The organism is Stenotrophomonas rhizophila, from assembly GCF_003651185.1.
Classification (GTDB): Bacteria; Pseudomonadota; Gammaproteobacteria; order Xanthomonadales; family Xanthomonadaceae; genus Stenotrophomonas; species Stenotrophomonas maltophilia_Z.
This window is the reverse complement of the sequence record NZ_RCDC01000008.1, coordinates 115056-218430: the sequence shown is the minus strand read 5'-3', so window position 1 is coordinate 218430 and position 103375 is coordinate 115056. Positions and strand designations below refer to the sequence as shown.

Here is a 103375-nt window from a genome sequence, read left to right as displayed (position 1 = left end):
CTTTACATCGATGCGGTCGGCCGTCGCGGTGGCACCGCGCAGGGTGGTGTCACCCTCGGCCTTGAGCGAGATGTTCTGGCCCGTGAGCGTGGTGTTCTGCCAGGTGGTGCTGTCCGCGTTGGACTTGCTGCTGCCCACGCTGGCTTCGGCATACACGTACACGCCGGTCTGCGCGCCTACCGCGACACCCACGCCCACTTCCGCGCCAGCGTTGCTGCTCTTGCTGCGGTCGGCAAGCTGCGCTTTACCGGCTTCCAGCAGGATGTCGCGTGCCGAATCCAGGCTCACCGTGTTGCCCGCACTCAGGTTGCCCTGCACCACATGGATGTCACCGCTGGTGCTGGTCAGGTTGAGGTTGCCACCAGCCTGAAGCGTGGAGCCCTGCGAGACCACGCTGCTGCTGTCCGCGCTGCTGTTGGCGGTTTTGAAGCCGATACCGGCCTCGGCATTGAACAAGGCACCGCTGCCCCCGGCACCGGCCGCGTTGGCGATCGCACTGGCCGACTGGTAGGCATTGGCGGCCGCTGCCATGTTCTGCATGGACGACAGGCGACCGTCGGACTGCCGGGCCGCATCCACGTTGTTGATGAGGTCGATGAAGGGCGACTTCACCCGCGCGAACACGCCGATCTTCAGATCGTCATCGCGCTGCGAGGAGTGCCCGACCTCGTCGGCGGTGAGCAGTTCGATCTGCGCGGCGGTGATGTTGATGTCCTTGGCCGACACCACGTTGCTGGCAATCTGGCTGTAGGTGCCGCCAGCGCTCAGGTTGACGTTGCCGCCCAGGCTGCCGACATTGCTGGCCACCTGCGATACCTGCGCACTGTCATCGTCATGCTCCTGCCGGTGCCAGCCGGAGAACTTCTCGGTGTCGGAGATCTGCACCGTGCCGATCGCCTTGCTCTGCGAGGTGTTGGTGTTGCCCACCGTGTCCTGGCCACTGCGGATGGTCAGGTCGCCCGCGGCGTGGATGTTCACGTCCTTCTCGGCCACGATGTTGGCGGCTGTGAGACTGATATCCCCCTCACTGGTCGCCATGCGCACCCCACCGCCCACCGACAGCTGGGTACCGGTGATGGTGTCGCTGCTGCCGCTGCCTTCACTGCGCGAATTGTTGGTGCCGAACGGCAGGCCACTGGTGTTGTTGGCGATGCCCCAGCCCTTGCCGCTGCTCTGGCTGGTGCTGGATTCGGTGTTGTGGGCGACATCGAACACGATGTCCTTGGTGGCCAGCAGCAGGGCATCGCCCTCGGCTGCCATCTGCGCGCCCTGGCTGTAGATCGAGCCGCCGTTGGCGATCAGGGTGAGGTCGCCGCCCGCACTGAGCTGGCTTACCCGCGCATCGCTGCTGGAGTGGCTCTCGTTGCTGTTGGAGCGCTGGCTGCCCGCGGTGATCACCGTGGAGGTGGTGGCCGCCCGCAGGCCGGAGGCGGCGCCTTCAGCATTGCGGGTGATCTTGCCCATGGTGGAGCCACTGTCGGCCATGCCGTCGGTGGTGGAATCGCGGGCGCTGCGATAGGCCTTGGTGGGATCGTAGGTCACCCCCACCGAGAGGCCACTGGATTTGCTGGAGGCGCTGCTCTGCGTCTCCAGCGTGTCCTGCCGCGCGATCAGGTTGATGTCCTTGCCGGCCAGGGTGAGGTTGTTGCCGGCGGCGACATCGGAGGCGGCGATGGTCAGCTGGTTGCCGGCATTGATCAGCACGTTGCCGTCCATCGAGCCCACGGCCGAGGCCACCTGGGTGGTGGACTGGGTGGCGCTGTCGTTGGTGCTGCGCGAGCTGCTGTAGCCCACCGACGCCACGCCATTGCCGAAGCCGCCGGTGATGCCGGATTTCTTCTGGCTGAAGCTGCTCGCCTCGCTGTAGGTGTCCTGTGCCGATTCGATGGTGATGTTGTTGGCCGCGGCGATGCGCAGGTCGTTGTCGGCCAACACGGTGGAGCCGGTGATGGTCACATCGTTGCCCGCGATCATGTCCACCGTCTTGCCACCGATGGTGCTGCCCACCGCATAGCTGGCCGAGCTCTGGTCATGGGTGGTGGTGGTGGTGCTGGACAGCGTCTTCTTCTTGCGGGTGGTTTCGTCCACCACCAGATCGTGGGTTTCCTGCGCGGTGGTCAACGCCAGGTTGCGCCCGGCCGAGAGCAGCACGCCGCCGTCGCTGCTGTCCACCGTGGTGGCCTGCAGGGTGAGGTCGCGGCCGGCCTGCAGGGCAGCGCCTTCGCCACCGCTGAGCTGGCTGCCCAGCACCCAGCCATCGGCGGCACTGACTTCGCGCGAGCCGTTCTTGCTCTTGGCACCGCTGTCGAAGGTGCGCGTGTCCACCACGGCAACGCTGTTGATATCGCGCCCTGCCTGGGCCACCAGTGCGTTGGCCGCCGAGACGTTGGCAGCGGTCAGGTTCAGATCGTTGCCGGCCTTGAGCACCACATCGCCGGCACCGCGGATGGTGGTGCCGATGTTGATCAACTGGCTCTGGCTGTTGAAGTTGCGGGCGTCATGGGTGAGCGAAACGCTGCTCTGCTCGGCCACCGAGGTAAGGCTGAGGTCGCCACCGGCCACGATGGCGGTCAGGCCGTCGGTCCCGGCGTTGGCCAGCTGCGCGGCCCGCAGCTCCACGTTGCCACCGGCGTTGACGCTGAGCACGCCGGCGCCGTCCTTGTTGGTCACGTACAGGCCGGCCACGCGATCCAGCGTGGTGGTCTGCTGCACCAGCAGGTCGCCGTTGTCGCGCCACTCGCGCGTGGTCGAGGCGACGGTGATGTTGCCACCGGCCTTGAGCCCCAGTGCATCGGTGGCGGTGACCGTGCTGCCGATGATGTCGATGTCGTGGGTGGCCTGCAGGCCGACCTGCTGGCCGCTGATCTGCCCACCGCTGACGTTGCGGATGTTGCCGGCATCGATGCTCACCAGCTGGCGCCCGGCGATGGCGCCGCTGTTGACCAGGTCGCCGCGCAGCTTGATGTCGATGTCGGCACCGGCCAGCAGCGCACCGTTGGTATCCAGATCGCCCGGCATCACCCGCAGGTACACCTGCGGCACCAGCGCGCGCACGGTGGTGCCGTCGGCCAGGGTGACGTCCTGCTCCACCAGCCAGACGATGTCGCTGGTGAGACGGGCCATCTGCTCGGCGGTCAGCGCCACGCCGGGGCGCAGGCTCCACGCACTGGCGACGGTGGCACCGGCCTCCAGCAGCGCGCGGTACTGGTCTTCGTCGCTGGCATGGCCATCGAGGAAGCGGCGGCCGGTGAGTTCGCCGATCTGTTCGCGCACCAGCTTCTGTTCGTAGAAACCGTCACCCAGGCGCTTCTGCGTCTGCGAGGGCTCATAGCCGGCGCGCTGCAGCAGGTAGTCCGAGCTGAGCCAGCTGCGGTAGCTGGCAAAGCGCGGGTCGGTTTCCACAAGGTAGCTGCCGCGGTTGGCATCCACGTTGAACAGGCTGGCGCTGGGTGCACTGGCATTGGGCGTGGTGGTGACCACCACGTGCGGGTCATTGCCGGCGGCGGCGACGACCTGCTTGTTGGCCAGTGCGGCATTGCCACCGCTGCCGGCGTGGCTACCGGCCTGCACGGCCCCCGGGCCGGTGGCCGTGGCCTGTGCTGCCTGCCCGGCCACGATGTCCTGCACGGTGCCCGTGCCCGGGCCCGCCGAGCCAACCTGGCTTGGCCCCTGCGCGTTGGCGGCATCGGCCAGCTGGCCGCTGGTACGGTCGGCACCCTGCAGGCCCTGGCCTGCCGCGCCCTGTGCGGCACCGGCCGCAGATGGTCCTTGGGCGTGCGCGCCATCGGCGATGTGGCCACCGGCGTGCCCCGGCCCCTGTACCGCACTGCCGGTTTGACCGTGTGCTGCGCCGGCCGCCGTCGGCCCCTGTGCGTTCACCGGGCCGGCGCCCTGGCCGCTGCTCTGCCCCGGTCCCTGCACCGCGCCTGCGCCCGGGCCGACCGAGCCTGCGCCCGGCCCACCGGTGTTGAGGTTGGCCATGCTGTCGCCATCGCGCACGTTCGGCGCGTCGCGGCCGGTGTTCTCGTTGCGCAGGTTGCCGACATCGATGCTCAGCTTGCCGCCGGCGGTGATGCCCGCACCGAGCACGCCGATCTGCTCGGAGATCGGCGCGGCATTCCACTGGCTGCGCGAGCCGCCATAGGTGATGGAGACATTGCTGAAGCTATGTGTACGGAACAGCGTCTTGGCGGTGTTGATGATCGAGGATTCACCCACGTTCAACCCGACCACGGCCAGGTTGCCACCGGCGGCGATGCTGGCGTACTCGTTGCGCAATGCATCGGTGGCGATGCGCATGTGGCCACCGGCATTGATCACCGCATCGGCACCGGCGGAGACCACCACGTCTTCGGTGGTGGTACGGGTGGCGACGCGGGTCTTCTCGTTGCCACTGGTGTTGCTGGTGTGGCGCTGCATGTTGATCAGCATCGCCTCCGGATTGTCGTAGTCCGGGTAGGTGATCAACTGCACGCAGGTGGTGGTGCAGGTGCCGTAGGCGTTGTTGTAGGCCAGGGTGTCCGAGTCGTAACGGAACTGCCGGTTTCCCGGCGGCATCAAGGAGAGATCGCGGAACGGATCTTCGGCCCCGGCGCCCAGCTGGTCCGGATTGTTGCGGCTGTCCGCACGGCTGACGTAGTAGATGACCACCGTGCCATCCTGCGCGGGCAGGCGCGAGCGCTCGCCGCGCTCGCCGTCCAGGCCACCGCGCGCGAAGTAGTAGGCGCTGGTGCTGGCCGTCAGCCGGACCACCGCGCGGCGGATCTGCTGGCCGTCGGGCGTGATGTACGCGGTGTCTTCCAGGATGTCGGCCGGATTGAGGTAATAGACCTCGTAGGGCTGGAAGTTGGAGGTGTCGCGCAGATTCCCGGCGGTGTTGTTGCCGTTCTTGAACCAACCCGGCTGGGTGAGCGTGACCGGCCCATGCTGGATGGTCTGCTGCTGCACCACCACGTTTTCGCGGATGTTGTTCACCGCCAGCGCGGACATGTCCAGGTTGCCGGCGATCTCGATGGTGGAGCTGAGGTTGTCGATGCGCTGCGCGCTGCCCACGGCCGTCAGCCCGTTGAGCGCCCCGCCGATGGCCGCATCGCCATCGCTGAAGATGAGGCTTTGGCCGCGGTTGTTCAGCACGCCCACGCCGAGGTCCAGACGCTGGCGTGCGGCGATGGTGGCCGAACGCTGGGCGCCGCCCACGTTTTCGGCCAGGTTGTTGAGGGTGCCGGCCTGGATGGCGATGTGGTCGCCGTAGATGCGGCCGGTGCCGATGTTGTTCAGCGTGCCGGCGTCGATGTGGGTGATGCGCCCGTCCAACAGGCCGCGGTTGAGCAGCTCACCGCTGGCCACCAGCCGGGTCAGGCCGACGCTGCTGATCTCGCCGGAAGCGGCGTTGTGGATGTTGCCGGCGCTGATGTTCACCCCGGCGCCCTGCAGCTTGCCCAGGTTGTCCAGGTTGCCCTGGATGGCGAGGGTGAGCGTGCCGTTGGCGGCGAGTTCGCCGGTGTTGGTGTGGCTCTGGCCCAGCTCCAGGGTCATGTCACCTTGCGAGAGCAGCTTGCCGTCACCGGTGATCTCACGCGTGCGCACGATCTGGTTGCTGCCGGCCACCAGTGAACCGCCGGCGTTGGCGATGCTGTCGGCGCGGATGTCAGAGGTTTCAGACGCGGATATCTGGCCGCCGGTGTTGTTCAGCTGCCCGGCCACCTGCACCACCAGGGTGTCGGCCAGGATCTGGCCCTGCTGGTTGTCCAGGCTGCCGGTGCCCAGCTGCAGGTGCTTGCCCTGCAAGCCCAGTGCCGGGCCAGTGGGCGCACTCAGGGTGTATCGGTTATCGATGTTGCCCGCCTGCAGGGCGAGCGTGCCACCGGCGGCCACCAAGCCCCCGCGGTTGTCCAGCGCGCCGGGCAGGACGATGTCCGCATTGCGACCCACCGTGATCTTGCCGCCGGCGTTGGCCACCGATTGCGCACGCAGGGTCAGGTCGGTTGCGCCCACCAGCGCGCCGCCGGCCGTGTTGTCGACGCTGCTGGCATTGACGGTGATCGCGCCCTGGCCGAATACCGCACCGGCGCGGTTGTCGAACGCACCGCTGTGGATCTCCAGCGTACCGCTGCTGTTGATGCCGTTGCCGTTGGCGTTCGTATTGATCAGCGCCTGGCCGGCCGTGTTGATGTGCAGGTTGCCGGCGGACTGCAGCAGCCCACCACTGTTGTCCAGCAGGCCGGTGCGCAGCGCGGCGCCGCCGGTGAGGCTGGCCACGGTGCCTGCGCGGTTATCCAGGGTGTAGCCGCGCGTATCCAGATCCACCGTGCCGGCGATGATCCGGCCGCTGTGGTTGTCGATGCCGTTGCTGGTCGCGCGCAGATCGGTACCGGCCTGGATCAGGCCGGCGGTGTTGCGTACCTGCGTGGCCGAATCGAGCTGCAACGCGGCGCCGGCGGCCAGTGTGCCCGCTTCATTGTTGAGGGACTGCGTGGTGATGTGCGCGTTGCCACCCGACGACACCGTACCCTGCGCGCTGTTGTCGAGCAGGCCATCGACGGTGACCGTCAGGGTGGAGCTGCCATCGCTGTGCAGGGTGCCACCGCGGTTGTCCACGCTGGCCGCGGTGACCGTGGCGTTGCCGGTGGTCAGGATGCGACCGCTGCGGTTCTCCAGTGCACCGCCGAGGGCCAGCTGATTGCTCCCCGCCCCGGCCGCCTGCACGGTGCCCTGGTTGTTGAGCAGCTGCGCGGCGCGCAGATCCAGCGTGCCATTGCTGGCGAGGGTGCCGGCGGTGTTGTCCAGCCGGCCGCGCACGTTCAGCGCCAGCACGTCGGTGCCGGTGGCGGTGAGCGTGCCGCCTGCGGTGACCAGTTCCCCGGTCTCGATACGGATGCGCTGCGCGGCGGTAGTGCCATCGCGCAGGTCGGTGTTCTCACCGATCAGCGCCAGGCTGCCATTGCTGAGCAGCTTGCCGCCTTGGCCGTTGAGGGTGTGAGCGTTGATCGCCAGCGTGCCGGTGCCCGCCTGCTGCACGGTGCCGCCGGCATTGCCGAGGGTGGCCGCGGTGATCTGCAGGTCGCCATTGCTGGCCAACGTGCCGCCGTTGCCATTGTCGAGCACGCCGCTGACGTCCAGGCTGCTGGCCTGCCCGCCCGTGGCCAGCACGGTGCCGCCCTGGTTGTTGAAGGACTCGGCCTGGACGGTCAGCTGGGTTGCGTTGAGGGTGGCACCGCGGTGGTCCACCGCACCGGCCTGCAGCGCCAGTGCGCCTGCGCTGACGATGGTGCCCTTCGCGCCGTCGAGCTGGCCGACCGTCAGGGTCAGCGACTGGGTGCCGCCGTGGCTGAGGGTGCCTTCCTCATTGATCAGGCGCGCGGCATCGATCTGCAGCTGGCGGCCATTGCTGGCCACATCGCCGCGGGTGTTGTCGAACGTGCCGAGCACGTTGATGCGGGTATCGCCGGCGCCGGCCGCGCTCAGCGTGCCGTCGATATTGGACAGCGAACCGGCCGTGATCTGCTGGGCGCCATTGGCGGCGATGGTGCCGCCGTTGTTGGTGAGCGCCCTGTCCACCTGCAGGGTCATGGCCTGCGTGCCAGTGGAGGTGAGCGTGCCCTTGCTGGTGTCCAGGCTGCCCGCGGTCACCGTGACCTGACGCGCGCCGGTGGTGGCGCCACTGAGATCGAGCGTATCGCCCTTCAGTTGCAGTGCCCCGTTGCCGACTATGCGGCCACCCGCACCGTGCAGGTCGGTCACCTCGATGGCGAGCGTGCCTTCACCGGCGTGCTCGATGCTGCCGGTCTGGTTGTCCAGGGTGGCGGCGGTGAGGTGCGCATCGCCGCCGCTGGCGATGACACCCTGGCCGCTGTTGTCCAGCCGCCCGTCCACGCCGATGGTCAACGCCCCGCCGGTCTGCAGGGTGCCGCCGCGGTTGTCTACGCTGGCCGCACCGATGACGGTCGCGCCGGTGGCGAGAATGCGCCCGCCGCGGTTCTCCAGCGCCTGGCCAAGCTGCAGCTGGTTGCTGCCCGCGCCAGCCGCCTGCAGCGTGCCCTGGTTGTTGATGAGAGTGGCCGCGCGCAGATCCACCGTGCCATTGCTGGCCAAGGTGCCGCCGGTGTTGTCCAGGCGGTTGCGCACGTTCAGCGCCAGCGGCCCCGTGCCGGTGGCGACGAGGTTGCCGCCGGCGGTGGTCAGGTCACCGGTGTCGATGCGGATCTGCTGCGCCGAGGTGGTGCCGTTGCGCAGATCGGTGGTGTCGCCGCTGAGCGCCAGCGCGCCATTGCTGACCAGCGTACCGCCGTGGCCATTGAGGGTCGCCGCGGTGATGCTCAGCGTGCCGGTGCCGGCCTGCTGCACGGTGCCGCCGGCGTTGCCGAGGGTGGCTGCGGTGATCTGCAGGTCGCCATTGCTGGCCAGGGTAGCGTCGTCGCCGTTGTCCAACGTGCCATCCACCCGCACCGTGTTGGCCTGGGTGCCGGTGGAGAGCACGGTGCCGCCGCGGTTGTCGAGGGCGGTCGCGATGATGTCCAGCTGGCCGGCGCTGAGGGTGGCGTCGCGGTGATCGATCGCGTCCGCGCGCAGGGTCAGTGTGCCGGCGGTGGCGATGCTGCCCTTCTGGCCCTGCAGGCTGCCGGCCTGCAGGGTGAGGCCATTCTGGCCCGCATGGTGGATGCGGCCGGTGTCATTGACCAGGCTGCCGGTCTGCACCGTCAGGGCGCCGCCGTTGCTGGCCAACGTGCCGCGGGTGTTGTCGAACTGGCCGACCACCTCGATGTGGGTATCTGCGGTCCCGGCCGAACTCAGCGTACCGGCAACGTTGGACAGCGTACCGGTGTTGATCTGCTGCGCACCGTTGGCGGCGATGGTGCCGCCATCGTTGCCCAACGCGTCGCGCACCTGCAGGACCATGGTCTGCTCGCCGGTGCTGCTGAGCGTGCCACCGGCGTTGTCCAGGCGGCCGGCGGTCACCGTGACCTGGCGTGCTGCGGTGGTACCACCGCGGATATCCAGTGCTTCGCCCTGCAGGGTCAACGCGCCGTTGCTGATGATGCGGCCACCGGCGCCCTGCAGCGTGCCGGTATCGATCTGCAGCTGGCCCTCGCCGGCCTGTTCGATGCTGCCGCTGCGGTTGTCCAGCGTGCCCGCGCGCAGCTGCGCATCGCCGCCACTGGCGATCAGGCCGGTGTTGCTGTTGTCCAGCAGGCCATCCACGCCCACGCTCAGGTCGGTGGCGCTGTGGACCGTGCCGCCCTGGTTGTCCAGGCTGGCCGCGGTGACGTCGAGATCGCCGCTGGTGAGGATCTTGCCACCGCGGTTCTGCAGCGCCTGGCCGATGCTCAGCTGGCTCGCGGCGGCCCCTGCGGCCTGCAGGTTGCCACCGGTGTTGAGCAGGGTGGAGGCGCGCAGACCCAGCGCACCATTGGTCGCCACGGTGCCGCCGGTGTTGTCCAGCCGGTCGCGGGCCTGCAGTACCAGTGCATCGGTGCTGGTGGCGGTGAGCGTGCCGCCAGCAGTGGTGAGATCGCCGGTCTCGATGCGGATGCGCTGGGCCGAGGTGGTGCCAGCGCGCAGGTCGGTGGTGTCGCCCTGCACGTGCAGCGTGCCGTTGCTGAGAAGGGTGCCGCCAGCACCGTTGAGGGTGGCGGCGTTGATCGCCAGCAGGCCATTGCCGGCCTGCTGCACGGTACCGCCGGCATTGCCGAGCAGCGCTGCGTTGAGGGTCAGGTCGCCATTGCTGGCGACCAGGCCATCGTCACCGTTGTCCAGGGCGCCGGCCACGTCGATGTGGTTGGCCTGGGTACCCGTGGCCACGAGTTGCCCGCCGCGGTTGTCGAACGCCTGTGCCGCCAGCGCGATCTGCGTGGCCTGCAGGGTCGCGCCGCGGTGGTCCACCTCGCCCGCGGTGAGCGTGAGGCCGCCGGCGGTGACGATGTGGCCGTCCTGGCCCAGCAACTGCCCGGTGCTCAGGGTCAGCCCCTGGGTGCCGGCATGGCTGAGGGTGCCGTCGATGTTGCGCAGGCTGCCCGATGCCACCTCCAGTGCAGCGGCGTTGCTGGCGATCACGCCCTTGCTGTTGTCCAGCTGACCGGTCACGTGGATCTGGCTGTTGCCGGTGCCAGCCGAGCTCAACGTGCCACCCCGGTTGGACAGCGCGCCGGCCTCGATGCGCTGGGCACCGTTGGCGGCGATCGTGCCGGTATCGTTGGTCAGCTGCTCGCGCACCTGCAGGTGCATGTCCGCCGTGCCGGTGGCGCTGAGCGTGCCACCGGTGTTGTCCAGGCTGCCGGCCTGCACGGTGATCTGCGTGGCGCCCACCGCACCATCGCGCAGGTCCAGCGTTTCGCCCTGCAGGTGCAGCGCATCGGCCGCGACCAGGGTGCCATCGGCATTGCGCAGCACCTCGGCCTCGATCCGCAGATCGCCATTGCCGGAGATCGCGCCGCCGGTATTGTCCAGCAGCTGGGCCACGCGCACCTGCGAGGCGGCCTCGCCAGCGGCGATGAGCTTGCCGTGGTCATTGATGAAGCGGCCGGCGCTGATGTCCACCGCGCCGTTGCTGCCGAGGGTGCCGCCACTGTTGTCCAGCAGGTTGCGTGCCTGCACCTGCAGTGCCTGGGTGCCCAGTGCGCTGAGCTGACCACCGGCGGTGATCAGGCGCTCGCTGTCGATGCGGATCTGCTGTGCCGAGGTGGTGCCATTGCGCAGATCCAGCGTGTCGCCCTGCAGGTCGAGCGCGCCGTTGCTGAGCAGCGTGCCGGCGTGGCCGTTGAGCGTGTCCACCTTGATGGCCAGGGTGCCGGTGCCGGCCTGCTGGATCGTGCCGCCGGCGTTGCCGAGGGTGTTGGCGCTGATGGATAGATCGCCATTGCTGGCCAGGGTGCCGCCATCGCCGTTGTCCAGCGTATCGGTGACCTGCAGCGTGTTGGCGGCGGTGCCGGTGGCGATGATGCTGCCACCGCGGTTGTCCAGCGACTGCGCGGTGATGTCCAGCTGCTCGGCGGCCACGGACGCGCCGCGATGGTCGACGGCTCCGGCGCTGAGCTCCAGCGCACCGGCGGTGCCGATGCGGCCACGCTGACCGTCCAGCCGGCCGGTGGTGATGGACAGCCCGTTCTGACCGGCATGGCTGATCGTGCCATCGGCATTGACCAGGGCACCTGCCTGCAGCTGCAGTGCGCCTGCATTGCTGGCCACGGTGCCACCGGTGTTGTCCAGCGTGCCGGCCACGATCAGGCGGGTATCGGCGGTGCCGGCCGCGTTCAGCGCGCCGGCCCGGTTGGACAGCGCGCCCGCCTCGATCTGCTGCGCGCCGTTGGCGGTCAGGGTGCCGCCGTCATTGACCAGGCTGCCACGGATGCGCAGCTGCATGGCCTGCTCGCCCAGCGAGAGCAGGGTGCCGCCGGTGTTGTCCAGCGCGCCGGCACGGATGTCGACCTCGCGGCCGCGGGTCGTGGCCTTGTGCAGGTCCACTGTCTGCGCCTGCAACTGCAGCAGGCCGTTGCTGGCGATGTTGCCTTCGCCGCCGCTCAGGGTGGCCGTGGTGATCTGCAGCGCGCCGTTGCCGGCATGATCGATGCTGCCGCCGCCATTGAGCAGACGGCCGGCATCAATGCGCAGGTCGCCATTGCTGGAGAGCGTGCCGCCCTGGTTGTGCAGGGCCTCGCTGGCGTGCAGCGTGGTCTGCCCGGTGCCCGCGGCGATCAGCTTGCCGCCGGTGTTGATCAAGGTGGTGCTGTCGATGGCCAGCGCGCCGTTGCTGCCCAGCGTGCCCCCGGTGTTGTCCAGGGTGCGGGCCACCTGCAGGTCCAGTACCTCGGTGCCGGCCGAGGTGAGCGTGCCACCGGCAGTGATCAGATCGCCGGTGGTGATCACGATGCGCTGCGCGGAGGTGGTGCCATCGCGCAGGTTGGTGGTGTCGCCCTGTACCACCAGGCTGCCATTGCTGAACACGGTGCCGCCCTGGCCCTGCAGGTTGACCGCATCGATACGCAGGCTGCCGGTGCCGGCCTGCTGCACGGTGCCGCCGGCATTGCCCAACTGCGCTGCGGTGATCTGCAGATCGCCATTGCTGGCCAGGGTGCCGCCATCGCCGTTGTCCAGCGTGCCCTGCACGGTGAGCGTGCTGGCCCGCTGCCCGGTGGACAGCACCCGCCCGCCGCGGTTGTCGACGTCGCCGGCGGTCAGGCTCACCTGGTTGGCGATCAACTGCGCCTTGCGGTGGTCGGCACTGCCCAGCTGCAGGGCGATGTCGCCGGCGGTGGCGATGGTGCCCTGCACACCGTCCAGGCGATCAGCGCGCAGCTGCAGCCCGTTGCTGCCCGCATGGCTGAGGCTGCCGCGGGTGTTGATCAGATGGCCCAGGTCCAGGCCGAAGGTGGTGGCGTTGCTGGCCAGGCTGCCGTCGCTGTTGTCCAGCGTGCCGATGGACCAGGTGGTGGCCGCGCTGCCACCGTGCGCGAGGGTGCCGCCGCGGTTGAACAGCGACTGTGCCTGCAGCTGGAAGGTCTGCGCCAGCGCCAGGTGGCCGCCGCTGTTGTCCAGCGTCTGCACCTGGGCCGAGGCCGCTCCCTGCACCTCCAGCCGGCCGTCGACATTGCGCAGCGCTTCGCCCTGCACCTGCAGGGTCTGTACCCCCAGCGTGCCACGGCTGTTGTCCAGGCTGTTGCGGGCGCTCAGCTGGAGGATGCCGGTGGCATCGATGGCACCGCCGTCGTTGTCCAGCGAGGTGGCGATGTTGAGCGTGCCTGCCGCCAGCGGGGCGGTGGGCGTGGGCGGCGTGGTACCGCCGGTGCCGCCCTGGCCCGGCGTGGGCGTGCCGGTGCCGGGCGTACCGCCGCTGCCGGGCTGTCCGGTAGTGCCGCCGCCGGTTTCCTGCCCCGGCGAGGTGCTGGCCACCGTGCCGATCCGGCCCTGCTCGTTGCTGATGTCCGCGCCGCTCAACTGCAGCGTCTGGCTGCCCACCTGCTCGATACTGCCGCCGCGGTTGCGCAGCGCATCGGCGTTCACCTCGATGCGGCGGGCATTGAGGGTGCCGCCGCTGTTGTCCAGATCGGCGGGCGTCTCCACGCGCAGTTCGCGCTCGGCGCTGAGCGTGCCCGCATTGGCCACGCCGCCGGCGGCGGTGATCCGGGTGTCCTGCTGCGCGTGCAGCGCACCGGTGTTCTCCAGCCGGCCATCGGCGGTGACCACCAGTTCGCCGGCCTGCGCGCCGATCTTGCCGGCGTTGCTCATGCCGACGCCATGCTCGTTGCCGACCAGCCAGATGCGGTTGGCATACATGCCCCCGAGCGCGCCGACATCCAGCGCGAAGGCCGGCGCACCGCCGGTGGGGGTCTGGGCGGTCACGCTGCTGTGGTCGGCACTGACCACGTTGGTGCCCAGGCTGGCCTGCAGCTGGTTGGCCCAGATACCGGCGTTGACCTGCAGCGAGCGGGTGATGATGTCGGTGTAGTCGGTCAGGCTGGCATCCAGGCCCGCACCGGACACGCGGATCGCGCCGCCCTGGACCCGGTAGCCTTCCAGCGCGCCGTTGTTGAGGATGGGCGTGCCGGTGGTCAGGGTGACCCGGCTCGCATTGAGGAAGCCGGCGCCATCGATCTGGATGCCGGCCGGGTTGGCGATGACCACCTGGGCCCGTGCCCCGGCCACTTCGACATACCCGTTGAGATGGCTGGGGTTGCTGCCGTTGACCTCATTGAGGATGACGCGCGCGGTGCCGGTGGCCAGCCAGGGATTGCCCTGCACCCAGCCACCGATCTGCGTCTGCACGTCCGTGCGCGAATTGTTGAGGATGACGCCCTGGCGGCCGACATCGAGCTGCTGGTACTGGTTGCGCGAGACACCGGCCGCGCTGGGCGTGGTGATGTTGACCTGCGGCGTGCCGTTGGCCGAGGTCACCACCGTGGGCCGCTGCTGGGCCGGTGCGCCGGGGTCGGCGATGATGCGGCCGGCATCGGGCACCTGCTGCGCCGACAGCGGCTGCACCAGGCCCACCCAGCCGAGCACCAGCCACAGCGCGAAGCTCATCGGCCGCAGCGTGGCCATCGTGTTGCCGCCGCGCGCATCGCAGCCCCCGCGGGGTGCGGTCACCAGTTCGGAGGCGACCTGCATGACACCCAGGGTACGGTTGAAAACCAGGCGATAGACTCGATTCACGGCGTTGCTTCCTTTCAATGCGGTGTGGGGTCGCGCGCCGCAGCGGCGCGCAGGGCCGTACAGCTGGCGTCAGAACGAGACGCCGAGGTTCATGCCAAACGTGGTGTAGGCGGTCTGGAAGCCATCGGGCTTGTGCAGCGGGCTGCCGACGAAGCCTTCCCATTGCACGTGTCGCGAGCCGCCACGCAGGCCCAGCGCCATGCCGGTGAGGCGGTCGCCGAGCAGCCACTCGGTCGAGGGGCCGCCCACCTGGCCATGGTCCACGGCCACGAAGCTTTCGACACCGCCGCCCATGGCGACGGCCAGCTCGTTGCGCAGCAGCCAGCCGCGCTCACCGGTGAGCGAGAGCTCCCCGTCGAAGCCGCGCACGGTGTAGCGGCCGCCGATGGAGAAGCGGTCCTGCGGCACCAGCCGCGAACGGTTCCACTGCGCACGCCAGCTGCCGGTGTAGCGCAGTGCCTGGCGGCCCCATTGCATCGGCACGGTGAGCTGCGCATCGGCGGTCACCACCTTGCCGCGCGCGGTGCCTTCGCCAAAGCCCTCTTCTGGTGCCTGCAGCGCGTTGAACGCCCCGGTGCCGCGGCGGTAGGCCAGGTTCGCATCCAGCGTGGCCTTGCCGATGAAGTGGCGGTGCGCCATCCCCAGCTCCCACCCGGCCATGCGCCGGCGCTGCACGAGGATCTCGGTGTCGTCGATGAAGTTGTCCGATTCGCGGTACCAGCCGCGCGCATGCATGCTGGTCTTGGCATGCGCATTGCGGAACAGCATGCGGGTCAGGCGCAGCTCGGCATTGCGGCTGGAGCCGCTGTACTCATAGCTCTCGTAGGCACCGGCCACGGTCTGCTGGTAGTCGTATTCGCTGGCGTTGGCACCCAGCAGCCACCCACCCAGCGGCACGCTGTAGTGCGTGGACCAGCTGTCGGTGCCGCGGTCGCTGCCGTTGAACACGGATTTGCCCGCATTGAAGTAAAACAGGTCGCTCAGCCCGGCCAGGTTGTCCAGCGACAGCGTGGCGCCGGCCTGCAGCTTGCCGGTGGACTGGCTGCCGGCGTCATCCAGGGTCAGGCTCACGCGCACCGGTGTGCGCTGCGCCCAGCTGATGACCAGGTCGCTTTCACCGGGCTTGTCCTGTGCGCCCTCCTGCGGTGGGGCGATCTGGATGTCGACTGCGGCGGTCGGCACGCGCTGCAGGTTCTCCAGCGCCTGTTCGATATCGCGCAGGTTGAGCACATCGCCCGGGCCCACCGCCAACGCATTCCACAGGGCGGGCGTACGCCCTTCCTCGCTGGCGAAGCGGACGGCGTTGATGCGACCCGGCACCACGGTGAGGGTCAGCGTGCCGGTCTTCAGGTCCTGCGGTGCGGCCAGGATGCGGGTGGTCACATAGCCCCGCGCGATGATCGCGTTCTGCATGCGCTTGATCACGATGTCCACGCCGCCGGTGCCCAGGCAACGGCCGGTGGCCGGATCGTCGCTCGGATCAGCCGCGCGCAGTGACCAGCGGAAGCGATCGGCAAGCTCCCCCTCCAGCACGATGCGCTGGATCGGGAAGCACGGCGATTCGGCAGCCGGCAGGCGACCCACCGCCTCTTCCGGCGCGGCCTGGAGGCGCACGTCCGGTGTGGTCTCCTGCTGTTCACGCAGGGCCCGCTCGCGTTCCTGCTGGCGCAGCAGTTCCTGATCCGGTGGGGCAACCTGCGCGCACACGGCGGCCGGCAGGCAGCCCATGGCCACTGCAACACCCACAGTCAGTCGCCAGCGCAGCGCACGGCTGCGTTCATTACGTCCCTGTTGCACGATTACGCTCTTCCTTGGAAAGAATCCGGGCCAGCCGACGCGATGGCCGCTGGCGCGCGCACTGTAAGCCAATCGGGCCGCCGGAAACAGGGTTGGAAATGACCGTTGGTCGGATCGTGTGTGAAAACGCGCGTGTGAAAGCGTGACGCCGGTCAGGGCATGTGGGCTTATGGGCCGCCCACAAAAAAGCCGGCGACCCGAAGGCCGCCGGCGAAGGTGAAGCAGCTCTCTCTCGTTTCTAATGCGGCATCGCGCGGCTCAGGCCTCGTAGGCCGATTCGCCGTGCGAGGTGACGTCCAGGCCGGTGCGCTCGGCTTCTTCGGTGACGCGCAGGCCGAACACCATGCGCACCACCAGCAGGATCAGCACGGTGGCCACGGCACACCACACGATGGTGAAGCCGACGCTGACCAGCTGCACCCAGACCTGGTGGCCGATGTCCAGATCGGCCTTGGTGCCGCCCAGCGATTGCGCACTGAACACGCCGGTGAGCAGTGCCCCGACGATGCCGCCGATGCCGTGCACACCGAACACGTCGGCGGTGTCATCGACCTTGAGCAGGCGCTTGAGACCGGTGACGCCCCAGACGCAGACCACGCCGGCGACCAGGCCGATCACGATCGCGCCCAGCGGGCCCACGGTGCCGCAGGCCGGGGTGATGCCGACCAGGCCGGCCACGGCGCCGGAGGCAGCGCCCAGCGCGGACGGCTTGCCCTTGCTGACTGCTTCGACCAGGGTCCAGCCCAGCACCGCAGCAGCGGTGGCGAGGATGGTGTTGATGAAGGCCAGCGAGGCGACGGTGTCGGCGGCGGCGGCCGAGCCGGCGTTGAAGCCGAACCAGCCCACCCACAGCAGCATCGCGCCGATGTAGGTGAACGGCACGTTGTGCGGCTTCAGTGCGGTCTGGCCGTAGCCGATGCGCTTGCCGACGAAGTACGCGCCCACCAGGCCCGCCACGCCGGCATTGATGTGGACCACGGTGCCACCGGCGAAATCGATCGCGCCCATCTCACCGAGATAGCCGCCGCCCCACACGATGTGCGCCATCGGGATGTAGCTCAGGGTGAACCACAGGGCCGAGAACAGCAGCACGGCCTTGAACTTGATGCGCTCGGCGAACGCACCGACGATCAGGGCGGTGGTGATGCCGGCGAAGGTCGACTGGAAGGCGACGAACAGATAATCCGGCAGGCCGGCGATCGGCGTGTTGCCGACGGTGTCCGGGCCGAAGCCCTTGAGGAAGGCGAACTGGGTGAACGAGCCGAAGAAGGCGTTGCCTTCACTGAACACCGCGCTGTAGCCATAGGCCACCCACAGCATCAGCACCAGCGAGAACACCACCAGGATCTGGCTGAGGATGGACAGCACGTTCTTGGAGCGGACCAGGCCGCCGTAGAACAGGGCCAGGCCCGGCACCACCATCAGCAGCACCAGCAGGGTGGAGGTGAGCATCCAGGCGACATCGCCGTGATCGAACGTGGCGGCAGCCGCTTCTGCAACCGGTGCGGCGGTGGCCCCGGGCGTGGCCGGCAGCGGCTCGACCGCGACCGTCTCCGAGGGTACCGGCGTGACCTGCGCCTGGGCGTGCGCGCTGCTGGAGAAGGCACCAACGGCCAACGCGCTGAGCAACATCATCAGGCACACGGCATGGAACCGGGCTTGCCACCCGGTGAACAAAGAGGTCTTCATTGTGGGCTCCGAGTGGGGTTAGAGCGCGTCAGCGCCGATTTCGCCGGTGCGGATGCGGACGACCTGTTCGACCGCGGTGACAAAGATCTTGCCGTCGCCGATCTTGCCGGTGCCGGCTGCGGTCTGGATGGCCTCGACCACGGCCTCCAGGCGATCGTCGGTCACGACGGTCTCGATCTTGATCTTCGGCAGGAAATCCACGACGTACTCCGCGCCGCGATACAACTCGGTGTGGCCCTTCTGGCGCCCGAAGCCTTTGACTTCGGTCACGGTGATGCCCGACACGCCAGCGTCGGAGAGGGCCTCGCGGACCTCGTCGAGCTTGAACGGCCGGATGATGGCGGAGATCAATTTCATGCGCATATCCCGATGGTGGATGGAACCGGCCCGCGTGGGGCCGATGTCAGGTCAACCGGCGGCCACTTGCACATGGCCGCCGGTCGTTGCGCCGAACGTTGCATGGGCCACGCCGATGCCGACGCCCGAAGGGCGACGCCAGCGGTGACGCGGGAGGGAGGAAGGGCCCATGACGCGTCCGGTCTCTCTTGCCCCTGGTGGTGCAGCGGACCAACGGTCCGCTCTACGACGTGCTTTGCCGGCTCCCCAGCCGCCAAGGCGGCGACGATGACGAAGGGTGGGAGGGAAATCCTTCGTCATCGTCACCTGTTGCTCAGTTCGCGTAGTACATCTGGTACTCAAGCGGATGGGTCGCCGCGCGGAACTTGGTGACTTCCTGCATCTTCAGCGCGATGTAGCCATCGATGAAGTCGTCGCTCATCACGCCACCGGCCTTGAGGAACTCGCGGTCCTTGTCCAGCGCTTCCAGGGCCTGGTCCAGCGAGGAGCAGACCTGCGGGATCAGCTTCTCTTCTTCCGGCGGCAGGTCGTACAGATCCTTGTCGCTCGGGGCGCCCGGGTCGATCTGGTTCTTGATGCCGTCCAGGCCGGCCATCATCAGCACGGTGAAGGTCAGGTAGCCGGACTGGATCGGATCGGGGAAGCGCATTTCGATGCGGCGCGCCTTCGGGTTGGACACCCACGGAATGCGGCACGAGGCGGAGCGGTTGCGGGCCGAGTAGGCCAGCATCACCGGGGCTTCAAAGCCCGGCACCAGGCGCTTGTAGCTGTTGGTGCCGGAGTTGGCGAAGGCATTGATCGCCTTGGCGTGCTTGAAGATGCCGCCGATGTACCACAGCGCCAGCTGGCTCAGCCCGCCGTAGCCGTCACCGGAGAACAGGTTGGTGCCGCCCTTGGAGAGCGACTGGTGCACGTGCATGCCGCTGCCGTTGTCGCCGACCAGCGGCTTGGGCATGAAGGTGGCGGTCTTGCCGTTGCGGTGGGCGACGTTCTTGATGACGTGCTTCATGCGCAGCAGTTCATCGGCCTTCTGCACCAGGGTGCTGAACTTGGTGCCGATCTCGCACTGGCCGGCAGTGGCCACTTCATGATGCTGCACTTCCACTTCGATGCCGACCTGTTCCAGCGTCTTGCACATTTCCGCACGCAGGTCGTGCAGCGAATCGGTCGGCGGGACCGGGAAGTAGCCGCCCTTCACGGCAGGACGGTAGCCGCTGTTGGCGCCATCGTACTTGTCACCGGTGCTCCAGGCCGCTTCTTCGGAATCGATCTTGAAGAAGGTGTGGCCCATGTCGTTGGCGAAGCGGACCGAATCGAAGATGAAGAACTCCGGCTCCGGGCCGAAGAAGGCCTGCTCGGCGATGCCGGAGGACTTCAGGTAGGCCTCGGCGCGCTTGGCGATGCCGCGCGGGCAGCGGCCGTACGGCTGCATGGTGGCCGGATCGAGGATGTCGCAGCTGATGACCAGGGTCGGGTCGGCGTAGAACGGGTCGATGTAGGCGCTGGACGGATCCGGCAGCAGCACCATGTCCGACTCGTTGATGCCCTTCCAGCCGGCGATCGAACTGCCATCGAACATCTTGCCTTCTTCAAACAGCGACGGCTCCACGATGCTGACCGGGAAGGTGACGTGCTGCTCGATACCACGCATATCGACGAAACGCAGGTCGATGAACTCGATCTGGTTGTCCTTGATCAGCTTCTCAACATTTTCCACGGACATCGGTGAAACCTCAGATGGGTGATTGCGTATGTAGATACAGCAAACCCCGTGCCAACTTTTCCGCGTTCACAAATCCTTGATTTCACTGGGCGGGCGCGCCTCGCGGCGCGTGCGCGAACGCACCAAAGCAGTGCAAACGCTGCACCATGCACACCTTTGGTGCGATGCGGGATGCACTATGCTTTACGCCCACGGGCCGTCGACAGGCGACGTTGGCCACAGCGTCCGGCTGTCGCCGCTGCCCGATTCCACCCCTGCGCGAGCTCCAGTACCGCCGATGTCCGACCTGCTCTCCGCCCTCCTTCTGGGCATTCTTGAAGGCCTCACCGAATTCCTGCCGATCTCCAGCACCGGCCACCTGCTGATCGCCCAGCACTGGCTGGGCGCACGCTCGGACTTCTTCAACATCATCATCCAGGCCGGCGCGATCCTGGCGATCACGCTGGTGTTCCGGCAGCGGCTGTGGACCCTGGCCACCGGCCTGCATGAACGCGCCAACCGCGATTACGTGCTCAAGTTGGGGACTGCCTTCCTGGTGACCGCCGTGGTGGGCCTGCCGGTCCGCCTGGCCGGCTGGGAGCTGCCCGAGACGGTCACGCCGGTGGCCTGGGCGCTGATCATCGGTGGCCTCTGGATGCTCCTGGTGGAGGCCTACACCGCGCGCCTGCCCGAGCGCGATGAGGTGACCTGGAAGGTCGCCATCCTGGTGGGCGTGGCGCAGGTGGTGGCCGGTGTGTTCCCGGGGACCTCGCGTTCGGCGGCGGCGATCTTCATCGCGATGCTGTTCGGCCTGAGCCGCCGCGCGAAGGCCACCGAGTTCGTGTTCCTGGTGGGCATCCCGACCATGTTCGCCGCCAGCGGCTATGCCTTCCTGGAACTGGCCAAGGACGGCAAGCTTGCCAGCGAGAACTGGACCGATGTGGGCGTGGCCTTCCTTGCCGCGGTCGTCACCGGCTTCATCGTAGTGAAGTGGTTGCTGGGCTACATCAAGTCGCACCGGTTCACGGCGTTCGCGGTTTACCGCATCGCGCTGGGCGCGGCATTGCTGCTCTGGTTGCCGGCTGGCAACTGAACGGCCCGGCGCTGGCACAACCCCGTTGTGGATGCGCCGGCGTTTTTCCCCAGGTTCCCAAGGAGATGTACATGAAACGCACCCTGATGCTGATGCTGCCGCTGGCCCTGATGGCCGCCTGCAGCAACCCCTCCACCGCCCCGGCCGGCCGCGATGACCTCGCCCCGGCACCGACCGCCGCCGCCGACCAGGCCGCCGTGGCCCGTCTGGACATGCAGCGCCTTCAGGGCAGCCATTGGCGCCTGGATTCGGCCACCGATGCCAGCGGCAAGCGCATCGATGCGCTGTTCGCCCGCGCCGACACGCCGGTCACGCTGGATTTCAAGGATGACCGCATCGCGATCAGCAACACCTGCAACCGCATGGGCGGCGGCTACACGCTGGCCGATGGTTCGCTGACCCTCTCGCCGATGGCCTCGACCATGATGGCCTGCACGGACAAGAACCTGATGGCGCTGGACCAGGCCGTCGGCAGCCGCCTGGAAGGCACGCTCAAGACCGAACTGGGCGATGCCGGCCAGCTGACCCTGCGCACCACCAAGGGCGATGTGCTGGTGTTCACCCCGGAGCCGACCGCGGAAACCCGCTACGGCGGCGAAGGCGAAACGGTGTTCCTGGAAGTGGCCGCGCAGACCAAGCCGTGCCCGCACCCGATGATCCGCGACAAGCAGTGCCTGCAGACCCGCGAGATCCGCTACGACGCCAACGGCATCAAGCAGGGCGAGCCGGGTGAGTGGCAGAACTTCTACGACGTCATCGAGGGCTACACCCACGAAGACGGCGTGCGCAACGTGGTGCGCGTGAAGCGTTACACGATCGCCAACCCGCCGGCCGATGCCTCGTCCAACGCCTACGTGCTGGACATGGTGGTCGAATCGGAAAACGTGAAGAAGTGAGAAAGCAGAAGGGCGGCCACTGGCCGCCCTTCTTCATTCTGTAGTGCCGGCCGCTGGCCGGCTCCCGATAGCGCAGTACCGACCAACGGTTGGTATCTACCGGGGCGCGCGCCGACCCATGGTCGGCACCTCACCTCAGGCCAGCGCCGGATTCAACGTGTAGGTGCCATGCAGCGAGGCTTCGGCCAGCACGTGCCCGTGCATCGCATGCAGCACATCCGCGGCGGTGAACGGCGTGGGCAGCGCCAGCTGCGCCACGTCCAGCGCGAACACACGGAAGAAATAGCGGTGCACGCGCTCGTCGTTGAACGGCGGGTAGGGGCCGTCATAACCCAGGTACTGGCCGGCCATGTCCGGAGTGCCGGCAAACCAGCCGGTGAAATCGTTCAGGCCCTGACGGCTGCCTGCCGGGCCCGCCGGCTGGGTCTTGCCCCCCACGGTGAAGCCATCGCTGCAGCTGCCCGCGGCGAGCTCGCGCACGTCGGCCGGGATATCGGCCATCGCCCAGTGCGCGAAGTGCGCACGCGGCTGATCGCGTGGCACCGTGCGATCCTGGCGGCCGACCGTCTCCGGCACGGTCGGCACATCCGGGTCGATGCACAACAGCGCGAACGAACGGGTACCGGCCGGCACGTCGTGCCAGGCCAGCTGCGGGTTGCGGTTGGGCGCGAAGCCCTCGGCAGTGCCGGCCGCGAACGTGGCGGCGATCGGCTGGCCGTTGGTGATGCTGTCACTGCTCAGATGCATACCGGTCTCCTCACGCTTCCGGGTAGCCCAGGCGCACTGCGACCGAGGTCAGCAGCGCGAAGGCCGGGCCCATTTCATCGCGGTAATCGCGCCAGTGGCCCGGGGCCATGCGGGCCGGGCCAAGCGTGGGTGCCGGCGGGAAACGCATGCCGAACTGGGCGCCGAGGTACTCGGCCATCGCCTGCGGATCGTTGCCGATGTCGTCGATCTTCAACAGCGCGTGCGGGTACAGGTTCTGCTCGTGCAGGGTGGCAACCTGGGCCAGCGAACGCGCCAGCCATTCGGCCGCTTCGTGCACCGAGGTCACCGCGAGCGGTGCCGGGGCGCTGAAGGCGATCCACTCCAGCAGCATGTCGCGCGGGTCACGCAGCACGATGATCAGGCGGCCCTCCGGCAGCTGCGGGCGCAGCGCCCACAGCAGTGCGTTGTCCCACCACAGCAGCCAGTCGATCACCGCGCCGTCGGCGATGCCCCGGGCCGGCAACTGACTGCGCCATTGCTCCACCAGCGCTTCCGGGGTGAGCTTGCCGGTCGAGAGTTCCTGCAGCGTGTGGTAGCGCTGGAAGGGATCATTGGGCGGCGTGGGCCCGAAACGGTCGCCGCGCATCACCGGGCTGGCGGCTGCCATCGCGGCGACCACCCGCTCCACCCCGGCGCCCGGTGCCCCCCAGATGAACAGCGGGGCGACGGCATTGTCCTCAGCCACCGGCGCCAGCTCCGGCCAGCTCAGCGGGGCTTTGGCCTGCGGCGGCAGCGGCAGGCGCTGGGGTGCCTCGGCCGCATGCAGGTCCACCCACGTCCGCAGCGCATCGTGGTACTGGCCGGCACGGTCCTGGACGGACCCCAGCCACGCGCGCAGCCCGGCCTTCGCTTCTTCAGGTGCGTTGTCATGCAGCGCCTGCACGCGCGCAATGGCGGCGGCCGGGTCGCGTGCGAGCAGGCCATCGACCAGTCGCACTTCGCCCGATGCCCGGCCCGGCTCCAGCGCGACGATGCGCTCGGCCACGGCTTCGGCCGCGTCTTCTTCGTTGTTCATGTCGTGCAGGCGCAGGCGCGTCTCCAGCGCCGGCAGATGCTCGGGCATGGCCTGCAGCCAGCGCTCGCCGATGGCGACCGCTTCCGGGCCCCCCACGGGCTCGACCGTGAGGCGCGCCATCCACAGATCATGGATGGCCGGGTGATCAGCCAAGGCCGCATCCAGCGTCTCCCGTGCCTGCTGTTCGCGGCCCAGGCGCTGCCAGGCCATCAGCAGCATCTGCAGCGTGTGGCGATCGGACGGCCACTGCGCCAGCACCGGCAACAGGTGCTCAAGCGCCTGCAACGGCTGACCGGCCTGCAGTTCGAGCTCCCCGGCCAGACGGCGCATGGCCGGGGTGTCGCCACCGGGCGCAGCCAACACCTGGTGCATCATGTCCGACGCGCTTTCCAGGTTGCCTTGGCGCAGCGCGAGCTGGACCACCAGCCCCTGCAGGGCGGTGGTCGCCGGATTCAGGGCAAGCACACGGCGGAAGGCCTGTTCGGCGAAGGCCAACATGTCTTTGCCAAGGTAGGCGAAGCCGAGCGCATACAACACACGCGCGTCATCGGGCAGCGCCTGGCTGGCTGCCGAGAGCTGGGCCAGCGCGCGATCCACCTCGCCACGGCGCAGCGCGACCATGCCCGACAGCGCGGCCAGTTCCGGATGATCGTCGTCCACGCGCAGCGCCAGCCGGGTCAGTCGATCGGCTTCATCCACGTCGTTGCGGGCCAGCGCCAGATGCGCCTGCATCACGTACGCGGACAGTTCATTGGGGTTGAGTTCGGCCGTGCGGTCCAGCGCCGAGCCGGCCGCATCGAACTGGCGCAGGGCCAGCAGCAGGCCTGCCTGCTGCAGATGCAGGTCGGCATTGTCCGGCGCCAGCGTCAGCGCCTGCTGCAGGCTGGCCAGTGCGTCATCGAACTGGCCCTGCTGCTGCAGCGACAGCGACAACCAGCGGTGCGCCTGCGGCTGCTCCGGCTCGGCCGTGGTCCATTCGCGCGCCAGCTGCACGGCATCGTCCACCGCATTGCGGCGCAGGGCTTGGAGAATCTGGTCTTGCATGACGGTCCGAACTCGAGGGCAAACCCCGATTGTAGCGGGGCCGGACGGCCAGAACGCCCGGTCAGGCGGGCGTATTGGCCTCGATCCGCAACCGCTGGGCTACCCAGCGCTCGGAGAAGCCATCGCCGCGCCAGTTCTCCAGGAAGCCGCAGTGGCCGCCCCAGGGGGCGATTTCCAGGTGGGCATGGGCCGGCAGGCGCCAGCCGTTGAAGGTGGCGAACGGGATCACCGGATCGTCCTGGGCCATCAGGATGTCGGCCGGCACCTGCAACCCGGCCAGGCGATCACCCGCGATGGAGTAGCCATCGAAGTAGGCCTGCAGCGAGCCGAACTCGGTGTGGTGCTCGACCAGCCAGGCGGTCAGCGCGCGGATGTCCAGCTTGAGCACACGGTCGTCCCAGTCGCTCAGCTCGGGAAACAGATCGCGCTTGCGGCGCAGCGAGCCAGCCCATTTACGCCGGAAGTACCAGTCGTACATTGCCGGGCCGTTCTCGATGCTTTCCATCGTGATCGCCGGGTCCAGCACCGGGCAGACCGAGGCCACGCGGCGCAGTGGCACGCCGGCCGAGGGCGCACGCAGTGCCAGGCGGAGCACGAAGTTGCCGCCCAGCGAGTAGCCGGCCGCGACCAGGGGCAGCTCGGGCCAGCGCCGGGCGATATCCCCGGCAGCCTGCACCACTTCATCGATGCGGTTGGAGTGGAAGATGCCGGGGTTGAGATGGTGGGTGTTGCCGTGGTCGCGGAAGTTCAGCCGCACCACGTCGTAGCCCTCTTCCAGCAGCCGCGCGGCGGTCATGCGCATGTAGCTGGATTCGGCACTGCCTTCCCAGCCATGCAGCAGCAACGCCATTCCGATCGGCTGGCGCCCCTGGATATAGCTGTGCCAGCCCTGCAGGCGGACGCCTTCGCCGCCATCGAGAATGAGTTCGTCGGTGTGCGCGCCGGTGGCCGCAAGCAGTGCAAGGCCGCGCTGCATGCGCATCCGGCTGGAGCTGAGCATCGACTGCAGGTGCGGATTGCGCAGCCAACGCGGGGGATGATAGTCGGCAGCAGTCAACATGGGCGCGAGCCTGCTCCCGGCCGCGACGCTGGCGTGTGAAGGAACACCACCGCTTACTCGGCGGACATGGCCGCCAGGATGCGCGCACGCGAGGTTTCTGCGATGCGGCGACGGCCTTCCAGATCGTGGGTATCAATGGGCGCGAGGAAGTGGACCTCGGCCCGCCGTGCCGGCTCTCCCAGCAGACGCAGGAAGTTGGCGAAGAAACTCTCTTTCGGGCCGAACGCAACAATGGTCTGCGCGTCACCGCGCCAGCCATAGCGCAGCGCGACCGGCTGGATCGGGACCTGGGTCTCGACCGCGGCCTGGAAGATGCGCGCATGGAACGGGCCGACTTCATGGCCACCGCGGGTGCGCCCTTCGGGGAACACGCCGACCGCCTTGCCTTCGCGCAGGCGCACGACCATTTCCTGCATCACGCCACCCAGCGATTCGGTGCTGCCACGCTGGTGGAAAATGGTCTGCCCGCGCGCGGCCAGCCAACCGACCACCGGCCAGCCGGCGATCTCCTGCTTGGCCACGAAGCCCATCATCCGCTGGCTGTGCAGCATCGAGATATCGACCCAGCTGACATGGTTGGCCACGAACAGCACCGCACCCGGCAGCGGCGTGCCGATCCGGTGCAGGCGAAAGCCGAAGATCCACATCAGGCCGGCCGACCAGGCGTTCACCGCCGCATGTTCGAACGTCCGTTCGCCCACGCGCACGCGCCCCCACGGCGGCAGCATGGCGATCAGCAGCATCGGCAGGAACAGCAACAGGTGGACCAGCAGCAGCGGAACGCGGTACAGGTAACGGCACACACGCGCCACGCCGCCACGTGAGGCCGGAGTGGGGGAATTCATCCGCGAACGATACCCGAGCGCCGCAGGCTCTGCCAGCGGAATCCGGACAAATCGATGGCGTGCGCAAGCCAGCCGCCGCAAGCCGTCAAGCCAACGGCCACCGGCGGCACAACGGCCGTCCCCACATGCGCCGGCGCACTGTGGTGGGCCACGCAACACAGCATCCGTGCCATGCGCGCGATCAGCCCGGGCGCACGGCGGGCACCACCGCCAGGGTCAACCGCGAGGTGCAGACCAGCTTGCCGGCCTCGTCCTCGATGCGGATGTCCCAGACCTGGGTGCTGCGCCCGACATGCACCGCACGCGCGGTGCCGGTGACGGTGCCGGCGCGCACGGCGCGGATGTGGTTGGCGTTGATTTCCAGCCCCACGCAGACCTGCTGCGTGGTATCCACGCACAGATTGCCGGCGCTGCTGCCGAGGGTTTCCGCCAGCACCACCGAGGCGCCACCGTGCAGGATGCCGTACGGCTGGCGGGTGCGTTCGTCGACCGGCATGGTCGCGCTGATCCAGTCCTCGCCGGCGGCGGTGAACGCGATGCCCAGGTGCTCGATGAGCGTGTTGCGGCTGAGCGCGTTGAGCGCTTCGATGGACACCGCGTCGCGGAATACCTGGGACATGCAGCTTCTCCGTGGGGTTGCAGACTTACAGGATCGGGACCAGCCCGGCGCCGAAGGCGGTGAGCATGCGCACCAGCAGCCACTTCGGCCCGACATTCACTTCGGGGAAGTCACCGACGGCGACATAACAGGTGTGGAAGGCCGGGTCCTGCCGCTTGAGCGGAGCCGGGCACGCGGGCCCGGGCTGGAATTCGTAATCAGTGGCGTAGCGCCACGGCCAGAAATCGAGCACCGGCAACGCCTCGGAGGCCTTGCCGACGCTGTAGTTCAGGCCGGACAGCACCGGCGGCTTGGCACGCGGCGCGACCACCCAGGAGTTCTGCGGGTGGATGTCGCGCAGGATGCTCTGCGCCAGCGCCTCGGCGAACACCGGGTCATCGATGATCACCGCCCCTTCGGTGTTGTAGTTCTCACTGCGCGGATCGAAGTTGTGCGTGCCGACCACGCCGATGCGGCGGTCCACCACCATCGACTTGGCGTGCAGGCCCATGCGCGCGCCCTTGCGGGTGACCGGCAGCGGCTTGTTGACCGCCTTGGTGCCCAGGAACGAGGGCCGGGTTTCGGCACGCAGCACGCGGCGCTCGACTTCGCTGCCATCGGTACTGCGGCGGCGACCGCTGGCGCTGTTGCGATCGGCACTCCCTCGACGCGGGCCGCTGCTGGCACGGTTGTCGGCGCTGCCGCGCGCATTGCTGCCGGCCGCGCTGCCACCGAGCAGGCTGCTGCGCTTGCCCTGCGACGGCGGCACCTCGCTCCCCAGCGGTGCGGGCAGCAGATTGCGGTAATCCACCGGCGCATCCAGCGGGAATGGCTTGAACTCGTAGATGTTGAAGCCGAGCTCGCGCAGGTTGCGGCGTTTGTACTTGTAGGACAGCGCGTAGACGATCGGGTTGTCGGTGGCGGCCAGGCTGTTGGTCGAGACCACCACCCGCGGCGCCTGCTCGCGCTTGCGCAGGGTGCGGAACAGCTGCTGCGCCGGCTTGGACAGGACCAGATAGGGGGTCTGCAGCAGCACTTCGGACTGCGCGCTGGCGATCAACGCATCCAGTTGCGGCTCGGTCACGTGCTGGCCGTTGGCCGGCTGGCTGGCGCGTTCGCGGCGATGTTTGCGTGGCAGGTCCGCGACGTACTGCACCGAGGCCACCGGCAGGGCGGTGTCCACGAAGGTACGCCGCACGAACTCCGGATCGTTGGCTTCTTCGCTGACCCGCTCGACCCGCTCCGGCCGCCGGAAGTCGGCCGGCGGCATGGCCGGTACGCCCTGGCGGAGCAATGTTCGCCCCACATCGTTGAGACGCTCGGCCGGCACGCTGCGCGGCGCGCGCCAGAAGGCATCGAAGTTGGCGGCCATCTCGCGCACCTCCGGGCCGGCCACGATCACGTCGCGGTCGCGGAAGTTGTATTCACTGTCCCAGTCGTAATAGTCGTCCTGGTAATTGCGCCCACCGACCACGCCCAACGCATCGTCGACCACCAGCAGCTTGTTGTGCATGCGCTGGTTGAAGCGGCGGAAGCAGCAGACCACGCTGGCGGCGTAGTCGAAGTAGTTCAGGCGTGCCTTGCCGAAGGTCGGGTTGTAGACCCGCAGCGAAAAATTTGCATGGCTGCCGGACAGGGCGCCGAGAATCTCCAGATCGGAGATCGCCGAGAGCTGGTCGATCAGCACCCGCACCTTGACCCCGCGGCGGGCGGCCGCCTGCAGTTCGTCCAGCACCAGCCGGGCGCTGTCGTCCTTGTCGAAGATGTAGGTCTGCAGGTCGATGCTGCGGGTGGCGCTGCGGATCAGGTTCAACCGCGCGACCAGCGAGACCTCGCCTTCGTCCAGGAGGGTCGCATAGTGGCGCGGCTGGCCGGCGTGGGATTCGGCGAACGCACGGCCACCGAGGGCGCGCAGCGGCGAATCCAGCGCACAGCGATCCGGCTGGTCGCAGTCGACCACGGTCGAGCGCGCCTGCACGGCGATGCCGGCCGCGCGGTCACGCTCGGCATTGGACAGCGAGGCACAGCCGCTGCCCAGCAACAGCGTTGCCAGCACCAACAGACGCAGCAATGGGTTCACGGTTTCGGCGCCTCGCTCAGACGCGCACGCAATACAAAGGTCACTCGATCACTCAGGGCTAACTGCCAGCTGTCCATTCCATACCGGCCACGTTGGACGGTACCGCGGCTGACCACATCGCAATCATACCCGGCCCGGGCACAGGCCGGCGGCTCGACCCGCAGGGTCTCCGGGTGGCTGACCCCGCGCAGGATCAGCCGGCCCTGGATGCTGCCGCCCTTGTCCACCACCTCCGGCCAGTAGGGCAGTGAATCGAACTCGACCACCGGGTAGCGCGCCGAGTCGAAGAACTCCTCGCCGCGCATCCAGCCGGTGTAGCGGGGTTTGCCGGGGATTTCCACGTAACGGGTGAACATCCGCAGGTGCACCTGGTGGCGACCGTCGGAGAGCACCTCGATGTTGCCTTCAAAGCGCGGGAACACGCCTTCGATGCGCTGTCCCAGCCGCGTGCGGATCTCAAACCCGAAGCGCGAGCTGGCCGTATCGAAGGCCAGGGCATGGCTGGTCGGAGCCGGTACCGACGACGGCGGGGCGGCATGCACCGCCCCTGCCATCAACAGCAGCCCGAACCACGTCGCACGGACTGCCCACACTGCTTACGGCCACCAGAAGGCGGTCAGGCTGGCCACGCCAGGCTCGATGGCGGCCTCACGGTCGAAGGCCAGTACCGCGATCCCGCCCGGCGGCATGCCGCGGTAGTCGCTGCTGGTGCCCTCGCTCATCAGGGCCACCAGTTGCTCCAGGCCGGGGTTATGGCCCACCACCAGCAGGCGGTCCACATCGCGGCGCGCATCGATCAACCCCATCAGGGTGCCGGGGGTGGCCTCGTAGACGGCGTCCTCCAGCCGCTTCTCGACGAAGCCGGTGATGCCCAGGACGGCTTCCAGGGTTTCGCGGGTCCGCCGCGACGGCGAGCAGAGCACGCAGTCCGGCAGCAGATTGTTTTCCTTGAGCCAGCGGCCGGCGGCCTCGGCTTCGGCCAGACCGACCGGCGACAGCGGGCGGTCCAGATCGGCCTGGCCGGTGCTGGCGGTTTCAGCATGGGCGTGACGCAGCAGTATCAGTTCTCGCATGGGATCTCTCGTGTCAGGCTTTCTTCAGCCACTTCAACAGCGGCTCCCAGTCATTCTGGTGCTCGCGCACCTGGGCCGAGCGGTAGTCGAACAGACTCCGTCCGAGCCCGACCATCACCACATAGCTTTGGCTGTCGCGCAACTGCGCGACGACCTCATACGGCCAATCGGCCAACATCTGTATCGCCTGTTGCGAGGTCTGCGTCCAGGGTTTGGTGCGGTTGAGCACCAACCCGACCGGCAGGCTGCGGTTGTGGACGCGGGGCACGCGCGACAGGCTGTTGAGGAAGCCGACGATGGCTTCGATATCCAGCGCGGAGGGCAGCACGGGGACCACCACCGCATCGGCAACATCAAGGAAATGCGGAATATCGTCGGCCATCGCACCGGCCGGAGCATCGATGATGACCTCGTCGGTGCCCTCGGGAACCAGTCGTTCCCAGCTCTTTTTGCGATACACGTCGATCGGCAGCACGGCGCTTTCCAGAACCGAGCGGCGTTGCGCCCAGCGGGTGCTGGAGCCCTGGGGATCGGCATCGGCCAGGACGGTCCGTTTGCCTTCCAATGCCGAATGCGCCGCCAGGTGGGTGGCGACGGTGGTCTTGCCCACCCCGCCCTTGGAACCGGCCACCAGGATCGTCTTCATGCAAGCCTCGCTTCCGGGGAACGTTCCCGCAGCCTACACCGGCGCCTGTGACGGAGATAGTCGCAGCGCTGAACCAGAACCGACGGCCACGGCTTTGCTATCGTGGATGGTTCCAATGGACTGACCGCCAGCATGAGCGAACTACAGGACCTGAGCGCGCTGATCCGCGCCAACACCCCGCTGATCATCATCGAGACCCAGGATGAGGGCCGGGTGGTGGAGCTGTTCCGCCAGACCCTGATGCATGTCTGGCGGGCCCTGCACCGCTGGTCGATCACCGAGGGCCTGCGCCGGATCGACATGGACCGCGAGGACGACCCGGTCGGCCCGCCCGATGCCAGTTCGGCCCTGCAGATGATCCGCCAGGCCGAGCAGCGCGGTATCTATCTGCTGCTCGATTTCCACCCCTACCTGGGCTATGCCAGCCACCAGCGCGCCCTGCGCGACCTGATCCAGCGGCGGCACTGCGAGGCCCACGTGCTGGTGCTGGTCGGGGCCAAGGTCGAGCTGCCGGCCGAGCTGGAAGCGCTGGCCACCCGCTTCAACCCGCGCCTGCCCGACCTCAACGCGCTGCTGAAGATGCTGCGCGAGGAAGCCGAAGCCTATGCCCGCGAGAACGGCGGGCGGCGCGTGGAGGTGGACAACGAGGCGGTCCAGAAGATCCTGCACAACCTGCGCGGGCTGAGCCTGGTCGACGCGCGCCGGATCGCCCGGCAGCTGATCTTCGCCGATGGCGCGCTCAGCCAGGACGACCTGCCACAGCTGGCCCGGCTCAAGTTCGAGTTGCTCAACCGCGCCGGCCACCTGCACTACGAGTACGACACCACCCGCTTTGCCGATGTGGCGGGCGCCAACCGGCTCAAGCGCTGGGTCAACCAGCGCCGGCCGGTGTTCCTGGGCGGCGCGGGCCCGGCCGGCCTGGACCCGCCCAAGGGCATGCTGCTGCTCGGCGTGCAGGGCTGCGGCAAATCAATGCTGGCCAAGGCAACGGCGGCCGGTTTCGGCGTACCGCTGCTGCGGTTGGACTTCGGCAGCCTGTACGACAAGTACCACGGCGAGACCGAGAAGAACCTGCGCGACGCGCTCGCCTCGGCCGAGCAGCTGGCCCCCTGCGTGCTGTGGATCGACGAGATCGAGAAAGGCCTGGCCAGTGGCGGCGAAGATGGCGGCGTGTCGCGCCGGGTGCTCGGCCACCTGCTGACCTGGCTGGCCGAGCGCAAGAGCACGGTATTCATCGTCGCCACCGCCAACCAGGTGCATGAACTGCCGGCCGAGCTGCTGCGCAAGGGCCGTTTCGACGAGATCTTCTTCGTCGATCTGCCCGACGCCAACACCCGGGTCGAACTGCTGCGCCTGCATCTGGGCAAGCGCCAGCTCAATGCCGACGACTTCGCACTGCCCGCGCTGGCGGCCGCGGTGGATGGCTTCTCCGGTGCGGAGATCGAACAGGCGGTGGTGTCGGGGCTGTACGCCGCGCATGCCGAATCGCGTGTGCTGGATACCGAACTGTTGATGCAGGAGATCCGCGGCAGCCGGCCGCTATCGGTGCTGATGGCCGAACAGGTCACTGCGCTGCGCGAGTGGGCACGGGGGCGCACCGTCAGCGCGGACGTGTGACGCCGGGGCGCTACGCCGGCAGGTGCTGCAAGACCCACACCCACGCCGGCAGCGTCACCAGCGACAGCAGGATGCCGTAGCCAACCAGCGCGGCGGCCAGGCGCGGGGCCAGGCGATGGGACATCGCCAGTGCGGCGGCGGTGATCATGGTCGGCATCGCCGACTCCAGCACATTGGCCTGCAGCATCGTGCCGTGCAGGCCGAACGCCCAGGAGATCGGCAGCGCCAGTGCCGGCATCACCAGCAGCTTCAGCAGCAACCCGATGCCCAGTGGCCTGAGCTCATCCAGTGGCAGGCGCAGCTGGATGGAGAAACCCACCGCCAGCATCACCAGCGGCAGCATCGCATCGGCCAGCTGCTTCAGCCCGGTGCCGATCCAGCCCGGTGGCTGCTCAGGCATCAGGGTCAACGCGAACAGCAACGCCCACAGCGGCGGGAACTTCGCGATCCGCAGCAGGATCTGTGCGGCGGTAGGCGGGGTGTCGCCGCTGTAGCGCGCGATCACATACAGGCCGAACGTGGACAGCAGCACAAAGGTGCCGAACTGGTCATAGACCACCGCATAGGGCAGCGCGTGATCACCGAGCAGCGCGCGCACCATCGGGTAGCCGATGAAACTGGAATTGGCCAGCGCCACGCAGATCAACAGCACCGCATGCACGTCGCGGGCGAAGCCGAAGACGCGCGTAGCCAGGCTCACCGCGGCGAGCGTACACAGCATCAACAGCCACGGCGTGGCGACCAGCCCGATCAGGCTGATATCCAGATGCAGCCGTGGGACGTAGATCAGCACCGCCGCCGGCAGGCAGACGTACAGCACGATGCGGTTGAGCACATCGGCAGTGTTGTCCGGCAGCGTGCGCAGACGCGAGAACAGCATGCCCAGGCCGAGCATGGTCAGGATGAGAGGGAATGCATCGAACGCCATCGCGACAGCCTAGCCGATCCGGCAGTGGCCGCCGCCCCGACCATGGTCGAAACGGGAGGGTACGGCGGCCCCGCCAAGGGGCAGGCCCGTATGTGCGGGCCCGCCCGACCCGATCACGGCCAGGCGGGCGGCTTCTCCGCCCACGCCCGCTGGATCTCGGCCAGCGTGCTGCGTTCGCTGTCGCGCCAGCCCGGCAGCAGTTCGGCATAGCGATCCGTTCCGCTCCACTGCTGTGGCTCGGTGCGCACGGCTGCGGCATACCACTGCACGGCTTCGGCCTTGCGGCCCAGCGTCCACAGGGCCAGTGCGAAGGTGGGCGGCACCCACCCGGGATTCCCACGCAGCGTGTTCTGGGCCGCCGTCCACTGGGCCAGTGCGGCGTCGGTCTCGCCGAGGCGGAACAGGTCCCAGCCATAGTTCCAACGCACGGAACGGCCCAGCACCGAACTGGCCGACGCGGTCGTGGCGGCCTGTTCGTAAAGACTGCGCCCCAGCTCCGGCCGGCCCTGCGCGATCGCTACGCCCGCCAGCTGCACGGTGGCCTCCAGCGTCTTGCGGCCGCGCTCGCGGTGTTTCATCAATTGGTCAACGAGATCCCCACCCTCGCCCTGCACCACCACCATCGGGGCGGCGGCAAGGTCATTGTCGAAGTAGAACTCCTGCACCGCCGGCAGCGATTGCGCCGACACGTTGAACACACAAGCCCCCATGGCCAGCATCACGCCGGCCAGCATCTGTCTTGCAACTGCCATGCAAACTCCCCCAGGTTGTCACAACAACCTCCCCTCCTGATCCTAACCGCAGCGCACGCCCGGCACCAAGCGCGGCCGACCGACGGTCGGATCTACCCGGCGCGCCGCCAGACCCGCAGGCGGTTGTTGGCCGGCATCGCCACGTCCTCGGCCAGCTGCAGGCCCACCCCGGCCGCCAGTGCATCCACCGCTTCGGCATCGCGGATGCCCGAGGCCGGATCGCGCGCCTTCAGCCACGCATCGAACTGGCGATTGCTGTCGCTGCTGTAGGCACCGTGGGCGTTGAACGGGCCGTAGACGCACAGCACGGCGTCCGCGGCCATCACGGCAGGCAACCCGGCGAACAACGCCTGCACGTGCGCCCAGCTCATGATGTGCAGGGTATTGGCAGTGAACACCGCATCGAACGCCAGCGGCGCGTCCGGCAGCGGCCCCAGCCCGGGCGCGGGCGACAGCGCCGCCTGCAGCGGCCACGGCGCCGGTGTATTGGGCAGGCCGGCGGCCTGGAGCCGGGCGGCGATGCCGGGCAGGTGCTCGGGATGATCACTGGCCTGCCACTGCAGGTAGGGCAATGCCGCAGCGAAGTGTTCGGCATGCTGGCCGGTGCCGCTGCCGATCTCCAGCACCCGGTGGCGGGCGGCGAGGTGGCGCTGCAGCACCGCCAGGATCGGCGCGCGGTTGCGGTCGCAGGCCTCGGACCAGCGTATCTGGCTCATCGGAATGTCACATCGGCAGGGAATCGATGTCCATCCAACCATGACCGCAGTCACTTGTGCCACTACGCGATGCCACCGAAAGTCGAAGACTTGTCCAATGTCGGCGGCCTGCGTGCCGTCGGCCGTCCTTGGGGGATGTGAGCTGTGCAACGTCGTGAGTTTCTAGCGCTGTCTGGAATGGGCCTGGCGGGCCTGGTACTGCCGCATGGCCGGCTGATCGCCGCCGAGCAGCTGCTCGAGCCGGGTGATGTGGGCCGCCGCAAGGCGCTGGCCGAGGCCGCGCTCGCCGCCGCCAAGCGCGCCGGTGCCAGCTACTGCGACGTGCGTATCGGCCGTTACCTCAACCAGGCGGTCATCACCCGCGAGGCCAACGTCCAGAACGTCACCAACAGCGAATCCTCGGGCATCGGCATCCGGGTGATCGTCAACGGTGCCTGGGGCTTTGCCGCCACCCACCAGCAGACCCCGGCCGCGGTGCTGGCCACGGTCGAGCAGGCCGCAGCGATCGCCCGCGCCAACGCCGGCATCCAGACCCGTCCGGTGCAGCTGGCGCCGGTCACTGGCGTGGGTGACGTGAGCTGGAAGACCCCTATCCGCAAGAACGCGATGGCGGTGCCGCTCAAGGACAAGGTCGACATGCTGCTGTCACTGAACGCGGCTGCGCTCAATGCCGGGGCCGACTTCATCAACTCCACCCTGTTCCTGGTCAACGAGCAGAAGTTCTTCGCCTCCAGCGATGGCTCCTTCATCGACCAGGACGTGCACCGCATCTGGCTGCCCTTCACCGCGACCGCCATCGACAAGACCAGCGGCAAGTTCCGCACCCGCGCCGGGCTGTCCTCGCCGATGGGCATGGGCTACGAGTTCCTCGATGGCGACGCGCGCGGCAAGATCGCGTTGCCGGGCGGCGTGGTCGCCTACCGTGATTCCTACGATCCGGTGGAGGATGCGATCGCCGCGGCCCGCCAGGCGCGGGAGAAGCTCAAAGCGCCGTCGGTCAAGCCGGGCAAGTACGACCTGGTGCTGGATCCATCCAACCTGTTCCTCACCATCCACGAGAACGTCGGCCACCCGCTGGAGCTGGACCGCGTGCTCGGCTACGAGGCCAACTACGCCGGTACCAGCTTCGCCACGCTGGACAAGCGCGATGCGGGCTTCCGCTGGGGCAGCGACATCGTCAACTTCTTCGCCGACAAGACCGCCCCGGGCAGCCTGGGTGCGGTGGGCTACGACGATGAAGGCGTGAAAACCAAGCGCTGGGACCTGGTCAAGGACGGCATCCTGGTGAACTACCAGGCCACCCGCGACGAGGTGCATATTCTTGGCGAGAAGGAGAGCCACGGCTGCAGCTACGCCGATTCGTGGTCCAGCGTGCAGTTCCAGCGCATGGCCAACGTGTCGCTGGCGCCGGGCAAGGCGCAGCTGAGCGTGGCCGACATGATCAAGAACGTGGAGAACGGCATCTACATCCACGGCCGTGGCTCCTATTCGATCGACCAGCAGCGCTTCAACGCGCAGTTCGGTGGCCAGCTGTACTACCAGATCAAGAACGGTGAGATCACCGGCATGGTCGAGGACGCCGCCTACCAGATCCGCACGCCGGAGTTCTGGAATGCCTGCAGCGCGATCTGCGACGAGCGCGATTTCCGCTTCGGTGGTTCGTTCTTCGATGGCAAGGGTCAGCCGGGCCAGGTCTCGGCGGTCTCGCATGGCTCATCGACCACGCGCTTCGATGGCATCAACATCATCAATACCGCACGCAGCCTGGGATGAGCCTGTCCCCGCTCCATGCCGAATGTCACTACCGCGGCGCCCGTACGGCCGCAAGAATCGGCAGTGCCGCCGCGGCGGTCGCCCTGATGTCGCTGTTTCCCTGCCACCCCCACACCGACGTGGAGAGCTGCCTTGCAAAGACGTGACTTTCTCGCCCTGACCGGGCTTACCGCTGGCGGACTGATCGTCCCGTCGTTCTTCGGCAAGGTCATTGCCGCCGAGCAACTGCAGAGCGCACTCGATCCGGCGCTGAAAAAGCGCTTGGCCGATGCCGCCCTGGCCGCCGCGCGCCAGGCCGGTGCGACCTACTGCGATGTACGTATCGGCCGCTACCTGCGCCAGTACGTGATCACCCGCGAGGACAAGGTGCAGAACGTGGTGAACACCGAATCGACCGGTGTGGGCATCCGCGTGATCGTCAACGGCGCCTGGGGCTTTGCCGCCACCAACCAGCTCGGCACCACCGATGTGGCGCGTGCCGCGCAGCAGGCCGCTGCGATCGCCAAGGCCAACGCCGGCGTGCAGACCGCCCCGGTGCAGCTGGCGGCCGCGCCCGGCGTGGGCGAAGTGTCCTGGCGCACCCCGATCCGCAAGAACGCGATGGACGTGCCGATCAAGGAGAAGGTCGAGCTGCTGCTGGACGTCAATGCAGGCGCGATGGGCGCCGGCGCCAGCTTCGTCAACTCGATGCTGTTCCTGGTCAACGAGCAGAAGTACTTCGCCTCCACCGATGGCTCCTACATCGACCAGGATGTGCACCGCATCTGGGCACCGATGACGGTCACCGCGATCGACAAGAGCACCGGCAAGTTCCGCACCCGCTCCGGGCTGTCCTCGCCGATGGGCCTGGGCTACGAGTACCTTGATGGCGTCGGCACCGGCAAGGCGGTCTCGCCCAACGGCGTGGTCAACTACCGCAACTCCTATGACATGAAGGCCGATGCGATCGCCGCGGCCAAGCAGGCGCAGGAAAAGCTCAAGGCACCGTCGGTGAAGCCGGGCAAGTACGACCTGATCCTGGATCCGTCGCACACCTGGCTGACCATCCACGAGTCGGTCGGCCACCCGCTGGAACTGGACCGCGTGCTCGGCTACGAAGCCAACTACGCCGGCACCAGCTTCGCCACGCTGGACAAGCGCGAGCAGCATTTCCAGTACGGCAGCGACAAGGTCAACATCTTCGCCGACAAGACCCAGCCGGGCAGCCTCGGTGCGGTCGGCTACGACGATGAGGGCGTCAAGACCAAGCGCTGGGATCTGATCAGCGAAGGCAAGCTGGTGGATTACCAGACCATCCGCGACCAGGCCCATATCCTGGGCAAGACCGAGTCCGACGGCTGCTGCTATGCCGATTCCTGGTCCAGCGTGCAGTTCCAGCGCATGGCCAATGTCTCGATGGCGCCGGGCAAGACCAAACTGAGCGTGGCCGACATGATCAAGGACGTCGAGAACGGCATCTACATCATCGGCGACGGCTCGTTCTCCATCGATCAGCAGCGCTACAACGCGCAGTTCGGTGGCCAGCTGTTCTATGAAATCAAGAACGGCCAGATCACCCGCATGCTCGAGGACGTGGCCTACCAGATCCGCACGCCGGAGTTCTGGAACGCCTGCACCGCCGTGGCCGATGAAAGCGACTACCGCCTGGGCGGTTCGTTCTTCGACGGCAAGGGCCAGCCCGGCCAGGTCTCGGCGGTCTCGCACGGTTCGTCCACCGCGCGCTTCAACGGCATCAACGTCATCAACACCGCGCGCAGCCTCGGCTGACCGGTCAGGAGCCCCAATCCATGAGTATCTTCACCGAAGCCCAGGCCAAGGCCATCCTCGACAAGGTCATCGCGCTCTCCAAGGCCGATGAGTGCACCGCCGTGCTGGCCGGCTCGATCGACGGCAACATCCGTTTCGCACTGAACAATGTCTCCACCAGCGGCATCGTCGACAACACCGAGCTGGCCGTGACGGTCGCCTTCGGCAAGCGCGTCGGCACCGCCTCGATCAACGAGTTCGACGACGCCGCGCTGGAACGCGTGGTGCGCCGTGCCGAAGATCTGGCCCGCCTGGCCCCGGAGAACCCCGAGTTCATGCCGGCCATCGGCAAGCAGACCTACACTGCCAGCCCGACCTTCAGCGAATCGACCGCGGCCATCGACCCGGCCTTCCGCGCCAAGGTCGCCGCCGACTCGATCGCGCCCTGCCGGGGCAACGGCCTGATCGCCGCCGGCTTCCTGGAAGATGGCCAGAGCTTCTATGCAACGGCCAACAGCAACCGCAACTTCGGCTACCAGCGCGGCACCAATTTCAACTACACCTGCACGGTGCGTACCGAAGACGGGCGTGGCTCGGGCTGGGTGGGGCGCAGTGTGAAGGACGCGGCCGATTTCAAGGCCGACCAGGACATCCGCATCGCCATGCGCAAGGCTACCGAATCGGCCGAAGCCAAGGCCCTGGAGCCGGGCAAGTACACGGTGATCCTGGAGCCGGCGGCGGCGGCCGGCCTGATCAGCTTCATGATGAACTTCTTCGATGCGCGCTCGGCCGATGAAGGCCGCAGCTTCCTCTCCAAGAAGGGCGGCGGCAACAAGCTCGGCGAACAGGTCTACGACCCGCGTGTGACGATGGTGGCCGACCCGTGGCACCCGGACGCGGCCGTGCTGCCGTGGGACAACGAAGGCCAGCCGCGCGAAAAGCTGGACATCATCAAGGACGGCAGGATCGCCAACCTCAACTACTCGCGTTTCTGGGCGCAGAAGCAGGGCAAGACCGCCAACGCGCGGCCGGGCAACCTGCTGATGGCCGGTGGCGACAAGAGCACCGCCGAGCTGGTGCGTGGCACCCAGAAGGGCATCCTGGTCACCCGCACCTGGTACATCCGCATGGTCGATCCGCAGACCGTGCTGCTGACCGGCCTGACCCGCGATGGCACCTTCTACATCGAGAACGGCCAGATCAAGCACCCGGTGAAGAACTTCCGGTTCAATGAGTCGCCGGTGATCATGCTCAACAACATCGAAGAGCTGGGCAAGCCGGTGCGTGTGGCCGGTGACGAGTCCAGCCTGGTGATGATGATTCCGCCGATGAAGCTGCGCGATTTCACCTTCACCTCGTTGTCCGACGCGGTCTGATGAACGGTCGTGACGGCCACTGGCCGTCTCTTCGTCTGGCCGGTGACACCCGGGAACGTGCGTGGCGATGAACCGCGCACAGTTCCTGCGCCTGATGCTGGGCAGTGCCGCCTTCGCGGCATTGCCCGCGCCGGCACGCGCCCAGGCCGGGCGTTACGACTTCTGGTTCACCCGCCTCAAGTACGACTCCGGCGACTGGGACGTGGATGCGCGCATGCCGTCCAACGTGATCACCTCGCTGATCGATTACACCTCCCTGCGCGTGGACCCGACCGAGCACGTGATCGCGCTGTCCGATCCGCGCATGCTGGAGGCGCCGTTCTGCTACCTGGCCGGCCACAAGCTGGTCGAGTTCAATGCAGCCGAACGGCAGAACTTCGTACGCTACGTGCGCAATGGCGGCTTCGTGTTCGTCGATGACTGCAACCACGACATCGACGGCCTGTTCGCCACCTCCTTCGAAGCGCAGATGGCCAAGCTGTTCGGGCCCAGGGCGCTGGGCAAGCTCCCGAACAATCATGCGCTGTACCGCAGCTTCTTCCGCTTCCCCGAGGGCCCACCGGCCACCGGGTTCGAGCTCAATGGCTGGGGCGATGATCTGGTCCACGATTACCTCAAAGGCATCCAGATCGATGGTCGATTGGGTGTGCTCTACAGCAACAAGGATTACGGGTGCGAGTGGGACTACGACTGGCGCAACAAGCGCTTCCTGGCCGAAGACAACACCCGCTTCGCCGTCAACATCGTGATGTATGCGTTGAACAGCTGAGCTTCTTCCTGCTTTTTCAGCCACGCATGGCGTGGCTCTACGCCGATCCTGCGAGTGCCTTATGACGACCGACCGCCTTGATGCCCTTCTTCCCAAACTGCAGCAGCTGCGCGGCGCGCTGGCCCAGGCCGTGGTCGGCCAGCACGCGGTGGTCGAGCAGCTGCTGATCGGCCTGCTGGCCGGCGGCCACTGCCTGCTCGAAGGCGCGCCCGGGCTGGGCAAGACCCTGCTGGTGCGCTCGCTCGGGCAGGCGCTGGAGCTGCAGTTCCGGCGCGTGCAGTTCACGCCCGATCTGATGCCCAGCGACATCCTCGGCACCGAGCTGCTGGAAGAAGACCACGGCACCGGGCACCGGCACTTCCGCTTCCAGAAGGGCCCGATCTTCACGAACCTGCTGCTGGCCGACGAGCTCAACCGTACCCCGCCCAAGACCCAGGCCGCGCTGCTGGAGGCGATGCAGGAGCGCACCGTCAGCTACGCCGGCACCACCTATACGCTGCCCGCACCGTTCTTCGTGCTGGCCACGCAGAACCCGATCGAACAGGCGGGCACCTACCCGCTGCCCGAAGCCCAGCTCGACCGCTTCCTGTTGCACGTACGGGTGGACTACCCCACCGAGCAGGAAGAGCGCGACATCCTGCTGCAGACCACCGGCAGCGCCAATGGCAGCGTGCCCAAGGTGATGGACGCCGAGGAGGTACTGGCGCTGCAGGCCGCGGTGCGCCAGGTCCACATCAGCGAAGACGTCCTCACCTGGATCACGCGCCTGGTGCGTGCCAGCCGTCCTGGCCGCGATGCGCCGGCGGCGGTGAACCAGTGGATCAAGTGGGGCGCCGGCCCGCGTGCCGGGCAGTCGCTGGTGCTGGCGGCCAAGGCGCGTGCGTTGCTGCAGGGCCGCTTTGCCGCGACCCGCGAGGACGTGCAGGCGCTGGCCGCGCCGGTGATGCGTCACCGGCTGTTGCTGTCGTTTGCCGCCGAAGCCGAGCAGAAGAGCGCTGACGATGTGGTCGCCGCGCTGCTGCAGGCCGTGCCGTTCCCGGGGTGATCCACACGCCGTGAGCCGCACCGCACCGATCGCGATCCCCGCCGATGTCCGCAGCCGCCTCAAGGCGCTGCGGCTGCTGCCACGCCGTGCGCGCGGTGCGCACGGAATCGGGCAGCACGCCAGCCGCAGCCGCGGTGCCGGGCTGGAGTTCGCGCAGTACCGTGCCTACGAACCCGGTGATGAGCTGCGCCAGATCGACTGGAAGCTCTACGCGCGCTCGGACCGGTTCTTCGTACGCGAATCCGAGCGCGAGAGCCCGATCACGGCTTGGGTGCTGATCGATGCGACCGCCTCGGCGGGGCAGCGTGATCGCGCGCGACCGGACGCGTCGCGGCTGGACCACGCCTGCGCGACCGCCGCCTGCCTCGTGGAACTGGCCCTGCAGCAGGGCGACCGCTTCGGCGCGATCGTGGTCAGCGGCGGCGGCGTGCAGCTGGTGCCCGCCGGGCACGGCCCGCGCCAACGTGACCGCGTGCACCTGCTGCTGCGCCAGCTGCAGGCCAGTGGCAGCTGGCCGCCGGTGACCTCGCTGGCGCCGATCTGGGAGCGCGTGCAGGCCGGCGATCTGCTGGTCGCACTGGGCGATGGTTTCGACGAGGCCGGCATCGTGCTGATGGAACGGCTGGCGGCCGCCCGTCGCGAAGTGCTGCACCTGCAGCTGCTGACCGCCGAAGAGCGCGATTTCCCGTTCACCCAGGGCCACCGCTTCCGCGATCCGGAGACCGGCGAAGAACTGCTGGGGGACGGCCGTGCGATCCGAGAGGACTACCTGGCCCGCTTCGACGCTGCGCAGCGTGCGTTGCAGGCGCGTCTTCAGAGCAGCGGCATCGTGCACGCCACCGGCTATCTCGACCAGCCGCTGGATCAGCCCCTGCGTGTGCTGCTCGGCGCCGGAGGTGGCGCGTGAGCCTGCTGTTCCCGCTCGGCCTGCTCGCACTGGCCGCCTGGCTGGTGCCGCTGTTGATCCACCTGGCGCGGCGCCACCAATATGCGCCGCTGGATTTCGCCGCGTTGCGCTGGCTGCGGGCCCGGATCCGGCCGCGCCAGAACGTCCGTTTCGATGAGTGGCCGCTGCTGTTGGTGCGGTTGCTGTTGCTTGCCGCGCTGGCCCTGCTGCTGGCGCGGCCGGTGCTGCACGGGGGCGCGGCCGATACCCACGCGGTCACGGTGGTCGCCCCCGGTCTGGACGGGGCGGCGCTGCGTGGCCAGGATGCCGAAGGGGACTGGCGATGGCTCGCGCCTGGCTTCCCTGCGCTGGCCGACGGCGCGCCGGCGCCCCATCAACCGCTGGCCAGCCTGCTGCGCGAGCTGGATCAGCGCCTGCCCGCCGGCGCATCGCTGACGGTATACGTGCCTGACCCGATGCCCGGGCTGGATGGCGAGCGCCCGCGCCTGTCGCGTGCCGTGAACTGGCGGCCGATCCTCATGGCACCGACCCGCGCGCGCACGGCGGCACTGCCTGTGCTGCAGGTCGGTGGCGAGATCGCGGAAGGCGAGCAACGCGTGTTGGCCGCGTTCCAGCGCGCATGGTCCAACCAGGGGTTGTCTCCCGCACGCGGTGCCGGTACCGCCCCGGACGCCGGGCAGATCGGCGTGTGGCTCGCCGCTGCGCCGCTGCCTGCCGCCTGGCAAGCGTGGGTGCGCCAGGGCGGCAGCGCGCTGGTCGCGTCGGGTTCTACTGGGGAGGGTTGGACTCCCGCCCTGCGCGATGCGGACGGCACGTTGGTACTGGAACAGCGGCTCGAGGGCAGTGGTCGCCTGCTGCGTTTCACTGCGCCGCTGACGCCGACGGCGCTGCCGGTGCTGCGCGATCCCGGCTTCCCGCGCCAGTTGCTGGCGGTCGTCGCCGCACCCGCCACGCCCACGCTCGCAGCCGCGGCGACACAGCAGCCAGTGCGCGGTGGCGCCACGCCGCGTCCGCTGCCGCGTGAGCTGACCCCGTGGCTGCTGGCGCTGATCGTGTTGCTGTTCGCGCTGGAACGGGTGGTGGCCGCCTCGCCGCGCCGTGGAGCGGGGGCATGAACGCCATCATCCAGCGCGGCTGGCAGCGCGCTCGCCGGCGCCAGTGGTGGATCACCGCCGTCGTCGCGGTACCGATCGCGCTGGCACTCAGTGCCGTTGCATGGCCGATCGCGGGGTTCAATGCGTTCACCGTGATCCTGCTGCTGACGTTGCTGGTCGGCGTCGGGCTGGCCACCTGGCGCGCGCGCCGCCTCGATCGCCACTGGCTGGTTCGCCGCCTGGATGAACACGCGGTGGCGCAGGACAGTGCCGACCTGCTGTTCGCGACCCCCGACACCTTGAACCCGTTGCAGCAGCGCCAGCGCTCGCATGTCGAGGCGGCACTGCAGTCGCGCCTGCCCGAGCTGCGGCCCCGCTGGCCGTGGCGCTGGGTACTGGCGTCGGCGGTGATGTCCTTGCTGGCCATGGCCCTGGCCTTCGGCTGGCCGCGCGACCAGAACGCGGCGCCACTGTTCCCAAGCGCCGCGGCACCGCCGGCCACACCGGCGCAACCGCCGCAGCTGCGTTCCACCCGGCTGGAGATCACCGCCCCTTCCTACACCGGGCAGCCCGCGCGCGTGCAGAGCGCGCTGGATGGCAAGGTCGCGCAGGACAGCCGCCTGCACTGGTCGCTGCGTTTCTCCGCGCAGCCGAAGACCGCGACCCTGCAGTTCCACGATGGCCAGCGCATCGCCTTGCAGCGCGATGGCGAACAGTGGACCGCACAGTGGACCGCAACACGTCCGGCGCTGTACCGCGTGGTCACCGAACCCGCCCTGCGCGACACCCGCCTATATCGACTTGATGTGGTGCCCGATCGCCCCCCGGTGGTGCGTGTGATCGCCCCGGACCGCAGCCTCGTGCTGGGCACGCCCGGCCAGCGCCAGTGGCCGCTGCAGTTCGAAGCCAGCGACGACTACGGTGTGGTCGCCACCGCACAGTTGAAGGTCACGTTGGCCCAGGGCAGCGGCGAGAACATCACCTTCCGCGAGCAGACCTTCACCCTGACCGGCACCGGCCCGGCAACGCAGCGGCGCTTCGCCCGCACGCTGGATCTCGCCGCGCTGGGCGCCACCGAAGGCAACGACGTAATCGCCCAGTTGACCGTGCGCGACACCCACACGCCCACCGCGCAGACGGCTCAGAGCAGCAGCGTGATCCTGCGCCTGCCCAGTGCCGCGGAGATCCAGGGCACCGACATGGAGGGCATGGTCAAGAAAACCCTGCCGGCGTACTTCCGCAGCCAGCGCCAGATCATCATCGACGCCGAGGCGCTGATCAAACTGCGCGGCAAGCTGCCGGCCGAGGAGTTCGTCAAACGCGCCGATGCGATCGGCGTGGACCAGCGCATCCTGCGCCTGCGCTACGGCCAGTTCCTCGGCGAGGAAAGCGAAGGCGGGGCCAAGCCACCGCCGACCAGCGATGCCCTGCCGACCAGCGACACGCCGCCGGCCGCGCACGACGACGATCACGGCCACGATGCCGACCCTGCCAAGCCCCAGGCGCAGGGCGGGCACGATGATCACGGCCACGACCACGGCGCCACGACCGACGGCAGCGCTGCGGTGTTCGGCAGCGCCACCGATGTGCTCGCCGAATACGGCCATACCCACGATCACGCCGAGGCGGCCACCCTGCTCGATCCCAAGACGCGCGCCACGCTGAAGGCGGCGCTCGATCAGATGTGGTCGTCGGAAGGCGAGCTGCGCCAGGGCCAGCCCGAGCGCGCCCTGCCCTACGCCTACAAGGCGCTGGGTTTCATCAAGGAAGTGCAGCAGGCCGAACGCATCTACCTGGCGCGGGTCGGCCCGGAGCTCCCGCCGATCGACGAGGGCCGGCGCATGACCGGCGAGCGCGCCGACCTGGCCAGCCGCACGTTGCCGTTGCGTGCGCTGGAAGCACCCGACCAGGCCATCGTGCAGGTCTGGCAGCAGCTTGCCGATCCCGCCAGCGCGCCGGATCTGGATGCACTGACCCAGTGGCTGCGGCGCAATGAAGCACGCCTGCCAGACCCGCTGGGCCTGGCCGCCGCCATCGAAACACTGCGCATCACCCCGGACTGCGCCGACTGCCATCAGGCCCTGCGTGCGCAGCTGTGGCGTGCGCTGCTGCGGCCGCTGCCGCAGGTCCCTCGTCGCATCGCACCGGATGCCATGGGTCAGCGCTACCTGGATGCCCTGGAGGCCTCACCGTGAGCGAACCGCGCTGGATCCTGATCGCGCTGCTCGCCGTACTGGCGCTGGCCAGTGCGCGTCTGTGCTGGCAGCAGTGGCGTGGACCGGCCCGGGCAAGCGGCGTGTTCGCCACCCTGCTGTTGTTGCAGGCCGTGGTGACCGTACTGCTCTACCTGACCCTGGTGCCACCGATGCAGCGCGTGGCCGGTGGCCAGCTGACCGTGCTGACTGGCGCGGCCGATCAGGTGCGCTGGTCGGCGGCGCCGGGGGAGACCGTGGTCGCGCTGCCGGAAGCGACGAAGGTGGCAGACGCCCTCGCAGCACCCGACCTGGCCACCGTGTTGCGCCAGCATCCGGGTGCCACTTCCCTTCGGCTGATCGGCGATGGCCTGTCGGCCCGCGATCGCGATGTCGCGCTGCCCCGTGGCGTGCGTATCGAATCGCCCAACGCGCCGCAGGGCTGGATCGCGCTGCAGCCGCCGGCGGTCACTGCGCCCGGTGCGGTGTTCACCGTGAGCGCGCGTACGCAGGGCGTGCCAGGCGCGCGCGCCGAACTGGTGGATCCCGCCGGTGTGGTCATCGACAGGGCCACGCCGGATGCCGAAGGGAAGGTGCAACTCAGCGGTGTGGCCCGCGTTGCCGGACAGAGCGTGTTCGGCCTGCGCCTGCTCGACGCCGAACAGCATGTGATCGATACGCTTGCCGTTCCCGTGGACACCGCCGCCGCCGCAACGCCTCGCCTGTTGCTGCTGGCCGGTGCACCCGGCCCGGAGTTCAAGTACCTGCGCCGCTGGGCCACCGATGCCGGGCTGCGGGTGCAGGCGCAGGCCAACGCGGGCGGTGGCGTATCACTTGGCGATGCACCGATCGCACTTACCGCTGCCACCTTGGCCGAGACCGATGTGGTGCTGCTGGATGAGCGCAGCCTGGCCGGGCTGTCGGCCGCGCAACGCAGCGCACTGCAGCAGGCGATCCGCGCCGGGTTGGGCGTGCTCGTCCGCACCAGTGGCCCCCTCAGCGACAGCGCGCGCCAGGCGCTGCGCGGCTGGGGCATGCCCGTCAGCGGCAACAACCAGGCCGCCCCCCTGACCCTGCCGGCCGACGCCGATGCCGCTCTGCTGCAGGCACGCCGTGGCCCCCAGCGGCCCGCGTCGGACACCACCGCCTACGTCGAAGAAGCCGACACCGCCTCGCATCAGGCTGCGCTGCCAGTGTTGGAGCAGCTGACTCTCAAGGCCACCGATGCAGCCGCCCTGCTGCACGATGACAAGGGCGCTGCCGTCGGCGGCTACCGCGTTCTCGGACGCGGCCGCGTTGCGCTCCTGCCCATCACCGACAGCTATCGACTGGTGCTGGCCGGCCGCGACGATCGCCACGCCGAGGTGTGGAGCAGCGTGCTGGCCAGCGTGGCGCGCCCGCTTCCTGCCGCGGATGTGCCACGCATCGGCACCCACACGCCGTGGGCCGGCGAGCGCATGGCGCTGTGCCAGCTGCAGGTGACTGCACAGGTGCGTGCACCGGATGGCGCGCTCATCCCCCTGCAGCTTGATCCGGCGAGCGGTCCCGAGCGCTGCGCCGGCTACTGGCCGAACCAGCCGGGCTGGCATCAGCTGCAGCAGGGCGAACGCCGCCACGCGTTCTACGTGTTCGATCCGGCCAGCGCGCGACCGCTGTATCGTCAGCAGCTGCGCGACGCGACTGCCCAGCGCCTGGCCACCGGCGCCGCCGCTTCATCGGCTGGCGTGGTCGAGACGCCGGGCGCACGGTGGCCGTGGCTGCTCGCCTTCGTGCTGGCGGCAGGGTTGCTGTGGTGGCTGGAGCGACGACGGGGGGTGACAGCAGGCTGACGCGCGCACAGCGTTGAGTCCCACAGTGCGAGTGGGGTAACCGTCAGGGTGTTCCGCCGGGCTCCGGCAGCGCCGGGCACCCACCCTGCTGCACACACACCTCCTGCGCGCGACGCTGCTCTTCCTCGGTCAGCTCCGGCGGTGGGCGCGCGGTCGCGGACTGGATCTGATCGGGTCCGCCAGTAAGTTTGTTCACGCCCTGGGCGGCGGCGGCCAGCCCCTTGTTGATGCCCATCATCAGATAGCCACCGCTCATGCTGACCTGCTCGGGCGACGGGGGCTCGCTCCAGGTGCGGCTGAAGCGGTTCGGCTGCACCTGCACCGGATTCTTGAAGCGGTACAGATCCAGCGGTTCGTCGTCGGGCTTGAGGGCGCGCACCTCGCCCAGCGTGGTGACATCCCCCTGCGCTGTCGCGGGCGGCGGTTCCACGGGTTCAGGTACGGCGGCCTGCTGGGCCTGCCCGGCAGCGGCCAGCAGCAAACCCGCAAGCACTGCCAAGCCTTGATATTCACGTAATGCCACAGCGACTCCGTCCGTGTTGGTAGCGGGCTGCCACCAAGGATACGGATGCCGGTGTCAGATTTCGTTGCTGGCAGCTGTCCAAGCGACGCCGGCAGGCACTGAACCATTCACCCCGGCGCAGCGCAATGTCTCAGACATTGAGACGCGGTCATGTTTCCATAGCGTCCTTTGCAGACCGTTGTGACCATGGCTTACGAACTCGCCAAGCGCACCGAGGACGCCGAGCGCCGCCTCGCCACCACCGAAGGGCTGCCCTCGCGCGATGGTGCGCTGCTGACCTCGCGCCTGCAGCGCCGCTACCACGACCGCATCACCGGCAGCTTCACGATTCCCGCGCGCGAGGGCCGGTACGCGCCGATCCCGACCGATGTCCCCGATGCCTTGGTCAGCGCACTGAAGGCACGCGGCATCGAGCAGCTGTACAGCCACCAGGCGGAGGCCTGGGAGGCCAGCCAGCGGGGCGAGCACGTGGCCATCGTGACCCCGACCGCCAGCGGGAAATCGCTGTGCTACACCCTGCCGGTGGTCAGCGCCGCCATGCAGGGCAAGGCCAAGGCGTTGTACCTGTTCCCGACCAAGGCGCTGGCCCAGGACCAAGTGGCCGAGCTGCTCGAGCTCAACCGCGCCGGCGACCTGGGGGTCAAAGCCTTCACCTTCGATGGCGATACGCCGGGTGATGCGCGCCAGGCGATCCGCCTGCACGGCGACATCGTGGTCTCCAACCCGGACATGCTGCATCAGGCGATCCTGCCGCATCACACCAAGTGGGCGCAGTTCTTCGAGAACCTGCGCTACGTGGTGATCGATGAGGTGCACACCTACCGCGGCGTGTTCGGCAGCCACGTCACCAACGTGCTGCGCCGGCTCAAGCGGATCTGCGCGTTCTACGGGTGGAGCCGCAGTTCATCCTGTGCTCGGCCACCATCGGCAACCCGCAGGCGCATGCCGAGGCGCTGATCGAAGCGCCGGTCACTGCGATCACCGAATCCGGCGCGCCGACCGGGCCCAAGCACGTGCTGCTGTGGAACCCGCCGGTGGTCAATGCCGATCTCGGCCTGCGGGCCTCGGCCCGCTCGCAGAGCAACCGCATCGCCCGCATCGCGATCAAATCCGGGCTGAAGACCCTGATCTTCGCGCAGAGCCGGTTGATGGTCGAAGTACTGACCAAGTACCTCAAGGACATCTTCGACCACGACCCGCGCAAGCCGGCCCGCATCCGCGCCTACCGGGGCGGTTACCTGCCCACGGAGCGGCGGGAGACCGAGCGGGCGATGCGCGCCGGGCAGATCGACGGCATCGTCAGCACCTCGGCACTGGAGCTGGGCGTGGATATCGGCAGCCTTGACGTGGTCATCCTCAACGGCTACCCGGGCAGCGTCGCCGCGACCTGGCAGCGTTTCGGCCGCGCCGGCCGCCGCCAGCAGCCCGCACTGGGCGTGATGGTGGCCAGCTCGCAGCCGCTGGACCAATACGTGGTGCGGCATCCAGACTTTTTCGCCGAAGCCTCGCCCGAGCATGCGCGCATCGCGCCGGACCAGCCGTTGATCCTGTTCGATCACATCCGCTGTGCCGCCTTCGAGCTGCCGTTCCTGGCCGGCGATCCGTTCGGCCCGATCGACCCGCTGGTGTTCCTGGAAGCTCTGGCCGAGACCGAGGTGGTGCATCGCGAAGGCGACCGCTGGGAATGGATCGCCGACAGCTACCCGGCCAACGCCGTCAGCCTGCGCTCGGTGGCCGATGGCAACTTCGTGGTGGTGGACCGCAGCGACGGCAAGCAGCAGATCATCGCCGAGGTGGATTACTCCGCCGCCGCGCTGACGCTGTATGAAGGCGCCATCCACATGGTGCAGTCCACCCCCTACCAGGTGGAGCGGCTGGATTGGGAAGGCCGCAAGGCCTACGTCACCCGCACCCACGTGGACTACTACACCGACAGCATCGACTTCACCAAGCTCAAGGTGCTGGACCGCTTCGACGGCTGCATCGCCGGGCGCGGCGATTCGCACCACGGCGAAGTGCACGTGGTGCGCCGCGTGGCCGGCTACAAGAAGATCCGCTATTACACGCACGAAAACATCGGCTATGGCCCGGTCAACCTGCCCGACCAGGAGCTGCACACCACGGCGGTGTGGTGGCAGTTGCCGCAGGCGCTGCTGCTGACCGCGTTCGACAGCAAGCAGGAAGCACTGGACGGTTTCCTCGGCGCGGCCTACGCGCTGCACATCGTCGCCACGGTGGCGGTGATGGCCGATGCGCGCGATCTGCAGAAGGCCGTCGGCAATGGCGATGGCGCGTGGTTCGCGGTGGCCGACCAGAGTGGGCGGGGGCAACTGCGTGGCGCCGAGTTCGATGCCAGCGCGATCGAGTTGCAGCAGCAGTTCGTGCCGACGGTGTATCTGTACGACAACTTCCCCGGCGGTGTGGGCCTGAGCGAGCCGCTGTGGGTGCGCCAGGCCGAGCTGCTGCTGCGCGCGCGCGAGCTGGTGCAGGGCTGCGACTGCAAGGCCGGCTGCCCGGCCTGCGTCGGCCCGGTGCTGGCCGGTCAGGAGGACGATGCCACCACGCCCAAGGCGCTGGCGTTGAAGGTGCTGGCTCTGTTCGACAGCGCCGCGCTGCCGTCTGCTGAAGAGCAGGAGCACCGTAGCGCCGAGGTGGTGACCCCGTGAGCCTGAGCCTGGACAAGCTGCGCCTGCTGCGCCGGCAGGCCGGTGATGCGACGGCGGCGCCTGCCTCTGGTCCGACCATCGCCCCTGGGCGCGGATCCGCTGCCGCTGACACGGGCGCTCCCGGCGGCACGGGCAGCGCCCCGCTTCCGGCCGCCGCCAACGATGCGCGTGCGCGTACGCCCGCACCGGCCTCCGTCTTCGGCTGGGTCGAGCAGGAGATCCGCCACAAGCCAACCGGCGCGGCCGCACGCGAGACCGCACCGGCAGTTCCCGCTGTTCCTCCTGATCCTGTTCCCGCGCTGCGCAAGCCGGAGATCGGTGGCCTGCGCCGTCTGCTCGGCCTTCGCGATCGCGGCCTCAGCACCGCCACCCCGCGCGAGAACGCCAAGGATCGGCATGTGCCCGGTGAGGAAATCGCGCCGGGCCTGTTCCTGATCGAATCGTTCGTTACCCAAGCCATTCCGACCGAGCCGTTGTCGCTGGCCTTCGCCAAGCGCGAAGGCGAGCAGGTGCAGCCGCAGGACCTGCTGTTCTTCGATACCGAAACCACCGGCCTGGCCGGCGGCACCGGTACCCGCGCCTTCATGATCGGTGCGGCGGACTGGCACACGCATCCCGACCGCGGCGACGGCCTGCGCATCCGCCAGCTGCTGATGACGACGATGGCCGCGGAAACCGCGATGCTGCGCGAGTTCGCCGGCTGGCTGCAGCCGAGCACGGTGTTCTCCAGTTACAACGGGCGCTGCTACGACGCGCCGTTGCTCAAGACGCGCTATCGGCTGGCCCGGCAGCGCTGCCCGATCACGCCACTGGATCACGTCGATCTGCTGTTCCCGACGCGCCGCCGCTATCGCGGCACCTGGGAAAACTGCCGGCTGGCCACGATCGAGCGCCAGCTGCTGCAGATCGTGCGCGAAGACGATCTGCCCGGCTCGGAGGCCCCGGCTGCGTGGCTGAATTACCTGCGCGGCGGCAGTGCGGTGAACCTGCGCCGGGTAGCCGAGCACAACCACCAGGACGTGGTGACCCTGGCGCTTCTGATGCGGCGGCTGGTGGCCGAGGAACAGCGCGACCGGGAGACGTTGGCGCTGCAGGCCATTGACGCGGTGTAAAGGCCGGCCCACGGACACTGCGGGTACTTACCGTGGGAGGACCACCACATGCGCCTGAACCTTCTGTTCGCCCTGGGCTGTGCCCTGCCGCTGGCCGCCTGCAGTCCTCCGGCCAAGACCGCCGCGACGCCGCCTGACAGCCCGACCTCGACCGCCCCACCCGCGGTGGCCGGCAGTGGCGGCCAGTGCGATCCGGAAAAGCTCACCGGCCTGGCCGGGCAGACCGCCACCGAGGCGGTCATCCAGAAGGCGGTGAAGGACAGCGGTGCCCGCAACGCCCGCGTGCTCAAGCCGGGCATGGCGATGACCATGGATTACCGCGAAGACCGCCTCAGCATCGAAGTGGACGAACAGAACAGGATCGTGCGCGCCAACTGCGGGTGATCGGTTGCAACCGGCGACCTGGCACGCAGGCCGCCGTGGCTGGCGTGTGCCGATCAGTTGCGTACGCGCTGCGCTTTTCCGTTGGCCAGCGCCTGATCGATCGCGGCCCGCACGTCGCGCACCGCACGCGCCGAGGCCACACTCTGCTGCTGTGCCAGGCGCGCCTGTTCCTTGCCGAGTTCAGCCTGCTCACGCGCCACCAGCGCAATCTGTCGGGCGTCTACGGCCCTGGCCGAGGCGGTACGTGCCTCGCGTGCGGCCTGGCTGGCAGCGGAGGCAGCGGCGCGTGACTGGCGGGCACCCTGGCGTGCCGCCCGGTCGGCTTCGACAGCGGCGTCGAGGCCGGCCTCGCGGATAGCGTTGTTGACCACCGCGCTGACATCCACCGAGGCCATTGCATCGGCCGTGATCTGCATCGATGCCGCCGCGATCTGTTGGCCGACCACCGCTTGGCGGTTGCCCAGCTCGGCCTGTGCCGTTCCCAGCGCGGCGACCTGCGTCTGGGCCTGCCCCAGCGCCTTGAGTACTGCGGGATCGCGGATCAGATAGCGATCCTGACCTCGGCGCACCCACAGGGCCGGTTGATCGTTGCCGGCATCGCGTCGGGCCTGTTTCAGATCAGCGACGGAGGCGTCGACGAAATTGCTCTCGCCACCGATCAACACGAAGGCCTGCGCGGGTTGCCGGCTGATGTCGAGTTTACCGTGGGTCACGAAGGACATCCCGTCATCCAGGTCCTTCGGCGGTTCCGGCGCAGCGGGCGCGGCGGGCGGTTCCGGAGCAGGCAACGGTTCTGGTGCCGGCATCGGCTCGGGCGCGGGGACCGGCGCAGGTGCCGGCCGGGCCACAGGTGCGGGCAGGGGTGTCGGCGCGGTCGGCGCGGTCGGTGCGACCGGTGCCTGGGGCGCGGCCGGCGGCGGCGGTGCAGCCACCAGACGCAACGGTGCAATACCGATCACCACGAACAGCGCGGTGATTGCCAGCGAGGCCACGCGCGGGACGCTGCGGGTCTGCTGCAGCGTCAGCAGCCGGCGCTTGAGACTGCGCAGGTTCGGCGAAGCGCTGGCCACGCCGACGGCGGGACGGGGCGCCACACCCAACTGCACCAGCAGGCGACCGTAGTCATGGCGGCAGTGATCATGTCCGGCCACCACCGCACCATCGCAGGCTTCTTCGCGCGCCAACGCATATTCGCGGGCCGCCACGTGGACCAGCGGGTGGAAGAAGAACAGGTGCTGGGACAGCGCCGGCAGCAGGCCCCACCACAGGTCGCGACGCTGCAGATGGATCAGCTCGTGGGTCAGCGCCATGTCCAGATCGTCCGCCGACATGGTCGGCAGCTCGCGCGCCGGCAGCAGCAGCACCGGCCGCCACGGGCCGATCAACTGCGGCGACCGGATCTGCGCGGAGAGTTTCAGCTGCGGCGAGCGCCGCAGGCCATGCGCTTCGGCGGCCAACTGCAGCGCCTGCTGCAGGCCGGCGTCGGTGCACTCTGTGGCGCTGCGCACCAGCGCGCGGCTGGCGCGGTAGCCGCGCAGGCTGTGCACCAGCATCAGCAGCACACCAGCAGCCCACACGGCCAGCAGCAGCAAGGGCCAGGACGCTGTCATTGTCGCCGTCTCGACCGCATTGGCGGCGTAGGTGACCGGCGCAGCCTGCACGGCGGCATCGAACGCGGGCAGCGCCATCGTCGGTGCCGTCACGGCCGCCGGGGCCGGCAACACGGCCAGTTCCAGCGGGCTGCTCCAGACCAGACCCAGCACGGCCTGCGCGGCCACCAGCCACCACAACCGGCAGCGGGTGGCCGCCGGCAGCTGCGGCACCAGCCGGCACACGCCCCACACCAGCGCCGCCAGTACCGCGCTCTGCACGCTGGTCCAGCCCAGCCGCATCAGCAGTTCACTCATCATCATGTCCATGGCTCAGCCCTCCCGCTTGCGTGACTGCAACTGTGCGACCAGCGCTTCCAGCTCGGCCAGTTCCTGATCGCTGACATCCACCTTGTGCGACATGAAGGCCACGAACGGCGAGACCGAGCCCTGCAGCGTTTTCTCCACGAAGCTGGCCACGGCGCCCTGCACCACGCTGTCCTGGCCGCTGGTGGTGGCATAGCGGTAGACGCCGTCCACCTGCTTCCGGCTCAGGTACGACTTGGCGCGCAGGCGCTCCATCATGGTCAGCACGGTCGAGCGTGCCAGCCCGCGCGGCTCCCCGAAGCCGGTGGCGACCTCCCCGACACTGGGGCGGTCCTGTTCCGCGATGTACTGCAGCAGGGCCAGTTCCTGGTCCCCGATCGTCTTGCCGCGCATGGCGCACTCCCTATGACTACACGTGTCGCTACCGTGCCAGTGACTACAGGTGTCGTCAAGTGCCGGACGGACCGTGCCGACGAACGGTAGGCGCTGCGCGATGGGCATGCCGTGCGCCTTAAACCTTTTCGCCCCGGCCCGCATCCAAGCCTTCGAGCTGGGGCATTCCGCCCTGGCATCGCGCCCTCTTCGCCAAGGACCCGCCGCATGCGTTCCACCCATCGCGTGATCATGATCGTCGCCCTGTTGTTCCCGCTGGGCGTGCACGCGCACGCCGGCAGCGTGGAGACCGCCAACCAGCAGACCCGGCAGTTCATCGGCCAGACCATGGACGCGCTGCGTATTCCCGGGTTGCAGATCGCCGTGGTCAAGGACGGGAAGGTGGTGCTGTCCGACAGCCACGGGCTGGCCAATGTCGAGAACGCGCTGCCGGCCACGCGCGCCACGCGTTTCCCGCTCAACTCGGCCACGAAGTCATTCACCGCGGTGGCGATGATGCAGCTGGCCGAAGCAGGCAAGGTGAACCTGGATGCGCCGATCTCGGCCTATCTCGCCGACCTGCCCGACGCGTGGCGCAGCGTGCGGGTGCGCCAGTTGCTGGCGCATACCTCGGGACTGCCGGACATTCTGGATGCACAGGGCCTGCTCGGCGGCGGGACCGAGGCGGCCGCCTGGACCGCCGTGACGCAACGCCCGGTAGACGCTGCGCCCGGCACGCGCTTCACCTACAACCAGACCAACTACGTGCTGCTGGCACGAATCATCGCCGCACAGGCCGCGATGCCATACGACCGGTACGTGGCCACGCGCCAGTTCGATGTGGCCAGGATGCCGTCATCCACGTTCGGCGACAGCTACGATCTGATCGCCAACAACGCCACCATCTACAGTTGGTTCCCGCGCCGCACCGATGCGCCGGACGCCCCGCCACGGCTCTCGCACTGGTTCTACGACATGACTCCCGGCCTGTGGGCTGGCGGCGGCATGCTGACCACTGCCGACGACGTGGCCAAGTGGCTGGTCGCATTGACCGGCAACCGCTTGGTCAACGCCGCCAGCACCCGCCGGATGTGGACCCCGGAACGGCTCAATGACGGCAGCGACGGCGCATGGGGCGCCGGCTGGGCGGTGCTGCAACGCGCACCACAGCGTCAGGTGGCCGGCATGGGCGGTGCACGCTCGGCGTTCATCGTGTACCCCGACCAGGGGCTGGCCATCGTGGTGCTGACCAACCTGGTCGGGGCCAACCCGCAGACCTTCATTCCGCAGATCGCCGCGTTCTATGGTGCCGGTACGCAGGCGCCGGCGGTCAGCCGCGCGGCCCGCCCATCACCGGCAGGATCACGCCGCTGATGTAACTGGCGGTGATCGGCGAGGCGAGGAAGACGTACGCCGGCGACAGTTCTTCCGGCTGCGCCGGGCGACCCATGTCGCTGTCCTGGCCGAACTCGGCGACATCCGGCGCCTTCTTGTCGGCCGGATTGAGCGGGGTCCAGACCGGGCCCGGCGCCACCGCATTGACCCGGATGCCGCGCGGCAGCAACTGGCTGGCCAGCGCCTTGGTGAAGGCATGGATCGCGCCCTTGGTGGCCGAGTAGTCCAGCAACGATTTGCTGCCGAACAGGCCCGTCTCCGAGCCGGTATTGATGATGCTCGCGCCTTCGCCCAGGTGGGGCAGCACCGCGCGCGCCATCTGGATGTAGCCGCCGATGTTGGTCTGCAGGGTTTCCTGCAGGTGCTCGTCCTCGAGGTCTTCCAGACGATCGCAATGCAGCTGGAAGGCCGCGTTGTTGACCAGGATGTCGACCCCGCCGAATGCCTTGACGACCTGCTTCACCGCCTTGTTGCAGAACGCCGGATCACGCACGTCGCCGGCGATCACCACACAGCGGCCGCCTTCTTTCTCGACGTGCTCGCGGGTGATCTTCGCGTCCTTCTTTTCATCCAGGTGGAGCACCGCCACATCCGCCCCTTCGCGGGCAAACAGCACGGCCACCGCGCGGCCGATGCCGGAGTCGGCGCCGGTGATGATCGCGCGCTTGCCCTTGAGCTTGCCGCTGCCCTGGTAGTCCGGCGCGAGGAAGCGTGGGGCCAGCTGCATCTCGTGTTCGTAGCCGGGTTTGGCCAGCTGCTCGGCCGGCATTTTCTCAGGCTGGCGACGCGTGCCGGCCTGGGTCGCCTTCTTGGCGGCCTTCGTGGGGGTCGCCTTCGCGGCCTTCTTCGCCGCACGCGCGTCCTTGGCCTTTTCCTGGTCCTGCAGACGGCGCTGGCGGGCCGCCACGCGCGCAGCGCGCGGATCGGTGGCGGCGGCCTTGCGGGTCGCGGTTTTGACGACCGGGGTACGGGTGCGCGGTTCGGCCGCCGCAGCAGCCGCCTCCGCCGGACGCGCACGCTTGCGGGAGGTGGGGGTCTTGGTGGTCTTACGGGTTTTGGCCGTGGCCATGCTCGACTCCTGTTGCCGGATCAGATGCGTGGAACAAACTCGAATGCGCGCCGTGTCGGGAATCCCGGGTCGGCCGTGCGCACCTCCACTATGGTCATCCATGCGGCCAGGCACGGTGAATGGAGCGTGCCCATACCGTGTAGAGGATTCATGCGCCGCATACGGCCACCGATGCACCCTGAGCGCAATTCCCATGGAGTGCGTCGCATGCTTCGTTACCTGTCCGCGGCTGTGGCCGTCCTTGCTCTTTCCGCCTGCAGCAGCACCCCCATCGCGCAGGTCCAGCCGATCGACGGCGTCATTTCCGGCCAGTGCCACGTGGATAAGGTCCGCGGCGCCGTGGGCCTGGCGGCATCGCAAGCCACGGTCGAACGTGCCCGCGTGGACAGCGACAGCTTGCAGGTCCTCGTCGTGCGCAGCGAGCGTGCCGCAAGTGGCGCCACTGCCAGTGGCGCGGCCAATCCCACCCCGGGTGCAGAGCAGGGCGGCGAAAGGCTGACCATCGAAACCGGTCGTACCAACAACATCACCGCCCTCTACTGCGGCTGATCGCTGCGCTCATCCCGCGCGGGCACGCCGGACGCTGCGCCGCGCGGCTTTGAGTACTTTCAGCGTGGCCAGTTCCCACTGGCGCTCGCCACGCAGGCCGGCAAGGGCCTTCAATGAGCCGGCCCGCCAGCCATCGAATACGCACGGATCGATATAGGCCTTGCGGCACACCGACGGTGTGTTGCCCAGCAGGTTCGCGACCTCGCATACCACCTGTTTCTGCAACGCCGCCAGCGCGCGCTCACTGGAAGGTTCGGGCAGCTCGGTCACGGCAAGCTGACGGATCGCCTCCAGCGTGCCGCCCCAGGTGCGGAAGTCCTTGGCGCTGAAGTCCTCGCCCATCGCATCGTGCAGATAGTCGTTGACCATGCCCGAATCCACCGGTTGGACCGCGCCATCGTCATCGCGGTACTGGAACAGCGCCTGCCCGGGCAGCTGCTGGCAGCCCCGGATCAGCTTGACCAGTTCGCGGTCATCCACGTCCACCTCATGCGCCTGCCCGGACTTGCCCCGGAAGCGCATCTGCGCCCGGCCGCCCTTGACCAGCGCGAGGTGGCGGTTGCGTAGCGTGGTCAGCCCGTAAGAGCGGTTGTCACGTGCATAGACTTCGTTGCCAACGCGCACCAGCGTCTGTGCCAGCAGCGCCACCACGATCGCCAGCACCTTGTCGCGCGGGAAGCCGGGCAGCTTCAGATCGCGGCGCAGGCGCCGGCGCAGCGTGGGCAGGGCGGTACCAAAGGCAATGATGCGATCGAACTTGCCATCGCCCCTCACCCGCGCCCAGTCAGCGTGGTAGCGGTACTGCTTGCGCCCGCGCGCGTCCCGGCCGGTTGCCTGCAGATGGCCGTTGGGCAGTGCGCAGATCCACACATCGGTGTAGGCCGGCGGGATCGCCAGCGCGCGGATCCGGGCCAGGGTGGCGGCATCGCGGACCGCCGCACCATCGGCATCGCGGTAGGCAAAGCCCTTGCCGGCCTTGCGGCGGGCAATGCCGGGCAGTTCATCGCTGACATAGCGCAGGCCGGCCTGGCGGGCGGCGGCGACTTCGGGGGTGGCGGTGCGGCTCGGGCTCATGGAGGCGACGCGGATCAGGGAAGCGCAGTGTTACCGGTCCCGGTGCGGCACCGCGTCAATAACGCAACACAAACACCTCACACCGCGCTTGGCGATATCCTCCAGCGTTTACTGGCTCGCTCTCTGGAGTACTGATGTCGTCCCTGTCGTTCCGCCGCGCGCGGCGTTCTTTCGGGCTGATTGCCCTGTTCCCCGCCTTGTTGGTCCTCGGTGCGTGCAGCGCTCCGCCCATGGACGAGCAGGAAGCGGTTGCCACCCATGCACAGAAGGCGGCCGAAGCAGCTGCCGCACCGACCGACGAGGCCGGCAAGGCAATGGAAGCACCGCCCGTAGGCAGCTGCGATGCGACCCAGGTGCAGAGCCTGGTCGGTCAGCCCTACACCGACCAGATCGGCAGCCAGGCCCAGCAGGATGCCGGCGCCACCACCCTGCGCGTGCTCAAGCCGAATGACATGACCACGATGGAGTTCATCGGCGAGCGTCTGAACGTTGAAGTGGATGCCAAGAACGTGGTCGCCGGCGTCCGCTGCGGCTGAACAGGCGGCGGGGAAACCCCTGAAACACAAGGGTTTGGTTGCGGCTGCAACCGTGTATTGCGGCGTTGCAACAACTGTGATCTAGTCGGGTCATCCGGTGCTTCGACCCGCGCTGCAAGGACTGAGCGGGGACGAGTGTCGCCGCTCACCTGACATCGCATCGAGGCACAGATGGCCCCCCGCAACCGCCAAGGGCTTTACGACCCGCAAGATGAGCGAGATGCCTGTGGTTTCGGCATGGTCGCCCAGCTCGACGACCAGCCGTCACGGCTGCTGGTCGACACGGCCATTGCCGCACTCTCGCGCATGACCCACCGCGGTGGCGTCGCCGCCGACGGTATCACTGGTGACGGCTGCGGCCTGTTGCTGCGCCGCCCCGATGTGTTCCTCAAGGCGCTTGCCGCCGAGGCGGGCCTCACGCTTGGCGCGCGTTTCGCTGCCGGCGTGGTGTTCCTGCCGCATGACGTCGCCGCCGCACAGGCCTGCCGCGACACGCTGGAACAGCAACTGCGCAACGCCGGCTGCCAGCCGGTCGGCTGGCGCGTGGTGCCGACCGACCCCAGCGTCTGCGGTCAACTCGCCCGCGACACCCTGCCGCACATCGAGCAGCTGTTCGTCGATGCCGGCGCCGCGCAGGACGAGGCCGCCTTCACCCTGGCCCTGTTCCTGGCCCGGCGCCGCAGCGAACAGCTGATGCGCGAGCACGCCGATTACTACGTCACCACGCTCAGCCCGAATGCGATCAGCTACAAGGGCATGGTGCTGCCGGACAAGCTGAGCCGCTTCTACGTGGATCTGCAGCGCAACGATCTGGCCTCCAGCGCGATCGTGTTCCATCAGCGCTTCTCCACCAACACGCTGCCGCGCTGGCCGCTGGCGCATCCCTTCCGGATGCTCGCCCACAACGGCGAGATCAACACCATCGAGGGCAACCGCCGTTGGGCGCAGGCGCGCAGCAAGGTGTGGAAGACCCCGCGCTTCGACATCGGCGAGTTCGATCCGGTGATCTCCATGCATGGCTCGGACTCGCAGAGCCTGGACAACATGCTCGAGCTGATGGTCAGCGCCGGCATGGACCTCATCCAGGCACTGCGCATCCTGGTGCCGCCGGCGACCCAGTCGCTGGAGTTCAAGGATCCGGACCTGGCCGCGTTCTACGAGTTCTACGGCCTCAACAGCGAGCCGTGGGACGGCCCGGCCGGGATCGTGGCCTGCGATGGGCGCTATGCCGCCTGCACGCTGGACCGCAACGGCCTGCGCCCGGCGCGCTGGATGCTGACGTCCGACCGCCACTTCCTGGTCGCCTCCGAAGCCGGCGTGTGGGAAGTGCCGGCCGAGCGCGTGGTGCGCAAGGGCAAGCTCGGCCCGGGCGAGATGATGGCCATCGACCTCAAGCGTGGCGACCTGCTCGACTCGGACGCCATCGACCGCATCAACCGCGGCCGCGCGCCGTACAAGCAGTGGCTGCAGCAGGGCGTGACCTATCTGCAGACCGAGCTGATCGATCCGTCGCTGGTCGAGGAGCCCTTCGACGAGCGCACCCTGCGCAGCTACCACAAGCTGTTCCAGCTCAGCACCGAGGAAGTGGAGCAGATCCTGCGCCCGCTGGCCGAGACCGAGCAGGAAGCCACCGGCTCGATGGGCGATGACACCCCGATGGCGGTGCTCAGCCAGCACAGCCGTCCGCTCTACGATTACTTCCGCCAGGCGTTCGCGCAGGTCACCAACCCACCGATCGATCCGCTGCGCGAAGACTGCGTCATGTCGCTGTCCACCCAGCTCGGCAAGGAGACCAACATCTTCCATGCCGGTGCGGAGACGGTGAACCACGTCATCCTCAACTCGCCGGTGCTCAGCCAGCGCAAGCTGCGCCAGCTGATCAAGATGGAGCAGTACGCCGACAAGAACCGGCTGATCGATCTGTCCTACAGCCTGGACGAAGGCCTGAAGGCCGGCATCGAGCGCATCTGCGCCGAGGCCGAAGCCGCTGCACGCGAAGGCATCGTCATGCTGCTGCTGAGCGACCGTTACCCGGTCGCCGACCGGCCGATGGTGCATGCGCTGCTGGCCACCAGCGCGGTGCATCACCACCTGTCCAACGCCGGGCTGCGCTGTGACGTCAACCTGATCCTGGAAACCGGCACCGCGCGCGACGCGCACCACATGGCCTGCCTGCTCGGTTTCGGCGCCACCGCGGTGTACCCGTACCTGGCCTACCAGACCCTGTTCGATCTGGGCCGGCGCGGCATCCTGCAGCTGAGCAAGGGCGGCGAGCAGTCGCAGATCGGCCGCCGCTACCGCAAGGGCATCTACAAGGGCCTGTCCAAGATCATCTCCAAGATGGGCATCTGTACGGTGGCCAGTTACCGCGGCGCGCAGCTGTTCGAGATCGTCGGGCTGGATGACGAGGTGGTCGACCTGTGCTTCCCGGACACCGCCTCGCGCGTGGCCGGGGTCGGCTTCGCGCGTCTGGACGACGAGGCCCGCGAACTCACCGTGCGCGCCTGGAACGACCTGCTGCGCCCGGATGTGGGCGGCGTGCTCAAGTACGTGCACGGCGGCGAATACCACATGTACAACCCGGACGTGGTCATGACCCTGCAGCGCGCCGCGCGCAGTGGCGATGCCGCGGACTGGCAGCGCTACTGCGAGGCCGTGCACGGCCGCCCGGTGTCGGCGCTGCGCGACCTGCTGCAGCTCAAGGCCGCGCCCACGCCGACCCCGTTGGACGAGGTGGCTCCGGCCGAAGACCTGTTCCGCCGCTTCGATACGGCGGCGATCAGCCTCGGTGCGCTGTCACCCGAAGCGCATGAAGCGCTGGCCATCGCCATGAACCGGCTCGGCGGGCGCAGCAACTCCGGCGAAGGCGGTGAAGACCCGGTGCGCTACGGCACCGAGAAGCGCAGCAAGATCAAGCAGGTGGCCTCGGGCCGCTTCGGCGTTACCGCCGAGTACCTGGTCAATGCCGAAGTGCTGCAGATCAAGGTCGCGCAGGGCGCCAAGCCCGGCGAAGGCGGCCAGCTGCCCGGGCACAAGGTCAACGAACTGATCGCGCGGCTGCGTTATGCCAAGCCGGGCATCGGCCTGATCTCACCGCCGCCGCACCACGACATCTACTCCATCGAAGACCTGGCCCAGCTGATCTATGACCTCAAGCAGGTCAACCCGACCGCGCTGGTCTCGGTGAAGTTGGTCAGCCATGCCGGTGTCGGCACCATCGCCGCGGGCGTGGTGAAGGCCGGTGCCGATCTGATCACCGTCTCCGGCCATGACGGCGGCACCGGGGCCAGCCCGGTCAGCTCGATCCGCTATGCGGGCGTGCCGTGGGAGCTGGGCGTGGCCGAATCGCACCAGGCACTGGTGGCCAACGACCTGCGCGGGCGCACCCTGCTGCAGACCGATGGCGGCCTGAAGACCGGCCTGGACGTGATCAAGGCCGCACTGCTGGGTGCGGACAGTTTCGGCTTCGGCACCGCGCCGATGATCGTGCTGGGCTGCAAGTACCTGCGCATCTGCCACCTCAACAACTGTGCCACCGGCGTGGCCACCCAGGACGAGCGCCTGCGCGCGCAGTACTTCACCGGCCTGCCCGAGCGCGTGGAGAATTTCTTCCGGCTGCTGGCCGAGGAAGTGCGTGGCTGGCTGTCCTACCTGGGCGTGCGCTCGCTGGACGAGATCGTCGGCCGCACCGACCTGCTGCAGCAGCTGGAGGTCTCCCCGCGCCCGGGCGTCAAGGTGGATCTGTCGCGCCTGCTCAACCCGGCCGAGTACGCCGGCAGCCACTGCGCCGCGCAGCGTCTGTACGAATCGCCGGACAGCCTGGCCACGCAGATGGACGGCCTGCTGGCCCCGGCGATCGCCGGCAAGCTCGGCGGCGAACACCGCTTCCTGATCCACAACACGGACCGCTCGATCGGCACCCGCCTCTCCGGCGAGATCGCGCGCACGCACGGCAACCAGGGCATGAGTGATGCGCCGCTGACCTTGCGCTTCCGCGGCACCGCCGGTCAGAGTTTCGGCGCGTTCAACGTGGGCGGCCTGCAGCTGGAGGTCGAAGGCGAGGCCAACGACTACGTCGGCAAGGGCATGGCCGGCGGCCGGCTGGTCGTGCGCCCGCCGCGTGGCGCGCGTTTCGAGGCGCGCAACACCGCGATCATCGGCAACACCTGCCTGTACGGCGCCACCGGTGGCGAGCTGTTCGCCGCCGGCCGTGCCGGCGAGCGCTTCGGCGTGCGCAACTCCGGCGCGCTGGCGGTGATCGAAGGCGCCGGTGACCACTGCTGCGAGTACATGACCGACGGCATCGTGCTGGTGCTGGGCAAGGTCGGGCTGAACTTCGGCGCCGGCTTCACCGGCGGCCTGGCCTACGTGCTGGATATCGACCGTGATTTCGTGGACCGCTACAACCACGAACTGATCGACATCCACCGCATCTCGGCCGAAGGCTTCGAGAACCATCGCCAGCACCTGCATACGCTGATCAGCCGCCACCGCGAACTGACCGGCAGCATCTGGGCGCAGCAGATTCTTGATGAGTTCCGCGATTACGTCGGCAAGTTCTGGCTGGTCAAACCCAAGGCCGCCAGCATCGAATCGCTGACCGACTCACTGCGCCGCGCTGCGTAAGCGCGGAGAAGCGCCGGTATCGACCGGCGCCTCGTGTTCCCACCGCTGTAGTGCCGGCCGCTGGCCGGCAACCTCACATTGTAGTGCCGGCCGTTGGCCGGCAACTCACCACCGCAGGGCCCACCCATGAGCCGCAAGCAAGCTTTCCAGTTCCTCGATCTGCCCCGGACGATGCCGCAGCGCATCCCGGTCGAACTGCGCACCTCCGGCGACTGGGGCGAGCTGTACGGCAAGTTCGGCAAGGAAGACGCGCAGTTCCAGGCCGGTCGCTGCCTGGATTGCGGCAATCCGTACTGCAGCTGGAAGTGCCCGGTGCACAACGCGATCCCGCAATGGCTGCAGCTGGTGCAGGAAAACCGCATCCATGAAGCGGCCACGCTGTGCCATTCGACCAACCCGCTGCCGGAAGTGTGTGGCCGGGTGTGCCCGCAGGACCGGCTGTGCGAAGGCAGCTGCACGCTGGAGGAATTCGGCGCGGTCACCATCGGCGCCGTGGAGAAGTACATCGTCGATACCGCGCTGGCCACCGGCTGGCGACCGGACATGAGCGCGGTGGAAGCCACCGGCAAGCGCGTGGCGGTGATCGGCGCCGGCCCGGCCGGGCTGTCTTGCGCCGACAAGCTGGCGCATGCCGGCATCCAAGCCGTGGTGTATGACCGCTACGAACAGATCGGTGGGCTGCTGCAGTTCGGCATCCCCAGTTTCAAGCTGGACAAATCGGTGATCAGCCGCCGCCGCAACGTGCTGGAGGGCATGGGCGTGCAGTTCCGCCTCGGCGTGGAGATCGGCCGCGATGTGAGTATCGATGCGCTGCTGGCCGAGTACGACGCGGTGTTCGTGGGCACCGGCGCATACCGCTATACCGATGGCGGCCTGCTCGGCCAGGACCTCAAGGGCGTGCTGCCGGCGCTGCCGTTCCTGGTGCAGAACAGCCGCATCGTCAGTGGCAGCGATGCCCATGGCCGGCCGATCGCTGGCTGGGAGGACCAGATCGCCCTGCCCGATCTGGAGGGCAAGCGCGTGGTGGTGCTGGGCGGTGGCGATACCGGCATGGACTGCGTGCGCAGCGCGATCCGGCTCGGCGCGGCCAAGGTGACCTGCGCCTACCGCCGTGACGAAGCCAACATGCCCGGCTCGGCACGCGAAGTGGCCAACGCCCGCGAGGAAGGCGTGCGCTTCCTGTTCAACCGCCAGCCGTTGTCGATCGAGGCGGGTGCCGATGACGAAGTGATCGGGGTGATGGTGGTCGAGACGACCCTGTCCGATCCGGATGCCCAGGGCCGCCGCAGCGCGGTGCCTATCGAAGGCAGTGAATCGCTGCTGGAAGCGGACGTGGTGATCATCGCCTTCGGCTTCTCGCCGAGCGCACCGGGCTGGCTGACTGACCACGGCGTAGAGGCCGGCAACAACGGTCGCATCGTGGCCGGCGGCAGTGGCCGCCTGCCGTTCCAGACCGCGCACCCGCGCCTGTTCGCCGGTGGCGATGCGGTCCGCGGCGCGGATCTGGTGGTGACGGCGGTGGCCGAGGGCCGCGATGCGGCCGGCAGCATCGTGCAGCTGCTTTCGGCGTAACGGCGGGCCCTACCCAGGCGCGCCTCTCAAGCGGCGCGCGCTACCGCGGGTACCGGCGTGTGACGCACGCCGGCCCGCTCGATCTCCAGCGCCATCAGCAGCTCGATGTTGTCGAGCTGGTCGCGGATGCAGCGGTTGCTGACCACATCATCGTGGCCGCGCCCGATATGCGCATCCAGCATGCGCGCCAGCCCGGCCAGCAGCATCTCGGCATCGGCCTGGGGTGCCTCGCGCAGCACGGCGGCCAGCGCGCGGATGCGGCGGCCCGTCTCCGAGGCAGCGGGCGGGGATGAGGTGGTGACGGGGGAAGGGAAGAGAGTCATGGCAGGGGTTTCCTGATTGACGGACGACCTCCACTGTCGGATATGGCCCCTGCCGACACCATGCAACAAGTACGAAAATGCGTGAAGGCGCGTGAGCCGCATCACGTTTCGCAGCTTGCATCGGTGCAACCTGAACGGCTTACACTGGCGACGACTCCCTTTGGACTGCCCCCATGCGCATTGGCCTGGCCGCGAACCGCCTGCATCACCACGACAAGCACGCCGCGCTGTTCCGCTGGCTGCGCGCCAGTGACACCGGCCTGCGCGAACTGGGCGTCGAGCTGCATGCGGTCGGGCGCACCTTCGATGCGATCCAGCGGCTGGGCTTCCTGCAGGACTTCGCCCCGCTGCGGCGCTACCCGAACGGCCGCGAGGGCGGCCTGATGAAGCTAGTGGCCGAGGTGGTCGGGATGGGCACGCCGGAGCGCACGCTGGACGGCGCGATCTACCTGATGGACCCGGTCGATCCTTCCTCGGTCTTTCCGGAAGCGACTGCGCTCAAGCGCCAGTGCGTGATCCACGGTAAACCCTTCATCTCCACCGTCGCCACCGCGCGCGACTGGGTGGAGGTGGAGCGCCTGCATGCCGGCCTGGCGCCAGACCCGGGTGCCGATGACCTGCATGCCTTCGAACAGCACACGCTGGCCCTGATCGCGCATGACGCGATGAAGCCGGCGATGCTGGCCTTCGCCGATGAACACTTCGCGGTGCTGTCGCGGTTCCGCAGCCGCGTCGGCACCGGCACCACCGGGCAGCGCCTCAACGAACTGGCCTGGGGCCGCGGCTGGCCGCAGGGCGAGGAATGGGTGACGCGCTACCAGAGCGGCCCGATGGGCGGCGATGCGCAGATCGCCGACCGCGTGCTGGAAGGGCATTGCCAACGCGCGATCTTCTTCGAAGACCCGCACGTCGCCCGCCAGCACGAAGCCGACATCCAGCTGCTGGAGCGTGCGGTCACCACCGTGACCGATCAGGCCGTGTGCATCACCGCGCCACGGGTGGCGGCGCGGTGGGCGCAGGCTGCGGCGGTGCGGATGGGCAACTGACGGCACACCGCTCCGGTAGTGCCGGCCGCTGGCCGGCTCCTCATCAACTCACCCTCGCGTGATTGCCGGCCAGCGGCCGGCACTACCGGTGAGGAGCGAGCGTTGCCGCCGCCGTTACGGTGCCGGGGTCAGCAGCTGCCGCAGCATCGCCTTGAGCCGCCGCCCTTCGAGCTGGAAATAGTCCCGCTCGGCATGCCACGCCGGGAAGCGCTTTTCCACTTCGGCCCAGAACGCCGGCGAGTGATTGGCCTGGATCAGATGGCAGAGCTCGTGCACCAGCACGTACTCGAACGCCGAAGGCCGCCCCAACACCAGGGCCAGATCGAGCGCCATGCTGCCATCCGGCGCCAGCGAGCCCCATTGCGAGGACATCACCTTCAGCCGCAGCCGCGCCGGTGCACGCGGCAGACCAGGCAGATAACGCGGCAGCCACTGGCCGACATCGGCACGGGTCTGGGCTTCGTAGAACTCGCGCAGGGTGCGGCGCAGCGTGGCATCGGTGCCGCGTGTGGGCCAGTGCAGGCAGGCGCCCTGCTCATCCACGTGCATGTGCGCGTAGCGGCCGGATTCCCAGCGCAGCGGCAGCAGCGCACCGCGCAGTGGCAGCACCCCCGGCTCGCCGATCACCAGCGGTGGCGGCAGGTTGGTGGCCTGGTAGCTGCGCAGTTGTTCGGACAACCAGCCGCGATGCTGGTCGAGAAAACGCTCGCCCATCACCAGGCTGGCGCGCGGTGGCAGGGTCAGGCGTACACCGCGCTCATCGACGCTGAGCTTGATCCGGCGCGCACGCGGATCGCGCACACGCAGGACATCGATCTCGGCATCCTCCAGGCGCAGCCGTACCGTATCGCGCTGCAGCGTGCTGACAGCCGGCGAAATCAGGCGGCGGAGGAATCCGGACATGGGTACAGCATAGCGCCGGCCGTGACCGGCGCATGACTGGGGACTGATCGAAACCGATCAGTCCGCCTTGCTCAGCTTGAAGGCCTCTTCCAGCAGCAGGAACAGGCGGCGCACTTCGCCGCTCTGCAGGGCGAAACGGGCATCCAGTTCGGCGCGGCGGCCGTCATCGTCGGCGTGCTCGAGCTGGTCCAGCGCGCCATCCAGGAACTTCAGCTTGCGCACGATCAGGTCGTCGCCCAGCACGAAGGACAGGTTGTCCTCGAAGACCAGGGCCAGCTTGGTCACCTGCTTGCCGGCGTCCAGATGCTTGTCGATCTCGTCGCAGCGCAGTTCCTGGTGCTGGCACTTGACCACTGCACCGCCCTCGGCCGGGTCCTTCATCTCGCACTCTTCGCCCAGGCTCAGCCCGGTCGGCAGGGTTTCCCCGGCGATCCAGCCGGTCAGGATCGAGCGCGGCGCCACTTCGGCATTCAACGGCATCGCCGGGAAGCTGCCGAGCAGGCCACGGATGTCGGACATCATGTTCTCGCCCTTCTTGCTGCTCGAACAGTCCACGGCGACGTACCCGTGGGTCAGGTCGATCAGCGCGTCAGTACGCGAGCTCTTCACGAAGGCGCGCGGCATCAGTTCGTGCAGCAGATCGTCCTTCATGCGCTTGCGCTCGCGGCCACCGGGCTTGCGGCCTTCCTTCTCTTCGATCTCCTCGAGCTTGCGCGCGAGCAGATCGTTGACCACCGCGCCCGGCAGGATCTTGTCCTCACCGCCCACGGTCAGCCACAGCGCATCGCCCACGCGGTGCGAGAACACGGCCTTTTCTTCACGGCCGAACGGCGAGATGAAGCCGCGCGAATTCATTTCAAGCGGACCGACCGGCTTGAGCAGCACCTGCGGCAGCAGGGTGTCTACGTCGGAGAAATCGGTGGCGGTCGGGAAGCGGAACAGCGTCAGGTTGCGAAAGAACATGGACGTCCAGAGTAAGAGCGTGAAAGGGAGGGCGGGCGCGCCGGCGTGGCTCAGGCCGGGCCGGGGGCGTGGCCGGGGTCGTGGGCAGTGCCGGCCCAGGCCGGCGGGTCGGGCAGCGGGGCCGCAGTGGCGCGCCCCAGTGCCATGAAATCAAACAGGGCCGGATCGGCCAGCTGCGAGGGATGGATGTTGCCCAGCGCGCGGGCGATCTGGTCGATGCGGCCGGGCTGCTCGCGTTCCCACTGCTGCAGCATCTGTTCCACCTGGCGGCGCTGCAGGGTGTCCTGGCTGCCACACAGCGTGCAGGGAATGATCGGGAAAGCGCGCGCCTGCGCGTAGGCGCTGATGTCTGCCTCGCTCACGTAGGCCAGCGGGCGGATCACGATGTGCTGGCCGTCGTCGCTGCGCAGCTTGGGCGGCATCGCCGAGAGCTTGGCGTGGTGGAACAGATTGAGGAAGAACGTGGCCACGCTGTCATCGCGGTGGTGGCCCAGCGCGATCCTGGTGAAGCCGTGTTCGGCCGCATGCCGGTACAGCGCGCCACGGCGCAGACGCGAGCACAGCGAACACATCGTGCGACCTTCGGGAATCACCCGGCTGACCACCGAATAGGTGTCCTGCTCGATGATCTGGAACGGCACACCGATCGAGGCCAGGTAGGTCGGCAGCACGTGCTCGGGAAAACCCGGCTGCTTCTGGTCCAGGTTCACCGCGACCAGCTCGAACGGGACCGGCGCTTTTTTCTGCAGCTGCAACAGGATGTCGAGCAGGGTGTAGCTGTCCTTGCCACCGGACAGGCACACCATCACTTTGTCGCCGGCCTCGATCATGCCGAAGTCCGCGATGGCCTGGCCGACCTGGCGGCGCAGTTGCCGCGCCAGCCGGTCCTGCACGCCGCCGGGCGCGCGCGGATCGCGGGCGCGCGGGACGGGATCGGGCAGGCGGATGACAGCAGCGCTCATGCACGCATTCTACCGGCTGCAACGCGCCCTCACAGGGGCCGGGAAGTGACTGCGTTCACTCCCGGCGGTCATCGGGGATGTGTATGCTCGGAGCCTGTGGACACCATGACACCCGCCGATATCACTGCCCGCCTTGCCCTCCTTCGGCAGGAGCATCGTGCGCTGGATGATCAGATCCTGCGCATGGCCGCCAACGGCGACGATGAGCTTGAAGCCAAGCGCCTGAAGCGGCGCAAGCTGCAGTTGAAGGACTGCATCGCCAAGCTGGAAGACATGCTGATTCCGGACGAGCCGGCCTGAGCCAGCCACGCATCGCGTGGCTCTACCCGTAGGCAAGGACGGTGCGTCCGGATTGACGACGTGCCGTCGTCAATCCGTGGCGACCGGCTCTTCCGGCTTCGCCGCTTCCGGGCTGACACGCTCGATGGTATGGCGCAGCTCGCGGCCGAGGATGAACTTCGCATCCTTCGCCCACGCGTCCAGGCGCGCATCGAACAGCAGCTTGCTGTTTTCATCCGGCCACACCAGGCGCAGTTCGCGCAGCTTCTGGATGAAGCCGCGGAACAGCGTGCGGTCGAAGAACTCCGGCGCGGCCGGCGCATAGAGCAGGCTCAGTCGCTGCGCGGCCTGCTGGCACAGGCTTTCCAGCTCGGCCGCACCCAACGTGCCGGGGCCGTTCTTCACCAGCACCGAGATCGCGATGTAATAGCGCTCGAACGCCTGCTGCAGCGAATGGCCGATCGCGCGCAGGCGGAAGACTTCGTCGGTCTGCCCGGTGTTGCGCGCCAGGATGCCGCCGTCGTCATCGTTGATGTTCTGCAGCAGCCCTTCGCGCACGAACACGTTGATGGTCTGCTCGATGCGCTGGGCGAACTCGTCTTCGGTCCACGGCAGGAACAGCTCGGCCTGCAGGAACGGATACACCGTGCGGCCCAGCTGGACCAGGCCGGTGCGACTCATGCGGCGGTTGTTCTGGAAGCAGCAGGCCACCCACGACGAGGCGGTGAACAGGTGGATGACGTTGTTGCGGAAGTAGCTCAGCAGCACCGCGGTGTCGCCACTGACGCTGAGCACGTCACCCAGCGGGTGCTTGATGCGGGTGAGGACGTTGATTTCCTCGGCGTGGGCGATGATCCGCTCCGGCGAGTGCGGGGTCACCGTCACCCGGTCCGAGTAGGGCATCTCGACCAGCAGGGTCTTGCACAGTTCGATCTGCGCGATCAGGTCCGCCTCGCCCATCGCATGCTTGGGCGTGGACAGCAGCGCCAGCGCGAGCAGGTTGATCGGATTGACGTCGGCAGCACCGTTGATATGCACCTGGATGCGTTCGGCCAGGTGATCCACCGTGCCGGACAACCACGAGGGCTTCTCGTCCTCGCCGACCGGTTGGCCATTCCAGTCCGGTGCACGCTGGGCGAGCACGTCGTTAAGCGCGATCGGCTCGCCGAAATTCACCACGACCTGGCCGTAGTTCTGCTTGAGCACCTTCGGGATCGACCACAACAGCGACCAGATCGATTCCTTTTCCTTCGGCCGGCCGGACAGTTCGTCCAGGTAGCTGCCGCCCTCCATCAGCTTTTCATAGCCGATGTAGACCGGCTGGAACAGCACCGGCTTGCGCGGCTGGCGCAGGAAGGCGCGCAGCGTCATCGAGATCATGCCGCCCTTGGGCTGCAGCAGGCGCCCGGTGCGCGAGCGGCCACCTTCGACGAAATACTCGATCGAGTAGCCGCCGGCGACCAGCTGCGCCACGTATTCGCTGAGCACCGCCGAGTACAGCGCGTTGCCACGGATCGAGCGGCGGATGAAGAACGCACCGCCCTTGCGCAGCAGCGTGCCGACCACCGGCAGGTTGAGATTGATGCCGGCCACGATGTGCGGCGGCACGATGCCGCGGTCGTACAGCAGGTAGGACAGCAGCAGGTAATCCATGTGGCTGCGGTGGCTGGGCACATACACCACTTCATGCCCGGGCGCGGCCGCCTTGAACTTGTCCAGGTGGTGGACCAGCACGCCGGCGTAGATGCGGTTCCAGACATGGCTGAGCATGAAGCTGGCCGAGCGCACCACCGGACTGGAGTAGTCCGCGGCGATTTCCCACGCGTAGGCGTGGGCTTTTTTCCAGGCATCGGCCGGCTTGGAGTTGTCGCGCTTGGCCTGCGAGGCGATCGCTTCGCGCACGGTGTCCGCGTCGAGCACCTTGTCCACCAGCAGGCGGCGGGTCGACAGATCCGGCCCGATCACCGATTCGCGGATGCGGCGGAAATGGGTGCGCAGCACGCGCTGCAGCTTGCGCACGGTGCGTTCGGGGTCCAGCCCCTCATCGACCGTGGTGCGCAGCGAGATCGGCGGGGCGAAGCGCACGATCGTGCTGCGGCCGTTGAGCAGCACCGCCAGCAGGCGACGGAAACGACCCACCAGGGCCCAGTTTTCCGAGAACAGCACCGCGAACCAGCCGCTCTGCTTGTCCGGCGCGCGGCCGACGAAGATCGACACCGGCACCAGGTGCACGTCCAGCTCGCCGCGGGCGCGGTGCGCCTGCAGCACCTTGGCCAGCGAGTCCGAGTGGGTCTTGGCGCCCCGCTGCTCGGGGATCAGCGAGTTGCTGCTGCTCCGGCGCGACAGGGCCAGGTAGGCGCGCCTGCGCCCGGTCGGATCGCCGGCGATCGGCACCAGTGGCGAGGGCAGGCCGGCTTCGCGGCAGGCCTTGTCCAGGATCAGCGCGTTGGACAGACCGTAGTCCTCCAGCACGTAGACCACCGGGCGGCCATCGTTGTACTGGCCGGGGTGTTCGGGTTCGATCTTCAGCGACAGCCACGGCTCGACCAGGCGGCCGAGCAGGCGCGCCCACCACGGCGGGCGACCGCTGGGGGGGCGGGTGCCGGGCACGATCGCGGACGGCACGACGGTGGACGGCTCCGCATCGACGGCAACGGCCTCCACGGGCGCGCCAGCGGCCGGTGGAACCGGGGCGGCAGCACCGTCGGACGGCACGGTAGCGGGCGACGAGGACATGGCGTCCGGCGTCTTGGGCGGCTCTTCACCGGGGAAAGGCAGGGGATTCTGGTTCGGCATCGGCTTCATTATGGCTTAGCCGATGCAGAAGCACCGTCCTTGACCGCCGCCGCCGCCTCTGCGTCGGCCGCTTGGCGGGCGTCATGTTCAGCTTGTGCGGCGTCGGCGGCCTGCAGCAGCGCATCGGTGTCTTCCAGCGTGCGGGTCACGTACCAATGCCCGTCGCGCCGTGTCATCCGCACCTGGGCGTCGATCTGTTCGCCGGCCAGCGTGTACTGGATCCGCACCACCGCGTCGTCGCCCAGCGCGGACGTCAGCTCGCCGCGCAGCTCGGTCAACGCCGCGTCCAGCGACAGCCCGTAACTGGCCAGGGCCGTCTTGAAGGCTTTGATGAAGGGCCCGAGCCGGCGCAGGCTTTCTTCCATGCCCGCGGCCTGCAGTTCGGCATCCGCGGACAGCCCGGCAGTGCGCGCGGTAGCGGTGAGCAGGGTGATGGTCGTCTTCGCCCGCTGCTTGTCCGTCAGTGGCGCCGCGGCGGCCCAGCGGCTGAGCGCGTTCACCACCTGGGTGTAGTGGGCGCGCTCGCTGTCGCTGTACTCGCTCTGGTTGCGCAGGTACTGCTCGCCGAACAATCCCATCGAATGGGCCGCCTGGCGGACCTGCGTGGCCTGGCCGGCGATCTGGGTATCGAACGAGCGTTGCAGCCGCTGCGGCGCGTCCGGCCGCGACAGCGCAGTGAGCATCGGCAGCAACTGCCCATCCAGCGGCAGCTCGGTCAGCGGCCAACGGCTGTGGCCCTGGCTCCAGGCGCCCTGCAGGCGCGCGTACTGGGCCGGCGGCACCGCTGCCTTCGCGTAGCCGACCAGATCGTTGTCGGCGACCCGCTGCGCCAGCTGCTGCAGGGCCGCGACCGGCTCGGACGCCGGTGCATCGGGGTCGATCTGCTTGTCCTTGCAGGCACTGAGCAGCACCAACCCGCACAGGGCCAGCGCCAACGCCTGCCCTCGGTACTGCCACGGCTTCAACGACATGGACATGAATTCGGACTCCCCGGACCGGTCCGCATCTTGCGGCCTGTTCGGTGACAGCGGCAAGCCGGCAGACCTACCGACCCTGCGCTCCGTGCGCAAGCCCTTGAATGTACAGAAAAACCAGGTGTGACGGGGCGGTGCCGCCCCGTCACCGCCTCAGCGCGCGGCGAGCGCCTGGGCGATCTCGGCCTGGATGGCGCGCGCGGCGGCCTGCGGGTCGCTGGCGAGCCGGATCGGGCGACCGACCACGATCGCATCGGCGCCATCGGCGAACGCCTGGGCCACGCCCACGGTGCGCTTCTGGTCATCCCCGACCGGCCCGCCGGGGCGGATGCCCGGGCAGACGATCGAGAAGCCGGCGCCGGTGGCGGCGCGGATCGGCCCAGCCTCCTGGCCGGAGGCAATGACGCCATCGATGCCGACGGCCTGGGCGGCCAGCGCGCGTTCGACCACCACCTCGACCGGCTCGCGGTCGATGCCCATCTGGGCCAAGTCGCTGCGCCCCATCGAGGTCAGCACGGTCACCGCCAGCAGGCGCATGTCGCTGCCGTTGGCGGCCGCGCAGGCCTCCATCATCGCCGGGTGCCAGCCATGGATGGTGGCGTAGCTCACCGGCCACTGCGAGAGGCGCTTGATCACCGCCGCGGCGGTGGCCGGGATGTCGAAGAACTTCAGATCGACGAACACCCGCTTGTCGCGTGCGGCCAGCGCCTCGAGCACCTCGAAGTACTCGCCGGAGGCCAGCAGTTCCATGCCGATCTTGTAGAACGACACGGCATCACCGAGGCGATCGACCCAGGCCAGCGCGTCGGCGCGGCCGGGCACGTCGAGCGCGAAGATCAGGCGCTCCTCGTCCCGCAGCGGCAGCGGCGCGCGGCTCACGGTGCGTAATCCAGCGCGGCGCGCTTGGCGTCGTGGCGGGCCTGGCGCGACTGGCTGTAATCGTTGTTGAACTGTGCCGGCTCGAAGCCGCCGTAGGTCGGGTTGGGCAGCATCCACCAGCGCTCGCCGAACCAGTCGTGGTACTGCTGCAGCAGCGCATCGCGGCCATCGTTGGTGTTGGCGGTGACTTCCACGAAGTCGCCCAGCTGGTCGCCGAACTGCATCAGCACGCGGTAGTTCTGGCCGGCCAGGCGGCGGCGGCAGTTCTTCTCGCTGCCGGCCTGCTCGCAGCCGTCCACCACGGTGCCCAGGCCGAGGAACACGCTGTCGTCGGCCACCGGCAGGCCCTGCTCGCGCAGGTTGGCCAGGGTGGCGTCCTTGAGATGCACGGCGCGGTTGGAGATGTACAGCAGGGTCACGCCCTTGGCGTTGGCGGCCTTGGCGAAATCGACCACGCCCGGAATCGCCTTGGCCTTCTTTTCGGCCACCCACTGGTCCCAGCTCAGCTCGTCGTATTCCTTGCCATCGCGCACCAGGCGCGCCTGGTAGGGCGAGTTGTCCAGCACGGTTTCGTCCACATCCAGCACCACGGCCGGCTTCAGGCCCTTGGCGGCATTGCCGCGTTCTTCAGGCACCAGCGCGTCCCAGTTGGGTTCCTTGAGGGCCTTGTCCAGGTGATCGGCGGCCGAACGGTAGGTCTGCTCGGTGATCGCCCGGTACTCCTGCGAACGCTGCATCCACAGCACGGCATTGAGGTTGTCGTTGGCGGCCACGGCGGCATCGCCGGTGGCGGCCGGTGCACTGGCCGCGGCAGCGGCGGCTGGCGGGGCGGCATCGGCCGGGGTTTCAGTGCGCTTGCAGGCACTCAGCGCCATAACGGCGCAGGCAAGCACGGACAGGGAAACAGCACTACGACGCATGGCATTCACCGGCAACAGATTCGCGCCAGTTTACCGGCTTGTCCCGCGGCATTCATGCCGCAGGCGGGGCTCGGCTATGCTGCACGCCCCTGAAACACCCCGGAGCGCCCCATGACCGACGACACCCAGACCCCTGCCCTGCCCGTGCTCAGCGCGGCCCAGGCCCGCGCGTTGGGCTGCCTGATCGAGAAGGAGGCGACCACCCCGGACGCCTACCCGCTGACGGTCAACGCCGCCCAGGTGGCGGCCAACCAGAAGACCGCCCGCGAGCCGGTCATGGCCCTGTCGGCCGGCGATGTGCACCACGCGCTGCGCCAGCTGGAGACCCTGGGCCTGGCGCGCCAGCAGTACTCCTCGCGCGCCGAGCGCTACGAACACCGCGCCGGTGCCGCGCTGGACCTGACCCGCCAGCAGCTGGCGATCCTGGGCCTGTTGCTGCTGCGCGGCCCGCAGACCCTCAATGAACTGCTGACCCGCAGCGAGCGCCTGGTCCGCTTCCAGGACGTGGACGAACTGCGCCACCACCTGGAGCGCATGATCCAGCGCGGCATGGCGGTCCAGCTGCCACGCGCCAGCGGCCAGCGCGAAGACCGCTACATGCACCTGCTGGCCGGCCCGGTGGACGTGCAGGCCTTGGCCGAGCAGTACCGGTCGGCGCCGTCCGGTGCCGGCGGCGGCGGTGCCACTCCGGTACTGGAGTCCCGCGTGCAGCAGTTGGAGGCCACCGTGGCCGAGCTGCAGGAACAGCTGGCAGAGCTGCGCGCACAGTTGGGGGGCTGAGAGCAGCCGACCAACGGTCGGCTCTACCCAGTGGTGCTGATTGGCTGGCTTGCGGAGCGCAGCCGAGCGACGGTCGGCTTTACCGTTGGGGGGCCGGCGCGCCCGGCGTGGCAAACAGCAGCACCACTTCTTCGTGTGGCGGCGGCAGCAGCAAGTCGCCGCGATCCTCCATGCCCAGCTTGCGCAGCAGCGCGGCGGAGCGCACGTTGTCCGGCGAGACGATGCCGTACAGATCGGCATGGCCGAGTACATCGCGCGCGTAATGCAGCACCCCGCGCGCGGCTTCCAACGCGTAGCCGTGGCCTTCGTACTGCGACAGCAGTGCATAGCCGATGTCCGGTGCCGGCAGCCCGGCGCGGCGGACCAGACCGGCGTTGCCCAGCCATGCGCCGTCCTCGCGGCGGATCACGGCGTACATGCCAAAGCCATTGAGGGTGTAGCTGCCGAGCACGCGCTCGGCGGTGTAGTCACGCGCCTGCGCCAGGGTGCGTACGCCGCGGTCGGCGATGTTGCGGATGAAACCGGGCTCGTTGAGCAGGGCCAGCATGTCGGCCGCGTCATGGTCGGGGTCGATCAGGCGCAGGTGCAGGCGGTCGGTCTGGATCACGGCGGACATGCGGGTACCGGTGAAGGGTGATAGGCCGATTGTGCCGTAGAGCCACCCATGGGGTGGCTCTACCCGACGATGCTCAGTCGAACAGTGCCTGGATCGCCGCCAGGCCCGCGCTGGCACGCTCTTTCTTGCGCGCGGCATCGGCGACGGGATCTGCACCATCGCGCTGCATTTCCTCGGCCGGTATCTCATCGAAGAAGCGGCTGGGCTTGAGCCGCACGTGCTCGCCGAACTTGCGGGTGAGCTTGCTGTAACTCATCCACAGCTGCACCTTGGCGCGGGTGATGCCCACGTACAGCAGGCGCCGCTCTTCTTGCAGGTTGCCTTCGTCCAGGCTGACCTGGTGCGGCAGCACACCGTCTTCGCAGCCGATGATGAACACGTACGGGAATTCCAGGCCCTTGGAGGCGTGCATGGTCATCATCCGCACCTGGTTGCCGCCGTCGTCCTTGTCGTTGCGTGAAAGCAACGCCAGCTGCGCGGCCAGATCCGCCGTGGAGGCACCCCTCGGGCCGCCTTCGAACCATTGCGCCAGTTCTTCCAGGTTGCCAAGGCGGCGCTGGTAGACAGACTCTTCCTTGCATGCACTGCGCAGGTCCGAGACCAGCCCGGAGTCCTTCACCAGCTTGCGCACCAGATCACCGGAGCTGAGCTTGGGCATCTCCGCGCGCAGGTCGCGCAGGATGTCGGTGAAGCGGCTCAGCCCGTTGGCCGCGCGCGGCGGCAACTGCGAGAGCGCACCGATCGCTTCGGCAGCATGCGCCATCGGCAGATCTTTTTCCGAGGCCAGCTCGGCCAGCTTGGCCAGCGTACCGGCGCCCACTTCGCGCTTGGGCGACTGCACCGCGCGCATGAACGCCGTATCGTCATCCGGGTTCACCAGCAGGCGCAGCCAGGACAGCGTGTCCTTGACCTCCTGCCGTTCCAGGAACGCGGTGCCGCCGGTGATGTGGTACGGCGCACGCACCAGCTGCAGCGCTTTTTCCAGCGGCCGCGACTGGAAATTGCCGCGGAACAGGATGCAGAAATCGCTCCACGGAATCTTCTTGGAGGTGGCCAGGAAGGCGATTTCCGCCGCGACCTTTTCCGCTTCGTGCTCGCTGTTGCGGCACTCCCACACACGGATGCGCTCGCCGTCGGCCTGGTCGCTCCACAGCTTCTTCAGATGCTCGTGCGGGTTGTTGGCGATCAGCGCGTTGGCCGCGCGCAGCACGCGGTTGGAGCAGCGGTAGTTCTGCTCCAGCTTGATGATTTCCAGCGCAGGATAATCGCGCGCCATCTGCTGCAGGTTTTCCGGGTTCGCACCGCGCCAGGCGTAGATCGACTGATCGTCATCGCCCACGCAGGTGAAGTTGCCCTTGCTGCCGGCCAGCTGCTTGAGCAGCCGGTACTGCGCATCGTTGGTGTCCTGGCATTCGTCGACCAGCAGGTAGCCGATGCGTTCGCGCCAGGCGATGGCGATCTCCGGATTCTCTTCCAGCACCTGCACCGGCAGCCGGATCAGGTCATCGAAATCGACCGCGTTGAACGCGGTCAGGCGCAGCTGGTACCGCTCGTAGACGCTGGCCGCTTCCTTCTCGCGCGTGCTGCGCGCCGCGGCCATCGCCTGCTCGGGTGAGAGGCCGGCGTTCTTGGCGCGCGAGATCAGGTTCTTCACGTCCTCGATGTCGTCCGGCTTGGCCCCGTACATCAGGTCCTTCACCTGCGCGGTCGAATCGTCTGCATCGAAGATCGAGAACCCGCGCTTGAGCCCGACGGCCGCATGTTCAATCTGCAGGAACTTCAGCCCCAGCGCGTGGAACGTACAGATCGTCACTTCATCGGCGTCGCCACCGCGCAGGCGCTTGGCCACGCGCTCGCGCATTTCCTTGGCCGATTTGTTGGTGAAGGTGATCGCCGCGATCCGCCGCGCCGGGTAGCGCTTGCTGGCGATCAGCTGGCCGATCTTCTCCACGATCACGCGCGTCTTGCCGCTGCCCGCGCCCGCAAGCACCAGCAGAGGACCTTCGCAGTGCATCACTGCCGCGTGTTGGGGAGGATTGAGACCGTGCATGCCATCTCCAGGGGAGGGGCATTGTACCGGCCTTGCTCGGCCTGCATCGACGCGCGACCGCGCGGAGTTGACGCCTTCACATCAGTGGATCGAACATGGCGCCCATCGACGCAACGGAGGCGACGTGACGTGACTATCAGGAAGGCGTGGCAGATGGGGGGCATGATCGCCGTACTCGTGACCGTTCCGGCATGGGCGCAGTCCAGCCAACCGGATCTGCGCGCCCAGGACGCACAGGAGACCGATGCGTTCCTGGTCAGCCACCCCGACCTGCGCTACCGCAAGCACGGCAAGGAGGCCCAGGCCCGCGGCCGCTTCGAAGACGCACGGCGCTACTACCGCCTCGGTGCCCGCTACGCCGACAAGTTGTCCCAGGCCGCGCTCGCCGAGATGTGGTGGAACGGCCAGGGCGGCGCCCAGGACCGGGCCGTGGCCTATGCGTGGATGGACCTCGCCGCTGAACGCGGGACCGGATTTCTGCTTGGGCTGCGCGAACGCTACTGGGCCGGGCTGGAGCCGGCCGAACAGGCCCGTGCTCTGCAGGTGGGCCCGGCGGTGTACGCCGAGTTCGGGGACAAGGCGGCCCAGCCGCGGCTGGAGCGCGAGTTGCGTCGTGGTCTGCTCAACGTCACCGGCAGCCACACCGGCGCGGTCGGCGGCATGCGCATGGTGGCCCGGGATGCGCGCGGCCTGCGGTTCCTGGAGCCGGATGTGTTCTACCGCGACGAATACTGGCAGCCAGCCCAGTACTGGCAATGGCAGGACCGGCAGTTGGAGGCGGCTGGCCGTGCCATCGGCACCGGTTCGGTCGAAGTTGGCCTGCCGGCCACGGTGCCGGGCCATCAGGACTGAGGCGACAAGGTCATGCCGGGACCGCCGAAGGGATAAAATCCCGGCATGGCCAAGCTCTATTTCTATTATTCGGCGATGAACGCCGGCAAGACCACGACCCTGCTGCAGTCGGCGCACAACTACCGCGAGCGGGGCATGCGCGTGGCCATCCTGACCCCGCGGCTGGACGACCGCGCCGGGCGCGGCGTGGTCGCCTCGCGGATCGGCCTGAAGGCCGACGGGATCGCGTTCCAGCAGGACACCGACCTGCAGCAGCTGATCGCCGAGGACATCGACACGCACGGTCCGCTGGGCTGCGTACTGGTCGATGAAGCGCAGTTCCTGACCCGCAGCCAGGTCTGGCAGCTGAGCGAGGTGGTCGACCAGATGCGCATCCCGGTGCTCTGCTACGGCCTGCGCACCGATTTCCGCGGTGAGCTGTTCGAAGGCAGCCAGTACCTGCTGGCCTGGGCCGATGAGATGCAGGAGATCAAGACGATCTGCCACAGCGGCAAGAAGGCCACGATGACCGTGCGCGTGGACGAGCACGGCCACGCGGTGCAGGACGGCCCGCAGGTGGAGATCGGCGGCAACGAGCGCTACGTGTCGGTGAGCCGCGCGGAGTTCAAGAAGATCACGCGCGGCGAGGGAAGAATCGACCCGGCACAGGTCCCATTGCCGCTTTGATCAATACAACGTGCGCTCCAGCGCACCCTTCGGCGGCGGGCTGTACTGATACAGCCAGGTTTCGGTCAGGGTCTTGCCGCCGCTGCGCAGGTACAGGCGGATATCGATCTGCTCGGTGGTGTCCTCCGGCGGTACCACATCGAACATCGCGCGGTAGCCCTTGATCTCGCGCAGCGGGCGCGCCGAGACGATCTCGGTGCGGCCACGGCTGACCTGGACCACGGCCTCCACTTCACCCTTGTCGATCAACGCGGCCAGCTCGCCGCCTTCGAAATCGACCGCGAAGCGCCACGAGAAGTACTCGCGCTTCTTGCCGATCACCCCACCCAGGCCGGTGCGGCTGGCCACGCAGTGCGCCAGTGGCGTACGCGCCGGCGGCTGCGCGCCCCAGTACAGGCGGTAGCCGAGCAGCAGCTCCTGGCCGGGCTGCGGCTTGGCCTCGGGATTCCAGAACGCCACGATGTTGTCGAAGGTCTCATCCACGGTCGGGATTTCAACCAGCTGCACCGAGCCCTTGCCCCACTGCCCCTTCGGTTCCACCCACAGGCACGGGCGCTTCTCGTAGAAGACGCCGTCGTCCTGGTAGTGATCGAAATTGCGGTCGCGCTGGAGCAGGCCGAAGCCGCGCGGGTTGTTGTCCACGAACATGTTGAAGCGCAGGTGGTACGGGTTGCACAGCGGGCGCCAGATCCATTCACCGGCCCCGGTCCACATCGACAGGCCGTCGGTATCGTGGATCTCCGGGCGCCAGTCCCAGGCCATGCGGCGGTCGTTCTCGCCCACCTGGTACATGCTGGTGCACGGGGCGATGCCGAGCCGCTCGATCGCCTTGCGCGGGTACAGCGCGCAGTCGATGTCCATCAGCAGCACGTCACCGTTGGTGATCGCGAAGCGGTAGGCGCCGGTGGTGCTCGGCGAATCCAGCAGGGCGTACACCACCAGGGTGTTGGAGTCGGCCGCCGGCTGCTCCAGGTAGTAGGCGATGAAATCCGGGAATTCCTCGGGTTTGCCCATGCCGGTATCGATCGCCAGGCCGCGCGCGGACTGGCCGTACTGGCCCTCCTTGCCGACCGCGCGGAAATAGCTGGCACCGAGGAACGCGGCGAAGTCGCGGTCGGTGTCCTTGCGGGTGTTGAGACGGAAGCCGGCAAAGCCCAGGTCAGCCGGCAGATGGCTGCCCTTCAGGCCACTCTTGCCGTAGTCGAACGCCGCGCCGTCGTAGGCCAGTTCCTGCGCCTTGCCGTCGGTCACGTCGAACATCCGCACCGGCGAATGGAAGTACAGGCCGAGGTGGAAGAACTTGGCCTGGTAGCGGCCTGGCTGGTCAGCCCACAAGGCATGGTCCTGGCGGTACTGGATGGACTGGTACTGGTCCCAGTCCAACGCTTCGACCGGACCCGGCAGGGTCCGCTTGTGGCTCTGGTAGGCGGCTTGGGACAGCGCGCGGGCCTGCCCTTTCAGCGAGGCGAAATCGAACGGCTGCGGCTCGCCCAGCCGGCGCAGGCCGACCTGGTTGCCCTGCGCGGCACAGGCCGGCAGTGCAGGCAGGCCGAAGGCGGCCAGGGCCACGGAGGCATTGCGGAGGAAGTCGCGTCGTTGCATGCAGGCAGCGATGGCAAGGGAGGGCCGGCCATCATAGGCACGCAGACGTTAATTCGCCGAGGTGAATGCGGGGCGGCGTTCAGCCAGCGTGCTCACGGGCTGGCCGCGATCTGCGCCGGTGCGCACGCCTCCCGCACCCGGTTCACCTCCTGCAGCAGCTGCCCACCCTGCGGCCACTGCGCCTGCAGTTCCTGCTGCAGCTGCACCAGCGCCTCACGCGCACGCGCCGGTGCGCTCGTGCAGTCCAGCTGCGCCATCGCGGCACGGGCGCGCCAGCGCAGGACGCGGCTGCCCTGATCCGCGGCGTCGCCCACCAGCAACGGGGCCAGCGCGCGGCGTGCCTCCACCGCCTGGCCCATACGGCCCAGGTTCCGGCCCCAGGCCAGTTGCAGCGCGCGCTGCAGCGCCGGGCTGGACGGCCCCGCCCGGCCCACCCGTCGCATCAGCGCCGCCAGCTGCTCGCCCGCCTGATGCGGGTCGCCGAATGCGCTGATTAGTTCGGCCATGCGCCGATCCGCCTGTTGCACCGACGCATCGTCGTCGCCCCGTTGCGCGGCCTGCCACTGCCGTCCCTCGTGCAGGGCAGCCAGCGCCGCCTGCCAGCGCCCCGCCTGGGCCAAGGCTTCGCCCAGGTCATACAGGCCCTGCGGCAGCAGCCCCACGCAGTCGGGTTGCCGCCAGATCGCCACCGCCCGGGCGAAGTCGTCGATCGCCAGGGTGCTGTCACCGCGCTCCAGTGCCGACCTGCCCAGCGCGTGCCAGGTCAGCCCGGTGTCGCGGTGTTGCTCGCCCAAGGCCTGCCGGGTCAGGTGCTGGACCTGCTGCAGCTGGGTGTCGGCCTGCTGCAGATCACCGCGCTGCATCGCCAGCAGGGCACGCAGCCGGCGGATCGACAGGGTTTCCGGGTGATCCGGCCCATACATGCCCACCGCATCGGCGCTGGCGATCTTCAGGGCCCGCTCGGCTGCGTCCAGATCGCCCTGCGCAGCCAGGGTCTCGCCCATGTGCCGGCGCAGCGCGATCAACTGGGGATACCGCACGGTGTCACCGGCCTGCAGCAGCTGCAGCGCTTGCTGGTAGCCGGCCAGTGCCGCCGGGCCGCGGCCATCGTCGCTGTCCAGTGCGGCCAGGTCAGCCAGGCTCTCCGACGTGCCGGGGGTATCGCGCAGTACATCGCGCCGCAGCACCAGGGCCTGTTCGAAGGCGGCGCGGGCGTTGTCGCGGTACCCCAGGAGTTGTTGGCAGCGCCCGAGCTGGGTGTGGTACTCGGCCACGGCGGCCGGCAGCCGCAGGCGATACTCGGCGGCCAGCGCCTGCATAGGGGTGAGGTGCGTCACGCACTCGCGCGAGCGGCCCAGCATGCGCAGCGCACGGCCGCGCTGGGTCACCGCTTCCAGCTGCAGGGTAGGCGGCACCTCGCCGGCCTCCTCCAGCAACGCGCGCTGTCGGTCCAGCGTCTGCAGCGCCAGCTGGTAGTCGCCCATACCGATCCGCAACCGCCCGATCACGCCCTCCAGCTCGGCCAGCGACAGCGGTTGATCGCGCAGTTCGGCCTCGCCACGTTGCTGACCGGTGGCCAGCAGCTGGCGCAGATCGAAGCTGCCATGGCGCACGCTGGCGGCGCGGTCGAACAGGCCCACGGTGAAATCCTGCATGGCCTGCGCACGCGCGATCTCGCGCCGCGCCTGCTGCATCTGCCACAGCGCGGTCAGTGCCAATGCGAGCAGCGCCAGCACCGCCATGGTGCCCAGCGCGACGCCCCAGCGATGCCGGCCCAGGTATTTGCGCAGCCGGTAGCCCACGTGCTGGGGGCGGGCGTGGATCGGGCGGCCCTCGAGGAAGCGACGCAGGTCCTGCGCCAGCGCTTCCACCGAGGCGTAACGCTGCGCAGGCTCCTTCTGCAGGGCCTTGAGCAGGATCGTATCCAGATCGCCACGCAGGCGCCGCGACAGGCGCCTGGCCGCCCCGGCCGGCTCGCCACCGGCGGCGGCCACGCGCGCCATGACGGCCGAGGCGCGCGGTGCCTGCACCTCCAGGATCGAGCGTTCCCACTCGGCATCACTGTGCCGGCGCAGCCGATAGGGCTTTTGCCCGGTGATCACCTCGAACAGCACCACCCCCAGCGAGTACACATCGGTCAGCGTGGAGACCGGCTCGCCGCGCACCTGTTCCGGAGCGGCGTAGTGCAGGGTGAACGCCCGCGCTTCGGTGGGGGGATGCACGGGCGGCTTGCCCTCGTCATCGTCGAGCAGTTTGGCGATGCCGAAGTCCAGCAGCTTCACCTCGCCTTCGGCCGTGACCAGGATGTTGGAGGGCTTGAGGTCACGGTGCACGATCAGGTTGGCATGCGCATGGCTGACCACCGCGCAGACCTGCAGCATCAGCTGCAGACGCCGCTCCAGCGGGAGCGCCAAGCGCTGGCAATACGCGGTGATCGGCTCGCCTTCCACATAGGCCAGCGCAAGATAAGGCTGCCCCTGCAGATCCACGCCGGCATCCAGCAGATGGGCCAGGTTCGGGTGCTGCAGCCGGGCCAGGATCTCGCGCTCGCGGCTGAAGCGCTGGCGCAGGCCGGGATCGGCGTAGCCGCTGCGCAGCAGCTTCAGCGCGACCTGGCGCTCGTACAGGCCATCGGCGCGCTCGGCCAGCCAGACCTCGCCCATGCCGCCCTCGCCGAGAGGCCGGAGCAACCGGTACGGGCCGACCCGTGTGCCCACCCGGCTGTCTTCCGGCGCGGCGGTCCACAACGGCTGGGCGAGGAACTCGTGGCTGTCGCGCTCATGTGCGAGCAGGCGCTCCACATCGTCGGCCAGGCTCGGATCGTCCTCACGCAGGCGCAGCAGCCGCTGCTCTCGCGCCGGTTCGGGCAGTTCCAGCAATTGATCCAGCAGGCAGGACAGCTGCCGCCAGCGTGACGCCTCCATCGGTCCTCTCCCCGGACGATGCGTGGCCTTTCAGGCCTCCCCGACCGAGGCCAGCAGGAACATACGCGCCTTCTGCCAGTCGCGGCGGATGCTGCGCTCCGAGCGTTGGCATAGATCGGCAATCTCCTGCTCGGACAGGCCAGCGAAGTAACGCAGTTCCACCACCTTGGCCAGGTGTGCATCCACCGCATGCAGCTGGGCCAACGCCACATCCAGCGCCAGCAGGTCTTCATCCAGACGCACGCCGCTGCTGCTGTTTTCGGGTAGCTCCACCCGCTTGAGATCACCGCCGCGTTTGCGCGCCAGCCGGTTGCGTGCGTAATCGACCACCACGCTGCGCATTGCCGAGGCGGCGTAGGCGAAGAAATGCGCGCGGTCTTCGAAGCGGGCCGCGCCGCGGGAGCCGAGCAGCTTCAGGTAGGACTCGTGCACCAGCGAGGTGGCATCCAGGGTGCGCCCCTGCTGCCCGGCAAGCTGCCGGCGGGCCATGCTGTGCAGCTCGTGATAGAGCAGGGTCAGGACCCGGTCGAGCGCGGCGCGGTCGCCCGCCCGGGCTGAATCCAGCCACACGGTGATATCCGGTCCTTCGTCCATCGCACACCCCCGCCGGTGACGTTGGGCGGACTATACCGCCGGGCAGGCGACAGGCGCGCGACGATTCAGCGCTGGCAGTGCCCGCACCAGACGCTGGCGCGCTGGCCGATGGTGGCGTGGCGGAGCAGCCGGCCACACTGGCGGCAGGGCTCGCCTTCACGCCCGTAGACCAGCAACTCCTGCTCGAAGTAGCCCGGCGCCCCGTCCGGATTGATGAAATCGCGCAGGGTGGTGCCGCCGCGGGTGATGGCATAGGTCAGGATCTGTTTCACCGCATCGGCCAGGCGCTGGTAGCGCGCGCGGGAGATCTTGCCGGCCTCGCGCAGCGGGTTGATCCCGGCCATGAACAGGCTTTCGGCGGCGTAGATGTTGCCCACCCCGACCACGATACCCTGGTCCATGAGGAAGGTCTTCACCGACGCGCTGCGACCGCGGCTGCGGGCGAACAGATAGTCGCCATCGAAGGCCTCATCCAACGGCTCCGGGCCGAGTCCGGCCAGCAGCGAATGGGTTTCTCCGGCCGGCTGCCAGAGCAGGCTGCCGAAGCGGCGCGGGTCGTTGAAGCGCAGCAGGCGCCCATTGTCCAGGCTGATGTCGACGTGGTCGTGCGCGCGCACCGGGGTGTCGCCGGGCAGCACGCGCAGGCTGCCGGACATGCCCAGGTGCAGCAGTGCGCTGCCCACGGCGGTATCGAGCAACAGGTACTTGGCACGCCGGCGCACGCCTTGGATGGCCTGCCCGGGGAGCAGCGTGCTGATCTCCGGCGGGATCGGCCAGCGCAGGTCGGGCCGGCGCAGGATCACGCCGTGGACGTTGCGGCCTTCCAGGTGCGGGGCCAGGCCGCGGCGGGTGGTTTCTACTTCAGGGAGCTCGGGCATGGGGGAATTCTAAGGGGTCCGCCGATGAACCACGGTGTAGCGCGGGGCGCTGCCTCGCGGCGGTCCGAGCGCGACGCTCAGCGCGGCGGCGCAGCCAACTCGCGCGCACTCAAATACCCGTCGCCATTGGCATCCTGCTTGTGGAACCGCTGGATCAGCGTCTGCCGCTGCTGCTCCCGCGTGATCGGCGGACCTTTGCCACCGGGCAGCTCATCGGCGCTGAGCACGCCATCGCCGTTGCGGTCCATGCGATCGAAGGCGTACAGCAGCCACTGCACGTATTCCTCCACGCTGACCCGGCCGTCGCCGTCGGTGTCCATGCGCTGCAGGTAACTGCCCGTATCAGTGACCTGGGCCTGTGCCGTCGTGCCCAGCACGCCAACGGCCAGGCCCAGACACGCAAAACGCCGCACAAGGCGGCGTTTTGCGGATGCGTTCCCGGTCGGGAAGCGCATCGATCAGTGCGCCGTCAGCGCGTAGCCCTTCAGGCGCGCGGCGTAGTTCTGCAGCGCGGCGATACCACTGGCTTCGGCTTCGTGGCACCACGCCTGGAGCAGCTTCAAGCGCTCGGCGGCGTCGTTGCCGCGCGCTTCCAGCAGGGCCGCCAGACGGGCGCGGTGTTCCACCAGCACGCGGATGCGCGGGCGCTGCTCGACCCAGGTAGTGAGCTGGGCGCGGCAATCCGGCTTGAGCCAGCGGCCGTCGTTGACCAGGCCACGGCGCATGCGGCGCGGCAGCAGCTTGCGCAACTTGGCGCCAGCCATCGCAGCTTCTTCGCGCAGGGCCGGGACGAACACGTTGCGCTGGTAATCCGTCATCGCCTGGAAGCGGTGCGACAGCAGGGCCTTGAGGGTTTCCGCATCCGGCACGGCGATGTTCGGGCGCACGTCCATGCTCGGCGCGACACGCAGCACCTTGGCCAGACGCACCGCCTGCAGGCCGCGGATCACCGCCCAGCCGATGTCGAACTCCCAGCGGCGCATCGAGAAGCGCGCCGAGCTCGGAAAGGCATGGTGATTGTTGTGCAGCTCTTCACCGCCCACCCAGAACGCCCACGGCGTCAGGTTGGTGGAGGTATCGGCAGATTCGAAGTTGCGGTAGCCCCACCAGTGGCCCAGGCCATTGATGACGCCGGCCGCCCAGAACGGGATCCAGGCCATCTGGATCGCCCACAGGGCCACGCCGGGCAGGCCGAACAGCATGCTGTTGATGACCAGCAGTGCGACCGGGCCGAGGTTGGCGTGCGGGGTGTACAGGTGGCGCTCGATCCAGTCATCCGGAGCGCCGCGGCCGTACTGCTCGATATCCGCACGCATCGCGCGGGCCTCGCGGTACAGCTCCACGCCCCGCCAGAAGACCATGCCGATGCCCTTGGTCACCGGGCTGTGCGGGTCTTCATCGGTTTCCACCTTGGCGTGGTGCTTGCGATGGATCGCCACCCACTCCTTGGTGATCATGGAGGTGGTGAGCCAGGTCCAGAACCGGAAGAAGTGCGCGATCACCGGGTGGAAATCCACCCCCCGGTGCGCCTGGCTGCGGTGCAGATACAGGGTCACGGCGAAGATGGTCAGCTGGGTGAACACCAGCAGCACCAGGCCCATGCCCCACCAGCCGAGGCCGACGACACCGCCGGTCAGGAAGTTGAGGAGCGTATCGAACATCGCAGGACTCCGGGCCGCACTCGGCCGTCAAGGAAACAGGGATACCTTCGGACATGATGGGGCCTGACGTTGCAAACTTCATCCCTTCGATGCCATTTTTGCGCAGTCATTCAGTTCTTCCCTTACCTTCGTGAGCATGCCCCCGCATTCATGACAGTCGCAGCCTCGCCGGCGGTGCCGGCCTCCCCCGTCCCCCTGATCGAGCTCGACCGCGCCTGTGTCATCCGCGGCCAGGTCCGGGTCCTGCACGATCTCAGCCTGCGCATCGAACAGGGCCAGCACACCGCCCTGCTTGGCCCCAATGGCTGCGGCAAGTCGTCCTTCATCAAGCTGATCACCCGCGAGCTGTATCCGCTGGCGCACGGTGATGGCACGGTGGCGGTGCGCGTGCTCGGCCAGAACCGCTGGCAGGTGGACCGGCTGCGCTCGCAGCTGGGCATCGTCACCGGGGACCTGAGCAGCAATCTCTCCGACATGCCCGGGCTGACCGTGGAAGAGGCGGTGCTGACCGGCTTCTTCGCCAGCTTCGTGGTGCCGGCCTTCCGCGAGGTGAGCCCGGAGATGCGCGAACGCGCGCGTGAAACCCTGGCCATGACCGGTGCCCTGCCGCTGCTGCAGCGCGGCTATGCCGAACTCTCGGCCGGCGAAACCCGGCGCGTGCTGATCGCCCGGGCGCTGGTGAACCGGCCGCAGGCCCTGCTGCTGGATGAACCCTCCACCGGGCTGGACCTGATCGCCCGCGAGCAGCTGATCGCCACCATGCGCGAGCTCGCCCGCCAAGGCATCACCCTGGTGCTGGTGACCCACCACATCGAGGAGATCATTCCCGAGATCGAACGGGTGGTGATGCTGCGCGGCGGCAAGATCCTCGCTGACGGCCCGCGCGCGGCGCTGCTGCGCGATGCACCGTTATCCGAGCTGTTCGGCGGCCCGATCCGCGTGGTGGATCAGGCCGGCCGGTTGAGCGCGTTCGCGGGTTGAACTCAGAACCTCACCGCCACCGCACGTGATTCGATCGGTGCCATCCGGCTCTGGTCCTGCAGCTGCAGGTCACGCACCTCGAACGGGGCGGCATAGCCGCTCGGCAACGCCGCGCTGGCGAACGGCAGCCGCAGCTCACCCGCCCCTACCGTCGCGAACCACGCCGCACTATGTGCCTGCGCCACTGGCCGCAGCGTCCCGTCCGGGCCGGTGGCATACAGGGTGCCACGCGCCTCATAGCGGCCCGGCGCACCGATCTGCAGCGGCAGGCGCACCTCGCGGCGGCTGGCATCCGCCTCGACCTGGCCCTGGAAGCGCGCCGTCGCCTGCGCCACCGCGAACGCCACCTTGGCATCGCGCTGCACGCCGTCGGCACTGACAAACGCCTGCAGTTCCCACAACCCCTGCGCCGTGCCGATGTCCTGCGGCACCGTCACCTGTGCACGCAGACCGTCTCTGGCGGCGACCAGCGGAACCGGCCAGCTGCGGCCATCGGGCGCCACCAGCAGGGCCTCGCCTACGGCCGGCAGCGGCCGCGGCCGCGCACGGGCGGCCTGCGCCGCTGCCAAGCCACCGTCGTTGACCAGCCGCGCGCTCAGCGCCAGCGTGCCACCGGCCAGCACCCGGTCGCTGCTCGCCTGCAGCTGCAGCGCGATCGGGCTGTTGGGTTCGAGTACCTGCACCACGTAGCGGCCTTGGGCCTGCGTGCTCTGCAGCCGGTAGCTGCCTGCCGCGGAGGTGGCGCCCGTGCGGACCATCGCCGTGCCCGGGCCGACCGACATCCCCGCCGCACGCAGTTGCTGGTCATCGACCACCTTGTCCACCGCCAGCGCACCGGAAGCATCACGCACCTGCCATTGGGTGGTATCCAGCGCACGGGCGCCCTGCACGGGGCTGACCTGGATCACCGCATCGGGCGCGGTCAGCGGCAACGCCAGGCCCTGTTGCAGCGCCGGTGCATCCACCATCTCCCAGTAGCTGCGGCTGCTGGCCATGAAGGTCGGTGCGGGGGTCAGTACCTGGCCTGGATCCAGCGCCCAGGCAAAGCTCAACGGCGCCTGCTCCACCGGTCCGGCCGGCAAGGGCGCACGCTCTACCGCACGTGGCACCTGGTCACTGGCGCGGGCGGCCAGCAGCGGCTGTGCCGCCTGCAGTGGCAGCGCTGCCAGCGCGGCGAGCAGGGCCGCCGCGATCGTCGTCTGTCGCATCATCGGGGGGCTCCTCACAGGGTCAGGTCGTTGCGCAGGATCGTGCCCAGGCCGAAGCACTCGCGCCGGCTCTGGTTGTGGCTGAGTGGCTCGGCGCCTTTGGTGCGCTGCGTGTCGGTGAACCAAGTGGTGCCGGCCGCCTTCTGGCTGCTGCACTCCAGGAAGCCGTCCGAGCAGCTGCTCAACCAGTTCTGGGTGAACTCCAGGCCCACGTTCTGCGCATAGCCACCGCAGTAACTGTTGCTGTCCCACACCGCCGATTCCACATCCGAGCCGACCACCGCGCGGAACGGCCTGGGCAATGCGGGGCGACCGGCCGTGCCGTACAGGTTCTGCGCGTTGTAGGTGGCCATGTGGCCCACCTGCTGCTGGCGCACGGCATCGCTCTTGTAGCCCAGCAGCCAGCCCACCGAGGTTTCGAACATGTTGCCGTTGAGCACCGCGTCGGCCAGCGGCGTACCGGCCGAGGACGGCGCCAGCGCGGTGACCTTGCTCACCGTCTGGATGATCTTCGGATACCGGCTGTCATAGGTGGGGTTGGAGAGGATCCAGCGCACCACGTTGCCGCCGTTGGAATGGGTGATCACCACCAGCCTGGTGATGCCACGGGTGTTGATGAAGCTGGTCAGCTGCCCCGCCAGACAACCGGCCGCTTCGGGCGTCCACATGTACTGCTCGAAATCGCAGTTGATGACGGTGTAGTTGCTGCTGTTGGGCAGCCCGAGGCGCACCGTATCGATGATGCCCGGCTGCCAGTAGTCCGCGCGCGCATCGGTCTGTTTGCCGGTGCCGTGCACGAACGCCACCCCCACTACATCGGCCGCGTGCACCGTGCCGCACGCCAGCATCAGACCCAGGGCCAGACCGCCCCCCCACCTTCCCGCGCTGCTTCGCATCCGCTGTCTCCTTGCAGGTAATCCCCCTGATGACCGGCGCTGCCGCGTTGCCATGGGTGCATGTATCCATGGAGATATGACGAACGATGGCGCCTTCGATGACGCTATGTCGTGCGACCCATGAAATCCGTGAACCAGTCGCGGGTTTCCGTCATCCGGGGCACGGCCATGCCGGATCTGGCCGGATGACGAACGGCCGCTGTCGTCACCGGATGAAGCTGCGATCATGCCGCTCCCCTCTTCTTCGAGACCTGCCGATGTCGTCGTCCCTGCGCTCCGCTGCCGTTCGCCCGATGCTGGCGACCGCCCTGCTCGCCGCCCTCGCCGGCTGTTCGTCAACGGCCGCACCGCGCACCACGCCGGTGGAAGCCTCGGTCACCACCAAGGCCGTCGGCTACCTGCAGAGCACGGCCGTGCCGGACAGCCTGGCACTGGTACCGGCGCCGCCGGCCGCCGGCTCGGCCGGCTTCGCGCTGGACGAACAGGTCAGCCGTGAAGCCCGTGCCCTGCGCGGCAGCCCGCGCTTCGAGCAGGCCCACCGCGACGCCGAGCTCGCCTTCCCGGCCGGTGCCAACCAGTTCTCCTGCGCGATCGATGTCGACGTGGATGCGGTGAAGACGCCGGCCCTGTACCGCCTGCTGGAACGCAGCCGGATCGATGCCAGCGCGGCCACCCGCACGGCGAAGAAGCACTACCAGCGCGCGCGGCCGTTCATGGTCAATGGTGAGCCCACCTGCTCGCCCGAAGACGAGCAGGACCTGCGCGGCAACGGCTCATATCCGTCCGGCCACACCTCGATCGGTTGGGCCTGGGCCCTGATCCTCTCGGAGATCGCCCCCGACCGCGCCGATGCGATCCAGGCACGCGGCCGCAACTACGGCGAGAGCCGCCTGGTCTGCAACGTGCATTGGCAGAGCGACATCCTGGAAGGCCGTTTCATGGGCGCCGCCGCCGTGGCACGCCTGCATGACAATGCCGCGTTCAACAGCGACCTGCTGGCCGCGCGCAGGGAGATCGCCGCGGCACGCAAGTCGGGGCAGCATTCCGCGCGGGATTGTGCGGCTGAAGAAGCGGTGCTGAAGGTGCGCCCGGCGAGCGCGTTGTAAGGCGGCGCCACCTGTCGATGGCATTGTGGGTAGTGCCGGCCGCTGGCCGGCTCTCCGCGATCTCGATCAGGACGATGCAGAGCCGGCCAGCGGCCGGCACTACCCATCCGCGTTCAACAACATCAGCTCAGAACAGAAAACGGCGCGGATCTCTCCGCGCCGTTTTCGTTTTTCAAGATGCCCACCTACGCTGGGCACCTACCGCATGACGTGCATCAGAACTTAGCGGTGAACTCCAGACCGAACGTGCGCGGCTCGTTGAGGAAGCCGGTCAGGTTGTTGAAGTCGATCGCGCCGACCACACGGACCTGGTCGGTCAGGTTGCGGCCGTACGCGGCCACGTCGTACTGGCCGTAATCCCAGTTGTAGCCCAGGCGCAGGCCCCCTTCCAGCGAGGAGCGGCTGCGGAACTCCGGCGACTCGTACAGGAAGAAATTCACCGGGCTGCGGTACGCCCAGTCGGTGTAGACGTAGAACTCGCTGGCATCGTTGACCGGGAAGCCGGCGCGCAAGGTCAGGTTGTGGATCCACTTCGGCGCCTGCGGCAGCGGGTTGCCGTTGACCAGCGCGTAGGTACCGCCATCGATGACCGTGGTCGGGTCAGTGATGGTGCAGCCGCCGCCACAGATCGCCACCGCCAGATCCTTGTCCTTGATCTCGGTGTCGTTGTAGCTGCTGCCCAGGGTCAGCAGGACGTGGTCGGTCAGGTAGGCCTCGAAGTCCAGCTCCGCGCCCTGGCCGAGGGTCTTGTCGGCGTTGAGCAGGGTCGCGGTGTTGTTGGTGCCACCCACGGCGATCAGCTGCTGGCCGTCGACGTTGTAGCGGAACACGTTGAAGCCCAGGCGGGCGCGGCGGTCGAACAGGTCGGCCTTGATGCCGGCCTCGTACGAGATGACCTTCTCCGAGTTGGCCTGCGACAGGCCGGGCGAGAATGCCAGGCGGCCCTGGATCGACGGGGCGCGGAAGCCCTTGGCCACGCGGGCGTACGCGTTGAGGTTGTCGGTGATCTGATAGACGCCGCTCAGGTCCCAGCTGACGTCGTTGACGTCGGTCCTGGCGATGTACGGGCCACTGACCGGGGTACCGAACGGCACGGCCTGCAGCACGCTGGCGCTGAAGTCCTTCTTGTCCTGCGTGTAACGCACGCCACCGCGCAGCTTGAAGCGCTCGGTCACGTCAAAATCGCCGGAGGCGAACGCGGCCCACGCCTTGTTGCGCTGGTTCTGCACGACGTGGCCGGTCTGCGGGTTGCCGGGGGTCAGCGAGTCGTAGTTGAAGTTGTCGATGGTGACGTCTTCATCGAAGTAGAACACGCCGGCCTGCCAGTCGAAGCGGCCCCACTCGTTGGATTCCACGCGGAATTCCTGGGTCCACTGGCGGTGGTGCGGCAGGCCATCGGCCGATTCGGACGCGAACGGGATGTTGCCCGGGCCGTAGTTGCCGGCGCCCAGGAAGCTGGCACCGTAGCCGCCGTCGATGTCGCCACGGTTCAGCGATTCAGCGGTCTCGTACCCGGTGATCGAGTGCAGGGTGACGCGGCCCAGATCCCACTTCAGCCGCGCGCTGCCGCCCCAGGTTTCCAGGTCGGAGAAGTTCTGGCCATCGGTGGAGACTTCATCGCGGTCGAAGTTTTCGACCAGCTGGTTGGTGCCCGGCTTGAGGATGTTGGCGCGGAACAGGCGCGCGGTGCCGTTGAGCTTGCGCTTGTGCAGGTTGAACAGCGCTTCGACGTCGTCGCCTTCGTACAGGAACTGCACGCGGGCGGCGGCTTCGTCATAGCCCTCGAAGCCCTGCGCCGGGGCGCCCTGGCGGGTGTTGGTGACCCAGTCGTCGCGGCGCTGGTACAGCGCGGACACGCGCGCCGACCAGCGGTCGGTCAGCGGGCCGCCGTAGGCGCCCTGCGTGTTCCAGGTGTTGTAGCTGCCGTAGGCGACCTTGATGTACCCGTCGGCATCCTGCGAGGGACGCGCCGAATCGAACTTCACCACGCCGGCCGGGGTATTGCGGCCGAACAGCGTGCCCTGCGGGCCGCGCAGCACTTCCACACCGGCCAGGTCGAACAGCGGGAAGCCCTTCAGCAGCGGGCTTTCCTGCACCACATCGTCATACACCAGCGACACCGGCTGCGAGGCATTGAGGTCGAAATCGGTGTTGCCCAGGCCGCGGATGTAGAAACGCGGGAAGGCACGACCGTAGGACGATTCAATGTTCAGGCTCGGCACACGCGCCGACAGGAAGCGGATGTCATCGCCAGCCGAACCGAGTACGTCGAGCTTTTCACCCTGGATGGCCGAGATCGAGACCGGCACGTCCTTGGCGTTTTCGACGCGGCGTTGCGCCGTGACCTGCAGCGTATCGAGGGCGACCGGATCCTTGGTGGCGGGAGCGTCCTGGGCTGCGGCCGTCAATGGCAGCAGGGCGGCGAGGGCGACAACGAGCGGGTGCACGGACGGGAAACGGCCGTGGGCAGTGCGGTTCGGGAACATGGCGTTTAGGCTGTGTTGGGAGGGGTGGTGGACCGGCGCTACCAGACAATTGTTGCAGTACAGCAACAGAGCCGCAAACAACCGCTATTCATTACCCCCTTCCGGGAGCGCGCGTTGTGACGGCGGTCGCGGCCCGGCATCCCCGGTCATGGCCTGAATGCCCTGCCCCGCCGTCCTGCCGGGCTCGCCACCGCTTCGGTATGCTGGCGGCCCTCGATGCCCATTCAGTTGCCACGCCGATGACTTCACTGCGCCGTACCCGCCTGACGCTGTCCGTTGCCCTGCTCGGCCTGCTGGCCGGCTGCGGCGGTGATCCCGTGCGCCCGACCCCGCCGCCGGCGGCGATCCCGGTGACTCCGGCCAAGCCGGTCAAGATCGGCATCGCGCTCGGCGGCGGCGCGGCCAAGGGCTTCGCGCACATCGGGGTGATCAAGATGCTGGAGGCCAACGGCTTCGAGCCGGTGGTGGTGTCCGGCACCAGTGCCGGCAGTGTGGTCGGCGCGCTGTATGCCAGCGGCATGGACGCGTTCCAGATGCAGTCCAAGGCGGTCGCCCTGGATGAAGCCAGCATCCGCGACGTGCGGCTGTTCTCCGGCGGTCTGGTCCAGGGCCAGAAGCTGCAGGATTACGTCAACACACAGGTCGACAACCGCCCGGCCGAGAAGCTGAGCAAGCCCTTCGCTGCGGTTGCCACCCAGCTGGAAACCGGCGAGCGCACCGTGTTCGTGCGCGGCAACGTCGGCCAGGCGGTGCGCGCCTCCAGCAGCATCCCCGGCGTGTTCGAACCGGTGAAGATCGGCAAGTACAACTACATCGACGGCGGCGTGGTCAGCCCTGTGCCGGTGGATGCGGCGCGCCAGCTCGGCGCGGACATCGTGATCGCCGTGGACATCTCCAGCAAGGCCAGCGGCAAGGCGCCGACCGGCATGCTCGGCATCGTCAACCAGTCGATCTCGATCATGGGCCAGCGCCTGGGCGAGCAGGAACTGGCGCGCGCGGACGTGATCATCCGGCCGAAGGTGCTGGACATCGGCGCCGCCGATTTCGGCCAGCGCAACAACGCGATCCTGGAAGGCGAGAAGGCCGCGATGGCGGCGATGCCGCAGATCCGTGCCAAGGTGCAGCAGCTGCAGAAGGCGCGTGCCGCCGCGCTGGCCCCGCCGCCGGCCGCGCCCAAGTGCGATGAGCCTTCGCGCGTGGGCAAGCTGATGGGGCGCAAGGAAAAGTGCGTGTAACCCGGTAGTGCCGGGCGCTGCCCGGCGGCCTTACTCCAGCTGCGACAGCGGCAGCGCGCGGAAGTCCTTCACCGTGCGCAGCACGAAGCTGGAATTGACGTCGGCCACGCCGGCGGCATTGAGCAGCTTGTCGAGCAGGAAGCTGGAGAAGTGCTCCAGGTCGCGCACGTAGATGTGCAGCAGGTAATCCATGTCGCCGGTGAGCGCATGGCAGGCCACCACCTCATCCCATATCAGCACGCTGTCGGCGAACACGCCGATGGCGTGCTGGTCGTGCTTCTCCAGCTGCACCCGGACGAAGGCCTGCAGGCCCAGGCCGATCTGGCGCGGCTCCAGGCGGGCGCCATACCCGGCGATCACGCCCTCGCTTTCCAGCCGCTGGACGCGCCGCAGGCAGGCCGACGGGGACAGATTCACCCGTGCGGCCAGCTCGGCATTGGTCGCGCGGCCGTGTTGCTGGATTTCCGCCAGCAAGCGCAGATCCGTGCGGTCGAACTGGGTATCTCCGGCCATTGCTGCCCCGCAACATGAGGTGGACGCAATGATCTTGCGCCAGAAGCCCATATCCGCGCAACTTTGCAAACCTCTTGCGCGCACCCTGCCCTAGCATCGACAGATGACTTCCCAGGAGACCACCACGATGGAAACCGCCACCGCCCCCCGCCGCGTCGAACACCAGCAGACCGACAAGGGTTACGTGCCGGTCTATACCACCGCCATCGTGGAACAGCCCTGGGACAGCTACACCGCCGACGACCACGCCACTTGGAGCACGCTGTACCAGCGCCAGCGTGCGCTGCTGGAAGGCCGCGCCAGCAAGGAGTTCCTGCACGCGCAGGACGAGATGGGCATGAGCGCGCACATGATCCCGCGCTTCGACCAGCTCAACGAGGTGCTGGGCGCCGCCACCGGCTGGACCCTGGTCGGGGTGGAAGGGCTGCTGCCCGAGCTCGATTTCTTCGATCACCTGGCCAACCGCCGCTTCCCGGTGACGTGGTGGATCCGTCGCCCGGACCAGATCGACTACATCGCCGAGCCGGACATGTTCCATGACCTGTTCGGACACGTGCCGTTGCTGATGAACCCGGTGTTCGCCGACTACATGGCCGCTTACGGCCGCGGTGGCGTCAAGGCGCATGCGATCGGCCCGGAGGCGCTGCAGCACCTGACGCGGCTGTACTGGTACACGGTGGAGTTCGGCCTGATCAACACCGAGGAAGGCCTGCGCATCTATGGCGCCGGCATCGTCTCCTCCAAGGGCGAATCGCTGTACTCGCTGGAGTCGGCGGCGCCGAACCGGATCGGCTTCGATCTGGAGCGGATCATGCGCACCCGCTACCGCATCGACACCTTCCAGAAAACCTACTTCGTCATCGACAGCTTCGAGCAGTTGATGGCCGCGACCGCACCGGACTTCACCCCGATCTATGCCGCGCTGGAGGCCAAGGAGCATCTGCCGGCCGGTGAGGTGCAGGACGGTGACCGCGTGTTCCAGAAGGGCACGGGCGAAGGCTGGGAAGACGGCGGCGACGTGTAACGTCGTGACGCAATTCACCGGGGCGGTTGAAGTTTAGACACCTAACCTTCAAAAGCCTCGGGAGCTTTTGAAGGTTGGCAATGGGTGGAGCCGGGTCATGCGCTGCTGCTTTTCATCGCGGATACGCCAGCAGCACGACCAGATCCATCTCCCCCACCTGCTGCAGCGCATGCGAACTGCCCGTTCGCGTCAGCAGCGCATCCCCCGCCGCCACGTCGTACTGCGTCCCATCCAGCACGTAGCTGCCCTGCCCGCTGACGATGTAGTAAATCTCGTCCTTGTGCTGGGGATGCAGGCCGATGCCGGCCCCCTTGTGCAGCACGCGCTTGCGAAGCACGAACGGGAGGTCGGTGTCTTCGGCGAAAAACGGATACGCCGTGGTCGGCCCCGCTCCACCATGCGGGCCGGGCTGGGTCACCGCGATGTCACGCTCGTGGACCACGCGCGAGGGCCTGGCGGCCTCACCGCCCTGCCCCGCACTGCGCACCTCGCAGTCGATATCGCGCTTCAGCGCCGAAGTGAGTCCGGGCTGCAACGCCACCCAGTCGCGCATCACCAGACACGCCACTGCGGTCGCCCCTGCCCCACTGAAGTGCGTGCCATCGGCCTTGTTCTGCTCGGGCACGAACAGGAAGTACGGCTTGGCACCCTGCTCGCCCAGCCCGCGGATCCAGCGCGTGGAACTGTCGTTGAGATCGATCAGCGCGACCTGCTCGCGGGTGGCCAGCGCCTTCACCGCCTGGGTATACACACCGTGCGTGTCCAGCAGCGAACCGAAGTCATACAGCAGCCGCGCCACCGGGGTGATCAGCACCGGCGTGGCGCCCTTGTCGCGGGCCAGCTGCACGTAGCGCATCAGGAACTGCGGGTACGCGGTGGCAGGATCGGTGTAGCGCGTGGGGTCTTCGAACTTGGCGTCGTTGTGGCCGAACTGGATCAGCAGCACGTCACCGCGCTGAAGCTCGGCGGAGATCGCATCCAGGCGTTTCTCGTCGATGAAGCTGCGGGTGCTGCGGCCGCCCTTGGCGTGGTTACGGACCTCCCACACGGCGGGATCGAGATAGCTCTGCAAGGCCTGGCCCCAGCCGGCCTGTGGCGCGCGCTCCGGGCCGTACTCGGCGGCGGTGGAATCCCCGGCAATGAAGATGCGGTGTGGGGCACACAGCACGCTGGGGGCCGCGAGAAGCAGCGACAGGGACAACAGCAAACGCAGCATGGTCATGCTCCTGGGTGAAGAGCTGCCGGCCAATGGCCGGCACTACCGGAGCCCACGATCTGCAGCGCAGATCGTGGGCGCGCCAGCGCGTCGCGAGGGTGTTACCGGGCGAGCCAACCACCGTCGACCGGCAGCACCGCGCCGTTGACGTAGTCCGAGGCGCTGGAGGCCAGGAACACGGCGGTACCGCCGAGGTCTTCCGGGGTGCCCCAGCGTGCGGCCGGGATGCGATCGAGGATGGACTTGTTGCGGTCCTCGTCGGCGCGCAGCGCGGCGGTGTTGTCGGTCGCCATGTAGCCCGGGGCGATCGCGTTGACGTTGATGCCCTTGCTGGCCCATTCGTTGGCGAGCAGACGGGTGATGCCGGCGATGCCGCTCTTGCTGGCCGTGTACGACGGCACGCGGATACCGCCCTGGAAGGACAGCATCGAGGCGATGTTGATGATCTTGCCGCGGCCCTGTGCGATGAAATGCTTGCCGGCGGCCTGCGAGATGAAGAACGCGGACTTGATGTTGACGTTCATCACGTCGTCCCAGTCCTGCTCGCTGAACTCCACCGCATCGGCGCGGCGGATCAGGCCGGCGTTGTTGACCAGGATATCCAGGCCGCCCAGGCCTTCGATGGTTTCGCGGATGACGCGCTCGACCGGCTCGATGCTGATCAGGTTCGCTTCGATCGCCAGGCAGCGGCGGCCCAGCGCGGTGATCTTGGCGATGGTCTCGGTGGGCGGCGCGATGCCGGCCACGGCGACGTCGGCACCGGCCTGCGCCAATGCGACCGCGATGCCCTGGCCCAGGCCGGTGTTGCCACCGGTGACGAGGGCGACCTTGCCTTCCAGACTGAACGGATTAGCCATTGCGTATGTAGTCCTTGTCCAATGCGTAACAGACGCCGCCGGCGCGATGCCGGCGGCGCGTCGGGGTCACTTGAGCTGGCAGATGTCCAGCACGTGCATGTCGGTGTAATCCAGGTTCTCACCGCCCATCGCCCAGATGAAGGCGTAGTTGCTGGTGCCGGCGCCCATGTGGATCGACCACGGCGGCGACACGACGGCTTCGTTGTTCTGGATGACGATGTGGCGCTGCGCGTCCGGCTCGCCCATGAAGTGGTACACGCGGTCGTTCTGGCCCAGATCGAAGTAGAAATAGACCTCGCTGCGGCGGTCGTGAAGGTGCGGCGGCATGGTGTTCCAGACGCTGCCCGGCTTGAGCACGGTCAGGCCCAGCAGCAGCTGCGAGGACTGGCAGGTGGCCGGCACGATGTACTGGTAGATGGTGCGCTCGTTGCTGGTTTCCAGCGCGCCACGGTCCAGGGCCACGGCATCCTTGATCGACAGCGCCTTGGTCTCGAAGCGCGCATGCGCCGGGGTCGAGGCCAGGTAGAACTGGGCCGGAGTGGCGGCGTCATCGGACGCGAACACCACCTCGGTGCTGCCCATGGCCACGTACAGGCCATCCTTCGGCCCGAGCTTGAACACGGTGCCATCGACAGTGACGGTGCCGCTGCCGGCGCCGACGTTGATCACGCCCAGCTCGCGGCGCTCCAGGAAGGCATGGCCGGCGGCCGAGGCCGGTTCGGTCTGCTTGGGCAGCGAGACCGGGCCGTTGACCGGGGCCGCACCGCCGAGGACGAAGCGCTCGTAGTGGGTGTACTTCAGGGTCACCGCATCGGCGTTGAACAGACCGTCGAGCAGGTACAGATCGCGCAGGTCGTCATTGCTGGCGCCCTTGATGGCGTCGGGATGGGTGGCGTAATGGGTCTTGCAGTACATGGCGTCTCCAGAGCAGGGGTGGGGCGATGCGTCGGCCCCGGCACGATTCCAAGTGATTGTAGCCAGTTGGTAAACCGGTGTCATTTTGCAGCGCACGATAGGCCGGGTGGCCCGCGGACGGGGTCGGGACAGAAGGCGACACGACAGAACAGGGGGGACGACAGAAGAAGCGTCACGACCAACGGTCGTGACCTACCGAGGGTTGACGCCTTGGGCGTCAATCCTCGGGGGGCTGGCAGGAGTCGCGCACGATCAGGTGCGGGCGGACGCTGGCGTGCTGCATCACGGCTTGGCCGTCGGGCTGGATCAGCATCGCCGCCGCTGTGCGGCCGGTGTCGCGGGTATGCCGGCGCACCGAGGTCAGCGACGGCCACAGGCGCGAGGCCAGCGGGCTGTCGTCGTAGCCGATGATCGAGAGCTGGCGCGGGATGTTGATGCCCGCACGCAGCGCGACCTTGTAGATACCGGCGGCCATTTCATCGTTGCCGGTGAAGATGGCGGTCGGGCGCTGCTTGCCCAGCAGCAGCTTCTCGGCCGCGGCCACACCGGATTCGAAGGTGTAACCGGCCTCCACGATGCGTGCCGGGGGAAGCTCGATGCCGCGCTTGGCGAGGGCATCGATGAAGCCGGCGGTGCGTTCGTGCGCCGAGCGGTAGGCACTCGGGCCGGTCACCAGGGCGATGTCGCGGTGGCCCAGCGAGAGCAGGTAATCGGCCGCTTCGGCGGCACCGTCGCGGTCGTGGGTGACCACCATCTGCGAGGTATCATCCAGCGGCAGCGAGGCGATCCGGGTGAAGCGGCAGCCGATTTCATCGAGCATGTCCACCAGCGCCTGGTCTTCGGAGGCACGTGGCACCAGGATCACGCCGTGCAGCTTCTGCTGCTGCACGAAGCGGCGCACACCGTCGATGTAGCCGGGGCTGCGCGAATCGCAGGGGTGCACGACCAGCTCGAAGCTGGAGCCGCGCAGCGCATCCAGCGCGCCGTACTGCATGTCCACGATGTACTGGGCGGTCGGGTTGTCGTACACCATGCCGATCAGGAACGAGCGCCGGAAGGCCAGCCCGCGGGCCAGCGGATCGGGCGTGTAACCGACCTCGCGCATCAGTGCTTCAACCTTCTCGCGCGTGTCCTTACGCACCAGCGGTGAGTTGTTGATGATGCGCGAAACGGTCTTCTTCGATACCCCGGACAGACGCGCGATGTCGTTGATCGTGGCGGCCTTGCCTTTGGTCAATCCGTGCGGCGACGGATCGGTTTTGCTGCGCAATGACATGTCGTTCAAACCGGGGATGAGTCAAGGGATTCTAGCGGGGAGCTCAATCGAGGGCGCGGTAGCGGAAATTCCGGAACTGGACCTTGCCGTCGCCAGCAGCATAGATCGCCGGCTTCAGGGCCAGGAACTTGCCTGCCACATTGTGATGGTAGCCGGAGACTTCCATCTGAACCGGGTACTTCTGCCAGGTTTTACCATCCGTGCTGGAGTGGATGGTGACGATATGGCGGTTGTTGGTCACCCGCAGCCACAGCGTGCCGCCGGTGGCGCTGGGGGTCAGCCGGGTGGGGCGCTCCTCGCCGTAGCGGTGCATGATGAACTTCTCGCCGTTGCTGCCCACGCCCACATACAGGCGGTCGCTGTAGTAGAGCAGGGCACCGCCCACCGCGCCCGGGGCGATCTCCATCTCGACCTCGAACTGGTAGGCCTTGTCGCCGGCGATGGCGGTCAGCGGCGAGCTGTCGCGCGGGGTGCTGCCCTTGCCCTGCAGCACCATGCCCTTGCCGGTGAAGGCCAAACGCTTGTACTCGTCCTGGGCCGGGTTGAAGAACGACCACTGCGCACCGAGCGTGCTGCCGCGGAAATCGTCGGACAAGGCCATGCCGTGCTGGCCGACCGAGGTGCCCGACGGTTTGGCGAGCGGCTGGCCGAGGTCACCGCCCTTGGCCACGAACCAGCCATCGGCGGTCCATTCGATCGGCTCCAGCAGCGCCTGGCGGCCCAGCGTCCAGTACCCGTTCTCGTAGCCGTGATACATCATCCACCAGCGCCCGTCGGTGCCTTCAATGACCGTGGCATGGCCGCGCGACCACCACGGCTCGGCGGCCGACCGGGTGCGCATGATCGGGTTGTTCGGCGCATTCACCCACGGGCCGTGGATCGAGCGCGAGCGCGCGGTGATCACCATGTGCCCGGTCGGCGGGCCGGCGGTGCCGCCCACAGCAGTGGTCATGTAGTACCAACCATCGCGGAAATTGATCTTCGGGCCTTCCTGCGCATAGGCCTCCACGTCCCAGCTTTCCGGGTATTTCCAGCCGTCGTAGACGTGCTTGGGCGTGCCGACCACGCTCAGGCCGTCATCGGCCAGCTGCACGTAGTCGCCACCGCTGAGGAACAGATAGCGCTTGCCGTCTTCGCCCACCGCATGGCCGGGATCGATGTAGCCGCCCAGGCCGATGTCGATCGGCTCGCTCCACGGGCCGTTGATGCTGTCGGCCCAGACCACGAAGTTGCTGCGGGTTTCGCCGGTGCGGGCCGGGAAATAGATGTAATAGCGGCTGCCGTGCTTGACGATGTCCGGGGCCCAGATCGCACCTACGTTCCTGGTGATCGCGTGGCCCAGCGGCTGCCAGTTGACCAGATCGCGCGAGTGCCAGATCGGCAGGCCGGGGTAGGCATCGAACGAGGACAGCGTGAGGTAGTAATCCTCGCCATCCTTGAGCACGGAAGGATCCGGGCGATCACCGGCGAACACCGGATTGAGGAAGGTGCCGTTGCCCAGATCGGCCTGGCGCTGGTTCTCGATCCCGCGCGTCCAGTGGGTGGCCGGCTCGGCGGAGTGGCCGGCGCCTGCCAGCAGCAGGCAAGCGGTGGCGAAGCTGGCCAGGGTCTTCCTCAGGTGCATCGTCTTTCTCCCTTGAACGTATCGTGG

At 68.2% G+C, this 103375-nt stretch carries 75 protein-coding genes and 1 pseudogene; 29 read left to right on the top strand and 47 right to left on the bottom strand.

Annotated elements, in window-relative coordinates:
• The 5 genes from BCL79_RS18735 to glnA all read right to left on the bottom strand — a co-directional run.
• Positions 1–14142 (bottom strand): hemagglutinin repeat-containing protein (locus BCL79_RS18735; protein WP_121044013.1); only part of this gene is annotated, 14142 nt, incomplete at its 3' end.
• 69 nt (positions 14143–14211) lie between these two features.
• The gene (locus BCL79_RS18730) at positions 14212–15870 is read right to left on the bottom strand and encodes a ShlB/FhaC/HecB family hemolysin secretion/activation protein (protein WP_183073832.1); all 1659 of its coding nucleotides are present in this window, start codon (positions 15868–15870) and stop codon (positions 14212–14214) included.
• A gap of 327 nt (positions 15871–16197) precedes the next feature.
• Positions 16198–17628: an ammonium transporter gene (locus BCL79_RS18725; RefSeq protein ID WP_121044007.1), complete on the bottom strand. Its 1431-nt coding sequence runs from the start codon at positions 17626–17628 to the stop codon at positions 16198–16200.
• An 18-nt stretch (positions 17629–17646) separates the two neighbouring features.
• The gene (locus BCL79_RS18720) at positions 17647–17985 is read right to left on the bottom strand and encodes a P-II family nitrogen regulator (protein ID WP_019184907.1); all 339 of its coding nucleotides are present in this window, start codon (positions 17983–17985) and stop codon (positions 17647–17649) included.
• A 313-nt stretch (positions 17986–18298) separates the two neighbouring features.
• Entirely contained in the window at positions 18299–19708 is a 1410-nt protein-coding gene (gene glnA / locus BCL79_RS18715; RefSeq protein WP_121044004.1) for a type I glutamate--ammonia ligase, read from the bottom strand.
• Positions 19709–19985: 277 nt separating this feature from the next.
• On the opposite strand from glnA, the gene BCL79_RS18710 reads away from it, so the two are divergent.
• Both BCL79_RS18710 and BCL79_RS18705 read left to right on the top strand, forming a co-directional pair.
• Positions 19986–20780 (top strand): undecaprenyl-diphosphate phosphatase, encoded by a 795-nt coding sequence (locus tag BCL79_RS18710; protein ID WP_121044001.1) that lies wholly within the window; start codon positions 19986–19988, stop codon positions 20778–20780.
• A 71-nt stretch (positions 20781–20851) separates the two neighbouring features.
• Complete coding sequence (locus tag BCL79_RS18705) at positions 20852–21676, top strand: META and DUF4377 domain-containing protein (RefSeq protein ID WP_121043998.1); 825 nt, start codon at positions 20852–20854, stop codon at positions 21674–21676.
• A 135-nt stretch (positions 21677–21811) separates the two neighbouring features.
• On the opposite strand, the gene BCL79_RS18700 is transcribed toward BCL79_RS18705, so the two are convergent.
• The 9 genes from BCL79_RS18700 to BCL79_RS18660 form a co-directional block, all read right to left on the bottom strand.
• A complete protein-coding gene (locus BCL79_RS18700; RefSeq protein ID WP_121043995.1) occupies positions 21812–22423 on the bottom strand; it encodes a YbhB/YbcL family Raf kinase inhibitor-like protein in 612 nt (203 codons plus the stop codon).
• A gap of 10 nt (positions 22424–22433) precedes the next feature.
• Entirely contained in the window at positions 22434–24503 is a 2070-nt protein-coding gene (locus tag BCL79_RS18695; RefSeq protein ID WP_121043993.1) for a tetratricopeptide repeat protein, read from the bottom strand.
• 61 nt (positions 24504–24564) lie between these two features.
• Positions 24565–25560, bottom strand: a complete 996-nt coding sequence (locus BCL79_RS18690; protein WP_183073831.1) for a YheT family hydrolase — start codon at positions 25558–25560, stop codon at positions 24565–24567.
• A gap of 56 nt (positions 25561–25616) precedes the next feature.
• Complete coding sequence (locus tag BCL79_RS18685) at positions 25617–26408, bottom strand: lysophospholipid acyltransferase family protein (RefSeq protein ID WP_121043987.1); 792 nt, start codon at positions 26406–26408, stop codon at positions 25617–25619.
• Positions 26409–26589: 181 nt separating this feature from the next.
• Entirely contained in the window at positions 26590–27027 is a 438-nt protein-coding gene (locus BCL79_RS18680; RefSeq protein WP_121043984.1) for a hotdog fold thioesterase, read from the bottom strand.
• 25 nt (positions 27028–27052) lie between these two features.
• Positions 27053–29086 carry a phospholipase D family protein gene (locus BCL79_RS18675; RefSeq protein WP_121043982.1) on the bottom strand — a complete coding sequence of 678 codons (2034 nt, stop codon included), beginning with the start codon at positions 29084–29086 and terminating at the stop codon, positions 27053–27055.
• Complete coding sequence (locus BCL79_RS18670; protein ID WP_259462215.1) at positions 29083–29640, bottom strand: YceI family protein; 558 nt, start codon at positions 29638–29640, stop codon at positions 29083–29085. The genes BCL79_RS18675 and BCL79_RS18670 overlap by 4 nt, the downstream gene beginning before the upstream one ends.
• A 42-nt stretch (positions 29641–29682) precedes the next feature.
• On the bottom strand, positions 29683–30159 hold the full coding sequence (locus BCL79_RS18665; RefSeq protein ID WP_121043976.1) for a SixA phosphatase family protein: 477 nt from the start codon (positions 30157–30159) through the stop codon (positions 29683–29685).
• A gap of 13 nt (positions 30160–30172) precedes the next feature.
• Positions 30173–30805 (bottom strand): ParA family protein, encoded by a 633-nt coding sequence (locus tag BCL79_RS18660; RefSeq protein ID WP_121043973.1) that lies wholly within the window; start codon positions 30803–30805, stop codon positions 30173–30175.
• 132 nt (positions 30806–30937) lie between these two features.
• On the opposite strand from BCL79_RS18660, the gene BCL79_RS18655 reads away from it, so the two are divergent.
• Positions 30938–32422: an AAA family ATPase gene (locus BCL79_RS18655; protein ID WP_121043970.1), complete on the top strand. Its 1485-nt coding sequence runs from the start codon at positions 30938–30940 to the stop codon at positions 32420–32422.
• A gap of 10 nt (positions 32423–32432) precedes the next feature.
• On the opposite strand, the gene BCL79_RS18650 is transcribed toward BCL79_RS18655, so the two are convergent.
• The 3 genes from BCL79_RS18650 to BCL79_RS18640 form a co-directional block, all read right to left on the bottom strand.
• Positions 32433–33350, bottom strand: coding sequence for an AEC family transporter (locus BCL79_RS18650; RefSeq protein ID WP_121043967.1), 918 nt, complete (start codon positions 33348–33350; stop codon positions 32433–32435).
• Between the two features lie 113 nt (positions 33351–33463).
• Complete coding sequence (locus BCL79_RS18645; protein WP_121043964.1) at positions 33464–34102, bottom strand: tetratricopeptide repeat protein; 639 nt, start codon at positions 34100–34102, stop codon at positions 33464–33466.
• A 92-nt stretch (positions 34103–34194) separates the two neighbouring features.
• A complete protein-coding gene (locus BCL79_RS18640; protein WP_121043961.1) occupies positions 34195–34818 on the bottom strand; it encodes a DUF938 domain-containing protein in 624 nt (207 codons plus the stop codon).
• Between the two features lie 144 nt (positions 34819–34962).
• On the opposite strand from BCL79_RS18640, the gene BCL79_RS18635 reads away from it, so the two are divergent.
• The 9 genes from BCL79_RS18635 to BCL79_RS18595 all read left to right on the top strand — a co-directional run bounded on the left by BCL79_RS18635 (position 34963) and on the right by BCL79_RS18595 (position 47549).
• Positions 34963–36591, top strand: a complete 1629-nt coding sequence (locus BCL79_RS18635) for a TldD/PmbA family protein (RefSeq protein WP_183073829.1) — start codon at positions 34963–34965, stop codon at positions 36589–36591.
• A gap of 132 nt (positions 36592–36723) precedes the next feature.
• On the top strand, positions 36724–38358 hold the full coding sequence (locus BCL79_RS18630) for a TldD/PmbA family protein (RefSeq protein WP_121043958.1): 1635 nt from the start codon (positions 36724–36726) through the stop codon (positions 38356–38358).
• Positions 38359–38378: 20 nt separating this feature from the next.
• Positions 38379–39713 carry a TldD/PmbA family protein gene (locus BCL79_RS18625; protein ID WP_121043955.1) on the top strand — a complete coding sequence of 445 codons (1335 nt, stop codon included), beginning with the start codon at positions 38379–38381 and terminating at the stop codon, positions 39711–39713.
• Between the two features lie 67 nt (positions 39714–39780).
• The gene (locus BCL79_RS18620) at positions 39781–40482 is read left to right on the top strand and encodes a DUF4159 domain-containing protein (RefSeq protein ID WP_121043952.1); all 702 of its coding nucleotides are present in this window, start codon (positions 39781–39783) and stop codon (positions 40480–40482) included.
• Between the two features lie 61 nt (positions 40483–40543).
• A complete protein-coding gene (locus BCL79_RS18615; protein WP_121043949.1) occupies positions 40544–41527 on the top strand; it encodes an AAA family ATPase in 984 nt (327 codons plus the stop codon).
• A gap of 10 nt (positions 41528–41537) precedes the next feature.
• The gene (locus BCL79_RS18610) at positions 41538–42434 is read left to right on the top strand and encodes a DUF58 domain-containing protein (protein ID WP_121043946.1); all 897 of its coding nucleotides are present in this window, start codon (positions 41538–41540) and stop codon (positions 42432–42434) included.
• Positions 42431–43549 carry a BatA domain-containing protein gene (locus BCL79_RS18605; RefSeq protein WP_121043943.1) on the top strand — a complete coding sequence of 373 codons (1119 nt, stop codon included), beginning with the start codon at positions 42431–42433 and terminating at the stop codon, positions 43547–43549. The genes BCL79_RS18610 and BCL79_RS18605 overlap by 4 nt, the downstream gene beginning before the upstream one ends.
• Entirely contained in the window at positions 43546–45723 is a 2178-nt protein-coding gene (locus BCL79_RS18600) for a hypothetical protein (protein WP_121043940.1), read from the top strand. The genes BCL79_RS18605 and BCL79_RS18600 overlap by 4 nt, the downstream gene beginning before the upstream one ends.
• Positions 45720–47549: a hypothetical protein gene (locus tag BCL79_RS18595; RefSeq protein WP_121043935.1), complete on the top strand. Its 1830-nt coding sequence runs from the start codon at positions 45720–45722 to the stop codon at positions 47547–47549. Before BCL79_RS18600 ends, BCL79_RS18595 begins: the two co-directional genes overlap by 4 nt.
• A 43-nt stretch (positions 47550–47592) precedes the next feature.
• Here BCL79_RS18595 and BCL79_RS18590 read toward each other — a convergent pair whose 3' ends face one another.
• Positions 47593–48030 (bottom strand): hypothetical protein, encoded by a 438-nt coding sequence (locus BCL79_RS18590; RefSeq protein ID WP_121044050.1) that lies wholly within the window; start codon positions 48028–48030, stop codon positions 47593–47595.
• A gap of 228 nt (positions 48031–48258) precedes the next feature.
• Here BCL79_RS18590 and BCL79_RS18585 point away from each other — a divergent pair.
• From BCL79_RS18585 to BCL79_RS18575, 3 genes and pseudogenes are all read left to right on the top strand, one after another.
• Positions 48259–50738 (top strand): annotated as a pseudogene (locus BCL79_RS18585) (DEAD/DEAH box helicase).
• Positions 50735–51850, top strand: a complete 1116-nt coding sequence (locus BCL79_RS18580) for a ribonuclease H-like domain-containing protein (protein ID WP_121043932.1) — start codon at positions 50735–50737, stop codon at positions 51848–51850. Before BCL79_RS18585 ends, BCL79_RS18580 begins: the two are co-directional and overlap by 4 nt.
• Positions 51851–51898: 48 nt before the next feature.
• Positions 51899–52234, top strand: a complete 336-nt coding sequence (locus BCL79_RS18575) for an I78 family peptidase inhibitor (protein ID WP_121043929.1) — start codon at positions 51899–51901, stop codon at positions 52232–52234.
• Between the two features lie 53 nt (positions 52235–52287).
• On the opposite strand, the gene BCL79_RS18570 is transcribed toward BCL79_RS18575, so the two are convergent.
• The gene (locus BCL79_RS18570) at positions 52288–54141 is read right to left on the bottom strand and encodes a M56 family metallopeptidase (protein ID WP_310793648.1); all 1854 of its coding nucleotides are present in this window, start codon (positions 54139–54141) and stop codon (positions 52288–52290) included.
• A 15-nt stretch (positions 54142–54156) separates the two neighbouring features.
• Positions 54157–54543 (bottom strand): BlaI/MecI/CopY family transcriptional regulator, encoded by a 387-nt coding sequence (locus BCL79_RS18565; protein ID WP_019184134.1) that lies wholly within the window; start codon positions 54541–54543, stop codon positions 54157–54159.
• Positions 54544–54750: 207 nt separating this feature from the next.
• On the opposite strand from BCL79_RS18565, the gene BCL79_RS18560 reads away from it, so the two are divergent.
• Positions 54751–55896 (top strand): serine hydrolase domain-containing protein, encoded by a 1146-nt coding sequence (locus BCL79_RS18560; protein ID WP_259462212.1) that lies wholly within the window; start codon positions 54751–54753, stop codon positions 55894–55896.
• Here the strand turns inward: BCL79_RS18560 and BCL79_RS18555 are convergent.
• Positions 55853–56986, bottom strand: a complete 1134-nt coding sequence (locus BCL79_RS18555; protein ID WP_183073828.1) for an SDR family oxidoreductase — start codon at positions 56984–56986, stop codon at positions 55853–55855. The two genes, BCL79_RS18560 and BCL79_RS18555, sit on opposite strands and share 44 nt — an antisense overlap.
• A gap of 207 nt (positions 56987–57193) precedes the next feature.
• On the opposite strand from BCL79_RS18555, the gene BCL79_RS18550 reads away from it, so the two are divergent.
• Entirely contained in the window at positions 57194–57535 is a 342-nt protein-coding gene (locus BCL79_RS18550; protein ID WP_121043923.1) for a hypothetical protein, read from the top strand.
• Between the two features lie 9 nt (positions 57536–57544).
• On the opposite strand, the gene BCL79_RS18545 is transcribed toward BCL79_RS18550, so the two are convergent.
• Entirely contained in the window at positions 57545–58609 is a 1065-nt protein-coding gene (locus BCL79_RS18545; protein WP_121043920.1) for a DNA topoisomerase IB, read from the bottom strand.
• A gap of 134 nt (positions 58610–58743) precedes the next feature.
• On the opposite strand from BCL79_RS18545, the gene BCL79_RS18540 reads away from it, so the two are divergent.
• The 3 genes from BCL79_RS18540 to BCL79_RS18530 all read left to right on the top strand — a co-directional run bounded on the left by BCL79_RS18540 (position 58744) and on the right by BCL79_RS18530 (position 65343).
• On the top strand, positions 58744–59145 hold the full coding sequence (locus BCL79_RS18540) for an I78 family peptidase inhibitor (RefSeq protein ID WP_121043917.1): 402 nt from the start codon (positions 58744–58746) through the stop codon (positions 59143–59145).
• A gap of 171 nt (positions 59146–59316) precedes the next feature.
• The gene (gene gltB / locus BCL79_RS18535) at positions 59317–63771 is read left to right on the top strand and encodes a glutamate synthase large subunit (protein ID WP_121043914.1); all 4455 of its coding nucleotides are present in this window, start codon (positions 59317–59319) and stop codon (positions 63769–63771) included.
• A gap of 126 nt (positions 63772–63897) precedes the next feature.
• The gene (locus BCL79_RS18530) at positions 63898–65343 is read left to right on the top strand and encodes an FAD-dependent oxidoreductase (RefSeq protein WP_121043910.1); all 1446 of its coding nucleotides are present in this window, start codon (positions 63898–63900) and stop codon (positions 65341–65343) included.
• 26 nt (positions 65344–65369) lie between these two features.
• Here BCL79_RS18530 and BCL79_RS18525 read toward each other — a convergent pair whose 3' ends face one another.
• On the bottom strand, positions 65370–65666 hold the full coding sequence (locus tag BCL79_RS18525; RefSeq protein WP_121043907.1) for a hypothetical protein: 297 nt from the start codon (positions 65664–65666) through the stop codon (positions 65370–65372).
• Between the two features lie 173 nt (positions 65667–65839).
• Between BCL79_RS18525 and BCL79_RS18520 the strand changes: the two genes are divergently transcribed.
• Positions 65840–66712, top strand: coding sequence for a methylglyoxal synthase (locus tag BCL79_RS18520; protein WP_121043904.1), 873 nt, complete (start codon positions 65840–65842; stop codon positions 66710–66712).
• A 114-nt stretch (positions 66713–66826) separates the two neighbouring features.
• Here BCL79_RS18520 and BCL79_RS18515 read toward each other — a convergent pair whose 3' ends face one another.
• Genes BCL79_RS18515 through ttcA form a run of 3 tightly spaced genes read right to left on the bottom strand, consistent with a single transcriptional unit; the run spans position 66827 to position 69540 of the window.
• The gene (locus BCL79_RS18515; RefSeq protein WP_121043902.1) at positions 66827–67615 is read right to left on the bottom strand and encodes a M48 family metallopeptidase; all 789 of its coding nucleotides are present in this window, start codon (positions 67613–67615) and stop codon (positions 66827–66829) included.
• Between the two features lie 57 nt (positions 67616–67672).
• Positions 67673–68578 carry a recombination-associated protein RdgC gene (locus BCL79_RS18510; RefSeq protein ID WP_121043899.1) on the bottom strand — a complete coding sequence of 302 codons (906 nt, stop codon included), beginning with the start codon at positions 68576–68578 and terminating at the stop codon, positions 67673–67675.
• A gap of 50 nt (positions 68579–68628) precedes the next feature.
• Positions 68629–69540, bottom strand: a complete 912-nt coding sequence (gene ttcA / locus BCL79_RS18505) for a tRNA 2-thiocytidine(32) synthetase TtcA (RefSeq protein WP_121043896.1) — start codon at positions 69538–69540, stop codon at positions 68629–68631.
• Positions 69541–69636: 96 nt separating this feature from the next.
• On the opposite strand from ttcA, the gene BCL79_RS18500 reads away from it, so the two are divergent.
• A complete protein-coding gene (locus tag BCL79_RS18500; protein WP_121043893.1) occupies positions 69637–69840 on the top strand; it encodes a YdcH family protein in 204 nt (67 codons plus the stop codon).
• Between the two features lie 69 nt (positions 69841–69909).
• Here the strand turns inward: BCL79_RS18500 and plsB are convergent, their stop codons facing one another.
• The 4 genes from plsB to BCL79_RS18480 form a co-directional block, all read right to left on the bottom strand.
• Positions 69910–72624: a glycerol-3-phosphate 1-O-acyltransferase PlsB gene (plsB, locus tag BCL79_RS18495; RefSeq protein ID WP_121043889.1), complete on the bottom strand. Its 2715-nt coding sequence runs from the start codon at positions 72622–72624 to the stop codon at positions 69910–69912.
• On the bottom strand, positions 72624–73592 hold the full coding sequence (locus BCL79_RS18490) for a hypothetical protein (RefSeq protein WP_121043886.1): 969 nt from the start codon (positions 73590–73592) through the stop codon (positions 72624–72626). Before BCL79_RS18490 ends, plsB begins: the two co-directional genes overlap by 1 nt.
• Before the next feature lie 150 nt (positions 73593–73742).
• A complete protein-coding gene (pyrF, locus tag BCL79_RS18485) occupies positions 73743–74468 on the bottom strand; it encodes an orotidine-5'-phosphate decarboxylase (protein WP_121043884.1) in 726 nt (241 codons plus the stop codon).
• Complete coding sequence (locus tag BCL79_RS18480) at positions 74465–75388, bottom strand: 5'-nucleotidase, lipoprotein e(P4) family (protein WP_183073827.1); 924 nt, start codon at positions 75386–75388, stop codon at positions 74465–74467. The genes pyrF and BCL79_RS18480 overlap by 4 nt, the downstream gene beginning before the upstream one ends.
• 111 nt (positions 75389–75499) lie before the next feature.
• Here BCL79_RS18480 and BCL79_RS18475 point away from each other — a divergent pair, with 111 nt between their 5' ends.
• A complete protein-coding gene (locus BCL79_RS18475) occupies positions 75500–76168 on the top strand; it encodes a YceH family protein (RefSeq protein ID WP_121043881.1) in 669 nt (222 codons plus the stop codon).
• Positions 76169–76247: 79 nt separating this feature from the next.
• On the opposite strand, the gene BCL79_RS18470 is transcribed toward BCL79_RS18475, so the two are convergent.
• Together BCL79_RS18470 and BCL79_RS18465 are read right to left on the bottom strand one after the other, a co-directional pair.
• Complete coding sequence (locus tag BCL79_RS18470; protein ID WP_121043878.1) at positions 76248–76784, bottom strand: GNAT family N-acetyltransferase; 537 nt, start codon at positions 76782–76784, stop codon at positions 76248–76250.
• A gap of 73 nt (positions 76785–76857) precedes the next feature.
• Positions 76858–78834 (bottom strand): UvrD-helicase domain-containing protein, encoded by a 1977-nt coding sequence (locus BCL79_RS18465; protein WP_121043875.1) that lies wholly within the window; start codon positions 78832–78834, stop codon positions 76858–76860.
• Positions 78835–78996: 162 nt separating this feature from the next.
• Here BCL79_RS18465 and BCL79_RS18460 point away from each other — a divergent pair, with 162 nt between their 5' ends.
• On the top strand, positions 78997–79686 hold the full coding sequence (locus BCL79_RS18460; RefSeq protein WP_121044039.1) for a sel1 repeat family protein: 690 nt from the start codon (positions 78997–78999) through the stop codon (positions 79684–79686).
• A 45-nt stretch (positions 79687–79731) separates the two neighbouring features.
• Positions 79732–80352, top strand: coding sequence for a thymidine kinase (locus BCL79_RS18455; protein ID WP_121043872.1), 621 nt, complete (start codon positions 79732–79734; stop codon positions 80350–80352).
• On the opposite strand, the gene BCL79_RS18450 is transcribed toward BCL79_RS18455, so the two are convergent.
• From BCL79_RS18450 to BCL79_RS18425, 6 genes are all read right to left on the bottom strand, one after another.
• Positions 80353–81954 carry a glucan biosynthesis protein gene (locus BCL79_RS18450; protein ID WP_121043869.1) on the bottom strand — a complete coding sequence of 534 codons (1602 nt, stop codon included), beginning with the start codon at positions 81952–81954 and terminating at the stop codon, positions 80353–80355. It lies immediately after the preceding gene.
• Positions 81955–82046: 92 nt separating this feature from the next.
• On the bottom strand, positions 82047–84878 hold the full coding sequence (locus BCL79_RS18445; protein ID WP_121043866.1) for a serine/threonine-protein kinase: 2832 nt from the start codon (positions 84876–84878) through the stop codon (positions 82047–82049).
• A gap of 30 nt (positions 84879–84908) precedes the next feature.
• Positions 84909–85472: an ECF-type sigma factor gene (locus BCL79_RS18440; protein ID WP_121043863.1), complete on the bottom strand. Its 564-nt coding sequence runs from the start codon at positions 85470–85472 to the stop codon at positions 84909–84911.
• A gap of 65 nt (positions 85473–85537) precedes the next feature.
• The gene (mutM, locus tag BCL79_RS18435; RefSeq protein WP_121043860.1) at positions 85538–86350 is read right to left on the bottom strand and encodes a bifunctional DNA-formamidopyrimidine glycosylase/DNA-(apurinic or apyrimidinic site) lyase; all 813 of its coding nucleotides are present in this window, start codon (positions 86348–86350) and stop codon (positions 85538–85540) included.
• A 77-nt stretch (positions 86351–86427) separates the two neighbouring features.
• A complete protein-coding gene (locus BCL79_RS18430; protein WP_183073826.1) occupies positions 86428–86805 on the bottom strand; it encodes an EF-hand domain-containing protein in 378 nt (125 codons plus the stop codon).
• A 3-nt stretch (positions 86806–86808) separates the two neighbouring features.
• Positions 86809–88011 (bottom strand): DesA family fatty acid desaturase, encoded by a 1203-nt coding sequence (locus BCL79_RS18425; protein ID WP_121043857.1) that lies wholly within the window; start codon positions 88009–88011, stop codon positions 86809–86811.
• A 150-nt stretch (positions 88012–88161) separates the two neighbouring features.
• On the opposite strand from BCL79_RS18425, the gene BCL79_RS18420 reads away from it, so the two are divergent.
• Complete coding sequence (locus BCL79_RS18420) at positions 88162–88992, top strand: ABC transporter ATP-binding protein (protein WP_121043854.1); 831 nt, start codon at positions 88162–88164, stop codon at positions 88990–88992.
• 2 nt (positions 88993–88994) lie between these two features.
• Here the strand turns inward: BCL79_RS18420 and BCL79_RS18415 are convergent, their stop codons facing one another.
• Both BCL79_RS18415 and BCL79_RS18410 read right to left on the bottom strand, forming a co-directional pair.
• A complete protein-coding gene (locus BCL79_RS18415; RefSeq protein WP_121043850.1) occupies positions 88995–90203 on the bottom strand; it encodes a DUF4785 domain-containing protein in 1209 nt (402 codons plus the stop codon).
• A gap of 11 nt (positions 90204–90214) precedes the next feature.
• Positions 90215–91096 carry a hypothetical protein gene (locus tag BCL79_RS18410; RefSeq protein ID WP_121043847.1) on the bottom strand — a complete coding sequence of 294 codons (882 nt, stop codon included), beginning with the start codon at positions 91094–91096 and terminating at the stop codon, positions 90215–90217.
• A 257-nt stretch (positions 91097–91353) separates the two neighbouring features.
• On the opposite strand from BCL79_RS18410, the gene BCL79_RS18405 reads away from it, so the two are divergent.
• Positions 91354–92202 (top strand): acid phosphatase, encoded by an 849-nt coding sequence (locus BCL79_RS18405; RefSeq protein WP_121043844.1) that lies wholly within the window; start codon positions 91354–91356, stop codon positions 92200–92202.
• Between the two features lie 215 nt (positions 92203–92417).
• Here BCL79_RS18405 and BCL79_RS18400 read toward each other — a convergent pair whose 3' ends face one another.
• The gene (locus tag BCL79_RS18400) at positions 92418–94688 is read right to left on the bottom strand and encodes a TonB-dependent receptor (protein ID WP_121043841.1); all 2271 of its coding nucleotides are present in this window, start codon (positions 94686–94688) and stop codon (positions 92418–92420) included.
• 239 nt (positions 94689–94927) lie between these two features.
• On the opposite strand from BCL79_RS18400, the gene BCL79_RS18395 reads away from it, so the two are divergent.
• Entirely contained in the window at positions 94928–95923 is a 996-nt protein-coding gene (locus BCL79_RS18395; RefSeq protein ID WP_121044033.1) for a patatin-like phospholipase family protein, read from the top strand.
• Positions 95924–95953: 30 nt separating this feature from the next.
• On the opposite strand, the gene BCL79_RS18390 is transcribed toward BCL79_RS18395, so the two are convergent.
• Positions 95954–96436 (bottom strand): Lrp/AsnC family transcriptional regulator, encoded by a 483-nt coding sequence (locus tag BCL79_RS18390; protein WP_121043838.1) that lies wholly within the window; start codon positions 96434–96436, stop codon positions 95954–95956.
• Positions 96437–96563: 127 nt separating this feature from the next.
• Between BCL79_RS18390 and phhA the strand changes: the two genes are divergently transcribed.
• Positions 96564–97460 carry a phenylalanine 4-monooxygenase gene (gene phhA, locus BCL79_RS18385; RefSeq protein WP_121043835.1) on the top strand — a complete coding sequence of 299 codons (897 nt, stop codon included), beginning with the start codon at positions 96564–96566 and terminating at the stop codon, positions 97458–97460.
• Positions 97461–97572: 112 nt separating this feature from the next.
• On the opposite strand, the gene BCL79_RS18380 is transcribed toward phhA, so the two are convergent.
• The 5 genes from BCL79_RS18380 to BCL79_RS18360 all read right to left on the bottom strand — a co-directional run bounded on the left by BCL79_RS18380 (position 97573) and on the right by BCL79_RS18360 (position 103348).
• Positions 97573–98676, bottom strand: a complete 1104-nt coding sequence (locus BCL79_RS18380) for a GDSL-type esterase/lipase family protein (protein ID WP_121043831.1) — start codon at positions 98674–98676, stop codon at positions 97573–97575.
• 101 nt (positions 98677–98777) lie between these two features.
• Positions 98778–99533, bottom strand: coding sequence for a 2-dehydro-3-deoxy-D-gluconate 5-dehydrogenase KduD (kduD, locus tag BCL79_RS18375; RefSeq protein WP_019184096.1), 756 nt, complete (start codon positions 99531–99533; stop codon positions 98778–98780).
• A gap of 66 nt (positions 99534–99599) precedes the next feature.
• Entirely contained in the window at positions 99600–100448 is an 849-nt protein-coding gene (kduI, locus tag BCL79_RS18370) for a 5-dehydro-4-deoxy-D-glucuronate isomerase (protein WP_121043829.1), read from the bottom strand.
• A 217-nt stretch (positions 100449–100665) separates the two neighbouring features.
• Positions 100666–101724 carry a LacI family DNA-binding transcriptional regulator gene (locus BCL79_RS18365; protein WP_121044030.1) on the bottom strand — a complete coding sequence of 353 codons (1059 nt, stop codon included), beginning with the start codon at positions 101722–101724 and terminating at the stop codon, positions 100666–100668.
• Between the two features lie 43 nt (positions 101725–101767).
• Positions 101768–103348 carry a family 43 glycosylhydrolase gene (locus tag BCL79_RS18360; RefSeq protein ID WP_121043826.1) on the bottom strand — a complete coding sequence of 527 codons (1581 nt, stop codon included), beginning with the start codon at positions 103346–103348 and terminating at the stop codon, positions 101768–101770.
• Positions 103349–103375: the final 27 nt, after the last annotated feature.

Excerpts from the sequence above, each read along its gene's own strand:
- BCL79_RS18730 (WP_183073832.1), bottom strand. The coding sequence starts at position 15,870 with ATGGGCTGCCTGCCGGCCGCCGTGTGCGCGCAGGTTGCCCCACCGGAT.
- BCL79_RS18725 (WP_121044007.1), bottom strand. The coding sequence starts at position 17,628 with ATGAAGACCTCTTTGTTCACCGGGTGGCAAGCCCGGTTCCATGCCGTG.
- BCL79_RS18720 (WP_019184907.1), bottom strand. The coding sequence starts at position 17,985 with ATGAAATTGATCTCCGCCATCATCCGGCCGTTCAAGCTCGACGAGGTC.
- glnA (WP_121044004.1), bottom strand. The coding sequence starts at position 19,708 with ATGTCCGTGGAAAATGTTGAGAAGCTGATCAAGGACAACCAGATCGAG.
- BCL79_RS18710 (WP_121044001.1), top strand. The coding sequence starts at position 19,986 with ATGTCCGACCTGCTCTCCGCCCTCCTTCTGGGCATTCTTGAAGGCCTC.
- BCL79_RS18705 (WP_121043998.1), top strand. The coding sequence starts at position 20,852 with ATGAAACGCACCCTGATGCTGATGCTGCCGCTGGCCCTGATGGCCGCC.
- BCL79_RS18700 (WP_121043995.1), bottom strand. The coding sequence starts at position 22,423 with ATGCATCTGAGCAGTGACAGCATCACCAACGGCCAGCCGATCGCCGCC.
- BCL79_RS18695 (WP_121043993.1), bottom strand. The coding sequence starts at position 24,503 with ATGCAAGACCAGATTCTCCAAGCCCTGCGCCGCAATGCGGTGGACGAT.
- BCL79_RS18685 (WP_121043987.1), bottom strand. The coding sequence starts at position 26,408 with ATGAATTCCCCCACTCCGGCCTCACGTGGCGGCGTGGCGCGTGTGTGC.
- BCL79_RS18680 (WP_121043984.1), bottom strand. The coding sequence starts at position 27,027 with ATGTCCCAGGTATTCCGCGACGCGGTGTCCATCGAAGCGCTCAACGCG.
- BCL79_RS18670 (WP_259462215.1), bottom strand. The coding sequence starts at position 29,640 with ATGGCAGGGGCGGTGCATGCCGCCCCGCCGTCGTCGGTACCGGCTCCG.
- BCL79_RS18665 (WP_121043976.1), bottom strand. The coding sequence starts at position 30,159 with ATGCGAGAACTGATACTGCTGCGTCACGCCCATGCTGAAACCGCCAGC.
- BCL79_RS18660 (WP_121043973.1), bottom strand. The coding sequence starts at position 30,805 with ATGAAGACGATCCTGGTGGCCGGTTCCAAGGGCGGGGTGGGCAAGACC.
- BCL79_RS18655 (WP_121043970.1), top strand. The coding sequence starts at position 30,938 with ATGAGCGAACTACAGGACCTGAGCGCGCTGATCCGCGCCAACACCCCG.
- BCL79_RS18650 (WP_121043967.1), bottom strand. The coding sequence starts at position 33,350 with ATGGCGTTCGATGCATTCCCTCTCATCCTGACCATGCTCGGCCTGGGC.
- BCL79_RS18645 (WP_121043964.1), bottom strand. The coding sequence starts at position 34,102 with ATGGCAGTTGCAAGACAGATGCTGGCCGGCGTGATGCTGGCCATGGGG.
- BCL79_RS18640 (WP_121043961.1), bottom strand. The coding sequence starts at position 34,818 with ATGAGCCAGATACGCTGGTCCGAGGCCTGCGACCGCAACCGCGCGCCG.
- BCL79_RS18625 (WP_121043955.1), top strand. The coding sequence starts at position 38,379 with ATGAGTATCTTCACCGAAGCCCAGGCCAAGGCCATCCTCGACAAGGTC.
- BCL79_RS18620 (WP_121043952.1), top strand. The coding sequence starts at position 39,781 with ATGAACCGCGCACAGTTCCTGCGCCTGATGCTGGGCAGTGCCGCCTTC.
- BCL79_RS18615 (WP_121043949.1), top strand. The coding sequence starts at position 40,544 with ATGACGACCGACCGCCTTGATGCCCTTCTTCCCAAACTGCAGCAGCTG.
- BCL79_RS18600 (WP_121043940.1), top strand. The coding sequence starts at position 43,546 with ATGAACGCCATCATCCAGCGCGGCTGGCAGCGCGCTCGCCGGCGCCAG.
- BCL79_RS18575 (WP_121043929.1), top strand. The coding sequence starts at position 51,899 with ATGCGCCTGAACCTTCTGTTCGCCCTGGGCTGTGCCCTGCCGCTGGCC.
- BCL79_RS18570 (WP_310793648.1), bottom strand. The coding sequence starts at position 54,141 with ATGAGTGAACTGCTGATGCGGCTGGGCTGGACCAGCGTGCAGAGCGCG.
- BCL79_RS18565 (WP_019184134.1), bottom strand. The coding sequence starts at position 54,543 with ATGCGCGGCAAGACGATCGGGGACCAGGAACTGGCCCTGCTGCAGTAC.
- BCL79_RS18560 (WP_259462212.1), top strand. The coding sequence starts at position 54,751 with ATGCGTTCCACCCATCGCGTGATCATGATCGTCGCCCTGTTGTTCCCG.
- BCL79_RS18555 (WP_183073828.1), bottom strand. The coding sequence starts at position 56,986 with ATGGCCACGGCCAAAACCCGTAAGACCACCAAGACCCCCACCTCCCGC.
- BCL79_RS18550 (WP_121043923.1), top strand. The coding sequence starts at position 57,194 with ATGCTTCGTTACCTGTCCGCGGCTGTGGCCGTCCTTGCTCTTTCCGCC.
- BCL79_RS18545 (WP_121043920.1), bottom strand. The coding sequence starts at position 58,609 with ATGAGCCCGAGCCGCACCGCCACCCCCGAAGTCGCCGCCGCCCGCCAG.
- BCL79_RS18540 (WP_121043917.1), top strand. The coding sequence starts at position 58,744 with ATGTCGTCCCTGTCGTTCCGCCGCGCGCGGCGTTCTTTCGGGCTGATT.
- gltB (WP_121043914.1), top strand. The coding sequence starts at position 59,317 with ATGGCCCCCCGCAACCGCCAAGGGCTTTACGACCCGCAAGATGAGCGA.
- BCL79_RS18530 (WP_121043910.1), top strand. The coding sequence starts at position 63,898 with ATGAGCCGCAAGCAAGCTTTCCAGTTCCTCGATCTGCCCCGGACGATG.
- BCL79_RS18525 (WP_121043907.1), bottom strand. The coding sequence starts at position 65,666 with ATGACTCTCTTCCCTTCCCCCGTCACCACCTCATCCCCGCCCGCTGCC.
- BCL79_RS18520 (WP_121043904.1), top strand. The coding sequence starts at position 65,840 with ATGCGCATTGGCCTGGCCGCGAACCGCCTGCATCACCACGACAAGCAC.
- BCL79_RS18515 (WP_121043902.1), bottom strand. The coding sequence starts at position 67,615 with ATGTCCGGATTCCTCCGCCGCCTGATTTCGCCGGCTGTCAGCACGCTG.
- BCL79_RS18510 (WP_121043899.1), bottom strand. The coding sequence starts at position 68,578 with ATGTTCTTTCGCAACCTGACGCTGTTCCGCTTCCCGACCGCCACCGAT.
- ttcA (WP_121043896.1), bottom strand. The coding sequence starts at position 69,540 with ATGAGCGCTGCTGTCATCCGCCTGCCCGATCCCGTCCCGCGCGCCCGC.
- plsB (WP_121043889.1), bottom strand. The coding sequence starts at position 72,624 with ATGAAGCCGATGCCGAACCAGAATCCCCTGCCTTTCCCCGGTGAAGAG.
- BCL79_RS18490 (WP_121043886.1), bottom strand. The coding sequence starts at position 73,592 with ATGTCCATGTCGTTGAAGCCGTGGCAGTACCGAGGGCAGGCGTTGGCG.
- BCL79_RS18480 (WP_183073827.1), bottom strand. The coding sequence starts at position 75,388 with ATGCGTCGTAGTGCTGTTTCCCTGTCCGTGCTTGCCTGCGCCGTTATG.
- BCL79_RS18475 (WP_121043881.1), top strand. The coding sequence starts at position 75,500 with ATGACCGACGACACCCAGACCCCTGCCCTGCCCGTGCTCAGCGCGGCC.
- BCL79_RS18470 (WP_121043878.1), bottom strand. The coding sequence starts at position 76,784 with ATGTCCGCCGTGATCCAGACCGACCGCCTGCACCTGCGCCTGATCGAC.
- BCL79_RS18465 (WP_121043875.1), bottom strand. The coding sequence starts at position 78,834 with ATGCACGGTCTCAATCCTCCCCAACACGCGGCAGTGATGCACTGCGAA.
- BCL79_RS18460 (WP_121044039.1), top strand. The coding sequence starts at position 78,997 with ATGATCGCCGTACTCGTGACCGTTCCGGCATGGGCGCAGTCCAGCCAA.
- BCL79_RS18455 (WP_121043872.1), top strand. The coding sequence starts at position 79,732 with ATGGCCAAGCTCTATTTCTATTATTCGGCGATGAACGCCGGCAAGACC.
- BCL79_RS18450 (WP_121043869.1), bottom strand. The coding sequence starts at position 81,954 with ATGCAACGACGCGACTTCCTCCGCAATGCCTCCGTGGCCCTGGCCGCC.
- BCL79_RS18445 (WP_121043866.1), bottom strand. The coding sequence starts at position 84,878 with ATGGAGGCGTCACGCTGGCGGCAGCTGTCCTGCCTGCTGGATCAATTG.
- BCL79_RS18440 (WP_121043863.1), bottom strand. The coding sequence starts at position 85,472 with ATGGACGAAGGACCGGATATCACCGTGTGGCTGGATTCAGCCCGGGCG.
- mutM (WP_121043860.1), bottom strand. The coding sequence starts at position 86,350 with ATGCCCGAGCTCCCTGAAGTAGAAACCACCCGCCGCGGCCTGGCCCCG.
- BCL79_RS18430 (WP_183073826.1), bottom strand. The coding sequence starts at position 86,805 with ATGCGCTTCCCGACCGGGAACGCATCCGCAAAACGCCGCCTTGTGCGG.
- BCL79_RS18425 (WP_121043857.1), bottom strand. The coding sequence starts at position 88,011 with ATGTTCGATACGCTCCTCAACTTCCTGACCGGCGGTGTCGTCGGCCTC.
- BCL79_RS18420 (WP_121043854.1), top strand. The coding sequence starts at position 88,162 with ATGACAGTCGCAGCCTCGCCGGCGGTGCCGGCCTCCCCCGTCCCCCTG.
- BCL79_RS18415 (WP_121043850.1), bottom strand. The coding sequence starts at position 90,203 with ATGATGCGACAGACGACGATCGCGGCGGCCCTGCTCGCCGCGCTGGCA.
- BCL79_RS18410 (WP_121043847.1), bottom strand. The coding sequence starts at position 91,096 with ATGCGAAGCAGCGCGGGAAGGTGGGGGGGCGGTCTGGCCCTGGGTCTG.
- BCL79_RS18405 (WP_121043844.1), top strand. The coding sequence starts at position 91,354 with ATGTCGTCGTCCCTGCGCTCCGCTGCCGTTCGCCCGATGCTGGCGACC.
- BCL79_RS18400 (WP_121043841.1), bottom strand. The coding sequence starts at position 94,688 with ATGTTCCCGAACCGCACTGCCCACGGCCGTTTCCCGTCCGTGCACCCG.
- BCL79_RS18395 (WP_121044033.1), top strand. The coding sequence starts at position 94,928 with ATGACTTCACTGCGCCGTACCCGCCTGACGCTGTCCGTTGCCCTGCTC.
- BCL79_RS18390 (WP_121043838.1), bottom strand. The coding sequence starts at position 96,436 with ATGGCCGGAGATACCCAGTTCGACCGCACGGATCTGCGCTTGCTGGCG.
- phhA (WP_121043835.1), top strand. The coding sequence starts at position 96,564 with ATGGAAACCGCCACCGCCCCCCGCCGCGTCGAACACCAGCAGACCGAC.
- BCL79_RS18380 (WP_121043831.1), bottom strand. The coding sequence starts at position 98,676 with ATGCTGCGTTTGCTGTTGTCCCTGTCGCTGCTTCTCGCGGCCCCCAGC.
- kduD (WP_019184096.1), bottom strand. The coding sequence starts at position 99,533 with ATGGCTAATCCGTTCAGTCTGGAAGGCAAGGTCGCCCTCGTCACCGGT.
- kduI (WP_121043829.1), bottom strand. The coding sequence starts at position 100,448 with ATGTACTGCAAGACCCATTACGCCACCCATCCCGACGCCATCAAGGGC.
- BCL79_RS18365 (WP_121044030.1), bottom strand. The coding sequence starts at position 101,724 with ATGTCATTGCGCAGCAAAACCGATCCGTCGCCGCACGGATTGACCAAA.
- BCL79_RS18360 (WP_121043826.1), bottom strand. The coding sequence starts at position 103,348 with ATGCACCTGAGGAAGACCCTGGCCAGCTTCGCCACCGCTTGCCTGCTG.